Below are 111,617 nucleotides of genomic sequence, written 5' to 3' on the forward strand. Positions count from 1 at the left end.
ACCTATCATTTCAAGTATTTTTACCATGATCTTCTATTGTAATCATGTGATATCAAAAAGATATATGGTTTTGTAAACCAAACCATTTGTGGATAAATATCTTCTAATAATCTTAATTTTTATGGTTGTGACAATCCCTGTAGCGTTTATTGAACCATCTTCAGGACAAGTTCGAGATCCTCCCCTTATTCCACTATTTTATGCAGCGATAGCAGGAATAATTATTATTTTAGTTTACAGTTCTTACAAAGAAAAACAAGAACGACAAAAAGCTAATGCTAAACGAAGATCTAGAAAATAGATTTTAAAGTTCTAATCCAAAAGATTCTGCAATACTTGAAAAGTTTGCATATGATTCCAAATACTGTCTTCCCTTTGGTGTAATTACAAAAGTATTCTTTCCATCAAATTCAATTTTGTTAATTAATCCTGCACCTGTTAAATTCTGCAAGAATTTGGATAATCTTGAATGTGATAAATTTGCCTTTGTAAGAAGCGAAGTTGTCTTGATACCCTCCTGTCCTGACTGTTCTGTAGCTGTCAGTAAATCGGCAACTATTTGCATACTAGTTCTGTATGAAACCATATCATACATAATTTGAAACTCAGATATAAGGGTATTACCATTAATTCAGATCAGATAAATAAGCTCTAGGTTGATTTGTCTGCATTGTCTTCCCAATCATCCATACCATGGTTTGATGATTTTGTAGGTGTCGCATATAGATATTATGACCTTAGAATGAATGTTGTTCCTTTATTTACTGATAGAAAAGAATCTGCGTCTATTTGGCACGATACGATCCATTGGTGGGTAGATCCATCTATCAAACTACGATTTGTAGAAATTGGTGATAATTATTGGTTCATTATGGGATCAGATTCCCAAAAGCCTGATACCAACCTATCTTTTTTCAAAATATTGCCAAAATCTGAAAATTATGAACGATTTAAGAAAGGACATGGCGGTGAAGCATATGTTAGATTAGGAGTGTATGCAAAAAAATCTCTTGATGATGTAAAAAAAGATGCTTTATGTGATTGCAGTCATGAAGCTCAGGATCATGATGAAAATGATAATGATGTATGTCTTTACAACAATTGTGATTGTAAAAAATTTTCTAGCTTTCAAATAAATTTATTGAAAAGAAAAAAAACCACCACTGATATAAAATTTTTAGAAGAAAATGATGTAAAAGATGATCCTCTTGCATGGAATTGTCTTAATGTAAATAAATATTCAAAAATCTAATCCAAATGTTTGTTAACTCTAATATGTTCTCCTGGATAATGTTCATTAATTTTTTTGGAATAGCAATTTCCGCAAATCAAACCTTCTATTCCCCATTCACTCATTGGTTTGAATCTAAGTTGAATTTTTCCACTACAAATAGCGCATTTTTCTTTTGACACCAAGTGTTTCTGGTATTTCTAATCGATATAAAAAACATTCTCGTAGAAAACACTACTCATAAAAAATTATGTTAAATATCACTGGGTTTTACTAAATTTAGGTAGATAGCCTGACCAATGTAAACCTCCTGCAAGATTTTTACTTGGTTGGGCTTCTACCTTCAAAATTAAAATAAACTATTTGCTAGTTTTTTTAATGCTGTGATTTCATCATCTTCTTGTCTAATTTTTTTATCAATAACGCGTAGCATCGTATCATTCCAGACATGTTGAGAAAAGAAATTGTGTTTAGTGTTGGCTAATTCAATTTCATCATCTACGACAGTGTCCTCAAGAAATTTAGTAACCACTATATCTGTGATTTTTAAAATTCTAGAATTTAGTTTGAAACTGCGAAAAATAGGCTCCAACTTTCTAATATCTCCTTTATAATCTCCTTTTGATTCAAGAATTTTCTTATGAATTATTCTAAAATAAACTGCAACAAAAAACAATGTTGCATATCTTTTTGTTTTGTGTCCTCCTTGTTTTCCGTACTTTAATGATTTTTTTGCAAATTCTTTGACAAGATATGGATACAGCAAAAGTCTGTAATCATCTTTTAAATTGTCATTAAAAATATCATCATATTTGCTCCCTCTCGGAAGAAATTGAGCTGGTGAGCTATAAGCTTCTGTAGGTCTTTGTTCAATTCCTGCAACTAAAGATTGAATTGCATCTTTGGCAACAATGACTTTTTTATGATTGTCTGGAAGATAATTATTATAAATTAAATCTCCTTCATATTCACATTGTTTAGATTTTGATTTGGTATCGAAAGAACCTGCTTGAATTTCATAAAAATATCCGCAGTTTCTTAACTGCGATTTGATTGATTTATGAAAATCCATCAACGAAACAAGATCTTTTCCTCTGACAGAATTTTGAGAATTTCTATATTTTGTAATGTTGTTTTGTTCTTGTTCATCATTTGCTTTGATTATTGTAACTGTCATGGAACCTTCCATGTTTTTTGTTCTCTTTGCATGATCTAGAATTGAGTTTGATGTTTGAGCACCATTGACAATTTGGGGTGCATGAAGCTCAATCAAATTCTCTCCCAATTCTGTAAAGTCACTAACTACAATAGTGATTCCATTATTGTAAAAAAAGAACTTACTTGGATTACTTTGCAGCGTCTCACGTAATCCTTTGTTAACTGTAGTCTTGAATTGCATCCATTGTCTAATATTTGATTCAAAAACATAATCCCTACTTTTATTCACAAATTCAGTTAATTCTCTTAATTTTAGAATGCCTAATATTGTATTTTCATGTCTGAGCATTCTCTCTAATTTGATTGATGATTTTTTTCCTGCTGCTGGTTTTTTTATTCTGTCCCATAATTTTTGAATTATTTTTTCTTCATCTATGATCTCAATTAATTCATCTTCGTATTCTACTTTCTGATCAGTGACATAACAGCATTTTATCTTTAGATTTTTTTCTTTAATTTTTGTTACAAGCTGGGCTAATTCAGGTCTCATTTTTGTTACATCTTTTGCAAATAATCGTTTTGCGTCTTCTTTGAATTTTGCAATTGCTTCTAATGAATGAGATGTGCCATATTTTGATTGAAATAATCTGATTGTATTGTCTGAAAAATCTACAGGTAGATAGGCATCTATCCCAAGATCATTTGCTCCATCCACAATTGCATCTGCCGCATCATCTTCTGTGGCTTCAAAAACTCTTGTTAGAACCCATTGAAGAAAATTATTTCCTTTTTCTACATCACTTTTTGAATTTTCTGCATATTCATGAATGCTTCCTCGAATATTTTCAGCAAATCCTTCAAGAGGTAGACTAGAGTTTTTTTGTATTAAAAGGGTATGTGAACCTGGAATGTATTCTAACAATCCATTTCCGTTGTGAGTCAATTGAAATTTCTAATATGTTATATATTTAGAGAATTTGGTAATTATGTAATAACTTTGTTTTGGATGTGATGTTTTATGATAAAAAAAATAACTATTTTGAGCGTAATTGGAGTAGCATTAATTGCAATTCTTGCATCCTCTCTTTCAAACAATTCTGATGATGAAAATCAAGAAACGTCTGATGTGATTTTAAAAGGTGATATTATTATGCCTACAAAAGTTTCACGTCCAGGATGTGAGGTAAAAGACATTTGCTATATTCCCTCTAAAATTTTCATTGAAAAAGGCAAACAGGTAACATGGATAAATGAGGATTCAGCATTTCATAGTGTAACTTCTGGTTTTTACAATGAACCTACTGAACTTTTTGATAGTGGATATTTAGATCCATTTGAATCCTTTTCTCTTACTTTTGATAATGAGGGAACATATGATTATTTTTGTACTCTTCATCCTTGGATGAAGGGACAAGTAATAGTAGAATGAGGTACCCGAGGGAGTCGAACCCCCTTGTATAAGCTTTGCAGGCTCACGCATAACCGTTCTGCCAGAGTACCGTTTTAAAAAACACAGAATGAACAATTAAACTCTTTAGATTAGAATTTGTTAAATGGCTTTGAAGCCAACTTCACATCTTCACCTTTTACCGTTTTTCTACCTGCATGAGAAGCCATATCTACGGCACTTTTTGCAATACTGTCTGCAATCTCTTCAATAGCCCTTCTTAATTCATCTGCTGATTCATCACTTACTCTTTCAGCTCCAGCTTTTTTCAAAATTCTATACATTGCAGATAATCCAAGTTCTGATGATCTCATGAATTCTGTTTCAATTTTTCTCGAAAAAAGATTATGAGTGAAAAAATATCACTAAGGAATCGATTTATACAGACTATTTTAAGAATTGATAAAGAAATGACATGGTATATTGATTCTCACATACACTTGTCTGATTCAACATATGCATCAGATATTGGATTTATTTTAGAGGAAATGAAATATCTAAAAATCAAAGCATGTTGTGTTTCAACGAATGTTGAAAATTCTTTACAAACTTTAAAGTTAGCACAAAAAAGTAATCTTGTTTTACCTTTTATTGGAATTCATCCTGAATGTGCGAATGATGATCTTGAAAAAATGATCAATTTGATAGAAAATAACTTTACTCATATTTCTGGAATTGGAGAAATTGGCTTAGATCCTACTTACGTGCATAGTCCTGAAGAAGAAAAAAAACAAAAACATGTTTTTGAAACTTTATTGTCAATTGCAGAAAAATTTAACAAGCCAGTCTCTATTCATTCAAGAAAAAGTCTTGACGATGTTTTTGAAATAATGACATCCTTTAGCACTAAACATGCATTACTTCATTGGTTTGATGGCAGTAAAAAACAACTCACAAAAGCAATGGATATGGGATTTTTTGTATCTTATGGACCAGTCATGGTTTATGCAAATGATAAACAAACTTTAGTATCTGTCACAGATGAATCAAAAATTCTTGTTGAAACAGATGGTCCAGTAAAATTCTCTAGGTGTTTTGAAATGAAATCTGGACAAGTAACTTTCATACCTAGTGTGATATTTTGTGCCTCAAAAATTCTAGGAAAAACGTTTGATGAAATGTCATTTTTATTGGAAAAAAATTCAAATTCATTCCTTGGAATATAGGTATAAAATACCCTCCATTCTTAAAACGACTATTGGATAGAATCAAACGTCTTTCATACGAAGTATTAGTAGATCATAAATCTAAATTTGGTGAGGATTTTGCCAATAATAAAAAAGCACTAGATCAAATTTCTATTATTCGTTCTAAAGGTTTGAAAAACGAAGTTGCAGGTTATATTACAAAATTTATCAAAAAAGAGATCCGAGAAGAAAAATTCAAACAATCTAGAATTGAATCTTCGCGTGTAGAAGAACAAGAAGATGAGGAAATTCAATCTCAAGCACCTGAAACCGTTACAGAAGTAACACCTGAAGAAAAAATAGAATAATAAATTAAGTATTAATTTTAGAATTTTTGATTAGATTCGTATGATTGCCGTAAAACTAGTTGGAGGTGCTAAAAAGTCTTTTTTGAAAGAAATTTTGGAAATTGACAAATCTGATATCTCTATTCAAGAATTATTAGAATTATTATTAGAATTAAAGCCTGTTGACTCACCAAAATTGGATATAGAAAATATTCTAATTGCAATCAATGGTGTAGATTCTTCAGCTATGAATGGAAAATCTACAATAATAAAAAATAATGATCTTGTGAGTATTATTCCAGTAATTCATGGAGGAACATCAAAAAAAATCACCTTTGAAATATTGTCAAAACAAATCCAAATAATTGAAATCAAAGGTAAATCAACAATTGGTGTAAAATTTATTGATGATTTAAGAAAAAAATATCCCAAAATTCTATTTCAGGCTGTATCAAGTAATTTCATAATGAATGTATATCATTTAAAAAAAATCTTATCCTTATCTCTTGAATCTAAAAAAAATAATATTTTACTTTCAAATAAGCTTGAAACAGATATCCTGATGCGATTTGCATTGACTACCCAAATATCTGATGCAATAATGACTGCAGGAATAAAACCCCGAACTAATTTTATTCTAATTGCTATTGGGAATAAAAAATTTTTAAATTTATTGTTTGATGATTTGTCTACACTATCGGTGAATTTATTTTCCAAAAAAAATGACTCTTTTCTCAAAAAACACTTTAAAATTACACAAAAACAAATCGATTCTGCATACTCAAAAAATCCTTTAGAAGATATTTTGGTTGAAAAAGCCGCAGTCTTACTCTGATATACTGCGCTTTGTCTTTTCTACACTTAGTATGTCTGATTTTTTCAGAATAGAAATTCCTGTTTTATTTCCCAAAATCTCAATTAAAATAATTTTATCGGGAAATTCAAGTGATACCTTATTTTTTATTTTATTTGCAATTTTTGAAATAATTTCTTGACTGGATATGTCTGAATTTCTTTTTTCTATTGAAATTCTATATGTTTCTCCATCCAAAATCTGTTTTGAATCTTCGGAGATAATTTTTTCAATTTCTTCAATTTTTGTTTCAACAATTCTTTGAATCGGAATTACTCTTAGGCAATATCTTATACTCCATGGCTCATCAAGTAGCATTTCTTTCATTTTTCCTACCACCTCTACAGGATTTAGATTCGTTTCAGCAGTCAAAATACCTGACATATTTGTGATTGAGATTTTTGCATCAGAATCTCCATATTCTTCTAAAATGTCTCTTAATTCATCCTCAGTTTCTGTTTCCAGATGTCTGGCACAAGTAATTATCAAATTCATACTTCTAAAATATCCTCTTTACTTAACGAACCTTCTCGAATAATTTTGATTTTTTCATTTTCTATTTCAATTATAGTTGATTCTGCTTTACTTGTAATTGTTCCTCCGTCAACAAAGATATCATAGTTTTCTATACTTCTAAAACATTCATCTGGATTGGTAAATGATGGATGACCAGAAATATTTGCACTAGTTCCTACTAAAAATTTACATTCCTTCAAAATTTTTAATATACAATCATGTTTGGGAACTCTTATAGCTATTTTATCATTCAAACTTAATGTTTTTTTTAAATCTTCATCAATTAATTTTGAAACTATCGTAAGGGGACCTGGCCAAAACTTTTCTACAATTTTTTCTGTGAATTCATCTAAAAATACAATTTTTTTTGCAGTATTAATTGAATATGTTAAAACTGGTAATGATTTGGAGATATTTCTAGATTTAATATCATAAATTTTTTTTACAGCTTCACCATTATATGGATCACATCCTATACCATATACTGTATCGGTTGGGTAAACTATGATCCCTCCTCTATTGATAATCTCCACTGCTCTCTTTATTCCATCTTGATCACATTTCACTTTCATTGTTCATTATAGTTTTTTTTGTTTAATTATCATTTACTTTTGAATACATTTTTAATAGAATGGTATTTTCACTTGTAAAGTATGTCCACTCCTTCTGATTATGAAGATACAGAATTTGAAGATGATTTTGATGATGACTTTGATGTAGAAAACTAAATATTTAATCCAAAATTGTCTGCAAAATTTGTAAATGTGTTATATGCTTGAAGGAATTCTCTGCCTGTTTGACTAATTCTATATTTGTTTGAACCTTGAGAATCAATTTGTTCCAAAAGTCCTTGAGACACTAATGTTTTTAGAATTCTAGAAATTCTTGAATGAGAAATATTTGCTTTTCTAATTAGGTATGTTACTGTTGCTCCATCCTCGTCTTGTAGATCATCTCTAGTCGTTGATAGAATATCTCCAATGATTTTCATATGTGTTCTATATTCTGCCATTTACTTAATGGAATATCATTCTAATTTCTATGAGAGTTCATTGATATTTTCCAATAAACAAAAAAGATAAAAGAATTTGACAATTTTTTCATCTCTGCTTTTCTGAGCCTGTATTCACATTATTCGAAATCATCATCAAACTTTATCCTAGTTAATGGGACTTTACTTATTGGAATGAATAATGCTACTAATCCTCCAATTTTGATTGTCATTGATGCTGTGTATAATATTGATTCGGGAAATACAAAAGAATACCATCCTAAAAATTCGCCCAATGCTAAAAGTCCTAAACCAACAGCTACTGAAATCGCCCCTTTATTCTTATTTTCAAAATATGATAACATTGTTTCTATTGCACCATATGCTAACAAAATGAAAGACACTGATCTGAAAATATGCTCTAATTGAACTGACGAAACTAAGAATAAAGGTAAGATTCCTACTGATCTAAAATAACTTGATTTAGGAAAAAACGATTTTATGCTATGTGAAAGTGCAATGAAAAAATATCCTACTGTTTGAATTGCAATTCCTAAAGTTTGCACCCATCGTTCTATGGTTCCAGATTTTATAACAAAATCTTCTATAATGTAACCCATCCATATAACAAAAAATCCTAAACTAATTGACAAAAATGCAATTGATAATCTAAATAATGTAGGACTTCCAGTGTTTCTAAATCCTATAATTGACATTATTCCTATGACTAATCCTACTAAAAACCCTACAAGATTAAGGATGTTTTCTAACAAAAATTCCAATGATGTTTAGAACCTCTTTGAACTAATTATTTTAATCTGATGAATGATTTTACCCTGTTGTTAATCCCATTCATCCAAAGATCCCGAAGTATGACCTTCTGTACTTCCAGTATAATCTCCGAGAATATCTGAATATTTAGATTCATTATGTGCAACAAATTTAACATATTCTCCATAACTCATATCAAAATCACACGAACCACATTTTACAACTGAAAAATCCATTGCCAATTCTGCATCTTCTTTACATTTGGGGCATTTTATCTTCATATTGGCTTTTGGTCTTTGTTAATTATTATTACTTTAGATTCAAAAAAAGATAAAAGTAGTTTATTATTGATAATTTCTATGAGTCGTATTTGTACCAAATGTAAAAATCCTATTCCTGATACTGAACAATTAGGTGTTGTTGCTGAGAAATATCCTACTTGTAACAAGTGTTGGGCTGAATGGAAAGAATATCAAATAATGGTAATGAATGAGATGAAACTTGACATGTCTATGCTTGATCATAGGAAATTATTGAAAAAACATGAAAAGATCTTTGTAGGCGTATTGTCTCCTGAAGGAGAAGTTATAGATTATACAAATGAGGATAATCGTAAACCTGATGAGCCTACTAATGCCTAAAATTTCAAGTGTTTTTTAGCATTATCTGGTATAACTATCATTACCCTTCTTTTTGCATTTTCATCCAAGTCGTTGATGATTTTTTTTATGGTGTCAGCAAGAATTTCTTTCTCATTCTCTTCTAATGTTAAAAACACTTCTAAAATTCCATCTAAATTAAAAGAAATTAATTTTTGAGGTGATTGGGCAACTTCTACAATATATGCTGTAAACAATCCTTTTCTCTGTTCTTCTGAAAGTGTAGTTAAAATTTTGAGCCATGTTCTGAAAAGCTTTGAAAAATTAGGGAATGGGATTGTTGGACCTGCTTCTAACGCATTATTGATCACTTCCTTTTGATCCAATTCGGGCAATGAAAAAAATTCCATCATTCTTTTTTTAAGAATTGGATTTCTTAGAAAATCTGGAAGATTAGCTAAATTAATTATAATATTTCCAGCAAAATTTTCTCCTACCATCGATCTAATCGAATTATTGCTGAATATAAAATCATGTGGTAATACTTTAGCTTAAATAAACGAAATAGAATTGCACTACATGACATCAACTGTAGTTGTTGGCGGATTTTTTGGTGATGAAGGGAAAGGAAAAATAATTTCATATTTGGCAATCAAAGATAATCCTACAATTATAGTTCGTGGTGGTGCTGGCCCTAATGCTGGTCATACCATTAGAGATGGTGATAAAGTGTATAAAGTTCGAATGCTCCCAAGTGGTTTTTTGAATAAAAATGCCAAAGTAATGATCGGTCCAGGAGTTGTAATTAATCCCGAAGTTCTTAAAAAAGAAATTAATGATTTTGAAGTTTCAGGACGTTCATTTATTGATAAACACTGTGGAATCATTGAGGAAACTCATCTTATTAGAGATTCTAAAGGTGAATTAAAAGATAAAATTGGCAGTACTGGTTCTGGCACAGGACCTGCTAATGCTGATAGAGCCATGAGAGTTTTGAAACTTGCAAAGGACTTTGATTCATTGTCTTCTATTATCACGGATGTTCCCCAAGAAATTAACACTGCATTAAGTAAAAATGAACATGTTTTGGTAGAAGGTACTCAAGGAACTTTTCTTTCCTTATGGCATGGAACATATCCATTTGTTACCTCAAAAGATGTAACTGCATCCGGTATTTGTGCTGATGTAGGCCTTGGACCTACAAAAGTAGATGAGGTGATTGTTGTTTTCAAATCCTATGTTACGCGTGTTGGGACTGGTCCTCTAGAAAAAGAATTGTCTTTAGATGAGGCAGAAAAAAAAGGATGGTCTGAATTTGGTACTGTCACAGGTCGTCAAAGACGTGCAGCTGATTTTGATTTTGATTTAGCTAGGCGTGCAATCATGCTTAATGGAGCAACACAAATCTCTATTACAAAATTAGATGTACTTTTTTCAGATTGTGCAGGTAAAACATCCTTTGATGAATTATCTGATGATGCAAAATCGTTCATAAAAAATATTGAAAATGAACTAAATACGCCTGTAACAATTATTGGTACTGGTCCTGCAGTTAATGATGTAATTGATAGAAGAAACTAGGCTCCAAATTTTTGGATAAGTTTAATTTGATAATCTACAATAAACATCTGTGGATAAATTACAAACTACTACCATTGATAAATTCCCACGTTACATTCAAGTACATTCAACTTTAGAATTTACTAGGCTCGTTTGTGCACTTGAGCGTGCACCACGTGTATCTTTTTTACATGATCATAATGGGAAAAAAATATTATCAGTGCAGATGGATATTCTAAAAGAAAAACCAATTGTGTATTATACTCCTCTAGAACATAATGGTCATTATCTTTGTTATGGATTAAAAGGCGGAAAAGAGGAATCTGCAATTGTAGATACCACTTCTGATGCGAGTAAGCTTTATTCTCCTATCGTTAGAATCAAATCCCTTCCTAAAACATTACAACCAGGAAATGGCACTCTTGATAGATATCAGCCAATTGAATTGGAAGATTTGTACAGCCTAGCAAAACTTACTTGGGGTTTTGAAGAAATTCCTTTTCCATTATTCTTATTTCCACGTAATGATAAATGGTTAATTGGAGTTTTCATGAACTTTAATGATGAAGGAACGTCATATTTTTGTCATGTAGTTTTAGACGAAGATCCTGATAAACCGTTCTTAAAATTCTCAACTACAGATGGAACATTACCGTCCTTTGTGGAAAATCCTTCTGAGCATGGTTATTCTTATATCAAAATAATAAAATTAAAAGACACACATCCTTTAGTTGATTATGGTCACCTTCCAAACTAGACTTTCGCAGATCTCTAAAATTAATGGAAAAGTAATCCTTGCAAATGATTATGATCGCTCTGTAAAAAACCTGGAAACAAAAACTATCCAAAATATTAAACAATTACATCCTTTTCTGTGTGGCATTAAACTAAATTTTCATTTACTATTGCCACTCAGTGCTAAAGCAATTCTTAAAATCAATAATACTGCACACAGATATGGTTTACAAACAATTGCCGACATAAAACTAAATGATATAGGAAATACAAATCGAGTTACAACAGAACATCTTTGGAATTTAGGTTTTGATGCAGTAATTGCAAATCCGATCATGGGTCTTGACAGTTTAAAAAATTTGGTTAAATCATCTCACAAAAGTGGAAAAGGTGTTATTACTTTATGTCACATGAGTGCCCCCGAAGCTAGATTGTCGTATGACATGGAAATCAAAATGGGTAGAAAACAACAATTATACCAATTATTTCTAAATTGGGCTTTGGCTGCAAAAGTTGATGGCATTGTTGTTGGAGCAACTTTTCCAAAAATTATTCAATACTGTTCTAAAAAGGCAGGCAAAAATTTAAAGATCTTTTCTCCCGGTGTTGGAACTCAAGGTGGTAATGCAAATGAAGTAATTTCGTCTGGAACTGATTATTTGATTGTAGGTAGAACCATACTAAATTCTAAAAACCCTTCAAGTGTTGCAAAAGAATTACAATTACAAAGTTTTGGAAAGTAACATCTGAGCTCTAGTTAAAACTGTTTTAGCATTATCAAATGTTGTTTTTTCCATCGCTGTGTTGTAATCCATCCATGTATAATTTTGATGTTCATGTGAAATTTCAACTTTCTCAGTTTTTGTTTCGGCCAAGAAAAATACTACTTTCTTATGAATTAATTCTCCTTGATATTGAAAATTATATTCAATCCATTCTTCAAAATTTTCTATAAATCTGATGTCTGTTATTCCTGTTTCTTCTCTTGTTTCTCTAATTGCAGTCTGATGTGTTGTCTCATTCACTTCCATTTTTCCTTTTACAAAATCCCAATGCCCAGATGGATAATGCAATAATAAAAATAAGTTTTTTGAATCTTCTTTTCTGAATATCACGATTCCTGCTGATGTTTCTTCAATCATTTTCCTAACCTTCTTTTTCTTTCCTGAAAAGTTCTAATTGCTCTCATCAAATCAATTTTTCTAAACTCTGGCCAAAAAATATCCATAAACACCAATTCACTATATGCACTTTGCCACATTAGAAATCCACTCAATCTTTTCTCTCCTGATGTTCTCAATATCATATCTGGGGATGATTGAGGTAAATGTGATGTGTAAAGATTTGCTTCGATCTCTTTCTTATTGATGTCTTCAACATTTAATGAACCATCTTTGATTTTTTCTCCTATTTTTTTTACAGCATCTACTAATTCGTATTGTCCTCCATATGCTAATGCTATATTTAGAAAATGGTTATGGTAATTTTTTGTAGCTTCATCCAATCTTCCAAGAATTTCTTTTATTGAATCTGGTAAAAGTTCGATTCTTCCAATTCCCTTAACTCTCATTTTACATCGATGAATTCTTGGATCATTGTACAGTTTTTCTAATCTCATACGAATCAATTCGTAAAGATATTCTAATTCATCATCCTTTCTATTCAGATTCTCTGCTGATAATGCATACAGTGTTACGATTTTAATATCAAATTCTTCACACCAATCTAAAAGATTTTCTACTGCATCGGCTCCTTTCCAATGACCTTTTTTTGGCATTGTTAGATGTCTTTTAGCCCATCTTCTATTTCCATCTAAAATTAAGGCAACATGATTTGGAATGTCTCCATTCTGAATTTCTCTTTCTAGCCTTCTTCCATAGATTTTGTAAAGTCCAGATAATTGAAAAACCACTTCTTTTATTTTACTAATATCCGTTCACCTCTTGATTAGTATGTGATTGGAGATATCAGTGTTATTCAGAAATTTATCTTTATTCCTAAAGACTGTTATTTAGTCTGAAATCATTTCTTGATTTTTATGCTTTCTATATTTCTTGAACAAAATAGTGGCTGAAATCAATGTTGCAGCTAATCCTCCCAACAAAGGTGGAATCAAAGTAAATGAACTTTCTTCATAAATCATAATGTTGGTGAATTGTGCTACTGTTGGATATAATGAAATTAGAACTATGATTCTTAAGCTATCACTAATTTGTCTTGGAATTCCTCCTATCCAATTACTAAGCAATGTACCTGCAAAAATTGCTCCCATACCAATCCATAAAATTGGTAATGCTCCAACAACAAATTGTCCAATTATCATCTTGTCTGTAATCTTTGAAATTAATTGTGTATCTGCTTCAATTAATTCTGAATCCACAGAATTGATTCCAGCAGGAACCGATGAAAGTATCAATAATATTCCTGCAACCATTGTAAACATTCTGATAAAACCCATCGGAGTTGGTTTTGACCAATTTGATAATGCTCTATCTATATCAAATGCTCTGATCAAAAATGCTCCTCCTAAAATACTCACAAGTACTGCAAATATTTCTGCAGTATATCCAAATGCAGTTGCAATTCCACCAATTAACAAAAGAATTCCGGGAACTCCCAAAAAGAATTTGGAATATTTTGAATCATAAGCAAGCATTTTTAGATATTTTCCAAAAACTGCATAGGAATATTCTACACTTCTACTTACTTTCATCACAACTCGTTGGACTGATACTACTGGTAGAACATTTTGTATTACTGGAATTACACTTTCGTCATCTTCTCCGTCAGAAACTATGACTGCTCCATTTGCAGAAAAATTCTCTAAAACCTTTCTTGTCTCAGCTAATATTTTTTCATCTGCTTGAACTCCTCTATCTTTAACTCCTGCAACAGTTATTACTTCAACTTGGTATCCCTTACTGATCAAATCTTCATATGTCTTTATTGCTGCAAAAATTGAATTTGAATCCGCATCTTCAGGATCTTCCAATGCTAATCTCTGAGCTGCCTCTATACATGCATCTCTGCCTATAACCGGTGTAGCAATCCTAGCTTTTTCTCCTACATCATTATCTCTATCAATACAAATAACAAGTAGTCTATTTGCTGCTGACGCATTAACATCTTTTTCCACCTTGTCGGATTGCTGAGACATTCTATTTCTATTAGAGAATTACTTTTTAACGATTTCCAACCACTCTGATTAGTAAAATTGGGTTTTGAGCCTAATTCGGTCTTTGCTCTTCGGAATTTCTTGCATAATCAAGAGATTCTTTTTTCAATGATTCTATTTTTTCTATGACTTCATCTATTTCAGCATCTGTGCTTCCTTTTTCAATTAAATTAGCTAATACCTTGGTTTCATCAATATAGGACTTGAATTTTTTCATTGCGTTCATGTAGCTAATGTAGCTATCTTGCCATATTTCTGGAGGTTTTGATGTTACAAATTCACTAATTTGAGATGTTACTTGTGATGAAGTGACTTCTGCTACTACAATATAGTCTCGTGGAGAAATTTCGCCATTACGGAGGTTTTGATATTCAATTTCTATTGATTCTTGCAGTACTTCATGGATGTTCTTTACACCATTAAGATACCCCTCATAATCAGATACTACAAAAGTTGTTTCACCCTCTGGCGGAACTAACCACAACAAAAAACTGGCACCAGTAATTGCAGCTAAAATTATGACCGTTATTACAATCCCTTTTTTTGATGCCATTTTGTAATTTTATGGTCAGGGTGTTTATAATTGGTAATAATTTAAAAAATTATAATTTACATACAAACATTTGAAAAAACAATACTATTGTACTGAATTTCGCAGATTTTTTTTATAAATTGGTTATATTAAATGAATTTTTTAATAATTTTTACTTTTTACAGTCCAAAAAAATTACGTGTATCCAGTCTATAGTTAAATAAATTTTACAGCCTCTTCCTAAATACCCGTAAGATTGACAAATTTTAGAATGGTTCAAGCATATTGCGTAAAATGCAGAGCAAAAAGGGATATCAAAGATCCCAAAGAAACTAAACTAAAGAATGGACGTCCAGCTGTAAAAGGCACATGTCCTACTTGTGGAACTAATGTATTCCGTATTGGCGCAATGCCAAAATAATAACTTCTAACAAAAGTCCACTCGAATTCTCTTTTTCAAAACCAATATAGAGTCTAGTATACATTGTCATTTATTGACTAAAGCAGAATATGAAAAACTACTCAAACGTATTCAGGACAAATTAGGTGATAATAATGAAGATTCTTCGACTAGGTTTGAACTTCCTATTGTAGATGTAATGTGGGAAGGACAAAAAACTTTTCTTCGTAATTTTTCAGAATTTCCAAAGGTTCTTCGCAGAGATCCTGATAAAGTTCTCCAATATCTCTCAAAAGAATTTGCAGTTCCTGCTGAAAGACTTGGTGATAAAGCGATGTTTGTAGGACGGCGAGCTCCTGACGATTTTACAAGATTATTTCAAATTTATGTTAAAGATTACCTTGAATGTCCTACATGTAAAAGTCCAGATACTAAAATCCTTAAAGAAAATCGCATCTCATTTTTAATTTGTGAAGCATGTGGTGCAAAGTCTACTTTGAAGGGTAAATATGCGTAATGCAGTTCTCAGTACGTGTAACTGAGTATCAAAAAAATATGATGCTCAATATTTGTGATGCTGAATTGTTAGGGAAAAAAATTATTCAGGATGAATTAAACATCCATATCAGCGAAAGCTATTATGGTCAACGATTTGTTGAAAAAGACGAAGCGATTAATTTGCTAAAACAATCTTCGATTATAAACATGGTCGGAAAAGAAACAATTTCATTGTCTATTAATCTTGGAGTAGGTTCTGAAAATGGAGTTAAAACAATTTCTGGCGTTCCATTTCTGATCGTTTTTAATATGTAATGTTCTGAAGATTTGATTTTTGATTCTTGTTTATTTTTTTACAAAGGAAATCTCTTTTATCTAGTCTTTTCAATAATACTCATTGTCCAATGATATGAATTCTGATGATGTAATGTCTGATGATTTACTTTTTGATGATTTGAGTAGAAAGATAGAATCCAAGGTTGATAAAAAATTAATTTTTAAATCTAAACGAGGAGGTCTGAAGGACGGATTCAAAAAAGGTAAAGTGATCAATGAAGTTTTGGATAAACCAACTGTCATGACTCTTTACAAAATGATCACGGATCATGTTATTGCATATGTTAATGGAGCTATAAGTGCTGGAAAAGAATCAGTTCTTTTTTGGGGTGTTGATGGAAATGATGTTAATGTAGCATTAAAAATTTATTTGGTTAGTACATCAAATTTTAAAAAACGTGAACCATACATACTTGGTGATCCAAGATTTTCTCATATCAAAAAAGGTACAAAAAATTTAGTTTATCTATGGGCAAAAAAGGAATTTCGTAACTTATCTCAATGCTATGAGGCTGGAATTCCAGTTCCAAGACCGCTTTACCTTGTAAAAAATATCCTGATGATGGAATTTATAGGTCAAGATGGCGCTCCATCCAAATTATTACTATATTCAGAAGTTGATGAAGATGATTATCATAAAGCAATTTGTATCATTAAGGATCTTTACAATAAAGCAAAGTTGGTCCACGGTGATTTTTCAGAATATAATATTTTTAAAACGGAAAATGGATTAGTAGTTTTTGATCTAGGTTCTGGAGTTGATCTTAGACATCCAAATGCACAAGAATTTCTTAAAAGAGATATTAATAACATTACAAAATTCTTCCATAAAAGAGGAATTTCTGTTGAAGATCCAATTAAATTATTTGAGGAAATTGTACAATGAGTTTTGAAAAATTAATTCGTATTCCAAATGATAGAATTGCTGTTTTAATTGGAAAATCGGGTAATGTGAAATCAAAAATTGAATCTATATGTCATGTTTCTTTAGACATTGATGGTGAAACTGGTGAAGTTTTTATTAAATCTCAAGGTGATGTAGAAAAAATTCAACCATTCAAAGCAATGGAAATTGTTACAGCTATTGGTAGAGGTTTTTCACCAGAAAATGCTATGACTTTATTGCAAGGTGAAAATGCATTGCATGTAATTGATCTTAGAGAATTTGCTGGAAAATCTAATGCCAATGTTGAAAGGATAAAAGGGAGGATCATTGGAGAAGGTGGTAGAGCTAGACGAAATATGGAAAATCTTAGTGGTACTCATATCTCAGTTTATGGAAAAACTGTTTCAATTATTGGTGATTCAAGTAAATTACGATTAGCTGTGGATGCGATATCTTCTATTTCAAGTGGAAGTATGCATGGAGCAGTTTATACAAAATTAGAAGCTGCAAATCGAAGAGATAAACAAGAAAAAATGAAATTATGGGAAGATCAAGATGTCTTTGATTAAAGAAAAATTTAACCAAATTTCACCTAGTGAATTCTTTTACAGTAACCGTGATTTAGCCGGATTTAGCAATCCTACGCGCTCTCTCTACACTGCAGTAAGAGAATTTGTTGAAAATGCATTAGATGCCTGTGATCAAAAAGGAATTCTTCCAGATGTTCATTTAATTATCAAGGCTGTAGATCCTGAAAAATCTGACCCAAAACCATACATTTTGACTGTAAAAGATAACGGGCCTGGAATAGATCCTGAACACATTCCACTTGCATTTGGTACTGTATTGTATGGTTCCAAATTTGGACTTAAACAGGCAAGAGGTATGTTTGGACTTGGTGCAACTATGGCAATTCTGTATGGACAAATTACAACTAACAAACCTGTTACTGTGAAAAGTTCTGTAGATGGAAGCACTCAAGATGAATTTGAATTATTATTGGATATTCAAAAAAACAAACCTGTGATTGTAAAGCACACCACAAAAGAAGTTTCAAAGAAAGGTCTTTCAGTGAGCATTTGTTTAGAAGGTGATTATTCTAAAGCAGGAAACAAAATCAGAGACTATGTTTATGAAACTTCTTTGATTACTCCTTATGCATCAATAACTTTTGATGATCCTAAAGGGGAAAAATTCTCTCATCCACGATTTGTAAAAGACATCCCTCCACCTCCAACAATAATTAGACCTCATCCTCATGGAATTGATGTAGAAAGAATAAGAAGAATGATTGTCGAATCTCAATTTGAAATTCCAAATATTGATGACGCAATGATTGAAAAAGTACGAAAAGATCTAGGATTATCGGTGAAAAATCTTAGCTTTACTGCTATTATGGATAAGGCAAAGAAAAAATGGAAAACTTTGTCACGTCAAGTTAGAGTAGTTATTGCTTTGATGTCATTTCTAAAAATGGATTTTGAAAAACTAAACAAAATAAAAATTGAAGATATTGATATGCCTAACAAAAAATTATTTTATTGGGATTTTGGTGATTCACAATCAAAATCTGTAGACATGGATCCTGAAAGTTCCTATTTCAAACAATTAACTAATACGGTTCAAGGCGAACCTTTGACTACATTTTTGACTAAAAGATTTCAAAGAATAGGTCCTACTACTGCACTCAAATTTGCAGAATTTGCTGGATTCAAACCTGAAAAGCGAATGGGTACTATGACCAATCAAGAATTAGTTAACCTGAGTGACTCTCTTCAAAAATTTGACGATTTTCTTGCACCTGATCCAAGCTGTCTTGCTCCTTTAGGAGAAGGACCTTTAGAGAAAGGAATACAGAAATTTTTTAATCCTGACTTTGCTGCTGTAGTTCAACGTCCTGCATCTGCATATTCTGGATTTCCTTTCATAATTGAGATGGGAATTGCCTATGGTGGCGATATTAAAACTGGTGGACCACATGTTTACAGATATGCAAACAGAATTCCGTTGCTCTATGATGAAGGTAGTGATGTAGTACTCAAAGTTGTTAATGACACTGACTGGGGTAGATACAAGGTTAAAGGAGATCCTCCATTCATAATTGTGTCTCATATTTGCTCTACTAGAATTCCATACAAGACTGCAGGAAAAGAAAATGTTGCTGATAGACCTGAAATAGAAAGAGAGCTCAGATTGGGATTACAATACCTGTCCAGAAAATTAGCTGCATACATGTCTAAAAGAGGACAAGCTGATATGGCAAAAAAGCGAGCAAATCTTTATGCAAAATATATTCCTTTAATTGCAACTTTTGCCACAGAATTAGCAGGGAAGAAAAAAGAACCTAATTTTAAAAAAATATTGGAAAATGAAAATATTGAATCTAAGAAAACAATAGATGAGGAAAATGAAGTTGAAAACTAATAAAGAAAAAAATAAGATAAAAGATCGGAGTAAAAAAGCTGATGAAAAACAAAAGAATATCCTTGAGATGCTTAAAAGTCATGGTGCCAAAATATATGAAGATCTAGAAAACGGACAATTTCCAAAATTCTCCATTCCAAGTAGATCTGTGAGCAACATTGTTTATGATAAAAATCTGAGACAATATATTTTGGGAAATAATTCTGCAATTAGAAGTTCCAGAAATTCCTCTCAATTAAGATCTTTTACACAATTGATGTGGCTTGCATTCTTTGCAAATAGATTAACTCAAGAAAAAAAATCATCTACTTTGAGAGATGTTTATTATTCATCACAAGCATTTGCAATTGAATTTGAAGATCAATCAGAATCGGATAACATTATAGTAGATTTGGAAGCAGTCACCTCAAAACCTAGAGAAGATTTTCACATATTCCCTGAAGAGAGAAGCTCCATTTTTGGTGATTTGAATATTGAGTATACAATTCCTGGATATGAAGGAAAAACCATGAACTTGTCAAATCATCCTGATGGTTATTCTATTGGTCCAAGTTTGACAACTGCAGAATTAGTTGATACAAGTGCTGAAATTGTAATTGCTATTGAAAAAGGTGGTCTTTTTACACGATTTGTTGAAGAACAAATTGATAAAAAATTCAAATCCATTATTATCAATACAGGCGGTCAGGCCCCTCGTTCAACTAGAACTTTACTAAAAAGACTTCATGAAGAAATGGGCTTACCTGTAATTGTTCTTACAGATGGAGACGTGTATGGAGAACATATTGCTATGGTTATAAAATCTGGTTCTGCAAATGCAGCACATCTAAGAGAGCTTACAGTTCCTGATGCAAAATGGGTGGGAGTATGGGCTACTGATATTGAAAAATATAAACTCCCTACGATTCCTATGACTGAATCTGACATAAAGCGATGTTATGATTTACAAAAAGATCCTAGATATGAAGATGGTATTTGGAAAAAAGAGCTTGATGTATTTTTAAGATTGAAAAGAAAGGCAGAATTAGAGGCTTTCTCAAAATACGGTCTTACAAATATTACTGAAAAATATCTTCCACAAAAATTAGAACTAGCAAAAAGTCTTTAATTATTTTATTCTCAGTGTCAAGACACCGTTTCTATATTTGAAATCAAATATCTGCATCTCATTTGCACCTTCTATTGGAACCTCCTTTGAAAATCCTGCAGTTCCACGAATGTATAAAATTCCATCAACTAATCTAACTGCAATTTTGTCTTCAGGTCCTGGGACTTCAGCTACAAAAACAAATTCTCCTTCACCTTTGATCAAATCGTAAACCCAATTCTTTGTTTCTTGTTCTCTTGCTTGAGTGTATAGTGGTTTTTGATCTTTTGTCATTTTCTTTAAAACTCTGACCCAATAAAACATAGTTAAAGCTGCTGCACCAATTAAAATAAAACTCACAAACCCTGAATCAGCTCTTTGTGTCATGATATAGATTATTCCTAAAAACAGAATTACGATAATTGGTATTACAAAATTTAATGACTGCTCATTTGAATATGCTCCCTTATAACTTGCCAAACAGTAAAAATTTGGGTTTACCAAATATAAAGTATCTTTGGTATTGAGACAACCATGTCTTTTATTTGTACTTTAATTGTATTATACTCATGGAAATACATCCTGACGAAATTGTTAAGTCAAAAAATAATGCCTCAGAATTATTCTGTCCTTCTATGAGATCAGAAGATCCCATCTATAGTTCAAATTGTAAAGAAAGTGATTTTTTGATCTTTTAATAACTAGTTTATTTTATTATAATAACAACATGAAAACATCATTCCTAGCAATTTTTGTAGTTGCTGTTTTGTTGACAGGAACCATTGCAGGCCCTATTGGGTTAATTCAATCTGCAGATGCTCTAAAAAGTAAAGGAAATTCTGCAAGTGCAATTAACTCCAAAAAAGTTTGTGGAGATAGACTTTGTTCTGAACCTCCAAAAAATGAGGTAAAATCTTCTGATAAAACAAAAGAAGAAATAAAATCTGAAAAGAAAACAGAATCTGCTACAAAAGCACAAGAAGCTCCAAAAAAGGACGCAAAATCTGAGACAATGGAAAAAGCCCAAGAAATAGCTACATTGAAAGTTCCCAAGACTGTTACTGGTGTGATTACTTCAGTACAAGATCCTGGACAAGGACATGAAAATCATCAACTTGCTATACTTTTGCCACCTAGTGACAAAGTATATCGTGGATATGTCTCTTTTACTGCGACTGAAAATGTTCAACTAGTTGCGTTACACGGTCCACTAAAAGCAGGTATGGATAAAGGACAAGCAATTTGGACAACTGATGGTAAAACAAAATTTGGTCTAACATTTGTAGATAAAGAAAGCTCTACTGGTGTTTGGCAATTTACGGGAAATGCAGTAGCACTTCATACAAAAAATACTGAACCATTCACTGTGAGTTATTCAATAACTTACACAGAACAAATTGTAGATGGTCAAAAAGTATTCAGAAGCACTATGACCTCAGTACAAGATCCTGGAATCGGACATGAAAATCATCAGCTTGCGTTATTGTTGGCCCCAAGAGACAAAGCCTATTCAGGATATTTGACATATGATGCATCTGAACCTGTTCAGATTGTGACCTTGATAGGACCGTTATCTCAAGGAGAACTTAGAGGATTGCCCTCATGGACTCCTGATGGTGAAACATTCTTTGCATTGTCGATTGTTCCTACAAAAGCTTCAGGCTCAGTACAGTTTTCGGGAAATGCAATAGCACTTCATACAACAAATACTGAACCATTCACTGTAAGCTACTCTCTGGTGCTTACAAAGTAATTTTTTTTATATGAGTAAAAATTATTACAAATATGAATTTTCTTACAATTTCACTAATGGCTATCTTGGTAACTGGTGTTATTGCCCCTTCATTACAGTATTCTAATGCTGATGTATTGCCACCCAACCATCAAGTGGATATCGGAATTTCAACAGAAGATGTTGTATGTGATAGTGGTTTGTATAAAGTCATACGTGCTGCAAATAGTTCCATAGCATGCGTTAAAGCAAAAAATGTCTTAAAACTCATTGCTAATGGATGGGCAACTACTGTTGACAAGGAACCTATTGATGAAGAGGTACTTAACACAATAATTAATAGAAAAAGTATTGATCTTGCCCAAATCAACATTCTTGAAACTGTTGCACTAAAGACACAAACTGGTACTGCCGCTTCTGGAAAATCAGTATCTAACTATGACGTTATTTTTGAGATCTGTGCTTATACTCCCATTTATGCTCCTGATGTCAATGTTGCTTCTGACAGTGAAACCAAACACTATGAATTAGCAAATTTGATTGATGCTGATTCATGTGTGATTAGTGTAACAAAAATAAAAGCAACTGATCCAACTTCTATCAAAATTATTTTGCTAAACAAAGGAGATATCTCTGAAAAAGTTGTAATGCTTCAAAATGAACTTGATTCATTAAAAGAACAATTGACAACTATTAGATCATCACTCAAAGTCACTGATCCTGATTCACAAAAACAAGGAGTCAAAATCGCTGAACTCCGAAAACAAATTAATGATAAACGTGAACAGCTTCACAGAACCTTATTTGCTATTCATTTACCTTCCACGGCAAAAGATAAAATTGGTGAAATGACATTCTCAGGAAACGTTATTGAAGGAAATTCTGCAAGTGTGTTGTCTGTTTTAAATGCAACACAGACCCCTGGTCTTTATGATGCTATATTTGAGGTATGTGCAGGATCAACTACAATAAAACTTCCAGTAATCAAAGTAACTTCTGATAAACAATCTCAAACCATAAAGATGGGTGATAAGATATCTGCAAACTCTTGCCAAATGACTTCTGTAAAAATAGAGGCAAATGACAAATCTACAATATCTGTAACTCCTGCTGGAAATGCTGATTCATCAAACAAAGCATCTGACTTGGAAGTACGAATTAATAGTTTACAAGCATCAATGATACAAGAAAAACAAACTCTAAAATCATTAATTCATAATCCTGATAGGCCTGAAAACTTTGTAGAACTAGTTGATACACATGTAATCAAAATTATAGAGTTGAGAAATCAACTAATTCTTGCAAAGGCAGAATTTAGCAAGATTATGTATCAAACCTATAACTAGTATCAATAAAATAATTCTTACGCTCTCTTATTACACTACTTGGTTTTTGTTTCAATCTTGTCGATGTTTTCTTTACTAGTAAAGCAGGCACGTTGGTGTTGCATTACATAATTTGAGATCCAACCAAAAATCAGATATTTTAACGTACTATGTATTTATAATAATAAGATTAGATGCTGTTTTTTACTATTTTAGAGGCTCATTTCTATGTACAATCAGTTGTTTTGTAAGATATGATCTGTATCAAATATACTGATTGATTTTTTGATATTTCTACTAGTATTGATATACTGAAAATTCCTTTTCTCACATAATAGAAATATGATTGAAGCCTGAACGTCAATTTCACCAATAAACTTTCCACAAACAGAACATTTTACCTGTTTCTTGTCATAAATATTCATTTAATCTAATATTGGACATATTTTTATTTATTTTATATTAAGCTCTACTCTTGAAATTATCATTTTTTATGAACATGATGTTATAATTATCTAAAACATAGATAGTATATGACCTATGAAGTTTTAGTGACTTGTAATGATGGAAAACGAAATTATGCAATTCAAAGATTGAAAGAATTTCATGACATAAAGAATATACAGCAAAGAAAAAATCCGAACGAAGTTTTAGCACAAGTAAAATCTGATGATAAGAACTATGTGATGGCAAATATAGTTCAAAGAATTCAAGACATAGATGGAATTTCTGGTACATCTGTTTTACCATTTGTCTAAAACAAAATTATTTTTTATTTTGTAATTTTGCTAAATTTTATTGAGTTTGCATAAATTTTTTCTGATGTGTTTATTATTTAATTGTGTAAAATTGTTCATGATTAATGGCAACAAAAAAACGATCAGCTACTAGAAAAGCAAAAAGATCTGTAAGAAAAGCTGCAAAAACAACTAAAAGAACAGCAGCCAAAGCAAAGAAAACTGTTAGAAAAGCAAAAAAAACCGTAAGAAAAGCTACAAGAACAGTTAGCAAGGCAAAGAGGAGAGCACAACTAGTAGCAAATAAGAGAAAACGGGATCTTCAGAAAGCAAATACTAAAGTCAAAAGTATGAAGAAGGCCCTAAGAAATGCAGAAAAGACTGCTAGAAAACAAAAATCGACATATCAAAAGGCTCTGAAAAGAGCAACCCAAACCAAATAATTTCTCTCTTTTTTATTTTTAATTACATTGAAACTCGACAATACTAAGAAATCCTATTTGAGCATAATTTTTTAGGAAATGTTGAATAGTTTTTTTGCATTTTTAAACATAAAATTATCTCTGAACTCTTTTTTGATATTTAATTTAGCTACAAAATTAAGATATGAGTCCATTGAACTAATTGGCCAATCTGTTCCGTATAATAAATAACGTGGTTCTCCTGCATAGTTTATCAATTCTGCAACTTTCTCCTTCATCATCTTTTCAAAAAAATGATCAAAAGAACCTACTACCAGACCTGAAACATCTGCATAGACATTTTTATTTTTGTAAATGACCTCTTGTGCATCTTGAATCCAAGGGTTTCCTAAATGACACATGACTATTTTTAGTTCAGGATTGTCCACTGCAACTTCATCAAGATTTAATGGTCTTGCAAAACGAAGTTTACCTTTTTCAGAGTATGTGTCACCTGTGTGAAACATTGCAGGTATTCCAAATTCTACACATATGTCATATACTTTTTGATATTTTTCATCATATGGATAATAGTGTTCATAACCAGAATAAATTTTCAAAGCTTTAATTTTTCCATTTTTAATCAGTTCTCTATATTCTCTTAGATCTTCTTCTGTATGATTATCAATTGTAAATCCTGCTGCGACTCCAAGATTATCATATTTCTTTATGGCCTCAATGATTTGTTTTGTAGATGGTCTTTTAGAATTTACTTTATATGATGATAAAATTATGGCATAATCTACATTATTCCCATTCATTTCGTTTTGCAGTTCTTCAATTCTGTCATCTAAGGATGAAACGTTTTGTAATAATTCATACTGGTTGACGTGAACGTGGCAATCAATGATCATTTTTTTCTATAAAATTTGGATTTTTCCATTCAATAAAAGTTGCATAGTTTAATGAGCGTGGGTCTTTCATATAATTTGGCAAAATTTTGATGAATTTGAATTTGTTTCGAAATTGAAAAAGTAATACAGGCTCTTTGATTTCATGCAGCTTAACTTTTTGTACATATTCTAATGGAGACATATTTTTTGCATGTTCACAATAATTGAGTATTCTGCCACCGGCAATGATTCTACGCAAATTAAGTTTTGTAGCAAGATTCTTTCTTGCGTTATACAGTTTTGTAGCAATTCCTAATCTTCTATAGTCGGGATGTGATGATATATCTGCACCATACAATGTATCTCCTCTGGGATCGTGATTTTCGAAGAAACTATTTCCACACACAGACATCCATGTATGCTCTTTGTATTCTGGATGAAGTGTAATTATTAAACTACTGCAAGAACCTACAATTTTTTCTTTGTATTCTGCTACAAACTGTCCTTCTGGGAAAACTTGAAGATGCATCTTCAAATGTTTTGGTTTCCAGTAAATTCCCTTTGAAGCTATGGATGGAAAAGCTATCTTTTGTAACTCTACGATTTGAGGAATGTCTTTTTCTTCCATTTGCCTAACTATGACTGTATGTTTTTTTCCAGAATTCATTTTAAATCATTATTTGAAAATATGAAAAACATTTTTAATAATATTGTTAAGATTTTACTTGAATTTTAATGACACTCATTGGATCTTTTTTTGTTTATTATTGGTTCTTTGATTTTTATTACCATTTTTCAAAATTGCATCGTTGACTGGGGATGAATCATCTAAAATTTCAATTCGTGAAATTGTATTGAAAGGAACTATTATTGCCTTGATTGTCACTATTCCATCGCTTTCTACATTTGTTCTGATATGGGTTCTTCTTGATGATTTATTTTTAGGAGTAATATTGGGTGCTTTTGTTCATTTTATTGCTATGGGATTCTCTTTAAAAATTTCTAAGAAAATACTAGTCAAAAAATAGATGAATAGATCATTTATTTCATCGTAATTCATTTTCAAAATGATGGATTTATCTAGAATTGAAAATGATCTGATTTCTGAAATCAAATTAGATCCAATTCAAGCTAAAACATATCTGTTGGTTACCTGCTTTGGAAAAATGTCTCCTGCAAAAATTGCTGAAAAATTAAACATATCTGTGGAAGATGCAAAAAAGGCATCTAGGGATTTAATAACTCTTGGAGCTTTTATTGATATTACTGACACCGAATTTGAAGCAATGCATCCAAGGTTCACTGCAGTTAATATGTACAGAAGAATGTGTGAGCGAGAAAATATTCCCTTTGGTCGAAACAAAATTGTTGATACTATAGGAGTAATTTTAGAAAAATCCTACGATGATGCAAGAACTAAATAATACTAATAATGGATGACCAACATTGAGTGTTGACACAGAAACTTGTAAACATCAGCCGGTTTACTTTGGAGTAGTAAACATCAACATAGATGAGAGAACCATCGGATCTGTCGATGTTTGGAGATGTGGAGTTTGCAAGAAACGATTTTGTGAAGAAAAGCAATTGGGAATTGAAGAAATAGCAGATCTGGTAGGAATGCCAAAAATTGACCCTGATGCAAAATGGGCAGTTACTATATGCAAATTACAACAAGGCAAATACAAATGGAAATTAGTAAGACTAACTGAAAACGGAGAAATAAAACATGAATGTCTTGACGAACAAATAATCCCACTCAAAATAAACAATTTCAAAATTGAAGATGATAAGCATTGGAGCTTTTTAATTGACGATAATATTAACAAGGCAGTAGAAATTTAATTTCTAAAATGGATCTTAAAGTTCACATCAATAATATTCATGGAAGCCAGATGGCTGCAAAAATTACTGGGAAATTTACTGTAGATGGTAATGAATTTCGTTTTAATGCAATTGCATTTGGTAGAATAGGCGGGCAAAATATTGGTGCAAAGCTTTCAAAAAATACCGAGAAAGAATTAGAAAAATTAGGATATGATGTTGAAGAAGTTATTTTGGTGCTTCAGAAAAACTTACTCCAAGGAGATTTGACACTTCCAGAGGGTCTTAAAAAAGAATCATTTGTTGATGACTAAAATTCTGCTTCTTCTAATGCCTTAGCACAAGAACAATTTCTAGTTTTAGGAATTTGTTCAATTAATTCTGTCAGTACTTTCTTTGTTTTCTCTACATTCTTTGATAGTGTTTCTAACACTTCTTTTGCAGTAACTGGCTTTTCAGCCCATACATCATAATCTGTCACTGTTGAAATTGATGCATAACACATTTGTGCTTCTCGTGCTAATTGACATTCTGGAACCAAAGTCATTCCAATAATATCTGCTCCTGTTGTTCTGTAGAATTTAGATTCTGCTTTCGTTGAAAACCTAGGGCCCTCAATGCAGACATAAGTGCAATCTTTGTGCATTTTCAAATCCTCATTGTCTGTAACCTTCAGAATTGATGCTTGTAATTCCGGACAAAAAGGATCTGCAACTGAAATGTGGATTACTTTTCCTTCTTCTGAAAATGAACCATTTCGAGATTTTGTAAAGTCTAAAAATTGTGATGGTAGTGCAAAATGTCCTGGCTCTACTTCTTCTTTGAGACTTCCAACTGCAGAAGGTGCAATAATTCTTGTAATTCCTAATTCTTTGAATGCCCAAATGTTTGCTTTAAAATTTATCATGTGTGGGGGAATTGTGTGTTTTTTTCCATGTCTGGGAAGAAAAGCAATTTTTCTTCCATTGAAAATACCGACAGTTATGGTATCTGAAGGTTTACCATATGGTGTATCAATATCAATTTCTTGTGGATTTTCAAGTAGTCCTGAATCATAAATACCGGTTCCTCCAAAAATTCCAATCTCTACATCTTTTTCCATTAATATTTCACCAATGATTTGCAATTGTAACTGCTAATTCCTTTCATTCCGTTTAATTCTGTTAGTTCTATGATGAATGCAAATCCTGAGACTTTACCGCCAACTTTTTCAATTAATTTTGCAGATGCTTTTGCAGTACCGCCTGTAGCTAGTAAATCGTCACAGATGAGAACTCTTTGACCTTTCTCAATAATGTCTTTTTGAATTTCTATGGTGTCTTTTCCGTATTCAATTGTGTATGATAATTTGACTGTTTTTCCAGGCAATTTACCTGCTTTTCTAATCATCATCATACCTTTGTTATATCGTGAGGCCAAAATACATGCAAGAATGAATCCGCGTGATTCAATTCCTGCAAAGACATCTATGTCTTTAGTATGAAAATATTTGGAAAATTCATCTGCAATTTCTGTTAATGCAGATGGATCTTTCAAGATTGGACTAAAATCTCTAAATAAAATGCCTTTTTTAGGAAAATTTGGGTATTCTGCTATTTTGTCTTTTAAGTTCATGAGAATCTACTTTTTAGGTGAAATAAAATTGTTTGATACTATTTGATTTCAAAAGTACTTTGAGCAGTATTGAATGCATCTTTTGCAGTTATTGTATATATTCCTGGTTCCATATCTTTAGGAATTTTCCATGGTTGTTTAATCTCCCCTGAACTTGTTGATGGAAATTCTAATTTTTCAATTATTTTACCATCGTCTGAGATCATTTCAATTTTCACAGTTTGTGCTGCTCCAATAACTTGAATAGTCAAAAAATCGTTCACCCCATCTAATTTTGGATTGTTTGAAACTGATATTATCATGCCCTCTTGTTCGATATTTTTCACTTTCATTTCCACATCATCAAAATTTGATCCACTTTTTGCATGAATCTTCCATGTTCCTGTTTTCGCATCAGAAGGAATTCTGAATACTTCTTCGGAAATTCTTCCCTCTTTGTCTGAAAATGATTCTCTGACCTTGATTTCCTTTCCATCTGGATCAAACATAGTTATTGTTAGAAGAACGTTGGGGCTAGTAGTTCCTAAAATCAAAATTGGATCTCCTGGTTGATATTCTGTTTTTGTGGTGTTGATGTCTATTTCACCGGATCCTACTTGCAGACCAACTGCAAAAATCTCTGTACTTTTGGTACTTCCTTTACTGACAACAGCTGAATACACTCCTGATGTAAATCCCTTCAAATTTAGAGAATGAGATCCTCTTCCATCAGGTTGTAGCTTTATGGATATTGTTTCTCCTTTTGGTTTATCTGCAGGATCAATAATTAACAAACTAACCACTTCTGATGCTTTTCCTGTAATTGAAATTGTTGCTGTTTCAGTAGATTTGTAACTCAATTTATCAAATTCAATATTCACTGGAATTGTAGGCAATTGCCCTAATCCTACAAAAATAAATTCCTTACTTTTTTCTTGTGTTGCAATCAATGTGTATGTTCCTTCTGCTGTGTTTTGAGTAGTTGGAAACTCAAATTCTACCAAACCTGACTCATCAATTTCAAAAATATCTGAGAATATCTCATTTCCAAGAGGATCTTCTAAAGTTAGTTCTATTGGTTTGTTTGGTAAAGCCGTTCCATTAAATGCCATAGTTTGCCCTGGATCAAATTTCAAACTAGTGGGTGTGATGATTACTACTTTATCTGATTCAACTGCCCAACTGATCGTTTCTTCTTCTCTTCCATCTGAAATAATGCCCGTGTATTTCCCAAATGGTCTGTCTACTGGGACAATGAGGGGTTCTAGTTCCCAATTTCCTTTATTATCAATTTCCGTTGCTCTTGTTCTAATTTGTTCACCGTTTGGTCCAATAATTTCCAACGTAATTGGATTACCTGGCTTTCCAGTTCCAAAAATCTCCAAAAACTCTCCTCTATGAACTACATTTGGAACTCCTTGTATTGTTAGTTTGACATTCCCCTCTACAATTCTATTTTCTATTTCATTAATTCTTAAACTGAGTTTCTTCTCTTCACCTTTTTTATCCTTAACAATGAAATCTACTCTGTCTGCTTTCTGTTCTTTTGGTATTTTCATTGAAGTCATAAAATGTCCGTCTTTATCTGTCTCAAAACTTCCAATCTTCATCGAGTTAATGTAAAAATCAAATTCTTGAGATGCTCCGAATTTATCGCCTGTGACTCTAATCGATGAACCTACGTTTGGTTCTTTTGGTACTATTCTAAAGGATGACTCTGCAGAAATACTGATACTGGTATTTCCTTCTTGATTCTTTGGATTTTCACTTAGTAAAGATAGTTCTTTTGGCAATACTTTTCCGGTGTCTATTTGTTTATCTTCGCTATCTAATGCTTTCCAATTTATCCCAGCGTTTACTTTGTCTGTTTTAACACCAAACTTCACTGATTCTCCCTTTTTGATAGGTTCTGATGATGTAAACACAATTACTCCTTGTGGTGTCTTTTCTCCTACCCATCCTTTTTCAGTTTTAAAAGATTTGAAACTAAAATCACTCCCAAGCCAAATCCTAAACGTATTGACATTCTCATTTTGCTCATTTGTTAATTCAATAATTGTTGTCTCCTCTAGTGCAACACTGTTCACATTAATTTCTGCATAAGCTGGAATTACTACTGCTACTGAAAGTAATAATGCAATTGAAAGGATCATTCCTCTCATTGAGGATTTATTCATGCTGATCAGATTATCCATCTCTCTCTTAAACCTTAAAGACTTTTTCCTACTTTGCTATTTCTTAGTTCAGTATATGTCATGAGCAAACTTCTTAAATCTCAAGCTTTGGCTTTTTGAAATTTACTTGGGTCTGGCTTGGTTGCAATATTTTGATATTGTCTTATTCTTTCAGCAATTAGCCTGTATAATGATCTGAATTGATCCTTTGTTTTATCTGTGAGAAAATTGGTGTCCTCAAGAGCAATTTTTTCACAAATATATCTGGTAATTTCTTCATTGTCAAATTTTCCCCAGTCATCTTCTCTATGATCTTGCCATATCTTTTTCAATTTTTCTAACACTCCTTTTCCTTCTTTGGCTACTACTTCTTCAGGTGTGAGATTTGAAAATCCTTCACGCCTTAACTTTATTTCATAAGTCTGATTTACTGGATGTAGATAGTCCTCAAGTGCGATATAGTCTTCGATGGATTCTAGTTTCTTTCCTTCCTTTTCAAAGAATATGGTTTGAATCGATGAAAACTCGTTTGAAACTAACTGGGCAGAAATTTGCTTTGATTCTTCAGAATTATCCAACAATACAAATGTTCTATAGCCATGATTTCGATAAAAAATCGCTAATGGTAACACTGAATTTTTGTTATATGCTGCCACAACATTCAGAGGATTCATTGATATGTTTGGATCCTGCAAAAATTTATCGAATGCATTAAGATACATTGCATCGGACATTGTCTCTACAATAATTATTGGTCTTGAATTTGTACCGATTTCTCTGTCTACAATAGATTCTACCTGACCTCTTGATAGTCCGTACAAAATTGGTGTTAATGTTTTGTCATCTGCATTCCAATAATCATAAAAGATTCTGCTAAGGTGTTTTCTTCTGTCTAATTCTACAACAAGCAAGTTTCCTGGAGTATAATCAAATATCATAAATGGTGAATGTGTTGCATACAAAACTTGATTTGAACCTGCTAAATTTTTCAGCAAATCTGAGATTCCCATTTGTTGGGTAGGATGAAGATTTCTTGCAGGTTCGTCTAAAAGTAGTAATGCTTCTTTTAGTTCTGCTCTTTGTGTTTCGGCAGCAAAGTTTACAATAAAAGAAAATGTCCATTTGAATCCCTCTGCTCTTCTATTTAGCAATCCTGTGTTTGTTATGGTTCCATCTTTGTGAACATCTGAAATAACCACACTCATAATATTTCCTGGATTGTATCTCAAATCTACATGGATGGGATCTCCTTTCCATGCTGGATTCAGTTTGCTAGTTAATCTGTTGCTTGCAGCATTTAGAAGTTTGATGCATTTTGAAGGGCTCTCTTTTACTTCATCTAGTTCTTTCATGTCTAGTTCTGCAAGATAAAACAGATTTCTTACTGTCTCTGCCTTGTCAAACTCTTCTATGTATTCGATAGAGTCTGCCCTTTCCCCTCTTTCTTCTCTTAGAAATTCATTAAGGTTGATGTTGCCGTAGATTTTTTTGTAATCCGAAAAATAGACAAATCTTGGATGTAAATCAGATGCAATGAAATTCTCTAGGGCTGTTTTTATGCTTTCACCGCTTAGTAAATTTGAAAATTGGTTTTCAGGATTCTCGTAGATTTTTTCCCATTCTTCGATAACTTTTGGCTCCTGAATTGCAATAACGTGGAATTGATTGCTAAATTCTGCCATGCCGCTATCAAAAACTTCTTGATTCTTTGGAACCTGTCCTTCAAAGAATTTTGTATTGATTTGTATTCTGAGATGGTTTGGAATAGTGTCCAAAAATCCTAGAATCTGCCTTGTGAAATTTTCCCATGAATTAATTCCTTGACTTTCGTCTTCACTAAGTTCTATGTCTGCAAATTCGTATTGCACTTTTGGCCTTCTATTTGTTCTAATTAATTTAATTTTTTTAATTTCTGGTAAACTTGGAAATTTTTCTTTTACCAAGTCTCTTTCATGTTGATTAAGATCAAATTCTCCTTCTGCCAATCTAATCTCTTCTTTGAGCTCCTCATTCATTTCATCACAAAGATCTAATTCTGAAACCTGTTCATCTCTATTCAACAAAGTCAATGCCTGAAGTATTGTTGTTTTTCCACTTTCATTTCTTCCAACAAAGGCAGCTAAATCCCCCACTGTTATCTCTCCGGAGTCATGAATACATCGATATGCTCTTACTCTGAACTTTCTAAGTCGCATCTAGCGATATTTAGTCGCCTTCGATTTAACTCATTCGTCAAATTGATCTGAATTTTCATTTTTTGCTAAATAGATATAAGGGAATTACAGGTGGTAAAACAAAATGGTATCTAAAAAAATTTTTATTGTATTTGTTTTGCCTGTAATTTTTTCAATAGTTTTCGGCTCTGCTGTAATGAGTGATATTTTACAAAAACCTGATAGAGAATTACACCTATTGCCAATGTCTACTGGAGGACTCTCAATTCAAAACTCGTCAATTGAAATTATTGGTCTTTCCAAGCAATATTCAACCTCAGAACCTGTAGAAATTCAAATTAAAGTTCGAGATTCTTCTTTTGACTGTGGCGATCTATATGTTACAATTTATTCATCCACAAACGATGTCGTAACACAGGGTGGATACTTTGAACAATGCTTTGAAAAAGGAAGCAATATGATTCCCACTGATGATGAATTTTCCAAATCTATTGAGACTCCAGGCTCGTATGAGATAGTAGCAGAAATGGTTTCAAAACAGCTAAAGAGTGCTTCTGCAAGGGGATCATTTACTGTTAAATAGGCCATGAATTTTTCTATGATAATTAGTAACTTGAATTTAAAAAATAAGGTGATTTAATGGCAAAGAAAAAAGATACGCTCTCAGCAGAAGCAGAAAAAATAAAGGCCGAACTAGATGCATTAAAAAAGAAACAGAAAGTTCTAGACTCTTCACCATCTAAGAAAAAAACAGAACCAAAACCACCAAAGAAAAAAGCTGAAGCAAAGACTAAGAAAAAAACAGAACCAAAACCACCAAAGAAAAAAGCTGAAGCAAAGACTAAGAAAAAAACAGAACCAAAACCACCAAAGAAAAAAGCTGAAGCAAAGACTAAGAAAAAAACAGAACCAAAACCACTAAAAGAAAAAAAATTAACTAAAAAAGAATTAGAAGAAGCTAAAAAAGAAGCAGAAAAAACATTAGAAGAGGAATTAGAAGAACAACTTTCAGATGAGGAAATTGAAAACTTCCAAATTGAAAAAGTTGACATGGAAAGACTCACAAACAAAGTATGTGATATTTTAGCAGAACGCGAATCCGATGGGATGTTTCAGAGTGAGTTGTGGAAAAAACTCAAACTTACAAGTCGTGACGGTTCTCGTTTAGCATTAAAACTTGAACGAATGGGGACAATCACTAGAGAGAAACTTTTGGAGAAAGGACGCTGGACTTACAAATTAATTTTAAAGAAAACTCCAATCAGTACTCAATCAATTGAAAATGCACCTTGTTTAGTTTGTCCTGTTGAGCAAAAATGCTCACTTGAGGGTGAAATCAGTCCTCGAAACTGTCAGTTCATTGAAGATTGGGTTATTGCTGATATGAAAAAACCGGCGAAGACTAAATGAAATTAATTGATGCACGTAAGGATCATTTCCGAAGATTAGCTCATGAACAAGGTTTTCGAAGTAGAGCCGCATTCAAACTACAAGAATTGAATAAATCTTATCGCATTATTGGTCCTGGATTTTACGTGTTGGATCTTGGTTGCGCTCCTGGTGGATGGACTCAGATGGCTGTGAAATTAGCAGGAAATCAGGGTAAAGTGATGGGTGTTGATTTATCATACGTTGAAGAGATTCCTGGCGCTCATATTATTAGAGAAAATATTGAAGATGAACATGTCGTTGATGAAGTGATGACTTATTTTGGCCGTAAGGTTAACGCAGTGATCTGTGATCTTTCCCCTCAGGTTAGCGGCAATTGGTCCGTTGATCATGCTAAACAAATTTCTTTAAATTATGATTGCACCAAAATAATGGACAAAGTTTTAGCAAACAAAGGTAATGCTGTTTTCAAAGTTTTTGATGGTGAATATTCAATGGAATTCAGAGACTATGTAAAGAAAAAATTTGCTCGAATAAATCTTACAAAACCCAGCGCCAGTAGAAAACAAAGTAGTGAACTATACCTTGTTTGTTTAGGATTCATTGGATAGTCTGAAATATTTTAATAACCTCATTAATGTTTGCGTTTGTTCTGAATCCGGTTGGACTAAACGATGTGACACTAGCTACAAAATCATTTTTTTGTAAATTTAATATTGCAGATTCCAGCTTTGGTGGAGAACCTTTCATTTTTGATGCAATCTCGTCAAGTGTAAAATACGTTGCAGGCATTTCTGATTCGGCAAGACACTTTACAAGAGTTTTTTCACAAATCTTGTCTACTTCTAAATTTGGAATTTCTAATAACATCTTTTGAATAAATTCTTTGTCGAAAATTTTTCCAATCCATAGTGGTCCTGCAATACTAGTTTTTTGTTTACATAAATTGCATTCCTGTTCTTGTTCTAGTGATATTTTTCTGTGTCCGCAATTTTTACAATGTAAAATATATCCCAAGTTTTCTTCCTGATCTGGTCTGTTTAAAACTTTAACATAAGTTCTATAGTAATGCATTTCACTTTCAACAAATAATGGACTGATTTCTACCCCTAACCTTGCAGCCACTGCTCTGAGACAACCTAAAACTAATCTGATTGCTATCTCATTTCCGTATTCTGTTCTTACTGGAACTCCGCCGTATTTCCTCTTACAAGCACCCTGAAACAACCCATTTAGAACTTGAAGATCTGTTGCCGCTGTGGACAAAATTCCCCCATGCATGGTTGCTCTAATGCCACAGTCAAAATATGCTGCAGGTGAACCAAACGGATCTATGTCTACAATTGAGCCTCTTAGACCCTTTTTTGAATATTTACTCAAAAACCTACATACTTCTTTTTCAGAAAATTCGATATTTTTTAAATTATTTAGATTGGCAGAGTGTTCAGCCAGTTTTAATGCAGATGGATTTAGATCATTTATTACTATTTTTTCTATTTTTAACTCGCTTCCAACTCTTAATCCTCTAGCGCCAATTCCTGATAGTCCTTCCAAGAAAATTTTTGGCCCTTGAACATTTTTTAGGAACGCAGAATATGCAATTATTGAAAAGTCTCTGTTCAGTTTTGCTTTTGGGTTAAAGAATGCAGGTTTTTTTGGAGGAACTTTTTCCGTTATTGACTTTTTTGGCACCAACAATTTTGTTTTACCTTCAATGATTTCTTGAAAAGATTCGTCTGAAATTTCCAATTGTCTTTCAATTTTTTTTAAACTTATAACGGTTTAATACTTGTGTTTTACGACAAAACTCATGCAAATTTGTGGAGTTGATGATGCTGGACGTGGTTCTATGCTAGGTCCACTTGTGATAGCTGGAATCTCATTAGATAAAAAAAATTTGCAAAAACTATCTTCTTTAGGAGTAAAAGATTCAAAAAAACTTTCGCCAAAACTTCGAGAGCAATTTTATAAAAAAATTATTGATATTGCAGATGATTATTACATTGTAAAAATTTCTCCTAGATTAATTGATGCCAGTGTGAAAAAACATTGTTTGAATGGTTTGGAGGCAAAATATATGGCAAAAGTAGTTTCAAAATTAAATGCTGATATATCTTATGTTGATTCATGCGATGTAAATCCTGCTCGATTTGGAAAAGAAATTTCTAAGCAATCTGATAATCGTAAAGTAAAGTCATATCATCATGCTGACAGTAGATTTGTCATAGTATCTGCAGCATCTATTCTTGCCAAAGTTACTCGAGATAAGGCAATTGCAAAATTAAGACAAAATCATGATTTGGGTAGTGGGTATCCATCTGATACTGTAACTGTAAAATTTGTGACTAAATATCATGTAACATATAGTGTTCTGCCTAATTTTGTGCGTAAAAGTTGGAAACCTGTTCAGAAAATAGTTGGAAATAATTAATTTTTATATTTTGCAATTACCATTGCATGATCCTTATCATATGGATGTAAATCTATAGATTGTAAAATATCAAAATTTGCTTTTAGTTTTTCTGTTTCCTCCTCAACAATTCTTCTTGGTGATTTTGTAACATCTATACTTCGTGTTTTAATTACCAAAAAGAAATATCCGCCATTTTTTAGATACATTTCACAATTATCTAATGCTATTTGTGTCTGGTCGGGCTGGGCAATGTCTACATATACTATATCGACTTTTCCAAATACTGAAAAGTATTCTTTTGGTTTTCTTGCATCCTGCAAAATTGGCATGATGTTTGATCTGTATGATGCCACTCTATCTAAGAAATCTCTTGCAACTCTACTTGCATGTTCAACTGCAAACACCATTCCACTTGGGCCCACAATATCTGAAATATGACTAACAGTTGTTCCAGTAGATGCCCCTAAATACAGAACTTTACTTTTATTTTCAAAAGGAAAATATTCTAATTCATTCATTATGGCTGCTGCTAATTTACTTCTAAATGCATCCCATAACCTATATTCAATTCCTTTTTTGATAATTAATTTTTCTTTATAGACTTGGTTTCCTGGAACCAAATTTTCAGTAGCTAGTTTTCTTTCGCCTTCTGATTTTATCCAAAAAAATGATTGATTATCTTCTTCCAAACTTTTTTCTCTTTTTATTTGAATCTGTTCTTTCATAATTTATTCTACCACCTTCTCTTCTTCTATCGCCACCTTCTCTTCTTCTATCGCCACCTTCTCTTCTTCTATCGCCACCTTCTCTTCTTCTATCGCCACCTTCTCTTCTTCTATCACCACCTTCTCTTCTTCTATCGCCACCTTCTCTTCTTCTATCACCACCTTCTCTTCTTCTATCACCACCTTCTCTTCTTCTATCACCACCTTCTCTTCTTCTATCACCACCTTCTCTTCTTCTATCACCAAAGCTTCCACCGTCACGTCTAAATGATTGAGGTTTTCTGATGTCTTTCTCGGTTGGATTTTCGTATTTTTTGCCTATTTCATCTACTCTAATGTTGAGTTTTTCAAGCAAAGTCTGATTTAGACCTTCACCATAAACATCAACTCTGGCAGCAATGACTGCTTTTGCAGCAACTGCTCTTGCAATCTTTCCTCTTTGCCATCTAGGAGCAGCATGAACCATGGCATGTTGGAACAGTAGTCCGTGTTTTGGTGGTTGTGAACCTGTCTTTAATGATCTAAACAATGCTTTCTCAGCTCCTAGAACTTGTATTGTACTGGCAGGAAGCGATGCTAATCTTTTGAGACTTCCTGCTCTTCCTAAAATTCTGGCACCAACTGCACTTCCAAGAATTGCTGAAAGGTTTGGTGCAATTTCTTGCATTGCAGTTTCAACATGCTCTTCAAGTTTTTTACGTAACTCGTGGAAATCTAAGATTTGTTTTGCTATTGATTGCACTATAGCTAAATTAACGTCTGAGATATCTCCTCCTCTGCTTTTAGATGAAATTAAAGATAGCATTTCTACTTTTGATTCTGGAAAACCTGCGTCCTCAAAAACTTGCTTTGTTAATGATTCTCGTTTTCCAGCAAGAACGATTTGTGCATATCCATTAATACTATCAATAATGTTATCCAATTCTGGGAAATGCAATCCATACCATTCTCTGAGCCTTGAACTTAGACCATTTGCAATTTTATCAATTTCATCTAATGAATTGATTGCTTGAATTATGTGAAGATCTGGGCTTTCTGATACTTCGGTAACTTTTGATGATGATAATCCTAAAGCAAATTCTCTTAGTTTACCTAACGTATCTTGCAAATTCGAAGCAAATCCTGAATCTACAATAATTTGAGGTTTTGTTGCTTGAATGTTGTTTAATTCTGATGCGTCCATCAAGTAACAGTCAATTGAAAATTTTTTTAAAATTGAAAGTAATGATTCATCACTAACAGAAACTCCTCTTTGAATAGAAGCAAGATAGTTGATTAATTCATTTAGTTTTGATTCCTTGTTTTTTACTAACAGATATTCTTTAACTGGGTTTGAGAATGGGAATGCTCTTTCAATCTTTCCGTCATTGAAAACTGAGATTCCTAACTCTGTTAATATCACAGAATACATGACTAGTTGATTCTAAATCACCTTTAAAAAAGGTACCAGAATCGTAAATCAACTATTATATTCGAAACTAAGCTCATTATTCAAAGTGGAACTCAGTCTAGCAACTTCCATAGGTCAAATTCAATTAGATAGGCCTGTGATGCTAGCGTCTGGAATTCTGGGCATATCTTTGGATGTTTTTAATCGATTGTATCGTTCCGGCGTAGGTGCTGTTGTAACTAAATCTCTTAGTACAGAACCCTGGGAAGGCTATCCCAATCCGACTATCTTTAGTGTAAAGGGCGGAGGATGGATAAATGCAGTAGGCCTCTCAAATCCTGGAGCTACTAATTTTGCAAAAATGATTGAGCCTAATCAGGATGTTCCAATAGTTGTGAGTTTGGTGGGTTCAATTCCGGAAGATTTTGAAATGATGATTAAACAATTTGAAAATTGTAAAGTTACGGCATATGAGCTGAATCTGTCCTGTCCACATGTGGCCAAAGTCGGTTTAGAAGTTGGCGATGATCCTGAATTAGTTAAAAAAATTGTGACTACTGCAAAAAATACCACTGATGTTCCAATAATAGCAAAAGTTGGTTTAGGAACTACTCATTATCTTAACACTGTAAGTGCAGCAATAGATTCTGGAATTGATGCAATCACTGCAATCAATACTGTTAGAGCAATGGCAATAGATGTTGAAACTCAACGACCAATTCTCAGTAATAAATTTGGAGGGTTATCTGGGACTCCAATCAAACCAATTGCATTGAGGTGTGTCTATGAAATTTCTTCAAAACATGACATCCCAATAATTGGGTGTGGCGGTATATCTACATGGGAGGATGCAGTTGAATTCTTTTTAGCAGGCGCTTCTGCAATTCAACTTGGTAGTGCGGTAGGAGATAATTGGATTGATGTTTTCAATGATATCAATAATGGAATATTGCAGTACATGAAAAGAAAAAACTATTCTTCAATAAAGGAAATGGTGGGTCTTGCAAAGAAACAATAATCATACAACAATTGTTACCATTGAAAAAGTAATTGATGAAACACCTACTGTCAGAACTTTAGTTTTTTCTGATGATGTGATGTCCAATGTTCTTCCCGGACAATTTGCAATGGTTTGGATTCCAGGAGTCAATGAATTACCAATGAGTGTGATGATTTCTAAAGAATCTGGAAAAGCAGCATTCACAGTTAGAAAACATGGACCTGCTTCAACTGGTTTGTTTAATATTCTCGAAGGTCAACAAATTGGAATTCGTGGCCCGTATGGAAATTCATTTGATCTAAAAGAAGGAAAACTTTTGTTAGTTGGTGGTGGAACCGGTCTTGTCCCAATGATGCGATTGCTCACTTTTGTAAAACCTGCTGATGATGTTACTGTTTTAATTGGTGCAAAATCTAAAGATGAGGTATTTTTTGAAGACTTGGCAAACAATTTGTTGGAAAATAACCCTCACAAAGTAATTGTCTCAACTGATGACGGAAGTTATGGTGAAAAAGGATTTGTCACTGATTTGGTTGAAAAACTTGTCAGCAAATCTCATTTTGATGGGGTTTATGTATGCGGGCCTGAAATAATGATGTACAAAACCGTACAATCCGCTCATTCTAGGAAAATGTTTGTCCAAGCTAGTCTTGAGAGGATGATGAAATGTGGTGTTGGAATTTGTGGTAGTTGCTGTGTAGGCGAAGATCTGGTATGCCGTGACGGGACTGTCTTTGATGGGCAACACCTCTCAACAAACAAGGAATTTGGTCATTTTTACAGAAATAAGGCTGGGATCTTAGAAAATTATTGAATTTGACTAGCAAGGTTTAAAATAAATCACAAAATTATTTCCATGACGGAAATGGGAACTCCAAAAATTGTATTAACTGCAGATAGAACCCTGATGTCTCCTTATAGGGGATTGTCGCTTGCAACATTTTTTGGTTGTGCGCCAGCTATTGACCCAAACCGCGATAAAAACAGCTTTTGGTATAAAATTCTTGGAAAACAGGTAACTCCCAAAATACTCTTTGATTTTATTTGTAATTATATTCCTCATACAAATGGTGTTGCAAACTATGCCCCATATGGCTTGAGAAAATTAGAAGCTGGTTTGCTTCGAGATGGATTTAGCAGACAGGATGTAGTAGTTGCCCATCCTGATCATATTGAACAATTTATTGGTCCTCAAACAGAAGTTGTCGGAACATATGAGATGGATCCTCTTGGAATGGGTCCTGTAACTATGACATTTACTTATGGCAGAAAACAAACATCTTATGATGAATTTTACAATACTGAACTACATCATAGAATCAAAGCTGCTAAATTAAAAACTGGAAGTAAGGCCAAAGTAATTTCTGGTGCATCTGGAACTTGGCAATACAATTATGATCCAGAAAAAATCGAGGAATTTGGAATTTATGCAATTCTGGAAGGGGAATTGGGTGGGATTGCACCTGAAATTGATGGACATGCTGGACGATTCTTCAACTATTTGATAAATGGTGACTTTGAAAACATGGATCCTTTCAGAAAGAGAAGTGACTTTAAAGTTAACATAAAAGAATTTGAAAGAAACGGAAAAAAAATCCATGGACGTTTTGTTAATTTCTGGGATAGACCCGAACTTGAAGAAATTCCTGACATTGTGGAACCAAGTATGCATGGAATGGTTGAGGTAATGCGTGGTTGTGGCAGGGGTTGCAAGTTCTGTGATGTTACATTAAGATCATTGAGATATTATTCTCCTGAAAAAGTCAAAAGAGAAATTGAAGTTAACATAAAGAAGGGTGGTTCTAAATCTGCATGGATTCACAGTGATGATATTTTTGTTTATGGTATGGATCCTCGAACTGCGAAAGGGATGGAACCAAACAGAGAAGCACTAGAAGAATTGTTCACTGCAATCATGTCAACAGGGGTTGAACACACAAACCCAACTCACGGAACTCTTGCTGGAGCTATTGCTGATGAAAAATTAATTCCTAATCTCTCTAAAATCATCAAAGCAGGTCCTGATAACATGATTGGTGTTCAAGCTGGATTTGAAACTGGCAGTCTTAGATTAATCGGTAAATATGCTGATAGAAAACTTGCACCATATTCTCCTGACGAATGGCATTGGGTTGTCAAAGAAGGCGTCAAGACATTAAATCAAGACTATTGGATTCCTGCATTTACCTTGATTATGGGTCTTGATAATGATGAAACGCCTGAAGATTCTTGGGAGACTATACGTTTACTTAGTGAATTGGAAAATGAACAACCTGATTCTATGTTTACAGCTACTGCATTAACATTCGTTCCTATTGGATTGCTAGAAAAATCTGATTTCTTTAACATTGGAAATGAGATGACTCCTGCTCAACTAGGCGTGCTTTACAAAACTTGGCAACACAATTTCAAATATGGCATTCAGAAATTTATGACCAAGACTGGCTCTAAAGGCCCTCAAAGATACTTCTTTAATGCCATAGCAAGATCTCTTGGCGGTGTTCCTCTTGGTGCAATGGAGAGATATGCTAGAAGAAAGAGCAAGGAACACGAAAAAGTCATTGAGCTTGTCAAAGCCAAGTATTGGTAGTCATACAAATACATAAATTCACTAATTCTTATTCCTAAATATGGCAACACACGGTTCACTTACCAAAGCAGGTAAAGTAAGAGGACAGACACCAAAAGTTGAAGGGCGAAAAATTGTAGGTACTAGTTCTAGTCTTAGAAACAAAAGTAACTTCAAAAAGCGATTTGTTCTAGGCAGATTCCCTGGTCAGAACAAACCAGGACAAAGAAGAAAGAGACGTTAATCGATTCTTTTCAAAATTTTATCATTTTACGATCTGTGTCTATTATTTGTAATTCTAAATGACCGATCAACCGAAACTTTACAGCAACAAAAACAACCGTAGATTTGACAGAACCTCAAAACAGGAACTGTCAACATGAAGGTTGATAATTCTTCGTGTTAAGTGTCGGTTGATCGGTGTCAAGATTTTTGAACCGTATGATAAAGTACTCGTACTGTAATGGTTAAATGTCATACTTAGATCCGCTGTGATCATGGAGGTGAGAGAATGGACGAAAACTGCGGTTGTAAGAACAAGGAATACACCTACGTTTGCGAGGACGATGTGTGTATCCCTGTTACTGAAGAACCTAAGTGCTTCACACAGAAGTCGACCTTCTACAAACTAGATTAGTTCTGTAAGTTCAAAAGAACTATTCTAATTCCCTTATTTTTTTATCAGCGATCTATTTAGATCTGTCGCATTTTGAATTAGCGTTAACCACTTGTTTGAGCCTTCAATTTCGATTCCACAGGCTTGAGCTGGAGTCTTGCCTTCTAGACCCATATGTGGGCGTAGGTAGTTATGATAAATTTGGTAGCCTGTCAAAATAGGAGTATCCATTTTCTTCAATCCTCTCATTACTTTTTCCCTGTCACGAATCTCACCGTTCAATCTCTCTTGGATGTTATTGTTTCTGTCGCCTTGAAGATGTATGTGTCTGATGTGTAAGGTTCTATCTTCCCTTTTTAGTGACCAAAATTCTTTCTTGTATGCTTCATGATATGATCCTAATCCGTCTGTAATGAACACTTTGGGTTTTGCCTGTGTAACCTCTTTTGATTTCTGTAACAAACCTCTTGCATCATGACCTTCTTTTCTGTCTGCAACTTCTTGAGCTATCCAGTATCTAGTCTCTTGATCCATTAATGCAAATACGTATTTCAAATCACCATGAATCTTCATGTAGATTTCATCGGCGTGCCAAGCATCGCCTACATTAGGAACGATTTTGTCAATATACTTCTGCATCAGTTCGGTGTATTTTGTAATCCAGTTATACACAGTAACATGAGATACATTAGTTCCCTGCAATTTCAAGAATTTTGTAACGCCTCGTAGGGATTCACCTGTAAAGTAGAGTTGTAAAGCTGATGTAATTGATTGTGGAGTTGATTTCATTCTTTCAAATCCTAAGTTAATTGAGAATGTCTTGTGACAATCAGAGCATACGAATCTTTGAATGTTGCCAGACTTGTTTTTTCTGATTCCAAATTTCTTTACGTTATCTGAATGGCAGAATTTACAGTTTGAAATTGTAATTGATGGAATTGTAATCTTATTTTGCTGTCTGACTTCCTGTCTTATCTTTATGCTGATTTCAATGGCATGGATGTGCTTGCAACAGACTTTTCTGAACTTGTGATCCGCACAGTTACAAGTCCAAGAATTGCCTACCTTTACTACATCGTATTTTCTTTTTGATGTCTGTGAGTGTACCTTGTAATGAATGTCAGATACACGAATCAGGTCTGATTTCAAGGCTATTTCTTTTCCTTTTTGCTCACGTTTGTTTTTCATCTTACTTACTAGGTATATTGTATAAGGTATTATTAAATATTTACCTAGTAGGTATATCCTTAAATATTTGAATACATACTATCTAAACAATGGGAATTGTAAAGCTTGAGGGATATTCATGTGATAGATGCGGACACCAATGGGTACCACGAACCAAGATAAATGAACTTCCCATCATATGTCCTAAATGCAAGTCACCATACTGGAACAAGCCACGACAAGGTAATACAAAGAAACATTTGGATTGGAAAGAAAAAAGGAGAATGACATAATGGTTCAAAAAGAATTTGGTTGTGACAACAACGGATGTAATCACACCATTGTAGTAACTTCTCCTGATGATGTATACACAAGACTTCTTCGCGATGTTTGTTGTGACGAAAGTATGGAAAAAAAATACGAATGTGATGATTGCCATTTTATGAATACACGTTACTGGTGTGTTAAACATCCGTCTCACGTAATTGGGTTTGGTGCAAAAGATCCGTATGATGAGACTAGATTTTCTACTTATGTTTAGATTCATTTTATAAAAAATGAACTAACCACAAAGAATTCAAACCCATCAATCTTTTTCAAACCTTCTATTAGTTTCTTGATCTGTTCTTCTGTGAGATTATCTCTGGGTTTTACATTTGCTTGAATCATATTACCTATTAGGTAATACCTAGTATATGAGAACTATTAGATGGATCAACCGAGGTTAACAGGTAGAATTTTTTACCGTCAACTTAACAGAACCTCAAAACAATACTCTTATAAAGTACTCGTACCGTACCATACGGTATGGTAGAAGATTTAAGATTAGATAGTTTAGAGGGCGTAGGTCCTGTAACTACAAGAAAATTATCCGATGCAGGTGTCCACAACGTCATGGATCTCATCGTCAGAGGTCCTGTAGAAATTGCAGAAATAACTGGAATGGAAAAGGACACTGCTGAAAAAATTGTCAATAAAGCCAGACAACATTTAGTTGATGGAGGATTAATTGCCAAACATTTTGTTAGTGCAACTGAAATTTACAAACACCGACAAAGTATTGGTAAAATTACAACTGGTACAAATTGTCTTGATACACTATTTGATGGTGGTATTGAGACTCAGGCCCTTACAGAAGTTTATGGTGAATTTGGATGTGGTAAAACACAGTTTGCTCATACAATGTCTGTAATGGTTCAAAAAACCAAAGAAGAAGGTGGTCTTGAAGGTAGTGTATTATACATTGATACTGAAAACACTTTCAGACCTGAAAGAATTGTATCTATTGCCAAAGCTCATGACATGGATCCGGAAAAAGTTCTAGATAACATCATAGTTGCTCGTGCATACAACAGTGCACATCAGGTGTTAATTCTAGAGGAAGCTGGCCCTATAATTGAAGAAAACAATGTTAAACTAATTGTTGCAGATTCTGCAGTTGGACTATTCCGTGCTGAATATCTTGGAAGAGGAACATTGTCTGTTAGACAGCAAAAACTAAATCATTTTGTTCATTTGCTATCTAGAATTGCAGAAACATACAACTGTGCTGCAATTGCAACCAACCAAGTTATGGCATCACCTGATGTCTTTTTTGGAGATCCAACAAGACCAATTGGTGGAAATGTAGTTGCACATACCAGTACATACAGAATCTACTTTAAGAAATCAGGCAAGAAACGAATTGCCAGAATGGTAGATAGTCCTCACCATCCTGAAGAGGAAGTAATCTTTGCTCTAGGTGAAGCAGGTGTAATTGATCCTGAAGACGCCGATAAAAAGACAAAAAAGACTACCAAAAAAACAACTAAACCTGCAAAAGAAACAGCTGAAGTAGATGCTACAGAAACAGCTGAAGTAGATGCTACAGAAACAGCTGAAGTAGATAACATTGTGAAATCTACAGCAGATAATGAATCAGAAGATTCAGAACCAATTGAAGAGTAACTCTTCTCCTTTCTCTTCATTTGTTTTTTAATTTTTATTTATTTTTCACAATATTGATTAAATTATAATATCATTTGTGACTACTAATACATGATGACCGATCTTTATCGATTACTTCCAGAAGAGATGGAACAGCTAGTCATTGACATGGGTTATCCTAGATACCGTGCAGATCAAATCTTACTTCCATTGTATTATAAATTTCCAAAAGACATTAACGACATACCACAACTCCCAAAAAAATTAAGAGAAGAATTGACAGAAGCTGGATACACAATTGGTTCTGCAAAAGAGATTCATCGAATTGTTAGCAGTGATGGTGAGACAACCAAACTCTTACTCAATTTGACTGACAATAATTCTGTAGAAACAGTTTTGATGCAATACCCTTCATCTAAAATTGGCGGTCATCCAAGATCAACCATTTGTGTTTCTACTCAAATTGGTTGTGCAATGGGGTGTGTGTTTTGTGCAACAGGGCAGATGGGTTTCAAAACAAATCTTACTGCAGAACATATTGTATCACAAGTAATTCATTTTGCAGAAATTTTGGAGAAACGCGGTGAACATGTGACAAATTTGGTGTTTATGGGAATGGGTGAACCAATGGCAAACTATGATGAGATGATCAGAGCCATACGAATTTTAACTCATGATAGAGGTTTTGGATTGGGTCAAAGACACATCACGATTTCTACAATAGGTATTGTCTCTGGAATCGATAAACTCGCTGAAGAAAATCTACAGATTGGTCTTGCCATATCACTTCATTCACCAAATAATGCATTACGAAAAGAACTTGTTCCAACTGCTGGACCAAATTCTGTCAAAGATATCATTGAGGCAGGAAGACGATATTTTAAAAAAACTGGAAGACGTGTTACATTTGAGTATGCTTTGATGGATGGAATTAATGACTCTCCTGAAATTGCAACAGAACTAGCTAGTCTTTTGAAAGGTAATGGTTCTCATGTCAATCTAATCCCAATCAATCCAACAGCTGGAGATTTTAAACGACCATCAAAACAGCGAGTACTTGAATTTGAACGAATTTTATCTAATGCTGGTGTAAATTGTACTGTGCGGGTGGAAAAAGGAACTGAGATCTCAGCTGCTTGTGGGCAACTCCGAACCGATATTATTGGCTAATTTTGCCTAAAACATGTTCTAAGTCTTAAAATAGGGCTTTCGAAGATTTTACACTTAATGGCAACTAAGAAATCTCATGGTCGTTCACACGGATTTAAGCACAAATCTAGATCCGTCATGAAGAAAGTATCTCCTAGGGGAGTCTCATTCTTGTTACGTGAATATCAAGAGGGCCAGCAGGCACTTGTCATTATTGATCCTAGACAGCACAAAGGACTGCCACACAGAAGATACCATGGCAAAGTAGGTGTCATTACCAATGTTGGTAGACGTGCAATTACACTTGATGTGAAATTAGGAGAAAAATCGAAAACCTTAATCACTAGATTGGATCACATAAAACCATTCGGTGTATGATATGGAAGAAGTACAAAAGAAACAAGCAATTTCTCTTTCAGAAGTTAAAGAAATCTTAGGTAAAGTTGATCCTGAGGAAATGGATCAAATTCAAAGATGGACTTATGATTATGTTTCAAAGTTTGCATCAATAGAACCAAAGGATGCCAAAGAAATGAAAAAACAACTCATTAAAGAATGTGAGTTAACAGAAGACGAGGCTGTTGAAATTGTTAACATTAGACCCACAAGTTTAGCTGAACTACGTTCGTTCACATTTGGTTGGAAAAAACTAATTCTTGCTGAAACTCTAGAAAAGATGCTCAAGATAATCAAGGGGCAATAGTACTTTTTTCGGAGAACTTTATTTTGTATAGGGCACAATCCCCACCTAGGAAATATGAAGAGCATGCTTATGTTCTGGATTTCAATCCTCGGGGAAAATCATCGACAGTTAGAGGACGAGAAGGAATTATTGTTACTGCAATTGGGGAAGATCGTCTTACTCTTTTAGAAATTCTTGGAATTCCAAACTCTGTTTTTGAAATTGGTGAGAAAATCTATATCGGAAAAGACGGCCGAACCAAGGTTCTATCTGTTTTAGGAAAAATGGATTATGACAAAATTTCATCATCTGCACAAAGTGAGTTACCTGCTGTTGTCGAAAAAATTGTAACTAATAATGAATCCAAATTTGTAGAGTATCTGAACAAAGCACAACCATTAACACCTCGAATTCACGCTCTTGAATTAATTCCTGGAATTGGCAAGACCTACATGAAAACAATGTTGGAAGAACGGGAAAAGAAAAAATTTGAAAGTTATGATGATTTACAAGAAAGAGTTGGGCTCAAAGAACCAGTTAAGCATATTTCACAGCGAATCATGGATGAAATCACTGGTGAAAGCAGAATGAATCTCTTTGTCAAGAGATGATAAAACGTAAACGGTTCGGACAACACTTCCTAAACTCTAGTTCAATAGCCAAATCCATTGTTTCTGAGGCTAAAATCACAAAAAATGATACCGTTTTTGAGTTGGGAACTGGATTGGGCATCTTGACTCCTCTTCTATGTGAGAAAGCAAACAAGGTTATCTCCATGGATGTGGACAAGCAACTGATTGAGGATGCAAAATCTGATTTTTCTAAAATTCATAATTTAATTCTGAAATCTGGTGATGGTTTTAAGAACAACGCCCCTTTCACCATTTTTGTGTCCAATCTTCCGTATTCTAAGAGTAAAGAAGCAATTGAATGGCTTGCGGAATCTTCGTTCTCACATGGTGTGATAATGGTTCAAAAGGAATTTGCAGAGAAATTGCTTGCAAAATCATCAAAAAAACGCAAAGCAATAAGTGTAATTGCTGATCATGCATTTGAAATCAGTATTCTTTCCAATGTAAGTAAGAATAACTTTTCCCCGCCTCCCAAAGTTGATTCAGTAATTCTGAAAATAGTGAAAAAAAATATCATGAAAAAAGATCTAATTCAAACAATAAATAAAATTTTTTCATACAGGAGGAAAACTGTTAAGAATATTTTAAAACAATTCAATAAAGAAACTGTAATAGATAAAAGAGTGGATGATCTTTCTGGGGATGAAATAATTAACCTTGCAAACCAAATTCTTGAAAAATGAAGAATATCCTCCTTCTGAGGATACTTTTTTCATCGTAAAAAATATTGAAAATGAAAAAGGAAATTTTGCTTTGGATGTGGGAAGCGGTTCTGGATATCTGACAAAATTGCTTTCTGAGAATTTTACCTTTGTAGTTGGGACTGACATTAATTTCAACGTCTTAAAAGATCAAACTTACAAAACAAAAAACATTGTCTGTTGTAGCGGTTCTGATGCATTAAAAATCAAATTTGATTTTATTGTATGCAATCTGCCCTATCTTGCAACTGATGAAATCTTGGATGTTGCAACGGATGGTGGCACAGATGGGTTTGAGATTCCTAAAAAAATATTCGACTCTGTAATTAACAATATTGCAGAAAATGGAAAGTTTGTCTTTGTAACTTCTTCATTGTCTGACTATCAAAAATTAATTCATTATGCCCAAAAGTTAGGCCTGCAAACCCGTATTGTGGCAAAAAAGAAACTTTTCTTTGAGGAATTGATTCTAGTAGAGGCTTCTAACTGACTATTTTCTGAGTTTTTCTTTTGCGTATGTGATAATTGCATCTGTCATTTGAGTAGTCGATGCGTTTCCTCCAATATCCCAGGTAACTGTTTTTCCTTCATTAATCACTTGATAAGTTGCATCAAATATTGCGTCTCTAATTTCTCTCTCACCTAGATATTCTGCCATCCAAGCACCTGACAGAACGGTTGCAGTGGGATTTACTTTATTTTGACCTGCAAATTGAGGCGCGCTTCCATGTGCTGCTTCAAACATTGCAAAATTGTCCCCCATATTTGCAGAATAAATCAATCCTATGGATCCTACCAGTCCAGAAGCTAATTCTGAAATAATATCCATGAACAAATTAGTACTTACAAGAACCGCTCCATTAAACTGCTCAGGAGCTACTACCATTTGTTGCGCCATATTGTCAATGTAAATTTCTGATAATTCTACATCTGTTCCTTCAACGGCTTTTTGAGCTGAACTCCAAAATATTCCATCTGTCTCTTTGAGAATGTTTCTTTTGGTTATTGCCACCATTTTTTTCATATTGTATTGTTTTGCCCAATTCATTGCAGAATTTAAAAATCTATCACAACCTTGTCTTGTAATTTTTCTAATGGCAATTGCCGCATCGTCTGTTATTTTTGCTTCAACACCAGTGTATAATCCCTCAGTTGCTTCCCTAAAACAAACACAGTCTAATTTTCTATCCGGTGTCAGTCTGTCAAAAGTTTTGGTTGGTCTTATGTTGGAATATAATTCGAATTTTTGACGTAGAGTGACAGCAACACTTCTTGGGGCTCCTGGAACTGGGATTGTTGTAGTCGGTCCCTTAAAACACGCATCGGATTCTTCTAAAATGCTAATGGTCTCATCAGGAATGTATGATTTGTCTTTTCTTCCATTTTTATCCCATTGCTCTGAGCCTGCCTCACAGAGAATAATCTCTGATTGGATATTGCATTCTTTCAAAACTTTTAGCATCGAGTCTACTACTTCAGGTCCAATACCGTCTCCTCTCATAACTGCTGCTTTTTTACTCAAAACTGCCTGCTTTTGATGAGTTTATTATTTAATTCTACCTTGCAAATGAAATGTGATCTACATGTTTTCTATAGAGATGATTTAATACCTAATTTACCAAGGTTCTATCAAATGAAAATAGTTCAAATCTCTGATCTGCATGTGGGCTCTCAATTTTTACAGGACAAATTTGACACTCTAGTTGCAGAAGTCAATGAATTAAATCCTGAAGTGATTGTAATTACTGGTGATCTGACAAATGAAGGCTTGATGAAAGAATATGCGCAATGCAAATCAATGCTGGAAAAGTTTAACACAAAAAAAATTATTGCAATTAGTGGAAACCATGATTATCGAAACACCGGTTATCTGTTATTCAAAAAATTCTTTCCGTTTGAATCTGTAAATGAATTGAATGATGATGTTGTTCTAGTTACAGTTGGAACCGCTAGGCCTGACAGAAATGAAGGTGAAGTAGGTTACAGACAAAATTTATGGTTGGAGAGAACTATGAAAAAATACAAAGATAAAGTAAAGATTGTTGCAATGCATCATCATTTGATTGCAATTCCTGACACTGGTTCTGATCAACTTACTGTTGTTGATGCAGGTGATGTGCTGCGAACTGTTTTGGATACCCATGTTGACATAGTGCTGTGTGGACACAAGCATAGACCTTGGGCTTGGAATTTTAGAACTCTTACTGTCGTTAATGCTGGAACCGCTACATCTGAGCGTGTACGTGGTTTCTTTGAAAATACTTACAACATTCTAACAATCTCTGATAAAAAAGTCCAGGTGGATCTCAAAATAGTAGGCGGAAAAAGACTGCCAATTGATGAAATAGTGAATAACTATAGCCAATTTGCCGACGAGTGAATTTATTTACAGATTAAATCTAGGCATCTTTGTGCGGGGGTCGCCTAGCCTGGTAGGGCGTAGGATTGCTAATCCTATGTTCGCAAGAACGCGGGGGTTCAAATCCCCCTCCCCGCGCCATTAAAACTTAATAGACCGATTTGGGAAGTTTTTTCAATGGGACGAAGAAAAACACAAAAAATTATTCGTAGTGGTCCAAAAAATGCAACTACTGGAATGTGTCCTGTCTGTAAAACAATCGGCAAGGTATTCCTTCTAGGTCCACCTGGGCAAGAGAGAGGAAAATGTGAAAAATGCCGCCAAGAATTTGAATTATAACATTCTAACAAATACCATATCTTTCATTTACTGACCATGCATACTGTGGCCTGATATCAAATCCCTGATCTTTGGCAGAATCAAGTTTTTAGAACTTGTAGCTTTCAACATCTAAGGATGCTCAAAGAGATTCTAATTAATTCTGTTCCAATACTGTACAATGATTTTTGCAAACTAGAAACAATACCATATTTCAAAAGTTAACTTTGGATGTAACAGAAAAATCTCACACTGATGGTAAAGACACACAATACATCATTATTTTATCAAATGTTTTGGAAAACAAATATCTGTGCAGAAAGTGTCGACATTTCTATCCAAGAATGCATTTCAGTTAACGAATAATCAAAATATTAAAACTTGATATACGAAAAAATGCGTGATTGATAATGATAGTAATCTGTCTGACAAGAAAGAAAAGAGATTAAACTCTATAAAAAAAGCTCATAGCCAAAAGAATTCATTTACTACCCGGATGGAGGATTATCTTGAAGTAATATCTGAGCTAGTAGAACTCAAAGGATATGCTTCCCCTACAGACATCTCAAATTACATGGATGTACGGCCTCCCAGCGTAACCAAAATGTTGCGTCGTTTAGATGCTGATGGTTATTTAGAATATACAAAATACCGTGGATTGAAATTAACTCTTAAAGGAATGAACATTGCAAATGACATACGCCAAAAACATAGTGACTTGTTGGATTTTTTTGAGATTATTGGCGTTGATGGTTCTATAGCCAACAAAGACGTTGAGGGGATCGAACATCACATAAACCCAAAAACAATGAAACAGTTAAGAAAATTTACTACCTTTCTTAAATCCAATCCTGATCTACTTTATTCATTTAACAGAGCACGTTTTTAGTCAAAATTCAGTCTTTGAATTATGATGCTTTCTATCATTCAAAGTTTTTCAGTCATCGCTGTGTAAATAAAGTTGCACTAGACTAATAAATTTAGCCTAGACTAACTTTATATTATTCTGCGCGCCTATACTCATCGATGATGGTAGCGTCCCGCTCTGGAATAATGGTGGCGTTGATAGTTGCAATGGTTGCAATATCTGCAATTTTCTTTGTGTTTCCTGAGGGAATCAACGCACAAAAAGAAGAGAAAACCTTTGTTACTCACACTGGAGGCGTGGTTAAAACAAGCGGCGAAGTTTTAGATCCTGTATATCAAATATCTGAAGTTGAATTCGATCCTGACAAATATCTCAGAGAGTTCAATTATGGTCGCGTTTCCCTAGAAAATGGTCAGACAGTACGGGAATTTACAATAATAGCTGATGATGATAAAGTACAAGAAATTTCCCCAGGTGTATTTTACAATGTTTGGACGTTTAATGGAACCGTTCCAGGTCCCACAATCAGGGCAACAGAAGGGGATCTGTTAAGAATTAATTTCATCAATAATGGTGACAAAGAACATACTATGCACTTTCACGGTGAGCATCCTGCAGAAATGGATGGGGTTTTTGAGATTGTAGGGGGCAATGGCGGACAATTTACTTATGAGTTTGAGGCAGGACCTGCAGGTGTTCATCCTTATCACTGTCATGTTATGCCTCTTGAAGAACATATTGCACATGGTTTGTACGGAGTTTTCATTGTAGATCCAAAGGAAGGAAGACCGCCAGCCGATGAAATGGTTATGGTTCTAAATGGATTTGACACTGACTTTGATACTGAAAATAATTTCTATGCTGCAAACTCTATTCCGTTTTATTATCAACATCATCCAATACAAATCAACAAAGATGAACTAGTTAGAGTTTATGTTGTTAATATGGTGGAGTTTGATCCAATTAATAATTTACATTTACACGGCAACTTGTATCAATACTACCCAACAGGAACTGATGTTATTCCATCTACGTTTACAGACATGATTACTCTGTCACAAACAGAGAGGGGAATAATGGAATTCAAGTATCAATATACTGGCAAATATCTATTTCATGCACACAAAGTGGAGTTTTCAGAAAAAGGATGGGTTGGAGTATTTCTAGTAAAAGATGATGGGACAAAGTAGATGAAATAGACTATGGAACTTGATGAGAAAAAATCACATGCAAAAGTAATAGCCAGCGGGATTATCCCGTTTGCTTTTATCATCTTGATGATGGCATACATTTTTGGTCCAGGCTCAGATTTGCTTGATTTGGGGATTCCTTTGCCTGAAATTACCATTGAAAAAGTGGATTTTGTTGACTCTGAAATTCAAGCAACTGTGCGGAATACTGGTCCAATTCCAGTTGAAGTTGCCATGGCTGATGTAAATGACAGGATCCAACCTGCAGCTGTAGAGCCAGACAGATTCTTGGAACGATATGAAGTAGTGTTAGTTAGAATTCCTTTTGAATGGAATGAGGCAGAACCATATATCATTGGGATTACAGTGGAGGATGGAACTAGGTTTGAAAAAAAGATAGACGCTGCTGCTCCTGCTTTAGAACCGACTGTTGAACTCGCAGTGTTTTTTGCAATAATTGGAACTTATGTTGGAATTATTCCTGTAATGATTGGTTTGTTGTGGCTTCCATTTATAAAAAAAATTAAGAAGAGCAAATATCATTTCTTTTTGGCATTGACTGCGGGACTGTTGTTGTTTTTGGGAATTGATTCTATTGAAGAAGCAATACAGGTATCTGATGAAAGCCTTGCAGACAGTTTTAATGGCACATTGCTTGTTGCCACAATTACTGTTCTTTCATTTCTTGGGTTATACTATACAGGTGAAAAGTTGGTAAAAAGATCTGAAACCTCTAGACTTACAAAACCCGTAGCGATTGCATTGATGATTGCAATAGGAATTGGGTTGCACAACTTTGGAGAGGGGTTGGCCATTGGGGCTGCCGTAGGTCTTGGGTCTATTGCGTTTAGTACATTTTTGATAGTAGGGTTTGCATTGCACAACACTACCGAAGGAATTGCAATTGCCTCACCAATGTCTAGGGAGAAAACGGTAATCTGGAAACTTGCAGCTATGGGGATGATTGCAGGATCTCCTGCAATTTTTGGTGCATGGGTTGGAGGTTTCGTGTATTCTCCATTTTCCTCGGTGATATTTCTTTCAATAGGGGCAGGCGCAATATTTCAAGTAATTATAACAATCTTGAAATGGATAAGAGTAGAGGGCGACAAGAATCTCTCAAGTGCTGCAGTGGCATCAGGCTTTGCTATAGGAATGCTGATAATGTATGCTACTAGTATTCTTGTTTGACATTGGCGAAATAACCTGATTGACTCCGCGCTTCCAACCTATACTCCTAAATGAAGACTAGAATTAGTTTTTCAATCTTTTGGAATGTTTTTTTAATCTGCCTTTATTTTCCTATACACTGTAGGGTTTGAATTTGCCTATCTTAAATCTAAATCAAAATAGCTGCTTTATTTCAAATCCCAAATGCATGTATCGTGATTAAATATGTGAGTGCTGTTTTCAATTTTTTTGACCGGTGCAAATCCGCCAGGAGTACAAAACTCTACATATGGACTTAGGCCGGAACTTTGACTTTCTTCTGGGACGCTGCAGCCGGCAGCTTTGGCTTTTCCAATCTCCCTGTTTTCTGAAGACCAATATCTGTTTGAAGAATCTTTTTGTAGAATTTCAGGACAAGACATTTTTTTGATCTCTTCCCTTTCTAGTTCGGCATTGGGAAAAATCGTGTTTATTTTATAATCTAACGCAAAAGAAAATATGGCAACTACTATCACCATGCATACAATTGGGATAATCCAAAAATGGAGAGAATTCTCTTCCATGTTTGTAAATAGGGTTAACACTATTTAATCGCTTTATTATTTTGCATCTAGATCTCTACTGCATTAATGAATAGACTACTTTATGACTATCATATTTGGAAACAGAAAACCAGATAGTCTGAAATAATTGGGATTCTGCATGATTTTCTCAAATACTGTATTTGGATTTTTATTATTTTCCTAGCTGGCAAAAATATTGCGCACACAGTCACTGCAAAATGTGCTATCAGAAATCCTGTGCATTTTGAACCACTAATCTTAAATGTTCAAACATCTTTGTATGAGTATGGATTCAAAAATTGCACTGTTTTCTGTACTTGTACTAGCTGCAATATTTGCAATGGCACTTCCAATGGATTCTGTCTATGCTCAGACTGGAGATGCATCTACTGATGGTGAGGACGGGGAACACGAGGGAAAATCTTGTCCATCTAAAGATAAAAAGACCGCATTCATTGACAGTGGTTTGAATTTATAATTTTCAATCTCAATCCCAAAATGTTGTATGAAATGTGGCATTGAACCTAGTTCTGCAAAGCAATCGATACTTTGTTAAATTATATCTTAGACTGACAAATACCCATTTTATCTTTCATTTACTGACTATTCTCGATGTACAAGGTCTATCAGGTTATCAAAAAATTTGATTCAAGAAAAGATCATGGATTTTCAATGCGTCCACAATATGCTAGATGTCTTGAAGTAATGAACACAGGTGAGAAGATAAACGCCAAGGAATTTGCAAAAGAACATCGCGGAGAATTTGTTATAAGAAGAAATACTCTTGAATCTAACTTGGCAGATACTCACATTGCTTTTGAACCGAATGCAAACACAAATGTATTGTATTTGAATCCATTTCAAAACACAAAGCCTATGAATTAGGTGGTTGTTACTGTAGAAACTGCGACTATTATTTTAAAGAAAAATTTCTTCGCTGTCCTTGTTGCAATACACGTGTACGTTATTCAACTCGAACCAATAAACGCAGAATAGAGTCTGAGGTAATTCGATTATGAATGTAGATGAAATAAGAGTAAAAGGTTCGAAGTACTTATGAATTGCATAATTTTATCGTGAGTAATTGAAAACTAGAACAAAAATTCCAATTATTATAATCGCATCTATGGTATTGTTATTTTTATTATATTTTTTTTATAATGCGCCAATTATATGCGATGATGTGATTTTTCAATTGAACTTATGTGGAGATCATCTGGAAGAAAAATATGTTCCATTACCAATTATACAACACTTTATGCAACTTTATCCTGAGACAACGGGTTTGGGATATTCCACTGGAATGTATCAGGTACAAAAAGTATTTGCTGATGCCATGCTGGCTGAGAAAATTTTTGTCCGTCTTGAAATTGATTTGCGTGATTCTTCTATCATATACAGCTGTTCAAATCACAACAAAGGAGACGATTTTCTTGTATCATACATTACAAATCCTACCGTGAATGATCTTGATAGCAATAATTGTCGTACACTAAATAATCTAATTCTAGAGAAATAAGAAAATGAAAGCTAGGCTTTTGATTCTTGCAATGGTTGTATTTTGGACTACATTTGATTCCTCTTTTGCAGAATCCCAAGAGTTTACAGTAGCTGAGGTCAAATGGGTAAAATCTTCTCATTCTTCTGATGGCTTTGCTTCAATTCAAGTAATAGAGCCGGACATGAACTTGTCTCCAAATGATATTGAAAAATTCAAGATTCACATTTGGTCTGATTCTGATCCAAATGGAATAACTCCAGATGTATATGAGACAAGCAAAGATTCAGGAGTATTTGCAAGCAACATCTACTTTTCTCCAAATTCTTCTACTGGACAAAGAATTCATGTACTTGAAGAAGATCTTGTAATTGCTTCATATGAAGACCAGACACTCCCTATTTCATACACTGATGAAAAACTAGAGGTTTTTGATTCCATGATAATTCGTAAAACATTGGCCAATCCTGATGAGAATCAGGGTTTTTTCAGAATTGATGACCCTACGTTTGTCAGACAAAATCTGCAGACAGGGGAAACACTGGGAGACGCATCAAGTATATTTGGATGGTTTGTTTTAGCAATGTCTTTGTTTATAGTATTTGCATATATTACAATGAAAATAAAGATGAGAATTAAAAAATGAAAACTAGATTTTTGATGTTTATTGGAATGATTGTAATTTCTGCAGGATTTCTTAATACTGTCCAAGGTTTTTCAGATGACGGTTTTGATACTGGACGGTTTAGCGATTTTCATTATGGGGAAAAATTCTACCAATACCAGTATCAGCCGTTTGGTGCGTTGGTAGGTGACTCATCTAGCAGATGTCATTTCACATCAGACTTTATTCTAAGTGAAAATTCCCTTTCAGAATCAGGACATGCAAAATACAAATTTCCAAATGATATGATCTGGCCTGGAGGATACGAGAGCAGTACATTTTTCATCATAAACTCTCCATCTTTTAACTTTCCAGCAGACAACAATTTTGAGAAAATAATTCCAAGCCAAGCCAAAGACGGCAGTGTGATTTTAGAGTTTGATCTAGTACCGGGACTCAATACATTCCTTGCAAATTCTACTGCTTTTTGGGACTCTCAAAGATCACAGATGATTGATTGTCCAAATCCTTTTGATTTTGAAAAACAAGATGCCAAATATTATGACTTTGTATATCCACTTAAAGTTCAGCAGAATCGTGCAATGACATTTGATCTTGATAAAAATGATTTTTTGTGCAAATCAGAATTTGTTTTAATTCAAAAATATGATGATTCTCCTGCTTGTGTAAATAAGCAAACCGCTGTAAAATTAACAAACAAAGAACAAAGATCTGGATGGAATGCAAGTGAACAATTATGGAAATATCTGTCAAGTAAGATGAATGAGCTTTATTCAGATAACAACTGTCCAAAATATTGCCTCATTTTAGATGAAAAATATGCAGTAGATAACGTGGGACAAACTTTGGGTAAAACAATAGGGCTACCAAAATTTTTACCTGATGCCTATGAATATTTTCAATTCCATCATCATGAAACATATTCTGTGATTCAAATTTCCCCAGTGCCTATTTCTTTGAATACTTCATGGAATGATTTTTACTGGCAAGACAATGGAATATTTCTCAGGTTCTCCGAAACTCCTGTGACCGTTGATGCTAATGCATCTGTTGAGCATTGGGCAAAAAACCACAATGCTAAAAAAATATCTCTTGATTCTGGAGAATTGATTTATCTAAAGAAAAGAGAACTTGGTTTTAATGAACAGATTGGTGGCATTTATCCGACATTGTCAGAAGCACAATTTGTACGCGATGGCTTAGTCATATCTGTTGCAGGTTATGTGTCTGATGAAAACATGGAAAATATAGTAAGATCTTTTTACACAAAATAAGAGATTGTTTTATTCAACTTGGTGCTCAAGATCTGAAATGATTTTATGTTAAATCAAATCACTAATGTATGGGCCATATTTTTTGATATCAAATGCTCGAAAATGACAATGGTAGTTTTCTGAAAAAAAACTATCCTTTGGTTTTGATTGCAGTCGGATTTTTCCTTGTGTTATTTCCTTTCAATTTGTTTGGAACTGATAAACTAGGTCCAATCTCACTTGTCCTGTATAGTTTGTTTGCAGTATTGATAATGGGTTTTGTATTGTACTACAAACAAAGAAGCAAATATTCTGCCAAAACAAGGAAAATTGTCAAATTAACAGCTCTTGCAATACCTTTGTTCTTTGTTGCATCTGTTATCTTTGGGGTTGCATTGGGTATTGGCAATATACTCTATGTATCATCACTGGAGCCTACCAAGAATTTAGACAGAGATTTGTTTGAAAAAGAAATTCTTGATTGGACAAATACTCACAGAAATCAATATGGCGTGGGTAGTGTTGTCTTGGATCCTACATTGAATGATCTTGCTGAAATACGTAGTACCAATTTGTCAGTGGCATATCCTGCATACATAGAGGCATATTCTGACATTGACATCAATGTGATTGCAGAAAGAGAGGAAATAGAATGCATAGTGAATGGAACATCTGTTCCTATCCATGATTATACAATACTTGTTCCATCCAAATCATATTCTGAAATGGAAAAAGTTGTTGATCTTATAATGACATACATGGTTGATGACGAGGGGTATGGAAATATTATTTTTGGATCAAACATTACAAAAACTGGAATTGATACTTTTGTAGTAGGCGGTGACTTGTTCGTGGTCCAGAATTTCTGCTAATGTATGATGGTATTGTGGAATGGAAAATGAAAACTAATTATGATACAGTAATCAAATTTTCATAAAATGTCTTTTGATGAAATCTGTCCAATATGCAACAAACCCTCTGATCAACACAATTCTGATCAAAGAAGCAAATGCAACATAGAATTGGTAAAAAATGGACTGATGAGACACTGTGGTCTTTGTGGATTGACAAAGCCCGCTCAAGGTCTTATTGATAGATGTGGAAAATGCAGGGAAAAATACTCTTTTTCAAATTCTTAGTATTGCACAATTTCATTACCCTCATAGCCAGTATCTAAAAGAAAAAGTCAATATTTCCTAGCCTAAATTATAGTTCAAAAAGCTAACCTGCCCATCAAAATAATTACCCATAACTTTTTAAGACAATTTTTTCTTGATAGATAATCATGAGTTCAGAAGCTGAAACCATCTATGAACGAGTTGCAAAACTTGAAGATGAGATTGCATTACTTAGAAGCGAAGTGGATATTCTCAAAAAGGCATTTAGAAATAAAATTGCCCGTCATGAAATATCTATGATTAAGAAAGGCAATGATATAGATTCCATCATTGATTAATTTTTTGATTTTATACTTCTAATTAATTCCAAAACAAAATCTACATCTTCTGCATTTGGATTGATTTCTAAATATTTGTTCAAATATTTCAATGCAGTATCCGGGTTAAGTAATCTTTCCTCCAAAATCCCTTTATCTCTAATGTCTTCTGCCGATTCCGGTTCAATTGCTAATACCATGTTGACACATCGCAACGCCTTGTCGTAAACAAACGATTGAACATATGAATTTTTTAAATTACGAGTCATTCTAACAAGAATCTGTTCTGGTTTTACCTCGTCCAGGTATTCCGGTTGAAATTCTAATTCCCCTCCAAAGTTTACATCCAATATTTCTTGCAAGTCATCTACGTCTACAAGGCGACCGTCATAGAATGGATCTAGAATCATCTCCTCGTTGTATTTTACCAATACATGTCCCGGAAAACCAACTATCTTAAGATCCAACCCTACAAACTTTGCAACTTCGGCATAAAGAATTGATAGTGTTATTGGAATTCCTGATTTTTTATCTATCACTTCATTTAGAAAATTATTTTTTGGGTTATAGTAATCATCATCATCTCCACTAAATCCTAAATTTTCAAAGAGATGCTCATTTAACATCGAAATCAAGTATGTAGGGTTCTTCACATCATTAATTGATTCTTTTAGAGACATGCCAATGCGGTTGATCTTCTCAATGTATTCGTCTACATTTAGTTCGGGGTATTCTAGAATCTGTGCAAATTTTAGACATTTTTCTACCAAGTTAAAATTTGGATTTTTTACAAATGCAAACCATTCTGCAACTAATGGATCAAATCTTTCTTCCAATTGAATTAACTCAGTTTTTTGAGGTATAGCTGCGGATCTTTTAGCTCTCTTGTGTTTGGCGGTAGTTCCATCATTTTTTTAAAAGTATTCCTGCCTAACTTTTCGTAAATAGTTTTTGTAAAATCTTTTCCCATGCTCTTTCTTACCTGGTATGATGAAAAATCTGTTCCCATAAATGTCGTAAGATAATTCTGAAAATCCTGATCTTCTTTTAGGATGTTCTCGATGGCAAACCCTGCCATGCCTTCCATAGTGGTGAATGCTGCGTGGTGTTGCTGAATTGGCACCAACCACCTCTTGTAGATGTCTAAAAGATGGGGAATTGATTCATCAATCTTTGGATCTATTTCCACATGTGTAAATGTCATGACATCTGGTCCAATTTGCTCAATTAAGAAATGATCTGGATTCAAAAAGAAAAACAAATTTGCTTTTTTGGCAAATGGAAAATCATCAGGTACTGCTTGCAATTGACAATATTCTGAAAGTTTGTTTATGGTTTCAGTATCCAGCGATAAAATTATTTTGGCCAATTCCTCATTAATTTTGTTTACCTCCATTGCGGCATTCTTGTTTATTTGGTGCAGATTTCCTTGTGCTGAGTGAATTAATTCCTCAAGTACCGTCATTTTTACTGCACCAAGATAACCAGAATTCACGTTTTCAAATCTTGATTCGTATGGTTCTCCCTGTTTATGAAGAATGATCTGAGGGTATCTTGATAAAATGAATTTGTTAAGATAAATGATTGAGTCGAGATAATCCCCGTACGTGGTTGTGATTTTTGAAATGTATTGAATTGCGTATGTGGAATACACCAAGTATTTTGCAGTGTTTTCCTTCATCAGCTCTGCAATTGTCTTAAGATCTTCTCTTGCAACTGCATTGAATAACTTTTTCACAAACTCCTTTGATTCAGAATCTGCAAACACTTTGTCCCCCTTTAACCTCTTCAAATCTTCTAATTCGGGAAATTTTAACTGGAGATTATCTGCAAGTTTAATCCCTAGAAAATCTTCCACTTTCCCTTTGAATGAGGGGAATATTTCTTTTGCAATCTCTTCTAGCTCTCTGAATTGCACTTTTCCTGCAATGTCTTCTCTTGCTCTTGCTGCAAGTTGCATGATCTCTTTTTCCTCATTGATCTCGACTGATAATTGGCCAAATAGTGCCTCTGCAAACTCTTCAAATTCTCCCAATTTGCATAAAATCGGAAAATACTACATTTAACATTATCTTGTAATTTGCATCAAAGAAATTATTAGTTCACAATCCTTTGGCATATCATAGATGCTAGAACACACTCCTGAATTTTTAAGATGTGTAGGATGTGGTTCTAAACTTGAACTCGATACCTTGCAAATGAAAAAAGAAATTGAAGAAGGAATTTTAAAATGCAAGAAATGTGTTCTGGCATTCCCAATTATTGAGAAAATTCCTATCTTGTGGAATGATTTTCCCAAATACCTTTCTCATCGTAAAGTCCTGGGCGGCCAACTCTATCAATTGTCAAAAACTGAAAAAATGAAAAGTTTTCTGAAATCGTCTTTATCCAAAACTGTTCATGTTGATGATAGGACTGCAATAGATGAGAGATGGTCGAAAATTTACCAAAATAGCATGCATTCAAAATTCTACTCTTTGATCATACGTCATCTTGATTCTCTGCCAAAACCAAATCTAGTGTTGGAGCATGGGTGCTCAATCGGGATTGTGACTTCGTCACTGGCTGATTCAAGCAATACTGTGTTTGGAATAGATAGATCCTTTAGCGCACTAAGGTTTGCAAAAAAAACTTTCAAACATAACCTTGATTATGTTGTTGCCGATTCTTTGTCTCCTGTATTTGGAAAATTACAATTTGATATGGTGATTGCGCTAAACCTTTTGGAATTGGTGGAGCCTTTAGAATTATTAAAGCACGTATCAAAACAAATCACTTTTGGATATTTTGTAATCTCTGATCCATATGATTTTGACAGGGGCGTCAACTCTGTTAAAAAATCCCTTGATGAATTCACACTACGTGCAAATTTGGAAAAATTCGGGTTCAAAATTCATGCAAACACAAAAAATCCTTCCTACCTTCCATGGAATTTAAAACTCAATTCACGTGCTATCTTAAACTATAAGGTAGATTTGGTAATTGGCAAAAAATGAATTTCGCTAAATCAAATCCCTTGAAATTCATCACTTGCAACCACGGTAACGATTTTGATCTTTCCTAATGGGATTAGATCCTGTCTCTTGTCATAGTATAGGTACTCTCCTTCTTTGTCGGGATAGATTGTGATTGTATCTTGTTGTCCTGGTTTCAGAAGATCAGTCTGAACATTAAATCCTTCAATGTAAAGCCTGTGATTTGTTGTACCGTTATTAATCACAGTTAGTACGTATGCAAATGATGTACGTGACAGTAATGTGGGATTGATGTCTCCTGCGACTCCTTTTATTCCTCTGATCTGTGCCTTTCCATCAATGTCTTCAAAAACTACAGTATGTTCCACTTTTTCTTGCCAGAAGATTGTCACGTGCCTTACATTTCCTTGTCCGATAAAACCTATAATTACTGCCAGTGCAATCATTCCTCCTACTAGAGCCACGATAATCAAAATTTTATCATTTGACTTCAACATGCTAAGGTCTTGCATTCTCTCCTTAAAGAAATTAATGTTAATTCGCAACAAAAAAATCGTGTATTGATGACGCGATGTGTAAATCAGTTAATTTAAGAATGAGACAAGCATTGTTTTTCTATCTTGGTTCATTATTTCATCAGTCAAATAAAACGCGTTCAAAACAGATCTCCTAAATGCGTCAATTGTGGTGGATTGGATCTTAAAGATGATGCCGTACTAGCTACAATTGGTCCTTCTGAAACAAATGCCGACTATGTGCCATCAGTTCTATGCCTTTCTTGTGAAACATTGATGATTATCACTACTCATTCAGAATTAGTTGTTGGAATACATCACACAGTTGGAAATCAAGTGACCATGCGTAATTCTTAAAGTTGCAGTCGTCTCTATTTCAAGTTAATTCGTGTCGCTATTTTTAAAATTAAAAGAACAACAATGAAATACTGAAATGATATGTATGATACATGGCGTCAATAATTGTCATTCCAGTTATCTTGGTTGCGATAATAGGGTTGTCTGGATATCTTGTTTATCGATTTTTGATTTATGATTTGTATTGCAAAAGATCTGTTAATCAGACACTTTTGAAATACAATATTAAAAAAACTCCGTCTCAAATTATTAAAGAATATTACCATAGTAAGGGGGAATCAATTTCTCATAAGGAGATTCAGATCCTTGAAAAAAATTACAGACAAAATGAACCTGAGCAATTTCTAGCAATGTATGATGCACTAAGGAATCAATCAAAAGACCCTTAATTTTCTAAATTGCTTATGGTTTAATTGGAATTTGGATGAATGGGGTTCCGCCTTCTCCAACTACCAGTGGTAATTTACCATCCCATGCTTGTGTCTTTAACCAATCTAGGTAATTTGGATTCTCAGCTAATGCTCTATTGATGATTGCTATGGCTTCGGCCTCTCCCTTTGCTTCGGCAATGTTTGCATTTGCAAGTCCTATGGCGTTGGCTTCTCTTTGCTTTGCCTCTACTTCGATTCTTCTAAGATCATTTTCTGCTCTGAGCGCATTTTGTTCTGCCTCGACTTTTGATTCAATAGCTTGTGCAAATAATGGTGAAAACTCAAAATCCGTAATTGAAATCACTTCAGTTACGACTTCAAACTGATTTAGTCTTTCAGTAATTGCTGCCTCAATATCTTGTTTGACTAGCGGTCTTTTTGTAATTAATTCTTCGGCATTGTACTTTGCAGTTACTTGTTTTACTGTTTCCTCTATAGCTGGCTGAATTACTCTGTTTTCGTAATCAAGACCTATATCCTTGTACAGTCTATGCACTGCTTCTCTATTTGGGTGATAGTTTACAGTTACTGTTGTTTCCACTGTTTGCAGATCTCTTGATGCACTTCTAGCATCACTTGCATATTTTAAAGTACGAACTTCAATGTTAACTACTTCGTCTTGAAATGGAACCACAAAATGCAATCCTTCTTCAAGTGGTGGCTGTGTTAGATCAACTGCATTCCAGTGTAACAGAACTCCTCTGTGACCTGAATCTACTATTTTCACAGAAGCTGATATCACTACTCCGATAATTATAAGAAGAATAATTCCTACTGCAACTCCTCTTGCAGCACTCATATTCACATTAACTTTAGGTGATTGATATCTTGACAATGATATTCATGTTTTTCTCTTACTATTATATCAATACCAATGAAAAAATATTTTGGTATCAGAATTCTACTCAACAAATTTATGACATCATGTTGTTGTGAAAATAATGGCAGATCCTAATTTTTCGTGGATTTATTTGGTAATTTTCTTGGCAATTCCGTTATCGAGAATAATTCCTCGCCTATTGTCCAAAAAAGGAATTAGATTTAATCCCTCTAAAACAATTCAAGAAAGACAATTTACTCCAAATTCTGACAGTTATTTTCAAAAATCCTCTATGGACTCTCCTAAACCCGAAATAGTTCCGTCAAAGCCTCAATCAAAATCCATGCTTGTTTTGGGAGAATTGAACCGGGGGACAAAATATTTTGAAAATATTCAAAAAAACACTGGCCTTGATAACCAAGAATTAGAATCGATTCTGGAAGATCTAGAAAATAATGGCCTGATGAAAGTGCATCAAAAACAGGGGTTATTTGGTCTCAAAACCGAGTTACTTCCCACGGATAAGGGCTTTAAAGAATACTATTCCTAGAAATCTGCATTCATTGTCGGTTTAAATTAGCGACAAGTTGTAACTCTACATGATTCACAATGGTGGAAAGATAGGTGAATTTGTATGGTAAGTTCAAATCAAAACTCTAGCTGCATGAGATGTGGAAAAAACTCCATGTTAACTGATGACACTACTGGTGAACAATTTTGCTCAAAGTGCGGTTATGTGGTTTCAGAAAAAACCCAGGAATCAGGCCCTGAATGGAGATCTTTCCAAAAAGATGGTGGTGCTGATCCTGCAAGAACTGGCGCTCCATCATCATTACTGATGCATGATATGGGACTGTCCACCGTTATCAACCCATTAAACAAGGATGCTTCTGGAAAACCACTTTCTACCTCGATGAAAAGTACCATTGAGCGTCTTAGAACTTGGGATAACCGAAGTCAGGTTCATGAGCCGGTAGACCGAAACTTGCGACAGGCTCTTGGTGAGTTAACTAGACTGAAAGACAAGATTGCAATTTCTGCAAATGTTCTTGAGAAAGCAGCTTACATTTACAGAAAAGCTTTGGAGAAAAAACTTGTACGCGGTAGATCTATTTCTGCGATGATTGCTGCGTCTCTTTATGCTGCTTGCAGAGATACTGCTACACCTAGAACCCTCAAAGATGTTGCAGATGCTGCAAATGTAAAACGAAAAGATATTGCACGATGTTATAGATTGTTACATTACGAATTGGAATTAAAGATGCCTGTAGTTGATTCAGTTCAATGTATTGCAAGGATTTCAAGCAAACTCGATATTACAGAAAAAACAAAGCGATATGCAATTAAGGTATTAAAAGAAGCTCAGGAGCGTGAAGAGTCAGCTGGAAAAGATCCTATGGGTCTTGCAGCTTCCGCATTATACTTGTCCTGTGTTCATAACGGTGCGTCTGTAACTCAAAGAGATATTGCAGAAGCTGCAGGTGTTACTGAAGTCACAATACGTAACAGATACAAGGGATTGAAAGCTAGCCATTCGTAATTATTTTAAAAACAGAGCCAGAATCAAGTGTCACTTTTGAGACTGTAAATCAAAATTTTTTTAATTTAATTTTGTAAACTCATACTTTTACCAGAGTTTTTTGTGATTTGTTCTGTGGATTTGTCCAAACATCCGGTTCCGTCTTTTTCCCTTTTTCCATAATGAATGCTTCTGCATTTGCATTTATTTGCGTCAATGTCTTTTTTGTAATCTCCAAGTCTTTTTTAGATATTTTGTCTAGTCCAATGTCTCGCATCTTCGCTATGCAATCTATTATGGGATCTACTGTTTTCTTGGCTTTTTTTGTTAAAAAAATCAGGTTGTTTCTCCTGTCTTTGGGATCTGACTGTCGTGTAAGGTATCCTTCCTTTTCCAATCTGTCTATTATTGGGACAAGCGTTGGTGCTTCTACGAACATCATGTCTGCAAGCTGCTTTTGCGTGATTCCTTCCTTAATTGAGAGTCCGGTAATCACTTTCCACTTTCCACCAGTGAGGCCAAAACGCTCAGTTAGTTCAATGTCTGTTGCTCTCTCCCATGCCTTGGCAGATCTTTTCATCATTAGGCCTATGCTGTCTTTTAGATCTAGTGTCTTCATTTATTTCCGTACCACGTTTACCAGATTAATCAAAGCTATATTAGTTAATATGTTATTCATTTAAATCCTAATCATTAGTATCCTAATCTTTATTATCCACAATGTCATAACCCTGAATGATGAATCCCTGTTTCAGAGATACACTGAGACAACATATGGTAGTTAACCCTCGGTTTCTAATTTTAACAATATTTACAGTCTCCATGACCATTTTATTTGCTGGAGACTACGCTTATGCACAACAATCCAACATAAGCGAGCAAACCATACTATCTGAAGATCTAAAAAACGATCCCATGGCACAGGATCTCCTAAAAAAGATAGAGCAGACCAAGAAAATGATCGAAGATCTGCAGCAAACCGAGTATGAGCAAAACCAAGCTCGAGAAAACCTTGAAAGGGCACGAGTTCTATCTCTGGAACGTCTGAACCAAGATCTAAAAATGTGGGATAGACTTTGGGAACAACATTCTTCAAGAAATGCATTTGATAGCTTTGTGAGCAAGAAACCAGATCACGTTCAGGGAGTGTTTTGGGATCAGTTTGAGTTCAAGGAGCAAAAGGTCAAAGCCGGAAGATCTGCGATGAACCAAATTCTGGCAAATGGAGGAACTATGCAATCTGCAAAGGATGCTTACAACATGGCAGCATCCACGCAGCGAATCGAACTAATCGAGGTAAACGCTCAATTTAATGTAAAGCACAATCTTGCAGATTACAACGAACAGCAACTCTTCAACTCTACAGGCCAAATCCACTTTTCTCCTTATGCTGAATCTAAACTGTCTGAGTTTTACTCAGATCACAAACTGCAACCAAACTACATCTTAGCAAACCCCGATGACGCCAGCATATCTGCACAACGGAGCTCAACCGGTAATGATGTTACTCAATGTAATGAAGGATATGTTTTGGTATCTCGTATAACCTCCGAATACAAGACCTGTGTTGATGAGGCTACTGCTGAGAATTGGGTAAGCAATAATGTTCCAGGCATTATTATCTACAATCATGATATGGGTGAGATTTCATCTGATGTAAAAACAAATCCTGCAACTGATTGTGGAGAAGGATACCAGGTAGTCTATCGCCTAGCACAGTCAGAATATCAATGTGTTTCAGACTATGCTGCAAAACAGATGCTATCTGATAATACGGCAGAGATTCATACGCTAATAGAATACATCTACAACAAGGACAAACAAAAGATAACTGCAGACACCATTTATGAAATAAACCAGAAAATTCTCAAGATAACCAAAGACCATTCTGCTGCAAAGAAAAGCTTAGAATCAAAATACCAAGAAATGCTTGAAAATGAAGAGACGCTTACAAAACAAGAAATCAGGCAAGTCATAATCGAATACAAAAACGGTCATGGCCTCACACGAGAGGATCTGAGCAAATCCATCTCAGAACTAAATGATGCAAATAATGCCGTTAAAGAGAAAATAATTGAGCAAAGAGATGCTGCCTTACTCAAACTTGAATCTGAGCAAAAAAGCAAGGTGCTAGATGCGGTGAAGGGCTATGAGAAAAATCCTGACATTAATGTAGACTGGAACGATTATCTGGATGAGACCTCAACTGCAAAGGAATCCGAATCCAAACAAACTGTTGGTGCGACAACATCCCAAGTATCACATGAGCCCCCTAACAACGACTTTCTTTTTGATAATAAAGTTATACGCATAGACAACGTCGACCTAGTAAATTCGTTTGGCCAGAAGTTAAGCAATATTGAATCCAATCAGATTTTGCAGGTTGTGGCAGACATTACAAACCCCAGTGATATCAAGCAGGACTTTGTGTATATGCTTGACATAAAAGACAGCAAAGACAATCCAATCCGACCCACTACGTGGGTAACTGGTACACTGACAGCAGAACAGACCTTTAATGTAGGTCTTTCATGGATTCCAGAAGAATCTGGTGAGTTTACCGCAACAATTTCCACTGGAAACAGCATGGAATCGGTTTCACACGTTGCAGATATTGGAATAGTAATAAGTTAGAATGCCATTCCTTTGGAACTGTATCACTGTAATTGACTCTCAACAATACTATTTTACAACGTTCAATTTTGAATAAAATCAGTTTGTTTTAAAAACAAAAAAATTAACTCTAGATCGATATTATTTTCAACACGATACTTAATCCGTCAACCCCTTGCTGGTCTTTTGTGGAATGCAAGAAGGGGTTTGTTCATAATTTTGCGTATTTCTTGATTTTAGACACGCGGCGATGCATCAATTGCGGTCTTGACGAAAAAAACATTTCATAAACAAACCTGTTTTGTTTATGAAGTATTTTAAAAATTAGTTACCCGTTACTAAATCCCAGATAAAACCTAAGAATTCTTTTATCATGGAATCATATTTTTAAAAATATAGTTAATTTCAGATCTTAAAATTCATTGACAAATATTGTGCAATATTTCAATCAAAGAATTATAATTTCGTCTCAAATAACCTAATGATCCATGATAGGATTGTGTTCTAAATGTTACTCCTCTGGAGTTTCACTTGTATTAGATAATGATACCTTTGAGGCAGTATGCGACAAGTGCAGGAAATAAACTAGTTTTATTTTGGCAGTCAGGTCTCTCTTGGTCGCTCATAGTCTTTTTTTATTATTAATTCATCAAATCCTTCTCCCATTACTGGTGTCTCAAGCTCGTTAAGTTGTTTATAAATTGCAGATAGTGGAAAGGGATCTCGTCTACTTTTTTGTCTTTTTTCTAACAACCCTCTTGAAGTGTTCATAAAAACTCCTCTTACCTTGGCATTGTATTTCTTGGCAAGATCTATGTGCCTTTTTCGTATGTCTTCTGTAAGATTTGTGTCATCTATGACTATGCTTTTTCCTCGGTTGAGGCATTCTTCAATATATTCAAGTTCTTTTTTTCTATTGTTATCAAAAAATGATAAAGAAATTCGTTTATGATCAAAATTGGCTTTGATGTAAGTAGTCTTCCCACTTAGTGCAACACCGATCATCAAAACATATTCTATTTGTGACACGTCATTTTTGGTATAAAGTGTGCTTTAAAAAGAGATTTTCAATTAAAAACCTAGTTTGTTTATTTGAATCAAACTTGATTTCTTAATCTTGTGCGATTAATCCAATTCATGAAGCCTAAGGTGATCATAATCGATGATGATATGGAAAGCGCAGAAATCCTGTCTGATCTTCTTAGTCTTCGTTCAATCGAAGTATTGGGAATGGGATATGATGGGCAAGACGCAGTCAAACTGTACCAAAAATATTCTCCTGATGTTGTTATAATGGACTATTGGATGCCTGATTTTGATGGCCTGTATGGGCTCGAAAATATTCGAAATCTGGACTCTAATGCCAAAGTGATAATTTTGACAGGAAGTCCAGACAATGAATGTAACGATGACTTGTTTGAACTAAAACCCTCTGCTATAATTCAAAAACCATTTGATACCAACAAACTAGTTGAATTGATTGATAAAATTTCCTTAGGCGACATTATACAATTGGATAACAAATCAAAATAAACTTGTTTGATAAACTGTTCTTTGAACTGTATGGTGTGTGAAAATACAGATCTGTTATATTTGTAAAACTTGTATTGATATCATGAGCATACACTGTGAATGTGGGATTTGTGGGCATTGTGCTGAAAAAGAATGCATCGCAAAAGAATGTGAATGTTGTACAAATTTTCACATGCGTTCGGGATAAATCCACTAAAATTCCCATTTTTGATATTTGCATAAAGCCTCGTGCTTAACATTAGTCAAGTCAATGATTAAACAAAAATTGATCTGATGTAAACAATAAATTTTTCATATATTCATTAATGGTAATTTACTCGAAAAAACATTCATGAAATTTTGTTCTAATTGTGATACCAAGCTTTCACAAAATTTTGAAGATGTTGGAGGACCCTGGGTTTGCCCAAAGTGTAATCCTGAAAGAGTAGTTCCAAAAAGACCAACTTATGGGATGAATTACTCTGGAATAACCAAATCTTGCTCCAAAGGATGTGGCGCACAAATCTATTGGGATGATCAATTCAAATCTGATAGTGGAAAATTCATTCCAATTGATACGCGAACAGATGAGCCCCACATATGTGATGATCCTGCTGAATCAGAATATTTTCCAGATGAAATAAAAAAATATGCTCAGCCTAAAGAGCCAAAACCAGAGTCAAAAATTACATTACCTGCAGAAATTTTATTTGATGTTAAAAAAATCCCGCAATCTCTTGTTGATGAAGACAGGATTATTCGTGAGATAGTTCAGGGCCATAAAGAAGAATCGTTGGCAATTATTCATTATGAGAAAATGTTCTCACCGGAACCTGAAAAGATTCCTGTTCAAAGTCTCAAGGATGTATTATCTGAAAATATTCTAAAAGGAATTGAAAAATACGGATTTTCTGGATTACTTCCATTCCAGGAAGAGTCAATACGCTCAATCTTAAACGGAAATAATTCGATAATTTCTGCGCCTACTGGTTCTGGAAAGACTGAGGCCTTTTGTATTCCGATTTTACAAAAGATTTCCCAAGAGGAACAGCCTGGCGTATTTGCATTATTTGTGTATCCTCTTAACGCTCTGATTGATGATCAGGTCTCAAAGATATCCCAGCTAATTGATAGATGTGGGTTGAAAAACAAAGTTGCCGCTTATTCAATTCATGGTGGTCAGAGCTCCGACTACAAAGACATGATAATTTCCGATGCCAGTAAAAAATCATTGATCATTGCTACAAACTTTGATTTTATCAATTATCATTTGATATTACAAGACAAAAAATGGAATGAATTATTCAAAAATGCCAGAATAATTGTAATGGACGAAGCTCATTCTTACACTAGCTTTCATGGATCAAATGTGTATCACGTCCTAAACAGAATGAAGCGATACATGGATGATGTTCAATTCGTTGGTTCTTCAGCTACTCTGGATAATTCAAAAGAATTCTTTTCAAGCATGTTTGATTTGCCTGAAGATTCGTTTTCGTACATCAAAAGCAAGATTCGAAGAAAACACGACATGCACATGTTTTTCATAATGCCTAGAAAATATGGACAGCGAACTACCATGGAGATGCTAGCATCAATATGCTACAAGAACAAATCTACTCAGCTAATCTTTAGTAATTCTCATAATGATTCGGAATTTCTAGCATCAAATGTGGAGGTTGCAAATGATGGAATTAGAATTCAAATACATAGGGGGGGCCTTGATCAAAATAACAGAAAGTTATACGAATCTCAAATGAAAGCAGGAGAACTAGATGCATTATCGTGTACGCCTACATTGGAGCTTGGAATAGACATTGGTCATGTGGATGTAGTGATATCTGCATTCAAAAACGAGTATGATTCTTTTGTTCAGAGAATTGGGCGTGCTGGACGTATGGGACAAAAATCCTATGCAATATGCGTTTTTGATCCTGATGATGCGGCATGCCACTACTTTGCACGCCACATTGATGATTATCTGTCACAAGACCATGTAATTCCAATAAACAAGAAAAACCCAATCATTTCTGACAAGCATCTGGAATCAATAGAAATTGAAAAGGCGGCAGCAACTGAATCTGATAAATCCCAATTCTTTGATTTTGCAAACAGCATCAATTTACGTGGTACATCAGGCGAGATTGCAATTTACTTTAACTCTAAAAAGATAGGGACACGTGGCATTCCTGTTGGATATTACCAGTTGCATCAAAACGCCATCTATCATTTTAACAAGCAAAATTACGAGGTCACATCTCTGATAAAGTCCCAAAATGGCGCAAGGGCGTATCTGAAGAGATCATATGAAAAACAAAAAAGGACCATTCCAATAGTCAGAACAACCATACTTGAGACGTCAGAAAGGAATGCAACGCATCGAGATATTACCATAAAGTCTAAGACCCTCTCATTACGTTATGGCATAATTGAGCTAAGTAGAACCATCACTGGATATGTAAAAGGAAATTATAATGAATCATCAGAAAACTTTGAAACCCACAATGGGACCAGCATTTCATCCTGGAGGAATTTTAACTGGAAATCAAGACATTCCTCAGTAAGCATTGCAATCCCTCCAGAATTTATTCTAAAATCAAACCCTGAATCAAAAAGTCAAATCGCATCTGACTCTAGACTTCATACAATAACTCATGTGTTTATCAACGCTGCAAAAATTATCACAAAATCTGAATCAAACGATATCGATGCATATTATGAAAATGGGATGATTTACCTCTATGATAATTCCTCAGATGGATTCAACGGATGTAGTAAAATTATCTATGATGATTTTGAAAAAATTCTCAATACATGTTACTCATTATTGTGTGACTGTGATTGTCCTGCGGATCCTAACCAGAAAAAGCTAGTTCAACAAGGGGATAATTGGGGCGGGTGTCCAAAATGTACATTTACAACTAATTACTGTGTAACTAAAAACAAGGAACTATCAAAAAAAGACGCAAAAGATTTCTTTCAATTTTTTCACTAAAGTCTGATCTGGATATCAAAATTGTGCGGTTTTTATTTTAATAGATTGCAAAAGATCTTGCGATGATACATAGTACAATTGCTGGAATCTCTAAAAAGAGAACAGTAACATGCAAAAATCAGTTGAACAAACATCTAGTCTACAATCCCTTGAAGACTTGTATTAAAACCATCAGTATGATTTAATCTAATAATTCCTACGAATTCCTCATAAATGATTTTCAGTTTTTGTGTTCAATGACCAAACTACTGTATGCATCAATCATCGCTTCTGTAATTGTAATGTCTGTTTTTAGTGCTGACGCCTTTGCACAGTCAGACTTCAAAAAAATTGAGGGCGATGATCTGAACAATCCTGTTTCACAAGACATTCTTGCAAAAATTGAATTTGCAAAAAAACAATTCATGCAAGCAAAAGAGACTGAAAACAAGCGCAATGCCCAACAAAAACTCATTGATGAGCAACGGGCTATTTCACAAGAATCTCTAAAGCAAGAACTCCAAAGAATGGAAAAAACATATGAAGAATTCACGCCTAGAAATGCATTTGCAAAATATGTTTCAAATCTTAATGCCACAAACCATGGGATATTCTGGGATCAATTTGATTATCTTCACGCAAAAATATCTCTGGCAAGAGATGCGAGGGATTCTGTCATAAAACAAGGCGGAACATTTTCTGAAGCTATGAAACAGTATGTCCAATTTGCCAAGATGCCAAAAATCGAAATGCAAAACATTGTGAGAGAACTTAACATAAAACACAATCTTGCACAAGAAGACATTCAGTCAAACTTTGACATGAATGGGAAATTGCCACGATACGAAAATGACATTGAAGCTCCGTGCTATGGATGTACTGCAAAAATCTCCAAAGTTCAAATTGACTCAAAACAATCGGTTCCTATAACAAGAACTGTGTTTGAGCCAAAGCCTACACAGATAAGTGATCTGAAAGACTCTCTTTCCGACCTCCAAAGCCAATTCCTAGAATCAAAGAATATCATTGCACAGAAAAAAATGGTATTTGAGATGAATGAAATCATAAAACGAATTCAAGAACTTCAATAACCATTCTCTTTTATTTTTAATAGATGTCGACTGTGTATTTGTCTAATTTTTCCGTGGACATCTGAATCCTATTGAGTCATTTCTGAGATTTCTTGTTTTATAGTTGCAAATTCCCTCTCTATATGCTTGAAATTTCACATCTTTTCCAACATGGTAGATAAGATCATGCATTACGAAGCAATCATGCAACCTCGTAAACTGGCGGCTTGTAGTTCACGTCTACTAACCTGCAGATAGAATGAATCTGCTCATCCGTCTCAAAGTTACAATTCTTGCAGGAAAATTTTATTGGTTCCATACACATTGAACATTTTTGTTTTGTCTCCAAGCCCAATCCGCATTTTCTGCAACTATCCATTCTCATTGTATTTTTCACCTACAATCCTAATGAAAGAACAATAACTGAAACTACTGCAAAAACATAGAAACCAATGAATGCCTTTTTGTATCTTGGAATCATTAATTTTGATTTTTGTTTATTTTGAATCATTGCAATTCCTCCTTTGAAAAAACAGCGAGAAATCTGTGGAAAAAATCACAGTTCTTGACTGGTCTGGAGCAATGTAGTTCTCGCATGGAAAGGATATGTCATTACTTACCATATACATTGGTCAGCTATTCAGCTTACCAGTAATCTAAATAATTTACCAGAGTCTATGAAGAACTAGCACCATAGTATAATCATGAAACAACAAATCTCAAACTGGGATAAAATGGTTCATGCTCCATTCAAAAAGGTCGTAAAGTTTGACCTCATCTGCATGGGAATCGGTGTAGTGATGGGAATGGGTGCTGGAGCCTATCTTGTTGCTAGTGGTTTATTGGGCTAGCAACAACTTCTTTTTTATAATAATTATTCATAACTACCAGCATGCAATTTCAAACAATAGAGCCGTCTTATACATCAAAGGAGGGCTGTAGATTAGTTTGGAAAGGAGTTGATGAGGATGATACTGATGTGGTCATTCTAAACAAAAAAGAATTAGAAGATTTGGTTGAAATTTTTAAAAAAAATTCCACTGGCGAGGTCGAGTTGGAAGATCAATCGAGCTTCATTAGAGTAAATTCTGACGTTACTCAGTTTACTCTGACAAATCACCCGTTATTGGAGGCACAGACAACTGATCTTCAACAGCAAGTCTTAGAGTATGCTAAGGTTCCTCACGAACCCCAGTATGTCTACATAGGTTCCAAGGAGTTCTATCCTTCAGTATGGATAAGAAAAGATGACAAAGTGCAAGAGAAATTTTCTAAAACAAATCAAAAACAATCTCTGATTGAAGCTATCCTGTCATCCGAACCTGAAAAAATAAAACAAGACCTTTCTCCTACAGACCTGTTCAGAGTTTTTGCTACAAGGCGTTCCACAAGGAAATTTGATAAAACCAAGGTTGAGGACTGGAAGGTTGACAAAATTCTTTCAGCAGCCGATGTTGCTCCGACAGCTGGTAACTTCCAAGGATTTCAAGTATTCTTGATTAAAAACAAAAATACCAAAGAAGCACTTGTCGAAGCTGCAAACAAGCAACCCTATGTCAATGCCCCTGTTGTTTTGGTATTTTGTACTGATCCATCCAGAGTCAAACTGAAATTCCCTCCCGAGATATTGGAGAAGTTCTCATTACAGGACGCCACTATTGCGGCAGCATTTTCATTATTGGCAGCCTCAGGAGTGGGGCTTAGCACAATTTGGATTGGAATGTTTGATGAGGAAAAGGTAAGGAAGATTTTGGGAACTGATTTGAGGCCGTCATCCATTCTTTGCATTGGTTATCCCGATAAGAAAAAGCCGCCAAAATCAAGAAGAAATCTCAAAGAGCTCATCAAAGTTATAGAATGATTTTGTAATCATTTTTATCTCGTATTGAGGACTATGTTTGATGCCTGATCTTTTCGATGAGACCGCAAACTATGCGCTTGATTTGGCCAGTCCTCAACGAATGCAAATTTTATTCAAATTGCTTGAAAAAAACTATACCCCTACTGCGCTTGCAAAAGAAATTGACGCTACAAAACAAGAGGTTCACAGAAATTTTGTAAGACTGGAGGAAAGTGGCCTTATTGAAAAGGAAACAAATGGCACCTATCTGTTAACGACGTTTGGAAAAATCGTGTGCACCCAAGTACCGTCACTCATTTTTATCTCACAAAACAGGAAATATTTTGAAGAGCATAATTTTGGTGAAATTCCACACAAGTTCCAAATGCGTTGCGGCCAGCTTGCAAATGGTCAGTACATCAAAGGAATCTCCAAAGTTCTGGAACAATGGAAAAGCATTTACAAAAACTCAAATGAATACATCTACGAAATATTGTCAGAAGTTCCGCTGGATTTGATAGAGCCGCTGGTGAAACAAGTCAAAAAAGGAGTCAGATTCAATTACATATTTTCAGAATCTGCATCAGTTCCTAAGGGCAGAAAAGCATTACTGAAGAAACTTGGCTTTGACAAATTAATTGAAAAAGGTCTAATTGAGAGAAAGATGGAAAAGAATGTCCAGACAGTTGTAATTCTAAATGAAAAAGAGGCATGCATAATGTTTCCAACTTTGGATGGCGAGTCTGATCTTACTGAAATGTTTTATTCAGATGACTTGATGTTTCATGAATGGTGTCTTGATTATTTTAGATACTGTTGGTATGGTTCTGATGTGTTCAGGGAAAGCAAACTAAAAGAATAATCTAACTCATGTCTGTTCTTTCTAGCTGGTCTTTGTGAGAATTAGTTCAATTTCTGTTATTGTGTTACGTCTATTCCATTTGGTTCAAGGCAAAAAAATACAAATTCTATAACATTGCAAAGTAATTATGGAGAAAATTTGTTGGGCCAACACTGACAATTTTGATGAATCCGAATTTGTCGTATTGGGAATTCCGGACGAATCCCAATCACACGCTTTAAGGAAAGGAACTGAGGAAGCGCCATCTAAAATCCGACAGATCTCCAATCTGCGTGATTCCTATGTTCGGAATGGTACAGTCTCCCTTGGGCGGCCATTTCAAGGCAATGAAAAAAAAGTGCATGACATTGGGAACATCAATAGAACCGATATTGAAAAAATATATGATAAAATTTCCACCTCCTCAAAGATTCCTATCTCTATTGGAGGTGATCATTCCATTACGAGTCAAATAATTAATTCAATGGCAAATACCTATGGAAAAATCTCTCTGGTGTATTTTGATGCTCATCCTGACTTTGTAAGTTCCGCCGCCAACTACTATGGTTCAGTAATCACTGATGTCCTTTCTAGAATTGAAATTGAATCTAGTATTCAAATAGGAATTCGAACTCCTGAACAAGAGGAATTGGATAATATCAAAAAATACAATCTACAAGTAATTACCCCTTTTGACATTGCAGAGCAGGGAATAGCAAAAGTTGCAAACACGATATTGGACAAGTTGGGGGACAAAGTGTATGTCTCATTTGATATGGATTGTATTGATCCTGCACATGCCCCAGGCGTATCTGTTCCAGTTCCTGTAGGTCTTAACAGTAATGATGCCATCTATTTATTACAAAAAATTGCAAAAAGAGGAATAATTGGAATGGATATAATGGAAGTGTGTCCTAGTTTTGACATTAAAGACAGAACATCACATTTGGCATCTAGAATAATATCTGAAGTGCTTTATTCATCAGGTGGAACATAACTTGTCTGAATTTGAAAACGAATACACATGGGGCAAGGCAGTAGCAAATAATTCCACTGAAAAGTTTCATGAATCTTTTGATAGTGCAATTGACAAAGTCAGAAAAATCCTTGGGAAAAAATATCCGATAATAATCAATGGCAAAGAGATCTATTACGATGATTGTTTTTCCGTCCGATGTCCTTCTGACACTGAAATCGTTGTTGGAGAATTTCCAAAAACATCCGTTGATGACACAAAAAATGCTATATCTAGTGCAAAAAATGCATTTGAAAAATGGAGCAATACCACATTTCAAAAAAGAGTTGAAATATTCAGAAATTGTGCGGATGTTTTCTCCAAAGAAAAATTCTTTTTAGCTGCTCTCATGACCCTTGAGAATGGAAAGAATCGCCTAGAATCCATGGGAGACGTTGATGAAGCTATAGACTTTATGAGATTTTATGCATTACAATTAGAAAATAACCTGGGATTCTGCAAGCCGACTGCCCATCCAAATCCTCATGAGAAAACACAGGTTGTAATGAAACCGTACGGTGTGTGGGGAATAATTGCACCATTTAACTTTCCATCTGCAATTGCAATAGGCATGACTACTGCCGCGTTAATCACAGGAAACACTGCAATTTTAAAGCCTGCAAGTGACGCACCGTTATCCTCCTTTCAGTTTGCAAAAATCATCTATTCTGTAATTCCAGACGGCGCAATTAATTTTGTAACAGGTTCCGGAGGAATAGTTGGAAAAACCATCATTGAGAGCAAAGACGTTGACGGCATTGCATTTACTGGATCCCGTGAGGTTGGCATGAGGGGATTCCAAGAGTTTACTAAAATCACGGCAAAACCTTTCATCTCTGAAATGGGAGGGAAAAATCCTGCCATTGTGACTAAAAATGCTGATTTGGACAAGGCAGCTGAAGGAGTCATGGCTGCTGCCTTTGGATTTGGAGGACAAAAATGCAGTGCGTGCTCTCGAGTTTATGTTCAAAATGACGTTGCTGATCAGTTCATTTCAAAGATTGTTGAGAAGACAAAGAAACTAAGAATAGGGATGCCTTGGGAAAGAGATGTGTTCCTGGGGCCTGTAATTAACAAGGATGCAAAAACAAAATTTGAAAATGCAGTAAGCCTGGCAAAACAAGATGGAGAGGTTCTTACCGGAGGGACAATACTGTCTTCGTCAGGTCTTGAGAAGGGTTATTTTGTGGAACCTACGATCGTCACAAAATTACCTGATGATCACAAACTTGTCAAAGAGGAATTGTTTTTACCATTTTTGTGCATTCAAAAATACGATACCTTTGATGATGCAATCAAACTTGCAAATCAAACAGAATATGGGTTAACTGCAGGTATTTTTAGCAATGATGACAAACAGGTAGAAGAATTCTTTTCAAAAATTCAAGCAGGTGTTGTGTATGCTAATCGTTTTGCAAGTGCAACTACTGCTGCATTAGTCTCTAGTCAGCCATTTGTTGGTTGGAAATATTCTGGATCTACGGGAAAAGGTACCGGTGGTGAAAACTATCTGCAACAATTCATGCATAGTCAGACTCAAACCCGTTGTGATTGAATCAGTGAACTTCCCAGCAGCAGTATGTTTCTTTTTCTCTCTTTAATTCGCCTAAATGAATAAGGTAGCCAATTAATCCCATACGGGATGTAATCTGAAACGACCAGTTTCTTTTTAATTAGTTTGGGCTTTAGTTCCTCTCTGATTCCTTTTAGCATCTGAAACTCAAATTTTTTGGGATATTTTTTTGACAAGTTTTCTGCCTTTCGTATTATTTTTTCGTCATGTGTTGCTATTGCAAACTCGTTTCCTTTCTTGAATAGTGTCTTCATCAGCTTTAGATAGTTTTTGTCCACGTCTTCTTTTGATTTGAATGATATGCTTGCTTTTTCTCGGTATGCTCCTTTTACCAGGCGTATTTTTGCGCCCATCTGTAACAAGTCATTCAGATCATCTTCGGTTCTCTTGAGATTGGCTTGTAATGCAATTCCGAGTCTTTCATATTTTGAAAAAAATGTACTGTAAATTTCTATTGTCTCATCTGTATGTTCGGCTGACTCCATGTCCAGCCAAACAAAGACGTGTGCATTGCATGCTTTTTGTATGATTTTCTCAAAATTATGATAACATTCTTTCTGGCTAATAGAAAGGCCTATCTGTGTAGGTTTTACCGAGATTGCCCCGCGAATATTCCACTTTCTAAAAGAATCTATGATTTTTTTATACTCTTCCATATCTGCGTTGATTTGTTTTTTTGAGGTGTGGTATTCGCCTAGTTTGTTTATGATTGCATGTCTTCCTAATTGGTATGCGTTTTTTGCAGAAACTAGCGCGTCATCAATAGTGTTTCCTGCAATCCATTGTTTTGCAATTTTAAACAAAACTTTTTCCATCAACTGCGTACCGGTTCCCACAGTGAATATTCTTTGAAGATAATTATATGATTTTAGTTCTGTCATAGAACCACAAAAGAGAAATTTGATGATTATGTACTATTATTGTGGATAAGGCCTTTGTTTTAATTAATTGTGATCCGGGCAAAGAGCAGTCAATATTGGGACAATTGAGGAAAATTAACAATGTAGTTGATGCTCAAGGAACATACGGTGTCTATGACATTGTGGCAAGAATAGAATCTGATAGTAAATCACAGCTTGACAATATTATTTCTGATCAAATCAGAAAGTTAGATCATGTTAATTCTACTTTGACTCTTATTCCTATTGATGAGCAAAACATCATTCCTGATTTAATTCCAGATGTAGTTCCAGATGTCATCCCAGAACAGAAAAAACCTTTGGATGAATCTTCTGAAGATGAAGAAGAGGATTTAGACGAAAATGACTATGATGACGAGACAAAATTAAACTAGTCTAAACAGTTTGAAATTCTTTATGATTTCATCATTGTTTTGCTATCAGATGATCCGGAACTGTGATGTAAAATACCTGCTCTTGTGCTATTGTCACATACAAATCAAATTCTAAAGGATGAAGTAAATTTGATCTTACGCTATCTGCACTAATCACTGATACCTTGATATGATACAATCCGCCGTTTGTGAATATAGGTCCGTCAATTACAGGATTATCTTGGCCAAATGTGTACAGTGCTCCTGCTATTGGATGCTCAATCCCGTAATACTTTGTACATTTCCACATTGGTGTTTTATCACAATCACTGTTAGGTCTGATGTCTATCGTTGTTGTTCCATCTTCTGCATAGAAATTATTTCTAGCCAATAATTCCCCTTTTTTATAGACATCTACTGAATAAGTTACCTGTCTGAATGCTTTTCCAGTATCGACATCAAGAAACGTGATCTTCATAAACGCATTTGAAAAATCACCCACCGTCATATCTGATGGATTCATTCTTGCCTCTACTGTGACATTTCTGCTCTCAAAATCAATTGGAGGAGCTCTGTCTATTCCAGGATTTCCATGACCAAACACCTCTGAATGAAATAACGGAAATGAGATGATTACAAACAAGAAAAATAAGAACACGTATTTTTTCATTACTGTATTGTCTCATTATATTATAAAAATAAGATGTGCAACGATCAAACTTGGATGAATTAATCACTGATCATTAGAATACTTTATGAATGTCCTATTAAAAAATTAAATCTATAGGTATTGCAATGACTGAGAATAATAACTCCATTGAATTCAGAGTGATTCACAAAAGACGAAACAGAAATGAAAATAATGACGATCCACACCAGTGTAAAACTATTGTAAAGATTGAGCCCCACTATATGCAGAGATTTGGAATAAAAGAAGGAGAGATAGTCAAGATAAGCGGTAACACCAAAAACACTGTTGCAATGTGCTTGCCAATGTCTGATTCAGATTTACAGGAAATAGATACACGTGAAATAGAAGTGGAATTTCTAAACAATCCTGAAAAGAAAGTCCAACATCCTCCTAAAATCATTCTTTATGGTCCAGTATCGTGCAATGTGGATATTTTAGGGGGATGGAAACAAACAATCAATCTTAGCAAGTTTCCAGAATCCCAAATAAAATCCGAAAGTATTCCAGAGGCAGAACTTGTGACATTAGCTACTGTTAACATAGCAGAGAAAACGATGCCTGGATATCACTCACATCTGGATTATTCTGAAATCATGGGTTTTGTCGTTACAAATGACGATAGAATTGATATTCCGTTCCAGAAGGAATGGCATGAAAAAAAGCAACAGGAGATGTGGGAAAAAGAGAATCAACATCCATCCTCAGACATAGGAACTATCAGAGGAAATCGGTCTAGTTCACATCTGCCTTCGTTCCCAAAATCATTCCAGTCTGCAATCGTTGATGTGACACCTGAAGGAAAACCATTCTGGAAAATCACCGAAAACACCAGATTTGAGTTTAAAGATGCAAATCTTGCAAAAATCTTTGATCCATACAGGTTCACACCAAAAAAACTTGTCAATGTTGTTTCAATATCAAAACAGATCTTAGTGGATGATACTGAGTTTACGATACCCTCGCTAGAAGTTTATTCCAACATGATGAAGCTTATCTGGTATTCGTATCAACGCATAAAAATTCCCGAGTCTGATTTTACAGATATTCGTAAAATGAATCACATGAACAGGATGATGCGTAATGAACATCCAAGATTGATTATCACGTTGGAAGATGATTTGGGAAATAGGTATGCAAGTACCAACGAAAGTGGAGGTGGCGGTGGTTCCAGCGGGCCTGATCCCACTACTATGGAAATAATCTCAAATTATTCTTGGCATAGTATTTTTTCATCCACTCTTGACCCCAAAGCCAAAGAAATCATTCTGACAATTAAAGAGGTACAATGGGTAAGACAAAACACAACAAGTATGAATATGCCACCCCCTCCACCAAGACCTTCTCCACATATGACTCCTATTGAGAATACACTCCTTCCAAAGATAGTGATTGCAGAAGGACCATGGACGTTTAATGTTCCAGTACATTGGCAAAAATCATCATCTGATGAGGCGAGTTAGAACTTGTTTGTTTTAATTATTTATGGTGCTATCGGATATTTGTTTTTCAAGTATTTGTGGCCGATGTTACATAGTAACGATCCAGAAAAAAAACCGAAAGAACTGTACACATTCTACGACAAACATTCCAAACTTTTTGTGGCAACGATAATTTTTGCCTTGCTTGGAATTAATGAAGCAATCAGCATGATTGGCGGGATTTTTGAATTTATTTTCATTCCGTGTTATCCTGATTCAGGAACAATCAGTATCTCTTGCTGGATAAAGGGTGGTTTGGGATTTGGACAATGAAAACTAAACTTTTGATAGTCATTGCTGTGTTTCTTGTAATGGTTCCTTGGATTAGGGGGTTGGAATTTGGCATGAATGATCAAGTTATGGCAGATGGAATTACAATGAGTTCCATTATTGTCATGATACTTGCCATTGTGTTTTCTCTGGTGTCTTGGATTTTGTTTTCATGGGCATCAAAAAATATCCCATTGATAGGAATCCCACTGAGCATTATAACTGGAGCATCATTATTGATTCCATTCGGTCAGGTTCTGGGGCCAATGGCTGGTATAATTGTTGGAGTTGTAGCAGGATTTGCAGCATTCATGCTCCAAAAGAAGATTACCTATCCCGCACAAAACACCTCTATGATAATTGCTGCAGTGACCATTGCTGCCACATATCTTGTTTTGACTCTGATGATTTTGGCAATCCAAACACCATCACATGTGTGGAATACTGGAGATGGTATTGGTGCATGGACTGGAACCGCACAAGGAATGGAAGAAAAAGGATTTGATAATATTTTTAATAATCATATTGGATTTAGTTACTTTCTGGCATTAATTCCCTCTTTGATAATTACCGGGTTGATAATTCAAGACAAAATAGCGAAAAGCAAGCTCTTGATAATTACTGGATCTATTTTAATGGTGTCTGCATTGTTGTACGTATTTGTCATGAGTGCTAGTGGTCAATGCTATCTTCCTTTAACTTTTTGTACAAATTTTTATGAATCCAATTATTGGCTCTAGTCTCACAGGTCTTGGAATAATCTTCTTGTACAAATCTCAACTGATTAGGAAATTAATTCTAAAATGAAAAACTAGCATTCAAACTATATAATTTGCTGAACTAAATCTATTGGAGTTTGAAAAACAAGAATTGGTTTATTTATTTACCATACATTTCATCTATGATTCCCTTGAATGTAGTGTAAGGTTGTGCTCCTGTGATCATCTCTGCATTTTCAGGCCCAATGATGATAAATGTAGGGGTAGATCTTACTCCAGACTCTGATGCTATCTTTTTGTTGTCCTCTACTCGTTTTTCATATTTTCCAGAATCAAGACATTGGGTAAACAAATTTGTGTCTAATCCGTCAATTTCAGACACAAGTTTCTTCAGATTCTCTGAATTTGCCCAGCCGTCATTTTCATGTCCTTGGTTTGCATATACAAAGTCATGATATTTCCAATAGAGATCCTGTTCTTGAGCACAGTAGCTTCCTGCATGAATGGTCAAAGAGTCAGGTCCTATGATGGGAAAGTCAATGTAAATCAGACTAGCTTCCCCACTTTCAATCAGATCCTTTTCTATGGCCGGTTTTGTTGATTCATTCCATCTCTTGCAGAAAGGACATTGATAGTCCCCAAATTCTATAATTGTAACTGGTGCAGACATGTCGCCAAGAACTGGAGAGCCACTACGAGTGTCAAGTGATAATTTGACAGCGTTTGGGTTGTCTGCTTTTATTGCATCTAGATTCACGTATGCTATTCCAACTACTGCAGCAATTACTGCACATATTATGCCAATCATGACAAATTTGGTGGTTGATTTTCCAGGCTGTCTTGTCTTCTTGTTTCGCTTTCCCACAACAGAACAGATTCAAAGTATTAAAAGAATCTACCCCCTATTTTTTGTAAATTCTTCCCCTGTGATCTGTTTCGATAACAAAGATAATCATTTTACTTTGCTGTAGATCCAAAATAACTCTGTAATTTCCCATTCTCAGTCTGTAAAATGGTGAATTTGTAAGCCTTGCCATGCTCTTGAACGGATCTCGTGTGCAATTTAACACTGCATCATAAACTCTTTGTGCATTTTTCTTGTCTATCTTTTCTAGCTGTTTTACAGACTTTTCAGACCATATGACCTGCCATGTCATTTCAGACCTAGTCTCTTTTTGACTTGTTCAGATGTGTACACGCGTCCTGCCTTGATGTCTGCAACTCCCTCTTCAATGTTTTTGATGATTGCAGGGCTTAGCACATCGTCTTCTTGTACATTTTTTAGCAGTCTTGCAATTACCATTTCATAGGTTTCGCCTGGATGGATCATCTGTTTTTTGAGATCGTTTTTTATCTTTTTAGAAAGTTTGATTGTGCTTTGTTCCATGGTATACTCTAGTATACTATAGTATATTCTGATATAAAAACAAAGTGATTGGAACGTTTACAATATTCTTATTCTTTTTTCCATAACCAACTATATGATATTATGAAATTTATAATAGACCGGATGGGACTTTACCCAAGTGTATTATACTCATATGCTATTTTTAGTTTTGAAGACTGAAGAATAATGATTCGTGAAATAATAGACATCAACCCAAAAACATGGCTCAAACCATTTCAGAAAACAAGTATTTTCTACCTTCTAAAAATGGGCCTGTTCTACCACGGATTAGGCGTGATTTTGATGTATGCGGGCTCTTTTTTTGCCACAAATATCATTTCAGACTATGAAATACCACAATTCCCAGTATCCATAACTCTTGCAGTAAGCTCAGGGTTACTAGAGGAATCAATATTTTTTGGGATGCCATACTACATGACTGGCAACCCGTTGATACTTTTAGGTTCAGGAATAATTTGGTCTGCATCACACTTGTTTAGTTCATCCGTATTTTCAGTTGAGGCACTAGCATATGGGGGGTTTCTCCTAACAATTCCGCACATATTTTTTAGCATCAGAACATGGATTAGCAAAAAAGGATGGTTTGCAATCGTGTTTCATTCTGCATGGAATTTTTCATTTTTGATTCTTTACTGCATGCTGGGATTGCGTCAATGCAGTATTGTTAATGACATGTATGATGTCATAAACCTAATCATGGCAATATCTGCAGGAGTTATTGTATATCTTGCATACCAAAACAAGAAAAGATATCTCAATCGATTCTTGTATCTGATTCCAGTTGGAATCATATTCGTGTCATCTGCTATTTTGTTTTCAGATTATGTTCTCTAGAATGTTTCTTAAACTCTTTGTATGACTTTATCATCGACTCCATGTATTCGTCAAGATATTTTTGAATTCCCGGAAGTTGATCATACAGTTCCGCCCAAAGTTTTTGATAGTGAGTATCTGATGACAACATCATAGAGCCAAATAGTACCTGTATGTCGCGCGATGTTGAATCATCTCCACGTCTTATCTTTTCTATTTGTTCTTCAACTGCACTGAAATATTCCAAAAACTTTCTAAACACATGTTTTGATTTTTTCAGATTCCCAATAGTTATGTCAAATCCTTCTTTCTCAAGATCTTTTTGAAACTCTTTGTTTTCTATCCATATCAGAAAATAGTTTTCAATTTTTTCTGCAAACTCTCGATCCTGTTTGTATGCTTTGATTATCCCGTAAACTGTAGGGCCATACCCAATTTTTTTCCTGCCCTTTTTCTTTGACTCATAAACTCGAATTTTGCCTGACTTGCTTAACTGCCCAAAGTGTCTGTGAATTGTACCAATTGGAATTCCAGTCTTGCTGTTTGCAGAGTAAAGCGTGAGGGGGCCATTGTCCATTATTGCCTTGAATATATCCAATGACGTCTGTGAGGCTGTGGATATATTCGCCATATTCCATATATTTGATAATAATGGATATATTCATTTCTATGGATATATTAATATGAAACATTATCTTTTCATGGCCCTCTTAGTTTTGGGTTTTCCATACGCATCGGCTGCACAGCTTGATGCTGCCATACTATCAGATCAAAACACAACAGAGCCATCATTTCAGTTTTTGAGGGTCGTCTACATTGAATATCCTGATGAAGGAAAAATCTCAGAATTATTGCGAGGCACAAAGAAGACCGTATCCTTTGTTGCAGATTCCAACACACCTGAAATGGATGAACTGGTGGAACTGATTAATCAAAATCTAAAAAAACTTTCAAGCAATGCAGTTGCCACGGATGCAAAGATAAGCTATCAGGCAATATTGCAGGGAAATGCACATTCTGCAGTAATTGAATACAAGGTACAACTAGTTCCAACACTTACAAACCACATACTTGAAAAGTCATTTGAAAAGAGTACTGTTGATTCGAATTGGCGAGGGATCTCACTTGACTCACCGGTAGTTGTTCAAACTATTCATGGTGCATTTGATGTGAACAATCCAAAATCTGCACTTGATGTGATGATTCCAGACGTTTCAGACAAACTCAAAGATGTCACAATACTTGAGTTGCCATTAATTGACGCAAGTGGAATTAGGACACTTCCCTTGCACAAATGGCATTCCCTGTTTGATAACACTGCAATAATGTCTGATGCCATAAGATATGATTATGCTGGAAAAAATGTCATTACTCACTATTCCATGGGAGAGTGCAACATAGAAGTTGGCATGTGTGAGGACAAAAAATGGATGCAGGAAATCACTCTTGATAAAAAATATGTCGTAAAAGTTATAGAGTCAAGTGATGATGCAACAATTTCTTTTGAAGGATATGTTGATACCACTCGCCTCAACGGAAACGAGGTATTTCAAACCAGCCTAAAATCCCTTGTAACTCACAAGCCGGACACTGATGAGTTTCCAGCAACTGTAATGTATGGTATGGCAGGAATGGCAGTGATAGGCGGAATTGTAATGTTTGTGATAAGTGATAGAAAGCTAAAGAGAATCAAAGATGAGGGACAAACAGGCGTGGATCCTGCACACTTGACATCGTATGAGATTGGCAGTTCTGCTGGAAGCTACAAAACAAACAGAGGCGAATCACACCTTATTGCATACGAAAAATCCAAAATGCCTATTTGATCAAATTTGAGTTGTTTTTCTTCAAGGAATCACATATTTCATTGAACAAAGAATATCGGTCATTTCAGATTTGCCAGATTCAAACACAGTTAAAACTCAAAAAATCCCTTCATGGGTTAAAAATACTTCTGAGTGGTGGGCAGATGGAAAAATTGATGAAAAAGAATTTCTAAAAGGTATTGAATTATTTGTATAGAAAAATAAAATAAAAAAACTACTATCCTAAATTGTATAGATTCTTTAAGATCTTCTTTGCACTATACTCTGCCATGATCTTCTTGTAGTTTTTTACATCTTGTTTTTTAATTTCTCCAAAACTGTTGTGTTTTGTTTCTTTTTCGTCAAATGAAACCTTGTCTTTTGTCTTAATTCCATATGACTTTGCTTTTAGTTTTTCAGAACTAAATTTTGCTTTTTGAGTGTATGCATGTACATCTTGGAATGCTGGTGCAATAACACCTGCTATCAAAACTACCATTACAGCTACGGCTAAAACTGTCTTTGTTATTTCAAATACACCTCCTCTTAGTTTGATAAGTATAATTTTCCAATACCTCATCTCTGATAAGGCATGATAGTCCTATTGCATCGTAGGTAATTTCTTCCCTAATTGGAAGAGTGTTTTTGGCATCTCTTCCAATTAGAGCGAATGACTTGTAGGTTATGACGGCTTTACACTGGGTTGCAGCTTGCATGAGGTTACATAAAATGAAAAATTATTTGTTCATACCTCTAACTTTGTGGCCTGCCTTTTTCACACAATCTTCAGTATTTCATGTGCCAATGGCATACTACATGTAAGTTGTTTTTTTATCAAAAATCGCTTTCTATCTGATTGCGAGGTGAAATAATGAATCCCCAAAAAATCAGCACATAGGATACATGGTTCACGCCCCATTCAGAAAGGTCGTAAAATTTGATCTCATTTGTATGGGAATAGGTATTGTCATTGGAATGGGAATTGGTGCATTTATTGCAACACATTTCTAGCTTAATGACAAATGTCTGGAACTTCCGGCCCTATAATTCCCTTTTTTTTAAAATTTTAATCTTCTAACATTACCAGTACTGTGTATACTAGTTTTTCCTGGAATGCTGTCACAGTTAATTTAATGCCTATCACTTTTCTCTGTTCTACCACTTCGTTGATTAGCTTGTCAAGCTGTGATATCTCTTCTGTTTGTATTGTTTCTACTAGCATGTCTTTCCACTATTTTCACAAAGTTATTGTGCAGAGATTTTTCTCTGCTGCCATAACTGCTCATTGATTTGATGGCACTTGCAATCTGGGGATTTTTCCTTGCAGTTCTTTTGATGCAATTTTTGGTCACACTTGTTGCAATCAGGATCTCTCCAGCTTGCTTGGTTTCCGCAGTTAGGACACCTCATCTATATTCTCACACTCTTAGATTTTAGCAACAATTGTTGTGAATTGTTTTGGATGTTGTTGATGGTGTAAATTATATTGTCTCCTTCAGGCAATGGATTTGCACATTTTCCACACAGTGGCATGATAACTTCTGCATCAAACTCAATCTCTCCTATTGAAGATTTACACTTCGCACATATCACTGATTTTGTATCGTATATGTTCATTGAGATATGACCTCTATGTATTTGCCAAATGTGATCTTTTCTTGTACGATTCGAATCATCTTGGACGTGTCTAGTTCTGGTTCAGTTGACAGTAGAATCAGATTTTCTTGGTATGGAATTGTTATGATGTTTGCTTTGTCTCTATACGAAACAATCGCATTTATGCTTCCAAGTGAGTTATCAAAGTCTTTTCTCATTGAAAGATCCAGTGCTATTTCCATAAACAACATCTCAATTTTCTGTTCATCTTTTTCTAATGGAGATACTTTGTTGCTAAAACCCCCTGCAATCTTCCTTCCTTTTTTGTTAATTATTCCTACAAATCGCACCCCAGGAATCTGGCGTACTTGGTTGCATACATCATCAATTACACATATCTGTTTTAATTCCACTTAGCATGCACCTCTTTTACTTTTGAATCCTTTTCCTGCTTTTGAAATGGATTGTACGTGGATTGTATTGAACAATCCTGATTCAAGTTTTTTTGAACTATTTTTGTTTTCATGGTATGTTGATTATCTTGGAAATATATCATAATGCCGTATACTTTGTGGCATGCCATCTAAACCGGAAATTACTCAAATTTTGTTAACCCAAAAACAATCTATGCTGAAAAACATTGTATTGAAATTATTGCTTGTTTATGACTATGCTGTTCCTGAAATTGATTAAATCTTTACAGGAATCATGATCACCCATATTTTGTATATGGTTGCATTTGAAACACCTACGCAGGCTAGTTCTCTTGCATGTCACACAGATAGAAATTGGCACTAATGGTCCAGCACAATTAACGCATTCAAAAAAGATGCTCTTTGAAAGATTTTTTCCATCCAGAGATGGGGTTTTTTTAATTGCATGATCTGGTAGGTTGATTGAGGAAATCAATTCATTTGTTCTGGATGTTTTGGCGGACGTAGCATCTCTCAAAGAGCTCATGAAACCTTACTTAGGAAATGATATTTGATAATATCTTAAAAGTTGTGGCCTGCCTTATTCTCTGAAATGAATTAGTGATGTTTAAATTCAAACATATGTGAACTGGGCTAGAGTATCTTGAGAATTTCATTTGTCATAATTATTGTAATGTTTTCAATGTCTTTGGTGTTTACCGTGTTTGGATTAGTGACATTTGATCTTAGTGTCAATGAAATAAAAAAATTGTTAGCAGTAAGAAATGAAAATTTTGCTTACAACATGATTCAAGGTCTAGATAAACACATTGAAGAAAGAGTTATTGATTTTGAGGACCTTACAAAACTTGAACTAATTCATAATAAGTTGACCGAATCTAATTTAGAGTTTGAAAGAATTCAAGACATCACGGAATATCTAAACATCAAAGAACAAGAAATCGAATACACTAAAGTAACTCCCTTTGTAGGGCAAAGCGTATCTGATGAAATTTTGATTAGTGAACTTCAGGATACCATTGATTTTTACCATGATGAGTACAATTATGATGTAGTTGAGGAACTGTTTGTAACAAATGCATATGGTGCTAATGTTGCAATAGTATCGGGAACTTCTGACTATCTACAAAGTGACGAAGAATGGTGGCAAATAACAAAAGATGTTGGAAAGTATGTAGGTAAAATCCAATACAATGACGAGTATGAAAGCTATTCAATTGATTTTGGATATCGAATAGATGATGCTCAGGGCAATTTCTTGGGAGTATTACGTGTGGTGATTACTATGGATGATTTTCTAAACGAGTATGTTGAAGAATCTGATCTGCTTACAACATCAGGCCGTAATGCAATACTATTAGATGAAAACGGCCATTTGATATTTTCAAACGGGCAGATCACAACATCTGATGCCTCTGTTTCATATTTTTCAGATATTGCACAAGGAGAAGACACAGGATATCTTGAATTAGATGACAAAACTGATGACTTTCTTTTGATTTCCTATGCAAAATCTACTGGATATAGAACATTTGAGGGGTTTGATTGGGTATCTGTTGTAGAGCAAAACAGCTCTTCTATTGTCCAAGAATTTGTAGAATTAAGAAATTCCATCCTGACAGTATCTGTTTTAGGAATGATAGTGTCTGTTGTAGTCGGAGTATTGATCTCAAAGGTGATATCTTCCCCACTTAGGAGACTAACTGAAACTTCTAGACGTATTGCAAAAGGAAACTTTGATGTTGATATCAAAAAAAGTAGAATCAACGAAATCAACATAATTGGTAATTCTCTCAAGGAGATGAGTGGTGATTTACAGAATCTAATTGACACAGAAAAGAAGCTGGCAGAGGCTCATGTTAAAATCAAAAATGAACGTATGACTGCCATGGGAGAACTATCTGCAAGCATGGCACATAACATGAAAAATCCTTTAGGAATAATTCAAAGCTCAGCACACATTTTACAAAAAAACACCATGGACAAAGAGATGGACGATGTTGTAAAAAGAATGAATAGAGCTATAGATAGAATGTCTCATCAAATCAATGATGTTTTAAATTATGTTCGAACTACCCCGTTGGAAAAAAACACAATAAAAATAACTGATTTGTTAAATTCTGCAAAAAACACATTAGAGATTCCAGAACACATAACAATCTCTGTACCTGATTCTAGTATTGAGATTAGCTGTGATGTACGAAAGATGGAAATTGTGTTTACAAATATTTTCTTAAATGCAATTCAGGCAATAGGAACAGAACAAGGAAAAGTCATCTGCAAAATTGATCAAAACAAAACTAGTGCAATCATTGAAATACAGGATTCAGGTCCAGGAATACCAAAAAATCTAATGTCTCAAATATTCAATCCTCTAGTTACTTCTAAGCAAAAAGGCACTGGATTGGGTCTGTCTACATGTAAAAATGTTATAGAACAACACGGTGGCACCATTGCTGTTCAAAATAATCCTACCCGATTTACAATCACTATTCCCCTATCTCAATCCTAACAAAATGATTTCTTAGAAAGTTTTATCATGTGTAATAATTGACTTATTTTATGTCAAAGAAGACAATTTTGCTTGTAGATGATGATATTGATCTATTGGAGAATACTGCTTACATGATTAAGAGTATGGGATTTGACGTGGTTACTGCTGAAGATGGGCAAGATGCCGTACTCAAGTACAAGGATATTAATCCTGATCTGACCATAATGGATGTTAAAATGCCAAAAATGGATGGGTTTGATGCGTTTTTTAAGATAAAACAGTTTGATTCTGAAGCCAAAGTTGTACTGATCACAGCATTTGCAGTTGATGAAAAAAAGCATCTAAAGGCAAAAAGTATGTCTCTGGTAACTACTCTTAACAAGCCATATTCATTTGAACAGCTTGAGGAAGTTGTTACTGCTCATGCATAGATTATTTCTTTTCTAATTTTTTTAATTTGGTAAACCTATTATTGTAAAATCTGATTGCCTCGTTTACAAAATCATAATACCATGTTTTAATCAAGTCATTTCCATGGATTATTTTTTTCCATTGTTTGACCTCTAATGATGAATGTTTTCCTGTTGTTCTAAATTTTGTTGGAACCAGTAGATTGGTGTAAAACCAAATTGATATTTGGTTTGCAAGATCTTCTTCTTCAATCTGTTCAAAATTCTGTTGGTATTTCACATTTAGGTATGTCATTAACTCATAAACTGGAAAATTTGAAATTTTTGATATCTGAACATTGTCCATGAACAAACCTGATGCTAAATTTTTCAACTTATACACTTCATTTCCTACATTTGATTTTAGGTAGTCCCATTTACCAAATACCATCGGAAGAACTGAGGAATATTTTTCAGCCATAGTATCAATCTGCTTGTCAGACAAATCTAAAACATCTAAACAATACAAAACTCCATGCAAAGATAATCTGTATTGATCTGCAGGTGCTTTGGCAAAACTTTTGCCGTCTTTTACAACCAGTCCTGATTCTAACAAACCTATAGTGTGTTTACCTCGTGCCATTCTGCCTACTAGTAATCTTCTGTTTTCTTTTTCTTTAGTTCTGATTGCAGAAGAACTGTTGATGTGTGTTTTTGCCATCCCCCAAGTGGTAAGCGTTCCATTAAGAGCTAAAATCTCTAGTAATCTCTGGGAATTTTCATGATGTTTTGTTCCGCTTTTTTTTCTAAAAGAATAGGCTCCAAAAAGTCGTTGAGCCGTTGGCCTTGTAAACATTTTGTAAGCATGAAGGTTTCCGTACACAGTTCCTTGCTCATTTGATGGCATACCACAATTTAGTAACTATCGTCTAATATTTGTCATTATATTGTTTGTATATGAGTCAACTTTTAGAACAAAGGCAACCTGAGCCAAAAAATATCCTGGTTGAAAGAACACCAGTAAAAGATGGAACAAAACTTTCTAATAATTCATTGTCTTGGGAAGATATTCGTGGATTAATTTGGTTAGAAACAGAGGATGATTTTTGATTCGAAATATCTTTGACTCTGTTTAGACACCAAAAAAGAAATAACAAAATCGAGGTTCCAAGTGAAATTCTGGAACCCTTCAGGTAATGACAGATGAGAGCATTCCTAATTGCATCTATAATTGTAATAATGGCCACAATCCTAGTTTTTTCAATGTTATTGCCTGCAAAAGCAATGAAATCTGATACTAGTGAACGATTATCCCCCAAATCATTTGGAACAAAGATCAAAAATGACATGTGTTCGGTAATTTTCTGCAAGAATATTACAAGTGTCAAAACTGATCATCCTTCCAGTCATGCAAAAGAAGACTGGCAAAATAAACGACTTGCACAAATTTTGGTAAACTATCCAAAACTAATGTACTTGAAACTTACATAGTCTAACCAATACTTTTTTAATTTTATGAAAATCCTGTTTTACAAAATAGGATCAACACATACTAATCTTAGAATTTTATTTTTTCAAATTCAATCTATTCTTTAATCCTTGAATGAATCATATTGGTATCATAAATGATATGGTCTTATTTATATGGCATGCCACAATGTGGACGGCATTCTCAAATAATTTTTTCTCGTATACTAATTCATGCAACTATTGCAGCAAAAAAATAGCCAATCTGAGGCTAGAAAAAGCCTGGTTGAAAGAACACCAGTAAAAGAAAGAAAAAAACTTTCAGTCATACATGAAGCATCAGGAACACCATTCCAAACATCTATCCTGCAACAAGCTAGATTGGAAGCTGAAATCGCAGTGTATTGGTTGCTTAGCAAGTATGCCCAATCACTTCGTGCTGTAAAAAATAGCATATAGAAGTTTGACAAGCCAATACGAGAAGACAGGATTGATTTTTCTTATTGAAATTTGTTTTAATACCTGTATTTCTCAGCAGAAATGGTAATTTTGAAATATTTTCTCTTTATCATTTTCTCCATTTTCTCAATTTCATTTGCATTTGGTCAGTCAGATAATGAAATTGACCTTCTGTTAAAAAACGCTAATTTATTTTTCATGGAGCAAAAATATGAAGAAGCAATAAATGAATATGATAAAATTCTAAAGATTGATCCTGAACATATTGATGCATTAAACCACAAAGGTGAAATCAGGCTGCTTCAGGGAAAGTATGTAAAAGCACTCCAAAATTTTGAAAAAGTAATTAATTTGGATTCAAGTAATACTAAAGCCCAAAACGGATTGGGATATGCACTTTACAACTTAGATCGTTATGATGCTGCATTAGACCAGTTTCATACCGTATTGGAAGTTGATAATCGAAACAATGATGCTTTGATAGGAAGTGGACGGGTTTTGTTAAAATTGGAACAATACGATGGCGCCATTTTGTTTTTTGATCTTGTCCTTGAAAAAAAACCTGATGAATTAACTGCATTAATTTTGAAAGCATATGCACTTGCAAATACAAACCAACACAACTCTGCATTGTCAATATATGATAAAGTCCTAGAAATTGATCCAGATAATGTAGATGCATTGATTGGAAAGGGAAACTACTATCTTGATTTGCAAGAATTTAAAACCTCGAAGATTCTTTATGAGGGGGCATTAGAAACTAATGCAGAAAATATTGATGCCTTGCTTGGATTGGCAGAAATCAATCTTTTAGAAGGCAAACCAAAAAAATCAGGGCAGATTTACGACAAAATACTATCTCTTGATTCTGACAATGTGAAGGGATTGATTGGAAAGGGTCTATCTGTTATAGAATTAGACCAATCTGCTGAAGCCTTGAAATATTTTGATGAGGCTTTAGAAATTGATCCTGATAATCTTAGTGCTCTTGATGGAAAAAATATTCTTCTTCAATCCAAAGTGGACACTTCCCTGGATTATATCTTGATAATTACAGTTGTAGGAAGCATCACGTCAATTGTTTCACTAATTCTTGTGATAACCAAGATCAAAGAAAATGCAGAATTACAAACTAAAATTGCCATTTCTGACGAACAAATTGAGGATCTAGTACTAAAAATGATGAAATATTCTGAGAAATCCAAAACTAAGGACTGATACATTCTGCTGGATTTTTCAAAAAAGGCATACCATAAAACCTACGCAATTAATATATCATTTTTTCACAAAATTTTTTTGGTAAAAACGTACATGATATCAAACAAAAATCTCAAACCCCATTGGGCCTTCCAAATGGTATCTGTTACGTTTTTACATTCATAAAAATGGCTTTTATAAAATTGATACAGCCCTTTAGAAACATTAAAGTAATTTTAAAAAATAATTTTGATGTGAATGTGTATTTTCTTGTTATACTTACACTGTCATGTATTTTGATTCTTAATGTTGGAACATCTTACGCTGATGTAATTCCACCACGACATCAACAAAAAATTGGTATGTCCTCTGATGATGTTGTTTGTGATAGTGGTTTATTCAAAGTAATTAGAGAAAGAACAAATTCTGTTGCATGTGTAGAGCCTGAAAATGTGACTAAATTGGTTGGAATGGGTTGGGCAAAAAAAGTTGATGACAAACAACTCTCTGACATGATTAACAGAAAGAGCATTCAGGTAGGAACTATCAACATATTGGAAAAAATTCCAGTTAGAACAAATGTTGGGAAACTTGCATCAAGCACTTCTATTTCAGGTTATGACATTGTATTTGAGGTATGTGCTTCCACCTCAATATATGCACCAGATGTATTAGTTCGATCTGATAGTGAGTCAAAACGTTATGAGATGATTGAAACCATTACTGCAAACTCTTGTGTTCTTAGCGTTTCAAAAATCAAAGCAGCTGATGCAAATAGCATCACTGTCACATTGCTAAACAAAGGAGATATCTCACAAAAAGTTTTGTCACTTCAAAATGAACTTGATTCGTTAAAGCAACAACTTTTGGATGCAAAACAATCTTTCAAAAACCCACAAGCATCTGATGCACAAATACAGGGAACAAAAATTGCTGATCTACGAAAACAAGTCAATGACAAACGCGAGGAATTACATCGATTATTATTTACCCTTCATTCTCCACAAACAGATAAACAAAAATTAGAGAAATTCACGTTTTCTGGAAATGTAATTGAGGGAGAATCTGCATCTATTCTGTCTGTTATAGAATCTGTGCAAACTCCGGGACTATTTGATGCAATTTTTGAAGTATGTGCAGGAGATACGACTGTTAGATTACCTGTAGTCACAATTACTTCTGATAAACAAACCATCAAAATTAAACTAGGTGACAAAGTATCTGCCAATTCCTGCCAAATGACATCCGGCAAAATAGAGGCAGATGACAAATCTTCAATCAATATTACTCCTGCAGGTAACGCATCTTCTTCCAACAAGGTCACAGAACTTGAGATGTTGATTGGAAGTTTGACTGGACAAATGGTAAAGGAAAAACAAGTTCTCAAGGATCTAGTGCATGATTCTAACCGAGCCTCAAACTTTACAGAATTGTTTGATGCCCAAGTATCAAAGATTGTTGAACTAAGAAACCAGATCACCAATGCAAAAGCGGAATTTAGCAAAATACTGTATCTTACGTATAACTGATGAAAAAAATCCTCATTGGCCTTGCATTTGCTATATTGCTAACCACTAGCTACGTGCCGAACTCCTTTTCACAGGATGCTGTACCTCAGTGGATAAAACAGACTGCAGGGTGGTATTCGGACGGACTTGTATCTGAAAAGGAGTTCCTTGATGCAATTAGATTTTTGGTGCAAAACAAAATCATATTGCTAGATGAAACTGTATTAGATGATCCAACATTGCTTACAAATGATATTGTTGTATCAAAACCAAAAATACGTCAATGTGAAGTATTGTTCCAATCCTACAAAAACATTGGACCACTTCAATTCAAATCAAAATACTCTTACATTAATTATATTGATAGCTGTATGAAACTCTACAAAGATCCGATATGGAGTTATCTGGGAAGTGACCGATACGACAAGTTGTCTGAAAGATTGACAGAACTAAATGAAAAACCACCAGAAAAAAAATTATCATATGAACCATCTGCAAACATATTGGCCAAAACAAATCTTGGTCCTGAAAAATACAATGTAAAATTCAACATCTGTGCAGGTGATAAGGCAATTGATAAGGCCAAAGTTTTGGTAAAATCTCAGATCGAAGCAATTCAAGTTGGATCAAACAAGGATGTTCCTCCAAATGCATGCAGAACATATGAAACACTGATCTTTGCAAAAAACCCTGATAACATTTTCATTGAAATTCTTGAACAGGTGCTTTTAGATTGAATCTGTTATCTTATTCTCTGATTGTTATTTTCATTGCATTATCTAGTGGCATTACAGTAATCGGATTTGATTTTTCAGAAGCTCAAACCCCTTCTAATCTAATTGTGTCTGCATCAAATTCAGTTTCTCAAAACAGATTTTCAGGACCTCAGGTAATTGAGGTTGTAATACGTGACAACAATATTGCTGATACTGGAAAAAGTGTTGGAGAGCCAGACGTTACTGTAAATGGCAAGGACTTGCGAATGGTTCAGGCAACTGACGGAAACTGGTATGGTTACTTTGCTGATAGAAGGCAGGCACAAATTGCAGATAGTACTGTTGGTTTGACTGGCAAAGGGCTTGATTTTGGTACTTTATGTGTGCGAAACTCATCAGTTCTGGGATTTTCAGTATCTGAGACTGATGGTGTAGCCATTCCTGTAAGTGGAACAGGAATAGGCGGTGCAAACGGTTCAAATCCGCCTAATCCGATATCTCAGGACTGTGCTCTATCATCTCCTTTCACAAAAAATTCAATCAATGTAGTTAGACAGGCCAAGGCAGTAAATCCTGGAACCACTAATGTAAAACTAGGTCAGATTGGATTGGCATCACAAGACTTGTGGCCATTTATTCAGCTTTATGATTTTTCACAGGGCGGTAATGTTGTAGTTCAATACAACAGAGGTGGTGGTCCTCAGCAGACAACACTGACATTTGATACTGCTGAAAAATTTATCAAGTTTGAACTTGATAGATCATCTTATCCAAGATCAGCTGATGTTAATTTGAAAATTACTGATATTAACTTGAACATTGATCCTACTGATGAGGACTCTTGGTCATTTGCAACTGTTGCATCGAGTCCATCAACATATTATATGTTGTATGAAGAGTCTGGAAATATTGATGCAGATGGAACTGCCGGAGCTGTAAATCTAACTCCAACATTAAACTCTATGATGTTCAAAGACAATGGAATTTTGAAAATAAATCCAAATGTTCAGGGTCAGTCTAATGTAATTACAATCAGAGACAATGACGATTCTGAAACTAATGGTGATGGTGAAAAGGCAATATCTCTGATTTCTACAAATGGTGGCTCAATTGCTGCAGGAAAACAACCAATTACGATTACTGAGACAACACCAAACAGCGGAATCTTTGATACATATGATGCAAACAATGACTCTGTATTAATAACAACGCAAGATGCCCAGAGAGGAACCTCTGCATCTGTAGAATATAACAAAAAATCTCTTACTTTGTTGATTGGATTTGGAAAGGCAACCCTATCTCTTGATGAAAAGCTAAAGGGAACGGAATGGAACTCTGGAGAAGAAATGCCTGTTATTTTGATCGACTCTGATGCAAATAAGAACAATTTGGAAAAAGAAGACCTTGACTTGTTTAATCCTTCATACAAGGCAATTCCTGCATTATCTACTGGAGACCCGTACACTCTTGGTGAGAGCGGAACTGACTCTAATACCAAAACTACTGCCTCCTTTCTGAATGGTTACACTTTAACTTCTACTGCTAATGGACAGTTTACATTATCTGGCACTGTATTGGGCTCTAGCTCCACAGTTGTTGTTGAAAAACACAGCGATAGGGCACGTATTGATCCTTCATCAAACACCGATTCTGATGCACTTGTGATAGACCTTAAAACCAATCTGACAAAACTACGTTCTTCAATTAACAACCCCTTTGATTCTGCACAGAATTTTAAGGGACTAAACATGTTCAATTACGATCTACGTTCTATTGGTGATTTTAGTACTGTTGATATCTATCTGCTTGTTACTTCTTCATCTTCCATATTGGACTCCTCGGGAAATCCTTCTTCTGGAATAACTGCAATCAAAATTGCAACAGACACATCTGCTCAGAATTTGATAAATCTTAATTCTACAAGTCAAGTATCAAGTCCGCAAATACTTCACTCAAACTTGTTTTCAAGTTCCTTTTCGGGCAATGAAAAAATAGGCTTGATGTTTACATATCCAAACATACAAAATATTGGAACACAAACAAAACCTATTGTTGCAGACTTTTTCTCATATGGTCTGAAAAATGACGGTTTGACCAAAACTGACAGGATTGCAAATCAAATAGTTCGTGTTGAGATGGAGGAACTTGCAAAAGACTCTGGAAAGTTTAGAGGTAGCCTAGAATATATCATGTTAAACCAGCTTAACATATTTGATTCAAAAACATACGAGTCTATAATCCCAATTGATGATGAGCCAATATTTCTTATGATTGATGAGATGAAAGGAAATGAATCCCCAAGAATAAACTATAATGATCTGGGAACTGATGGAGTTTTCACAACCGTTTCTGATCAACAGGAAGTTTTGTCTCACATGGGGCTTGTTGTACTTTCTGTAAAATCTTTCAAACCTGGTGATACTGTGGGTGTGCAGCTAATTGACAAAGACCTAAACACAAACTCTGATCTTGTTGATGTTTACACTGTAGTTGATCCTACGAAATATCCAAACGATCCTGCAGCTGATACTGTTGGATTGCCAAATCTAGGATATAGAGATAATCAACCATTTGGACGATTACTGGAAATTACATTTGATGATGAGCGTTGGCTCAAATCAAACATTTCATATTCTGGCAAGTCATGCTCTACCATTTCTGGCAGTGATGGATTAGCATCAACTGGATTCACTCTTGTTGAGACAGATGCAAAAACAGGCGAGTTTACGGGTAATTTCAAAATTCCTTCCCAATACTGTTCTAGGGCAAGTGGAGGTATCGTCAAAACAACCGCTGGTGTAGATATTGGTGCAGTTTATTATGACTTTAGAGGACAATCTAGTCAGGCAGCAGTTACTACCTCTAGTGCTACTGTTGGAGCTACAAGCGGTATGGTTCAATTAGATAGAACAAGCTATCCTGTACCTATTGGTTCTGTTTCAGACTTTTATGAATCAGGAAAGTCTACCACCACAAGACCTGACAATCGTTCAATCTTTCCTTATCATCTTACTGCAATTACAAAGAATGGTGATCCCAAAGCAATAGACTCTGGTGAACAAGTAGGACCAAAAGATACAGTTCTTACAATACAAATCCATGACGCAGATTATAATATGTCTCCAAACGGTGAGGATAAAATATCTAAAAACATTTCAGGTACCACAAACGGACCTGTCAAAGTAATGATTACGCGAGGATCATCTACTCTTGTGTTGGCAACAGCTGGAGGTGAAGAAGCAAAGTCTGGAGTAATTACCGTTGGTAAGAATGTAAAAAATGGTATTACACGAGAGATTGGACCTATTACTGAAACCTCTCCAAGCTCTGGAATTTTCCAATTTAACATTCCTGTAAGATATAGTGATGGACCTTCATCAACAAAATGTCCTGCAACTATTGATTCTGGATTCAAAAAACTAGATGCAACAAAATCTGGTGTTCTAGCTAGATTTGATGCTGTACCATCTACAGGAAACTATTGTATCCTACAAGGAGATATCATAACTGTAGAATATACGGACCTTGCAGATGCTTCCGGTTCTGCACGTACTGTAACTGATTCAGCAGCATTTGATCTAAGAATGGGTTCTTTGCAATCTGACCAGCAATCTTACATCATTGGACGTGATGTAGTAATTACATTAATTGATCCTGACTTGAACTTTGATTCAAAGAAGGCAGAGACATATTCCCTTGATCTGCTAGAATGGGATTCAGATAATGCTCGAGTCACTATGGGTAATTTGGGTGGTGCTTCAACAAACAATGGCAAACTATTTGATCCTAGGCCTGTTGGATTACGTGAAACAGGTGATTCTACTGGAATCTTCCAAACTGTAATTGAGATACCCTCTGAAATCAACAACAAGCCTGTTGATAGGGGAGAAACAATCCAAATAACCTACACTGATTGGGGAACTCCTGGTTCTGATTTTGTTGGAAAAAATGATCAAAAAATAGAACTGAAATTTAGCACATCAAACTTCCAATCCCAAATAACATTGGACAAAAAAGTATATTCCTGGACTGAAAAAGTCTACATCACAATTATTGCTCCTGATCATAACTTTGATGCAAATAAGATAGATGAGATAGGAAGCAAATCTACCAATGAAATTAAAATTTCTACACGTTCCAACAAACTATCTCAGTATAAGCTTGTAGAAACTGGAACTAATTCTGGAATATTTGTAGGCGAAGTCATCCTTACAGGTTTCAAACATGATGCAGATGGTGATCCACGAACTGGTGATATTGATGGTAAGGATACATCACCAAGAACCGAACCAAAAAGTAACGGAGGACCAACAAATGGATTCTTGGAATCAAAAAATGATGATGGTCTTACAGTCTCATTCCAATTTACTGAAAGGGATGCCACTCTTGGTTCTGCACTAATTCGCTGGAATATAGGAACAGTTGAATGGGTTCAAGAAGCAACGTCTGCAAATGGGTATGGTATTGTCCGTGTAATCGATCCTGACATGAACCTAAATCCTGAACTTGTGAATACCTTCTCAATTGATGTTTGGTCTGATTCTGATCTTGGTGGCATTGACCTAACAGTTACCGAGACAGGTCAGGCAACTGGAATATTTGAAGGAGAGGTCAAGTTTACCAGCAATGATCAGTCATCTGGTCACCGATTGCGTGTAAATGATGGTGATTATGTCACTGCAAAATATGAGGACAACACTTTGCCAAAACCATATACAACTGCTGATGAGCTAAAAATTTCCGCTAGTACTATTGTGGGCCCTGTTGTTGCTCCACTAGAACGTGTTCCTGTAGGAAATGCTAGAATTGTTGATTCGTTTGGTAATATTGTTAACCAAGTAAAAGTTGATCAGCAAATTCAGATAGCATCAGATATTGCAAACAACAACATTGCACAACAACCATTCACATATCTTGTACAAATCCAAGATTCAAACAATACCGTAATCTCATTGTCTTGGATTACAGGCAGTCTTAAAACAAATCAGAATTTCTCCCCCGCTGTATCTTGGATTCCACAAAGTCCAGGCCAATACAATGCAACAGTATTTGTTTGGAACAGTCTTTCAAATCCAATTGCATTAAGCCCTACAGCCTCATTCACAATTGATGTTTCTTAATTTGTAAGAATTCTTACAATTATGCATGAACATGAGTATATGCGTTAATTTTTAACCTCAAAATAGTGCCCTAGTTTCTGTGGAGTTGAACCCAATTGCGGTGTTGTAGTTTGATCCCATCTCATTTGTTACACAAAAATGGTTAAGCCTCTAAGAATTCAAACCAATACTTGCAAAATGATTATTTGTCTATAATCCAAAATTTCCTACAATTATCTCAAAGACAATCCAGCACTTCCAAACAAGACACTGAAGGTCTTACACCAAATCAAAACTTTGTTGTATTTTTGCAGATCAGTTCCTTCAGGAATATCATAATTTTGATTTCCTTTGTTTGCTTTGAGTTTTCCTAGATTAACAATGTCTGATGCATTATCATCTGTTGACAAGTACACATACAAATCAGGACCATTAGTTGATTCAAAGTTCTCTAGTCTGAGTATGTTGTTTTTGTCTTCTAATGGAATTGTATAAGCATCTCCTTGTGCGTCATGAATTCCATCACCAACACCGATGAATATACCTGCATAAGACATTGGAACAGTCTCATCCATCATATTCTCATCCATCATATTCTCATCCATCATAGTCTCATCTTTTGGCTGAAGAACAACATTAGTTGGTAATGCTTCATCAATTGTTGATTCCAAAAAATAAGGTGATACAGCATATGCAGATATTCCTCCGACAATTGCAACTGCAATGATTATTGGTATGGATTTATTCATGAATGTATTTTATGATTTTAGTATAAAGCGTCTTTTCCAAATTAACTCCAGATTCAAAATCAATTTGGGAAATTATTAATATATTCAAAAACTAACTTGATTTAATGACTTATGCATGTCCAAAAGGATTTTCCTCTGTGACTCCTCATCTTGTAATCAAAGACTGTGCAAATGCACTTGATTTTTACAAAAAAGCACTTGGAGCACAAGAGATCTATCGAAGCAAGATGCCTGATGGAAGAATAATGCATGCAATGATTCAGATAGGCAACTCTTTTGTCATGATGGCCGATGAATTTCCAGACATGGGGGCAGTAGGTCCCAATACGCTTGGCGGAACATCAACTTCACTTCACATTTACACTGATGATGCAGACAAACTTTTCAAACAGGCAACTGATGCAGGAGCTACACCAATCATGCCTATTGCTGATATGTTTTGGGGTGATAGATATGGTCAAATTCAAGATCCATATGGACATCGCTGGGCAATTGCAACACACACCAAGGATGTTTCTCCCGAAGAGATGGAAAAGGCTGCAAAAGAAATGTTTTCTAAAGGTAACTCCTGTTAAAATCTGATTTTGTATCTCGATAACAGTTCAGGCCTTTATTGATTCGATACAAAACATCAGAAGCACTTTTCAATGGCTGTACTTAATTTTCATACAATATGGTGATATTATATGCAATTATTGGAGCTGTGATTACTATTGGAGTTATCTTACTCCGTTATTATCTCGAAGAACGAAAAAAGAAACCTCGAAATGACAAGTTTTGTTATAATTGCAATCTAAATTTTCCAAATAACTATAATGTGTGCCCAAAATGTGGAATAAAATTTGGTAATTAAATGAAAACTAGGCTCTTGATAATTATTGGAATTCTGGGTACTTTTAGCTTAATTAATCATCATCTAGCTTATGCTGATGAACTTCAGCCCCTTCCATCTGACTTTAGAGATCTTACAGAACATGAAATTGATATCCGTCTTCTTTATGATGTAGAGGATATCTATCCAATTCCGTCTGCACCTCTTAAACAATTATCTGCTGGAGTATCCCTAAACAACATACAATGTAAACCAAATTTGCATCTGATCATCAAATACAATGATACTCCAGCATGTGTAAAATCAAAAACAGCTCAAAAATTAACAGATAAACAATCTTGGTCTCCAAGTGAAAAATTATGGAAAAAACTTGAAAATCAAATCTATTCCATAACTGATGAATCATTTTGTCCAAAACGATGCATCAATATAGAATCTGTTGAAACGATGCAACAAGCAAATGAAAATACTAGTCTCAGAATTAATTTGCCAAGTTACATTCCAAAAAACTATGAATTTTTCAAATATTATCCTAATGAGAACGCACTAAACATTCAAATTTCTTCCAATCCCTTGACAGAAAATACAACATGGGGTGACTTCTATTTGATGGATCATGGTATTCTTCTAACGTATATTGACTATCCCGTTACATCAGATGGTAGAACTCAAACAGCATATTGGGCAAAAACTCAAGATGCACAAAACATATCTCGACAAGACAACGAACCAATTTTTGTAAAGGAACGAAACGTAACCTTTGACGAAGATCTTGGTATTTTGTTTCTGGGCTCACCCTCTGAAGCACAGTTTAACCTCAACGATGACATCTCAATAATAATTACAGGGTATGTTCCACAAGAAGAGATAATCAAGATTGCGCGTTCTTTTTTTGGAATTGATAAATGACGAAAACTAGACTTTTGATAATTATTTGCATAACTGTTTTTGTCGTATCTAGTCTTATGGTGATTGTGTACACATATCCTGAATTATTTGGTCTGCCAAGACCATATTCTAAAATCGGTGAATATGATGGGGCTGTTTCAGAAACGGCATTAATGATCAATGAACAATGTTTGAACAAAGATCAGTTCAGTGACTATCCATTTACTAAAACATCAAACGGCCATTATTACATTGACAATGTGATATGTGAGCGAATCAATGTAGAGCAAGGGGGATGTCTGGAACCGTTTAGCAAAGGATTCCCTGATGAAACATGCCAGAATCGTGTAACTTTTGATCAGCCTTATGGTGAAACGGGTCCATATTTTAACAAAGAATTTTGTAATCACGTAAAATTTTGGGAACCTGCACTCACTGATACTGTTGAAAACAAACGAGTAAACTCTGAATGGCTTCACATATGCACAATTCGTGGCCTGATAGCAGATACTCCGTTGCACGACATTTCTCAAATAATGAATTATCAGGGCAAAAACTGCAATGTGTACAGATTTGGCAGTGTTGATTGTTTTGCTATTTCGTTTGACAAATGTATTCCTGCAAAAATAGAGAATACTCATTTTACTGTGGAAGGTGATCCAATTACAGTCATTGCCATGATAAAATCTGATTCTTGCTCTATAGACGTATTTCATGATGCAACACAAGATAGATTTGGAAAACAAGAAATTACAAAATATTCTTGTCCTGAAATTAAATTAGATGATAACTATCTCCACATGGTTTCATGTGTAGATGAATTTGATGAAGGAGAATATGGATTTATAATTAGAAAATGAAAACAGACTCTAGAATTATAATTTCAATTGACAAGCAATTCTATAGTGACGATGATGAGATTCGCATTCATGTGTGGTTTAATCATGCGTTTTACTCTCCTGCCACATTGACTGTTCTGAGTCCAACTGGCAGAAAGATAGATTCGTCTGGACTAAAGACGGATGTGAATGTTACTGAAACGTTTGCATTTACCTGTGGTGGACCTTTTATGTTTGAGAATGGATATCATGTGATTAGAGTAGAATGTGAAAATGTAGTAACTGAAGCAATGTTTGAGTATTACAATTCTAAAAATAGATTTGGTTCGGGGTTTGGAAAATGAAAACTAGATTTTTTGTGCCTGTCTGCGTCTCATTTTAACCCCAAAATGGTCAAGCTAATTCTGCTGGAATTGCTATTTTTCTTTTAGCAAACTTGACTGCAACCCATCCCATTATTGCACCTGGAATGCTCATTATTCCTAAAATCATTCCTAGTGTATCTGCAAAATCTGGAAGCAACTCATAACCTGAAACTCCATTAAATATGTGAAATTGAATATATGCCATTCCGATTAGTGGCATACTAAAAACCAAAAACATTGAACCAATAATTGCACCTGCGAGTTCTTCTCCAAATCTTTTAATTTTAATTTTACTTGAAATTAATGCATCACTTACTATGCCTAAAATTACTGGCAATGCAAACCAAGGCAAAAATCCCCACAAAAATTCTGCAGGAATGATATTTGATGTAATGTTTAGTATGATAAAAACAACTGTTACAAGAGTCGCTCCACCAAACCTTCCAATTGTTTTTGCTGAGGACCAAAAAATAAGCACGCTAAAAAATGGTAGAGCGCTTGCAGCAATTACAGCTGCAATATATGGGTCAGGATCCAAATCTATCGTATCTCCAGTTGAAATCGGTAATGTAAATTGAAAGATAAACCCAATTGTGATAAACCATAACACTCCAAATGCAAGAATCAGAGATGGCTTTACAACTCTAAAATTCTTGTGAATTAATCTTGCTAATCCAATTACTATTCCCACTGATTGAATTAAAATTCCTGTAATTAATGTAAGATGAGTTGGGCTAAGTAATCCATCTGTTCCAAACATTTCGTGCCAATAGTAATCAGATGGTCCTGCAATTATCTGAAACACACATCCAATGATTATCAGTTTTAACCCCAATGAAAATGATTTTTTTAAAATCTCTCTTTTTTTGAGCATTACAGCTACTGACATTATAGCTGCAATCAACCCTATTCCAACTCCGATATATAGTACTCCATGAGGCGGTGTGAAAAACGTCTCTGGCTCTCCTAACTGGTGACTTGTAATATCCCAACTGCCTCCCCATGTCTGCAAAATTGATCCGAGAAGTGTTATCATCAATATGGCAACAATGAATTTTGTCATCAGGTATTACTTTATTATGAATTAATTTCTGATCTTTATGCCTTTCTACATCCACTTTTATCCTCAAAATAGTGGAAGTCCACATGAAGTTGAATCGAATCTTTTTCTTTTACCATAAAAGGTTCAAGCCTCTAAGGATTCATCATTGATTTGTCTTGTGGCTATTGCCTAGTCTAAAATACAATCAAAAGATTTTCTGTATTGTGATTACTTGTCATTGACCATGTATTGCAGAGTAACAATCTGGTGTCTTGCTTGGTTTAACTCGTCTCTCTGCTTGATGATTTTCTCTGTCAGTTCTGTGACCTTCTGTCTAAAGCTAGGAATGGATAAAGTACAACCTACATGGACTCCTGATGGAAAAACTCACTATGCACTAGTGTTTGTGGATCCGAAAAAATCTGCAGGTTCTTGGGTATTCTCTGGAAATGCATTGGCAATCCATTCAATGAATGAGACACCATTCACGGTAAGCTACGCAGTAGTGCTTACTGAATAATTCTCTTTTTTATTTTCTTGGCATGCCACAACCTAGTGACTATTCTCAAATAATTTTCATCTTATAGTATATCATGCAAGTTGTAGTTTCGTGTGAATGCGTCCCAAAATCAAACCTGTTACCTACAGTGGTTGGAAGTGAGGCCAAAAACCCTCTTCCCATCAGCAAAGGGAAATATTCTGAATCTATGGGATTATCGTGTCTTGTTGCAGATGATTTTGAAGATTTTGCTTAATCAAATAAGAGGAGGTGAGTATAAAATTATGAAAGTAAAACTAACGGTATTTGTTGCAGTTCTTACAGCATCTCTGTTGCTGGCTGGCCCAAGTCATGCATTTGCAGCCTCATCACCATCATCCAGAATATTGGCAATTGTTCCAACAAGTGTTGAGAACATTCATTCTGTGATATTTGAGGTGTGTGCAAGTGATACAGTAAACATGAGAGCGCCTGAGGTAATCATTAATTCTTTGGCAGAGGTAAAAAATGTCAAATTGAGTAAGGTTATTGCAAAGGGCACATGTACTACTAATGCAGCTCAGCTAAGTGCATTTGATCCTGCAAATATCAAGATTAAGGTAATAGACAAATCAAAGCTTAACACAATGGTTGATCAGGCTGAAAAGAACCTAATCAAGATAAAATCAGACATATCAAAAACTAATGCAGAGTTACAAGGTTTGTTAGATAACATACCTGGAAACACTCCTACGAAGAAAGATGACATAGCCAAGATCAATGACTTGACATCAAAACTATCCGAACTTAGAATGCAACTCAAAGATGTTAGAAGTGAATATCATAGACTACTATACATCCTGAAAGGAAATTAGTAGTATATTTTTTATTTTTTTATTTTTTGCTGTCATTACAACAGATGGTATGATCTTGATAATGTTTTCAGGATTCACACTTAACAATTGAACCCATTGATCATCTTGAAATAACTCTTAATGGCATACCACAACAAATTATCAATCATTACATAATATTTTCTGATACAACATTTGGCTAAAACGTATTGATGTATAACATGCCTTTGGAGATACCTTCGAATCATGGCAGTAACATCTGATACGTTTTACCAATGAACTGAAATGAAAAAAATAAAATTTGCAAATAACATACTTGGGCTGTCATTAATCACCCTTTTGTCCTTTTCAATATTATCCACATCTGTATTTGGAGAAACACCAAAAAACCCAAATGTGCATTCGATAAAAATTCAATACGTAACTAAAGTTTCAGACAACTCTTACTATGTTAATTTTAAAGCATGTATCGGAAAAAATCATGTTAACACGCCAACATTTGCAGTTACTACTGATACTAATTCTAAATTTATCA

General features: G+C 34.6%; 140 protein-coding genes, 1 tRNA gene and 1 pseudogene (2 of these 142 only partly in view). 94 read left to right on the forward strand and 48 right to left on the reverse strand.

What is annotated here, in order from left to right:
• A protein-coding gene (locus OO712_RS01685) for a hypothetical protein (RefSeq protein ID WP_109876961.1) crosses the window boundary here: on the reverse strand, positions 1–27 show its start. 162 nt of this gene lie to the left of the window's left edge; 27 of the gene's 189 nt are visible here — the first part of the coding sequence; it begins with the start codon at positions 25–27; its stop codon lies beyond the left edge, outside the window.
• Positions 28–88: 61 nt separating this feature from the next.
• Here OO712_RS01685 and OO712_RS01690 point away from each other — a divergent pair, with 61 nt between their 5' ends.
• Positions 89–301, forward strand: a complete 213-nt coding sequence (locus OO712_RS01690) for a hypothetical protein (protein WP_109876960.1) — start codon at positions 89–91, stop codon at positions 299–301.
• Positions 302–304: 3 nt separating this feature from the next.
• Here the strand turns inward: OO712_RS01690 and OO712_RS01695 are convergent, their stop codons facing one another.
• A complete protein-coding gene (locus OO712_RS01695; RefSeq protein WP_048115213.1) occupies positions 305–565 on the reverse strand; it encodes a winged helix-turn-helix domain-containing protein in 261 nt (86 codons plus the stop codon).
• Between the two features lie 105 nt (positions 566–670).
• Here OO712_RS01695 and OO712_RS01700 point away from each other — a divergent pair, with 105 nt between their 5' ends.
• Positions 671–1,252 carry a hypothetical protein gene (locus OO712_RS01700; RefSeq protein ID WP_109877023.1) on the forward strand — a complete coding sequence of 194 codons (582 nt, stop codon included), beginning with the start codon at positions 671–673 and terminating at the stop codon, positions 1,250–1,252.
• On the opposite strand, the gene OO712_RS01705 is transcribed toward OO712_RS01700, so the two are convergent.
• Both OO712_RS01705 and OO712_RS01710 read right to left on the reverse strand, forming a co-directional pair.
• Entirely contained in the window at positions 1,249–1,416 is a 168-nt protein-coding gene (locus tag OO712_RS01705; RefSeq protein WP_200829073.1) for a hypothetical protein, read from the reverse strand. The genes OO712_RS01700 and OO712_RS01705 overlap by 4 nt on opposite strands.
• Positions 1,417–1,580: 164 nt before the next feature.
• Entirely contained in the window at positions 1,581–3,332 is a 1,752-nt protein-coding gene (locus tag OO712_RS01710; protein WP_109876959.1) for an AIPR family protein, read from the reverse strand.
• Between the two features lie 75 nt (positions 3,333–3,407).
• Between OO712_RS01710 and OO712_RS01715 the strand changes: the two genes are divergently transcribed.
• Positions 3,408–3,818, forward strand: coding sequence for a cupredoxin domain-containing protein (locus OO712_RS01715; protein ID WP_109876958.1), 411 nt, complete (start codon positions 3,408–3,410; stop codon positions 3,816–3,818).
• 110 nt (positions 3,819–3,928) lie between these two features.
• Here OO712_RS01715 and OO712_RS01720 read toward each other — a convergent pair whose 3' ends face one another.
• Positions 3,929–4,150, reverse strand: a complete 222-nt coding sequence (locus OO712_RS01720; RefSeq protein WP_109876957.1) for a histone family protein — start codon at positions 4,148–4,150, stop codon at positions 3,929–3,931.
• 96 nt (positions 4,151–4,246) lie between these two features.
• On the opposite strand from OO712_RS01720, the gene OO712_RS01725 reads away from it, so the two are divergent.
• Genes OO712_RS01725 through cgi121 form a run of 3 tightly spaced genes read left to right on the forward strand, consistent with a single transcriptional unit; the run spans position 4,247 to position 6,145 of the window.
• Entirely contained in the window at positions 4,247–5,002 is a 756-nt protein-coding gene (locus OO712_RS01725; RefSeq protein WP_225866875.1) for a TatD family hydrolase, read from the forward strand.
• Between the two features lie 32 nt (positions 5,003–5,034).
• Positions 5,035–5,331: a hypothetical protein gene (locus tag OO712_RS01730; protein WP_109876955.1), complete on the forward strand. Its 297-nt coding sequence runs from the start codon at positions 5,035–5,037 to the stop codon at positions 5,329–5,331.
• Positions 5,332–5,371: 40 nt separating this feature from the next.
• The gene (gene cgi121, locus OO712_RS01735) at positions 5,372–6,145 is read left to right on the forward strand and encodes a KEOPS complex subunit Cgi121 (RefSeq protein WP_109876954.1); all 774 of its coding nucleotides are present in this window, start codon (positions 5,372–5,374) and stop codon (positions 6,143–6,145) included.
• Here the strand turns inward: cgi121 and OO712_RS01740 are convergent.
• The 5 genes from OO712_RS01740 to OO712_RS01760 all read right to left on the reverse strand — a co-directional run bounded on the left by OO712_RS01740 (position 6,137) and on the right by OO712_RS01760 (position 8,722).
• Entirely contained in the window at positions 6,137–6,658 is a 522-nt protein-coding gene (locus OO712_RS01740; protein ID WP_109876953.1) for a THUMP domain-containing protein, read from the reverse strand. The two genes, cgi121 and OO712_RS01740, sit on opposite strands and share 9 nt — an antisense overlap.
• Entirely contained in the window at positions 6,655–7,251 is a 597-nt protein-coding gene (locus OO712_RS01745) for an L-threonylcarbamoyladenylate synthase (protein ID WP_109876952.1), read from the reverse strand. The genes OO712_RS01740 and OO712_RS01745 overlap by 4 nt, the downstream gene beginning before the upstream one ends.
• 152 nt (positions 7,252–7,403) lie before the next feature.
• On the reverse strand, positions 7,404–7,691 hold the full coding sequence (locus tag OO712_RS01750) for a winged helix-turn-helix domain-containing protein (RefSeq protein WP_109876951.1): 288 nt from the start codon (positions 7,689–7,691) through the stop codon (positions 7,404–7,406).
• A gap of 119 nt (positions 7,692–7,810) precedes the next feature.
• Positions 7,811–8,452, reverse strand: coding sequence for a hypothetical protein (locus OO712_RS01755; protein WP_109876950.1), 642 nt, complete (start codon positions 8,450–8,452; stop codon positions 7,811–7,813).
• A gap of 60 nt (positions 8,453–8,512) precedes the next feature.
• Positions 8,513–8,722 (reverse strand): hypothetical protein, encoded by a 210-nt coding sequence (locus OO712_RS01760; RefSeq protein ID WP_109876949.1) that lies wholly within the window; start codon positions 8,720–8,722, stop codon positions 8,513–8,515.
• Positions 8,723–8,800: 78 nt separating this feature from the next.
• Here OO712_RS01760 and OO712_RS01765 point away from each other — a divergent pair, with 78 nt between their 5' ends.
• On the forward strand, positions 8,801–9,082 hold the full coding sequence (locus OO712_RS01765) for a Fe(2+)-trafficking protein (RefSeq protein WP_109876948.1): 282 nt from the start codon (positions 8,801–8,803) through the stop codon (positions 9,080–9,082).
• Here the strand turns inward: OO712_RS01765 and OO712_RS01770 are convergent.
• Positions 9,079–9,540, reverse strand: coding sequence for a hypothetical protein (locus OO712_RS01770; protein ID WP_109876947.1), 462 nt, complete (start codon positions 9,538–9,540; stop codon positions 9,079–9,081). The two genes, OO712_RS01765 and OO712_RS01770, sit on opposite strands and share 4 nt — an antisense overlap.
• Positions 9,541–9,619: 79 nt before the next feature.
• Here OO712_RS01770 and OO712_RS01775 point away from each other — a divergent pair, with 79 nt between their 5' ends.
• The 3 genes from OO712_RS01775 to pyrF are packed head-to-tail and all read left to right on the forward strand — an operon-like array spanning position 9,620 to position 12,078.
• On the forward strand, positions 9,620–10,621 hold the full coding sequence (locus OO712_RS01775; RefSeq protein ID WP_109876946.1) for an adenylosuccinate synthetase: 1,002 nt from the start codon (positions 9,620–9,622) through the stop codon (positions 10,619–10,621).
• 49 nt (positions 10,622–10,670) lie between these two features.
• On the forward strand, positions 10,671–11,357 hold the full coding sequence (locus OO712_RS01780) for a hypothetical protein (RefSeq protein ID WP_109876945.1): 687 nt from the start codon (positions 10,671–10,673) through the stop codon (positions 11,355–11,357).
• A complete protein-coding gene (gene pyrF / locus OO712_RS01785) occupies positions 11,338–12,078 on the forward strand; it encodes an orotidine-5'-phosphate decarboxylase (protein ID WP_109877022.1) in 741 nt (246 codons plus the stop codon). Before OO712_RS01780 ends, pyrF begins: the two co-directional genes overlap by 20 nt.
• On the opposite strand, the gene OO712_RS01790 is transcribed toward pyrF, so the two are convergent.
• The 4 genes from OO712_RS01790 to OO712_RS01805 form a co-directional block, all read right to left on the reverse strand.
• Positions 12,058–12,477: a bis(5'-nucleosyl)-tetraphosphatase gene (locus tag OO712_RS01790; protein WP_109876944.1), complete on the reverse strand. Its 420-nt coding sequence runs from the start codon at positions 12,475–12,477 to the stop codon at positions 12,058–12,060. The two genes, pyrF and OO712_RS01790, sit on opposite strands and share 21 nt — an antisense overlap.
• Complete coding sequence (gene uppS / locus OO712_RS01795) at positions 12,474–13,247, reverse strand: polyprenyl diphosphate synthase (protein WP_225866873.1); 774 nt, start codon at positions 13,245–13,247, stop codon at positions 12,474–12,476. Before uppS ends, OO712_RS01790 begins: the two co-directional genes overlap by 4 nt.
• 99 nt (positions 13,248–13,346) lie before the next feature.
• Positions 13,347–14,492 (reverse strand): DUF373 family protein, encoded by a 1,146-nt coding sequence (locus OO712_RS01800; RefSeq protein WP_109876943.1) that lies wholly within the window; start codon positions 14,490–14,492, stop codon positions 13,347–13,349.
• Between the two features lie 70 nt (positions 14,493–14,562).
• Entirely contained in the window at positions 14,563–15,063 is a 501-nt protein-coding gene (locus OO712_RS01805; RefSeq protein WP_109876942.1) for a hypothetical protein, read from the reverse strand.
• Between the two features lie 250 nt (positions 15,064–15,313).
• Here OO712_RS01805 and OO712_RS01810 point away from each other — a divergent pair, with 250 nt between their 5' ends.
• The 7 genes from OO712_RS01810 to OO712_RS01840 all read left to right on the forward strand — a co-directional run bounded on the left by OO712_RS01810 (position 15,314) and on the right by OO712_RS01840 (position 20,694).
• The gene (locus OO712_RS01810) at positions 15,314–15,463 is read left to right on the forward strand and encodes a DUF5679 domain-containing protein (RefSeq protein WP_200829072.1); all 150 of its coding nucleotides are present in this window, start codon (positions 15,314–15,316) and stop codon (positions 15,461–15,463) included.
• Positions 15,464–15,536: 73 nt separating this feature from the next.
• Entirely contained in the window at positions 15,537–15,959 is a 423-nt protein-coding gene (locus OO712_RS01815) for a translation initiation factor IF-2 subunit beta (RefSeq protein ID WP_109876941.1), read from the forward strand.
• Positions 15,959–16,255 (forward strand): DUF424 domain-containing protein, encoded by a 297-nt coding sequence (locus OO712_RS01820; protein ID WP_109876940.1) that lies wholly within the window; start codon positions 15,959–15,961, stop codon positions 16,253–16,255. The genes OO712_RS01815 and OO712_RS01820 overlap by 1 nt, the downstream gene beginning before the upstream one ends.
• Before the next feature lie 94 nt (positions 16,256–16,349).
• Positions 16,350–17,162, forward strand: a complete 813-nt coding sequence (locus tag OO712_RS01825; RefSeq protein ID WP_200829071.1) for a serine protein kinase RIO — start codon at positions 16,350–16,352, stop codon at positions 17,160–17,162.
• Complete coding sequence (locus OO712_RS01830) at positions 17,159–17,731, forward strand: KH domain-containing protein (protein WP_109876939.1); 573 nt, start codon at positions 17,159–17,161, stop codon at positions 17,729–17,731. The genes OO712_RS01825 and OO712_RS01830 overlap by 4 nt, the downstream gene beginning before the upstream one ends.
• Positions 17,718–19,586 (forward strand): DNA topoisomerase VI subunit B, encoded by a 1,869-nt coding sequence (locus tag OO712_RS01835; protein ID WP_109876938.1) that lies wholly within the window; start codon positions 17,718–17,720, stop codon positions 19,584–19,586. Before OO712_RS01830 ends, OO712_RS01835 begins: the two co-directional genes overlap by 14 nt.
• Entirely contained in the window at positions 19,570–20,694 is a 1,125-nt protein-coding gene (locus tag OO712_RS01840) for a DNA topoisomerase IV subunit A (protein ID WP_109876937.1), read from the forward strand. Before OO712_RS01835 ends, OO712_RS01840 begins: the two co-directional genes overlap by 17 nt.
• Here OO712_RS01840 and OO712_RS01845 read toward each other — a convergent pair whose 3' ends face one another.
• Complete coding sequence (locus tag OO712_RS01845; RefSeq protein ID WP_109877019.1) at positions 20,695–21,153, reverse strand: Hsp20/alpha crystallin family protein; 459 nt, start codon at positions 21,151–21,153, stop codon at positions 20,695–20,697.
• Positions 21,154–21,400: 247 nt separating this feature from the next.
• Here OO712_RS01845 and OO712_RS01850 point away from each other — a divergent pair, with 247 nt between their 5' ends.
• The 4 genes from OO712_RS01850 (at position 21,401) to OO712_RS01865 (ending at position 24,910) form a co-directional block, all read left to right on the forward strand.
• On the forward strand, positions 21,401–22,426 hold the full coding sequence (locus OO712_RS01850) for a hypothetical protein (RefSeq protein WP_109876936.1): 1,026 nt from the start codon (positions 21,401–21,403) through the stop codon (positions 22,424–22,426).
• Between the two features lie 56 nt (positions 22,427–22,482).
• Positions 22,483–23,751, forward strand: a complete 1,269-nt coding sequence (locus tag OO712_RS01855; RefSeq protein WP_109877018.1) for a WING-49 domain-containing protein — start codon at positions 22,483–22,485, stop codon at positions 23,749–23,751.
• Between the two features lie 512 nt (positions 23,752–24,263).
• Positions 24,264–24,488, forward strand: a complete 225-nt coding sequence (locus OO712_RS01860; protein WP_109876935.1) for a hypothetical protein — start codon at positions 24,264–24,266, stop codon at positions 24,486–24,488.
• Between the two features lie 104 nt (positions 24,489–24,592).
• Positions 24,593–24,910, forward strand: coding sequence for a hypothetical protein (locus tag OO712_RS01865; protein ID WP_109876934.1), 318 nt, complete (start codon positions 24,593–24,595; stop codon positions 24,908–24,910).
• A gap of 71 nt (positions 24,911–24,981) precedes the next feature.
• Here OO712_RS01865 and OO712_RS01870 read toward each other — a convergent pair whose 3' ends face one another.
• On the reverse strand, positions 24,982–25,782 hold the full coding sequence (locus tag OO712_RS01870; protein WP_109876933.1) for an amidohydrolase family protein: 801 nt from the start codon (positions 25,780–25,782) through the stop codon (positions 24,982–24,984).
• Positions 25,772–26,389: a GNAT family N-acetyltransferase gene (locus OO712_RS01875; protein ID WP_109877017.1), complete on the reverse strand. Its 618-nt coding sequence runs from the start codon at positions 26,387–26,389 to the stop codon at positions 25,772–25,774. The genes OO712_RS01870 and OO712_RS01875 overlap by 11 nt, the downstream gene beginning before the upstream one ends.
• A 181-nt stretch (positions 26,390–26,570) precedes the next feature.
• Here OO712_RS01875 and OO712_RS01880 point away from each other — a divergent pair, with 181 nt between their 5' ends.
• The 4 genes from OO712_RS01880 to OO712_RS01895 are packed head-to-tail and all read left to right on the forward strand — an operon-like array spanning position 26,571 to position 27,899.
• Complete coding sequence (locus OO712_RS01880) at positions 26,571–26,789, forward strand: hypothetical protein (protein ID WP_109876932.1); 219 nt, start codon at positions 26,571–26,573, stop codon at positions 26,787–26,789.
• Between the two features lie 42 nt (positions 26,790–26,831).
• A complete protein-coding gene (locus tag OO712_RS01885; RefSeq protein ID WP_109876931.1) occupies positions 26,832–27,185 on the forward strand; it encodes a hypothetical protein in 354 nt (117 codons plus the stop codon).
• A gap of 22 nt (positions 27,186–27,207) precedes the next feature.
• Positions 27,208–27,606, forward strand: a complete 399-nt coding sequence (locus OO712_RS01890) for a hypothetical protein (protein WP_109876930.1) — start codon at positions 27,208–27,210, stop codon at positions 27,604–27,606.
• Positions 27,607–27,614: 8 nt separating this feature from the next.
• Positions 27,615–27,899 (forward strand): hypothetical protein, encoded by a 285-nt coding sequence (locus tag OO712_RS01895; protein WP_109876929.1) that lies wholly within the window; start codon positions 27,615–27,617, stop codon positions 27,897–27,899.
• Here OO712_RS01895 and OO712_RS01900 read toward each other — a convergent pair.
• From OO712_RS01900 to OO712_RS01915, 4 genes are all read right to left on the reverse strand, one after another.
• Positions 27,896–28,687, reverse strand: a complete 792-nt coding sequence (locus OO712_RS01900) for an S-methyl-5'-thioadenosine phosphorylase (RefSeq protein WP_109877016.1) — start codon at positions 28,685–28,687, stop codon at positions 27,896–27,898. The genes OO712_RS01895 and OO712_RS01900 overlap by 4 nt on opposite strands.
• On the reverse strand, positions 28,687–29,199 hold the full coding sequence (locus tag OO712_RS01905; RefSeq protein ID WP_109876928.1) for an adenine phosphoribosyltransferase: 513 nt from the start codon (positions 29,197–29,199) through the stop codon (positions 28,687–28,689). The genes OO712_RS01900 and OO712_RS01905 overlap by 1 nt, the downstream gene beginning before the upstream one ends.
• A gap of 38 nt (positions 29,200–29,237) precedes the next feature.
• Positions 29,238–31,355, reverse strand: coding sequence for a biofilm-associated protein (locus OO712_RS01910; RefSeq protein ID WP_109877015.1), 2,118 nt, complete (start codon positions 31,353–31,355; stop codon positions 29,238–29,240).
• 98 nt (positions 31,356–31,453) lie between these two features.
• Entirely contained in the window at positions 31,454–33,547 is a 2,094-nt protein-coding gene (locus tag OO712_RS01915; RefSeq protein WP_109876927.1) for an AAA family ATPase, read from the reverse strand.
• A gap of 103 nt (positions 33,548–33,650) precedes the next feature.
• On the opposite strand from OO712_RS01915, the gene OO712_RS01920 reads away from it, so the two are divergent.
• From OO712_RS01920 to OO712_RS01930, 3 genes are read left to right on the forward strand one after another with little or no spacing between them, the layout of a single operon-like run.
• A complete protein-coding gene (locus OO712_RS01920; RefSeq protein WP_109876926.1) occupies positions 33,651–34,109 on the forward strand; it encodes a hypothetical protein in 459 nt (152 codons plus the stop codon).
• A 56-nt stretch (positions 34,110–34,165) separates the two neighbouring features.
• The gene (locus OO712_RS01925; protein ID WP_264953798.1) at positions 34,166–34,936 is read left to right on the forward strand and encodes a helix-turn-helix transcriptional regulator; all 771 of its coding nucleotides are present in this window, start codon (positions 34,166–34,168) and stop codon (positions 34,934–34,936) included.
• A complete protein-coding gene (locus OO712_RS01930; protein WP_109876924.1) occupies positions 34,933–35,526 on the forward strand; it encodes an RlmE family RNA methyltransferase in 594 nt (197 codons plus the stop codon). Before OO712_RS01925 ends, OO712_RS01930 begins: the two co-directional genes overlap by 4 nt.
• On the opposite strand, the gene OO712_RS01935 is transcribed toward OO712_RS01930, so the two are convergent.
• Entirely contained in the window at positions 35,516–36,664 is a 1,149-nt protein-coding gene (locus OO712_RS01935; protein WP_109876923.1) for a tRNA (guanine-N1)-methyltransferase, read from the reverse strand. The two genes, OO712_RS01930 and OO712_RS01935, sit on opposite strands and share 11 nt — an antisense overlap.
• 61 nt (positions 36,665–36,725) lie before the next feature.
• Here OO712_RS01935 and rnhB point away from each other — a divergent pair, with 61 nt between their 5' ends.
• Entirely contained in the window at positions 36,726–37,346 is a 621-nt protein-coding gene (gene rnhB / locus OO712_RS01940) for a ribonuclease HII (RefSeq protein WP_109876922.1), read from the forward strand.
• Here rnhB and OO712_RS01945 read toward each other — a convergent pair.
• Complete coding sequence (locus tag OO712_RS01945) at positions 37,343–38,053, reverse strand: fibrillarin-like rRNA/tRNA 2'-O-methyltransferase (protein WP_109876921.1); 711 nt, start codon at positions 38,051–38,053, stop codon at positions 37,343–37,345. The genes rnhB and OO712_RS01945 overlap by 4 nt on opposite strands.
• Positions 38,004–39,464: an NOP5/NOP56 family protein gene (locus tag OO712_RS01950; RefSeq protein WP_264953803.1), complete on the reverse strand. Its 1,461-nt coding sequence runs from the start codon at positions 39,462–39,464 to the stop codon at positions 38,004–38,006. The genes OO712_RS01945 and OO712_RS01950 overlap by 50 nt, the downstream gene beginning before the upstream one ends.
• 85 nt (positions 39,465–39,549) lie before the next feature.
• Between OO712_RS01950 and OO712_RS01955 the strand changes: the two genes are divergently transcribed.
• From OO712_RS01955 to OO712_RS01970, 4 genes are read left to right on the forward strand one after another with little or no spacing between them, the layout of a single operon-like run.
• Complete coding sequence (locus OO712_RS01955; protein WP_109876875.1) at positions 39,550–40,461, forward strand: dihydroorotate dehydrogenase; 912 nt, start codon at positions 39,550–39,552, stop codon at positions 40,459–40,461.
• Positions 40,445–41,257 (forward strand): dihydroorotate dehydrogenase electron transfer subunit, encoded by an 813-nt coding sequence (locus tag OO712_RS01960; RefSeq protein ID WP_109876874.1) that lies wholly within the window; start codon positions 40,445–40,447, stop codon positions 41,255–41,257. Before OO712_RS01955 ends, OO712_RS01960 begins: the two co-directional genes overlap by 17 nt.
• A 51-nt stretch (positions 41,258–41,308) precedes the next feature.
• Positions 41,309–43,033, forward strand: coding sequence for a B12-binding domain-containing radical SAM protein (locus OO712_RS01965; protein ID WP_200829064.1), 1,725 nt, complete (start codon positions 41,309–41,311; stop codon positions 43,031–43,033).
• A gap of 40 nt (positions 43,034–43,073) precedes the next feature.
• A complete protein-coding gene (locus OO712_RS01970) occupies positions 43,074–43,256 on the forward strand; it encodes a 30S ribosomal protein S30e (protein WP_048115322.1) in 183 nt (60 codons plus the stop codon).
• Between the two features lie 426 nt (positions 43,257–43,682).
• Here OO712_RS01970 and OO712_RS01975 read toward each other — a convergent pair whose 3' ends face one another.
• A complete protein-coding gene (locus tag OO712_RS01975) occupies positions 43,683–44,816 on the reverse strand; it encodes a DDE-type integrase/transposase/recombinase (RefSeq protein ID WP_225866863.1) in 1,134 nt (377 codons plus the stop codon).
• Positions 44,817–44,905: 89 nt separating this feature from the next.
• Between OO712_RS01975 and OO712_RS01980 the strand changes: the two genes are divergently transcribed.
• The 9 genes from OO712_RS01980 (at position 44,906) to OO712_RS02020 (ending at position 50,375) form a co-directional block, all read left to right on the forward strand.
• Positions 44,906–45,088 (forward strand): hypothetical protein, encoded by a 183-nt coding sequence (locus OO712_RS01980; protein WP_109876872.1) that lies wholly within the window; start codon positions 44,906–44,908, stop codon positions 45,086–45,088.
• On the forward strand, positions 45,088–45,336 hold the full coding sequence (locus OO712_RS01985; RefSeq protein ID WP_109876871.1) for a hypothetical protein: 249 nt from the start codon (positions 45,088–45,090) through the stop codon (positions 45,334–45,336). The genes OO712_RS01980 and OO712_RS01985 overlap by 1 nt, the downstream gene beginning before the upstream one ends.
• 266 nt (positions 45,337–45,602) lie before the next feature.
• Positions 45,603–46,742, forward strand: coding sequence for a DNA repair and recombination protein RadA (radA, locus tag OO712_RS01990; RefSeq protein WP_109876870.1), 1,140 nt, complete (start codon positions 45,603–45,605; stop codon positions 46,740–46,742).
• 93 nt (positions 46,743–46,835) lie between these two features.
• Positions 46,836–47,891, forward strand: a complete 1,056-nt coding sequence (gene rlmN / locus OO712_RS01995) for a dual-specificity RNA methyltransferase RlmN (protein WP_109876919.1) — start codon at positions 46,836–46,838, stop codon at positions 47,889–47,891.
• Between the two features lie 57 nt (positions 47,892–47,948).
• A complete protein-coding gene (locus OO712_RS02000) occupies positions 47,949–48,248 on the forward strand; it encodes a 50S ribosomal protein L21 (protein ID WP_109876869.1) in 300 nt (99 codons plus the stop codon).
• Between the two features lies 1 nt (position 48,249).
• Positions 48,250–48,573, forward strand: a complete 324-nt coding sequence (locus OO712_RS02005) for an RNA polymerase Rpb4 (RefSeq protein WP_109876868.1) — start codon at positions 48,250–48,252, stop codon at positions 48,571–48,573.
• A 23-nt stretch (positions 48,574–48,596) separates the two neighbouring features.
• Complete coding sequence (locus tag OO712_RS02010; protein WP_109876867.1) at positions 48,597–49,163, forward strand: DUF655 domain-containing protein; 567 nt, start codon at positions 48,597–48,599, stop codon at positions 49,161–49,163.
• The gene (locus OO712_RS02015; RefSeq protein ID WP_109876866.1) at positions 49,160–49,867 is read left to right on the forward strand and encodes a ribosomal RNA small subunit methyltransferase A; all 708 of its coding nucleotides are present in this window, start codon (positions 49,160–49,162) and stop codon (positions 49,865–49,867) included. The genes OO712_RS02010 and OO712_RS02015 overlap by 4 nt, the downstream gene beginning before the upstream one ends.
• Positions 49,842–50,375 carry a HemK2/MTQ2 family protein methyltransferase gene (locus OO712_RS02020; RefSeq protein ID WP_109876865.1) on the forward strand — a complete coding sequence of 178 codons (534 nt, stop codon included), beginning with the start codon at positions 49,842–49,844 and terminating at the stop codon, positions 50,373–50,375. Before OO712_RS02015 ends, OO712_RS02020 begins: the two co-directional genes overlap by 26 nt.
• On the opposite strand, the gene OO712_RS02025 is transcribed toward OO712_RS02020, so the two are convergent.
• Positions 50,376–51,407: an isocitrate/isopropylmalate dehydrogenase family protein gene (locus tag OO712_RS02025; protein WP_109876864.1), complete on the reverse strand. Its 1,032-nt coding sequence runs from the start codon at positions 51,405–51,407 to the stop codon at positions 50,376–50,378. It abuts the gene before it with no gap.
• 111 nt (positions 51,408–51,518) lie between these two features.
• Between OO712_RS02025 and OO712_RS02030 the strand changes: the two genes are divergently transcribed.
• The 6 genes and pseudogenes from OO712_RS02030 (at position 51,519) to OO712_RS02055 (ending at position 55,811) form a co-directional block, all read left to right on the forward strand.
• Positions 51,519–52,265, forward strand: coding sequence for a metallophosphoesterase family protein (locus OO712_RS02030; RefSeq protein ID WP_109876918.1), 747 nt, complete (start codon positions 51,519–51,521; stop codon positions 52,263–52,265).
• 33 nt (positions 52,266–52,298) lie between these two features.
• A tRNA-Ser gene (locus tag OO712_RS02035) sits at positions 52,299–52,385 on the forward strand.
• A gap of 36 nt (positions 52,386–52,421) precedes the next feature.
• The gene (locus OO712_RS02040; RefSeq protein ID WP_200829063.1) at positions 52,422–52,583 is read left to right on the forward strand and encodes a hypothetical protein; all 162 of its coding nucleotides are present in this window, start codon (positions 52,422–52,424) and stop codon (positions 52,581–52,583) included.
• A gap of 400 nt (positions 52,584–52,983) precedes the next feature.
• On the forward strand, positions 52,984–53,451 hold the full coding sequence (locus tag OO712_RS02045; protein WP_109876917.1) for a metal-dependent transcriptional regulator: 468 nt from the start codon (positions 52,984–52,986) through the stop codon (positions 53,449–53,451).
• A gap of 185 nt (positions 53,452–53,636) precedes the next feature.
• A pseudogene (locus OO712_RS02050) lies at positions 53,637–54,643 on the forward strand (multicopper oxidase domain-containing protein).
• Complete coding sequence (locus OO712_RS02055; RefSeq protein WP_109876863.1) at positions 54,633–55,811, forward strand: ZIP family metal transporter; 1,179 nt, start codon at positions 54,633–54,635, stop codon at positions 55,809–55,811. Before OO712_RS02050 ends, OO712_RS02055 begins: the two are co-directional and overlap by 11 nt.
• 167 nt (positions 55,812–55,978) lie before the next feature.
• Here the strand turns inward: OO712_RS02055 and OO712_RS02060 are convergent, their stop codons facing one another.
• The gene (locus tag OO712_RS02060; RefSeq protein WP_200829062.1) at positions 55,979–56,353 is read right to left on the reverse strand and encodes a hypothetical protein; all 375 of its coding nucleotides are present in this window, start codon (positions 56,351–56,353) and stop codon (positions 55,979–55,981) included.
• A gap of 286 nt (positions 56,354–56,639) precedes the next feature.
• Here OO712_RS02060 and OO712_RS02065 point away from each other — a divergent pair, with 286 nt between their 5' ends.
• The 8 genes from OO712_RS02065 (at position 56,640) to OO712_RS02100 (ending at position 61,185) form a co-directional block, all read left to right on the forward strand.
• On the forward strand, positions 56,640–56,831 hold the full coding sequence (locus tag OO712_RS02065; protein WP_225866861.1) for a hypothetical protein: 192 nt from the start codon (positions 56,640–56,642) through the stop codon (positions 56,829–56,831).
• A 134-nt stretch (positions 56,832–56,965) separates the two neighbouring features.
• Positions 56,966–57,238: a hypothetical protein gene (locus tag OO712_RS02070; protein WP_109876862.1), complete on the forward strand. Its 273-nt coding sequence runs from the start codon at positions 56,966–56,968 to the stop codon at positions 57,236–57,238.
• A 310-nt stretch (positions 57,239–57,548) separates the two neighbouring features.
• The gene (locus tag OO712_RS02075) at positions 57,549–57,872 is read left to right on the forward strand and encodes a hypothetical protein (protein ID WP_146195996.1); all 324 of its coding nucleotides are present in this window, start codon (positions 57,549–57,551) and stop codon (positions 57,870–57,872) included.
• A gap of 4 nt (positions 57,873–57,876) precedes the next feature.
• A complete protein-coding gene (locus OO712_RS02080) occupies positions 57,877–58,497 on the forward strand; it encodes a hypothetical protein (RefSeq protein WP_146195995.1) in 621 nt (206 codons plus the stop codon).
• Entirely contained in the window at positions 58,494–59,750 is a 1,257-nt protein-coding gene (locus OO712_RS02085; protein ID WP_109876859.1) for a WING-49 domain-containing protein, read from the forward strand. Before OO712_RS02080 ends, OO712_RS02085 begins: the two co-directional genes overlap by 4 nt.
• Positions 59,751–59,842: 92 nt before the next feature.
• Positions 59,843–60,601, forward strand: coding sequence for a CAP domain-containing protein (locus tag OO712_RS02090; RefSeq protein WP_109876858.1), 759 nt, complete (start codon positions 59,843–59,845; stop codon positions 60,599–60,601).
• Between the two features lie 66 nt (positions 60,602–60,667).
• Positions 60,668–60,868, forward strand: coding sequence for a hypothetical protein (locus OO712_RS02095; RefSeq protein WP_200829061.1), 201 nt, complete (start codon positions 60,668–60,670; stop codon positions 60,866–60,868).
• Positions 60,869–61,014: 146 nt separating this feature from the next.
• Complete coding sequence (locus tag OO712_RS02100) at positions 61,015–61,185, forward strand: hypothetical protein (RefSeq protein WP_179371267.1); 171 nt, start codon at positions 61,015–61,017, stop codon at positions 61,183–61,185.
• Here the strand turns inward: OO712_RS02100 and OO712_RS02105 are convergent.
• Complete coding sequence (locus OO712_RS02105; protein WP_109876857.1) at positions 61,182–62,000, reverse strand: SirB1 family protein; 819 nt, start codon at positions 61,998–62,000, stop codon at positions 61,182–61,184. The two genes, OO712_RS02100 and OO712_RS02105, sit on opposite strands and share 4 nt — an antisense overlap.
• Before the next feature lie 5 nt (positions 62,001–62,005).
• A complete protein-coding gene (locus OO712_RS02110; RefSeq protein WP_109876856.1) occupies positions 62,006–63,199 on the reverse strand; it encodes a hypothetical protein in 1,194 nt (397 codons plus the stop codon).
• A gap of 91 nt (positions 63,200–63,290) precedes the next feature.
• On the opposite strand from OO712_RS02110, the gene OO712_RS02115 reads away from it, so the two are divergent.
• Entirely contained in the window at positions 63,291–64,160 is an 870-nt protein-coding gene (locus OO712_RS02115) for a methyltransferase domain-containing protein (RefSeq protein WP_109876855.1), read from the forward strand.
• 11 nt (positions 64,161–64,171) lie between these two features.
• Here the strand turns inward: OO712_RS02115 and OO712_RS02120 are convergent, their stop codons facing one another.
• Complete coding sequence (locus OO712_RS02120) at positions 64,172–64,636, reverse strand: cupredoxin domain-containing protein (RefSeq protein WP_225866860.1); 465 nt, start codon at positions 64,634–64,636, stop codon at positions 64,172–64,174.
• A 195-nt stretch (positions 64,637–64,831) separates the two neighbouring features.
• Here OO712_RS02120 and OO712_RS02125 point away from each other — a divergent pair, with 195 nt between their 5' ends.
• Together OO712_RS02125 and OO712_RS02130 are read left to right on the forward strand one after the other, a co-directional pair.
• The gene (locus tag OO712_RS02125; RefSeq protein ID WP_225866859.1) at positions 64,832–65,011 is read left to right on the forward strand and encodes a hypothetical protein; all 180 of its coding nucleotides are present in this window, start codon (positions 64,832–64,834) and stop codon (positions 65,009–65,011) included.
• Positions 65,012–65,103: 92 nt separating this feature from the next.
• A complete protein-coding gene (locus tag OO712_RS02130) occupies positions 65,104–65,400 on the forward strand; it encodes a hypothetical protein (RefSeq protein ID WP_109876853.1) in 297 nt (98 codons plus the stop codon).
• A 13-nt stretch (positions 65,401–65,413) separates the two neighbouring features.
• Here OO712_RS02130 and OO712_RS02135 read toward each other — a convergent pair whose 3' ends face one another.
• Positions 65,414–66,277 (reverse strand): prohibitin family protein, encoded by an 864-nt coding sequence (locus tag OO712_RS02135; RefSeq protein ID WP_109876852.1) that lies wholly within the window; start codon positions 66,275–66,277, stop codon positions 65,414–65,416.
• Positions 66,278–66,383: 106 nt separating this feature from the next.
• Between OO712_RS02135 and OO712_RS02140 the strand changes: the two genes are divergently transcribed.
• Together OO712_RS02140 and OO712_RS02145 are read left to right on the forward strand one after the other, a co-directional pair.
• A complete protein-coding gene (locus OO712_RS02140) occupies positions 66,384–66,812 on the forward strand; it encodes a hypothetical protein (protein ID WP_109876851.1) in 429 nt (142 codons plus the stop codon).
• Between the two features lie 84 nt (positions 66,813–66,896).
• Positions 66,897–67,802, forward strand: a complete 906-nt coding sequence (locus OO712_RS02145; protein WP_109876850.1) for a transcription initiation factor IIB — start codon at positions 66,897–66,899, stop codon at positions 67,800–67,802.
• 79 nt (positions 67,803–67,881) lie between these two features.
• Here OO712_RS02145 and OO712_RS02150 read toward each other — a convergent pair whose 3' ends face one another.
• Positions 67,882–68,400, reverse strand: a complete 519-nt coding sequence (locus OO712_RS02150) for a MarR family winged helix-turn-helix transcriptional regulator (protein WP_109876849.1) — start codon at positions 68,398–68,400, stop codon at positions 67,882–67,884.
• A gap of 155 nt (positions 68,401–68,555) precedes the next feature.
• On the opposite strand from OO712_RS02150, the gene OO712_RS02155 reads away from it, so the two are divergent.
• On the forward strand, positions 68,556–70,415 hold the full coding sequence (locus tag OO712_RS02155; protein WP_146195994.1) for a hypothetical protein: 1,860 nt from the start codon (positions 68,556–68,558) through the stop codon (positions 70,413–70,415).
• Positions 70,416–70,997: 582 nt separating this feature from the next.
• On the opposite strand, the gene OO712_RS02160 is transcribed toward OO712_RS02155, so the two are convergent.
• On the reverse strand, positions 70,998–71,399 hold the full coding sequence (locus OO712_RS02160) for an AAA family ATPase (RefSeq protein ID WP_109876847.1): 402 nt from the start codon (positions 71,397–71,399) through the stop codon (positions 70,998–71,000).
• A gap of 132 nt (positions 71,400–71,531) precedes the next feature.
• Between OO712_RS02160 and OO712_RS02165 the strand changes: the two genes are divergently transcribed.
• The 3 genes from OO712_RS02165 to OO712_RS02175 all read left to right on the forward strand — a co-directional run bounded on the left by OO712_RS02165 (position 71,532) and on the right by OO712_RS02175 (position 75,971).
• On the forward strand, positions 71,532–71,927 hold the full coding sequence (locus OO712_RS02165; protein WP_109876846.1) for a response regulator: 396 nt from the start codon (positions 71,532–71,534) through the stop codon (positions 71,925–71,927).
• Between the two features lie 331 nt (positions 71,928–72,258).
• On the forward strand, positions 72,259–74,901 hold the full coding sequence (locus OO712_RS02170) for a DEAD/DEAH box helicase (RefSeq protein ID WP_200829060.1): 2,643 nt from the start codon (positions 72,259–72,261) through the stop codon (positions 74,899–74,901).
• Between the two features lie 236 nt (positions 74,902–75,137).
• Positions 75,138–75,971: a hypothetical protein gene (locus tag OO712_RS02175; protein ID WP_225866857.1), complete on the forward strand. Its 834-nt coding sequence runs from the start codon at positions 75,138–75,140 to the stop codon at positions 75,969–75,971.
• A 181-nt stretch (positions 75,972–76,152) separates the two neighbouring features.
• On the opposite strand, the gene OO712_RS02180 is transcribed toward OO712_RS02175, so the two are convergent.
• Entirely contained in the window at positions 76,153–76,335 is a 183-nt protein-coding gene (locus tag OO712_RS02180; RefSeq protein WP_109876844.1) for a hypothetical protein, read from the reverse strand.
• 319 nt (positions 76,336–76,654) lie between these two features.
• Here OO712_RS02180 and OO712_RS02185 point away from each other — a divergent pair, with 319 nt between their 5' ends.
• The 5 genes from OO712_RS02185 to OO712_RS02205 all read left to right on the forward strand — a co-directional run bounded on the left by OO712_RS02185 (position 76,655) and on the right by OO712_RS02205 (position 81,201).
• Positions 76,655–76,801: a hypothetical protein gene (locus tag OO712_RS02185; protein ID WP_160049213.1), complete on the forward strand. Its 147-nt coding sequence runs from the start codon at positions 76,655–76,657 to the stop codon at positions 76,799–76,801.
• 41 nt (positions 76,802–76,842) lie between these two features.
• Positions 76,843–77,811, forward strand: a complete 969-nt coding sequence (locus OO712_RS10690; RefSeq protein ID WP_109876843.1) for a nitroreductase family protein — start codon at positions 76,843–76,845, stop codon at positions 77,809–77,811.
• Positions 77,812–77,851: 40 nt separating this feature from the next.
• Positions 77,852–78,652: a helix-turn-helix transcriptional regulator gene (locus tag OO712_RS02195; protein ID WP_109876842.1), complete on the forward strand. Its 801-nt coding sequence runs from the start codon at positions 77,852–77,854 to the stop codon at positions 78,650–78,652.
• A 127-nt stretch (positions 78,653–78,779) separates the two neighbouring features.
• Positions 78,780–79,628 (forward strand): agmatinase, encoded by an 849-nt coding sequence (gene speB / locus OO712_RS02200; protein WP_109876841.1) that lies wholly within the window; start codon positions 78,780–78,782, stop codon positions 79,626–79,628.
• Between the two features lies 1 nt (position 79,629).
• Positions 79,630–81,201 carry an aldehyde dehydrogenase family protein gene (locus OO712_RS02205; protein ID WP_109876840.1) on the forward strand — a complete coding sequence of 524 codons (1,572 nt, stop codon included), beginning with the start codon at positions 79,630–79,632 and terminating at the stop codon, positions 81,199–81,201.
• Here the strand turns inward: OO712_RS02205 and OO712_RS02210 are convergent.
• Entirely contained in the window at positions 81,183–82,100 is a 918-nt protein-coding gene (locus OO712_RS02210) for a proline dehydrogenase family protein (protein WP_225866855.1), read from the reverse strand. The two genes, OO712_RS02205 and OO712_RS02210, sit on opposite strands and share 19 nt — an antisense overlap.
• Before the next feature lie 41 nt (positions 82,101–82,141).
• Between OO712_RS02210 and OO712_RS02215 the strand changes: the two genes are divergently transcribed.
• Complete coding sequence (locus tag OO712_RS02215) at positions 82,142–82,513, forward strand: Lrp/AsnC family transcriptional regulator (RefSeq protein ID WP_109876839.1); 372 nt, start codon at positions 82,142–82,144, stop codon at positions 82,511–82,513.
• A gap of 31 nt (positions 82,514–82,544) precedes the next feature.
• On the opposite strand, the gene OO712_RS02220 is transcribed toward OO712_RS02215, so the two are convergent.
• A complete protein-coding gene (locus OO712_RS02220; RefSeq protein ID WP_146195993.1) occupies positions 82,545–83,162 on the reverse strand; it encodes a hypothetical protein in 618 nt (205 codons plus the stop codon).
• A gap of 125 nt (positions 83,163–83,287) precedes the next feature.
• Here OO712_RS02220 and OO712_RS02225 point away from each other — a divergent pair, with 125 nt between their 5' ends.
• The 3 genes from OO712_RS02225 to OO712_RS02235 all read left to right on the forward strand — a co-directional run bounded on the left by OO712_RS02225 (position 83,288) and on the right by OO712_RS02235 (position 85,671).
• Positions 83,288–84,643, forward strand: coding sequence for a hypothetical protein (locus tag OO712_RS02225; RefSeq protein WP_109876837.1), 1,356 nt, complete (start codon positions 83,288–83,290; stop codon positions 84,641–84,643).
• 63 nt (positions 84,644–84,706) lie between these two features.
• Positions 84,707–84,934, forward strand: a complete 228-nt coding sequence (locus OO712_RS02230) for a hypothetical protein (RefSeq protein ID WP_146195992.1) — start codon at positions 84,707–84,709, stop codon at positions 84,932–84,934.
• Positions 84,931–85,671 (forward strand): hypothetical protein, encoded by a 741-nt coding sequence (locus OO712_RS02235; RefSeq protein ID WP_109876835.1) that lies wholly within the window; start codon positions 84,931–84,933, stop codon positions 85,669–85,671. The genes OO712_RS02230 and OO712_RS02235 overlap by 4 nt, the downstream gene beginning before the upstream one ends.
• A 139-nt stretch (positions 85,672–85,810) precedes the next feature.
• On the opposite strand, the gene OO712_RS02240 is transcribed toward OO712_RS02235, so the two are convergent.
• Genes OO712_RS02240 through OO712_RS02250 form a run of 3 tightly spaced genes read right to left on the reverse strand, consistent with a single transcriptional unit; the run spans position 85,811 to position 87,037 of the window.
• Complete coding sequence (locus OO712_RS02240; RefSeq protein ID WP_109876834.1) at positions 85,811–86,515, reverse strand: DsbA family protein; 705 nt, start codon at positions 86,513–86,515, stop codon at positions 85,811–85,813.
• A 37-nt stretch (positions 86,516–86,552) separates the two neighbouring features.
• On the reverse strand, positions 86,553–86,807 hold the full coding sequence (locus OO712_RS02245; RefSeq protein ID WP_109876833.1) for a type II toxin-antitoxin system RelE family toxin: 255 nt from the start codon (positions 86,805–86,807) through the stop codon (positions 86,553–86,555).
• Positions 86,804–87,037 (reverse strand): hypothetical protein, encoded by a 234-nt coding sequence (locus tag OO712_RS02250; protein WP_109876832.1) that lies wholly within the window; start codon positions 87,035–87,037, stop codon positions 86,804–86,806. The genes OO712_RS02245 and OO712_RS02250 overlap by 4 nt, the downstream gene beginning before the upstream one ends.
• Positions 87,038–87,223: 186 nt before the next feature.
• Between OO712_RS02250 and OO712_RS02255 the strand changes: the two genes are divergently transcribed.
• Entirely contained in the window at positions 87,224–87,892 is a 669-nt protein-coding gene (locus tag OO712_RS02255) for a CPBP family glutamic-type intramembrane protease (protein ID WP_109876831.1), read from the forward strand.
• Here OO712_RS02255 and OO712_RS02260 read toward each other — a convergent pair.
• Entirely contained in the window at positions 87,864–88,502 is a 639-nt protein-coding gene (locus tag OO712_RS02260) for a winged helix-turn-helix domain-containing protein (protein WP_109876830.1), read from the reverse strand. The two genes, OO712_RS02255 and OO712_RS02260, sit on opposite strands and share 29 nt — an antisense overlap.
• Before the next feature lie 70 nt (positions 88,503–88,572).
• On the opposite strand from OO712_RS02260, the gene OO712_RS02265 reads away from it, so the two are divergent.
• Together OO712_RS02265 and OO712_RS02270 are read left to right on the forward strand one after the other, a co-directional pair.
• Positions 88,573–89,697, forward strand: a complete 1,125-nt coding sequence (locus tag OO712_RS02265; protein ID WP_225866854.1) for a hypothetical protein — start codon at positions 88,573–88,575, stop codon at positions 89,695–89,697.
• Positions 89,698–89,767: 70 nt separating this feature from the next.
• Positions 89,768–89,893: a hypothetical protein gene (locus tag OO712_RS02270; protein ID WP_263970069.1), complete on the forward strand. Its 126-nt coding sequence runs from the start codon at positions 89,768–89,770 to the stop codon at positions 89,891–89,893.
• A gap of 21 nt (positions 89,894–89,914) precedes the next feature.
• Here OO712_RS02270 and OO712_RS02275 read toward each other — a convergent pair whose 3' ends face one another.
• From OO712_RS02275 to OO712_RS02290, 4 genes are all read right to left on the reverse strand, one after another.
• Complete coding sequence (locus OO712_RS02275) at positions 89,915–90,256, reverse strand: hypothetical protein (protein ID WP_109876828.1); 342 nt, start codon at positions 90,254–90,256, stop codon at positions 89,915–89,917.
• A gap of 486 nt (positions 90,257–90,742) precedes the next feature.
• The gene (locus OO712_RS02280) at positions 90,743–90,898 is read right to left on the reverse strand and encodes a hypothetical protein (RefSeq protein ID WP_160049212.1); all 156 of its coding nucleotides are present in this window, start codon (positions 90,896–90,898) and stop codon (positions 90,743–90,745) included.
• Positions 90,899–91,086: 188 nt separating this feature from the next.
• Positions 91,087–91,293: a hypothetical protein gene (locus OO712_RS02285; RefSeq protein WP_109876827.1), complete on the reverse strand. Its 207-nt coding sequence runs from the start codon at positions 91,291–91,293 to the stop codon at positions 91,087–91,089.
• Entirely contained in the window at positions 91,290–91,685 is a 396-nt protein-coding gene (locus tag OO712_RS02290) for a DUF6659 family protein (RefSeq protein ID WP_225866853.1), read from the reverse strand. The genes OO712_RS02285 and OO712_RS02290 overlap by 4 nt, the downstream gene beginning before the upstream one ends.
• Positions 91,686–92,349: 664 nt before the next feature.
• Between OO712_RS02290 and OO712_RS02295 the strand changes: the two genes are divergently transcribed.
• Complete coding sequence (locus OO712_RS02295; RefSeq protein ID WP_225866852.1) at positions 92,350–94,218, forward strand: sensor histidine kinase; 1,869 nt, start codon at positions 92,350–92,352, stop codon at positions 94,216–94,218.
• Between the two features lie 50 nt (positions 94,219–94,268).
• Positions 94,269–94,631 carry a response regulator gene (locus tag OO712_RS02300; protein WP_109876825.1) on the forward strand — a complete coding sequence of 121 codons (363 nt, stop codon included), beginning with the start codon at positions 94,269–94,271 and terminating at the stop codon, positions 94,629–94,631.
• 1 nt (position 94,632) lies between these two features.
• On the opposite strand, the gene OO712_RS02305 is transcribed toward OO712_RS02300, so the two are convergent.
• Positions 94,633–95,496 carry a hypothetical protein gene (locus OO712_RS02305; protein WP_109876824.1) on the reverse strand — a complete coding sequence of 288 codons (864 nt, stop codon included), beginning with the start codon at positions 95,494–95,496 and terminating at the stop codon, positions 94,633–94,635.
• Positions 95,497–95,546: 50 nt separating this feature from the next.
• Between OO712_RS02305 and OO712_RS02310 the strand changes: the two genes are divergently transcribed.
• The 7 genes from OO712_RS02310 (at position 95,547) to OO712_RS02340 (ending at position 105,056) form a co-directional block, all read left to right on the forward strand.
• Complete coding sequence (locus tag OO712_RS02310) at positions 95,547–95,699, forward strand: hypothetical protein (protein WP_160049211.1); 153 nt, start codon at positions 95,547–95,549, stop codon at positions 95,697–95,699.
• 93 nt (positions 95,700–95,792) lie between these two features.
• The gene (locus OO712_RS02315) at positions 95,793–96,080 is read left to right on the forward strand and encodes a hypothetical protein (protein WP_109876823.1); all 288 of its coding nucleotides are present in this window, start codon (positions 95,793–95,795) and stop codon (positions 96,078–96,080) included.
• A gap of 210 nt (positions 96,081–96,290) precedes the next feature.
• Positions 96,291–96,515, forward strand: coding sequence for a hypothetical protein (locus tag OO712_RS02320; RefSeq protein ID WP_109876822.1), 225 nt, complete (start codon positions 96,291–96,293; stop codon positions 96,513–96,515).
• Between the two features lie 198 nt (positions 96,516–96,713).
• Complete coding sequence (locus tag OO712_RS02325; protein WP_264953832.1) at positions 96,714–97,733, forward strand: tetratricopeptide repeat protein; 1,020 nt, start codon at positions 96,714–96,716, stop codon at positions 97,731–97,733.
• A gap of 167 nt (positions 97,734–97,900) precedes the next feature.
• A complete protein-coding gene (locus tag OO712_RS02330) occupies positions 97,901–99,241 on the forward strand; it encodes a WING-49 domain-containing protein (RefSeq protein ID WP_264953834.1) in 1,341 nt (446 codons plus the stop codon).
• A complete protein-coding gene (locus OO712_RS02335; RefSeq protein WP_225866850.1) occupies positions 99,241–99,957 on the forward strand; it encodes a plastocyanin in 717 nt (238 codons plus the stop codon). Before OO712_RS02330 ends, OO712_RS02335 begins: the two co-directional genes overlap by 1 nt.
• Positions 99,958–99,974: 17 nt before the next feature.
• Positions 99,975–105,056: a hypothetical protein gene (locus tag OO712_RS02340; RefSeq protein ID WP_200829069.1), complete on the forward strand. Its 5,082-nt coding sequence runs from the start codon at positions 99,975–99,977 to the stop codon at positions 105,054–105,056.
• Positions 105,057–105,268: 212 nt separating this feature from the next.
• On the opposite strand, the gene OO712_RS02345 is transcribed toward OO712_RS02340, so the two are convergent.
• Positions 105,269–105,784: a DM13 domain-containing protein gene (locus OO712_RS02345; RefSeq protein ID WP_109876819.1), complete on the reverse strand. Its 516-nt coding sequence runs from the start codon at positions 105,782–105,784 to the stop codon at positions 105,269–105,271.
• A gap of 104 nt (positions 105,785–105,888) precedes the next feature.
• On the opposite strand from OO712_RS02345, the gene OO712_RS02350 reads away from it, so the two are divergent.
• The 4 genes from OO712_RS02350 to OO712_RS02365 all read left to right on the forward strand — a co-directional run bounded on the left by OO712_RS02350 (position 105,889) and on the right by OO712_RS02365 (position 108,687).
• Positions 105,889–106,359 (forward strand): VOC family protein, encoded by a 471-nt coding sequence (locus tag OO712_RS02350; RefSeq protein WP_109876818.1) that lies wholly within the window; start codon positions 105,889–105,891, stop codon positions 106,357–106,359.
• 278 nt (positions 106,360–106,637) lie between these two features.
• Positions 106,638–107,525, forward strand: a complete 888-nt coding sequence (locus OO712_RS02355) for a WING-49 domain-containing protein (RefSeq protein ID WP_146195991.1) — start codon at positions 106,638–106,640, stop codon at positions 107,523–107,525.
• Positions 107,522–108,364, forward strand: a complete 843-nt coding sequence (locus OO712_RS02360; protein ID WP_109876816.1) for a DUF4362 domain-containing protein — start codon at positions 107,522–107,524, stop codon at positions 108,362–108,364. Before OO712_RS02355 ends, OO712_RS02360 begins: the two co-directional genes overlap by 4 nt.
• A complete protein-coding gene (locus OO712_RS02365) occupies positions 108,361–108,687 on the forward strand; it encodes a hypothetical protein (RefSeq protein ID WP_109876815.1) in 327 nt (108 codons plus the stop codon). Before OO712_RS02360 ends, OO712_RS02365 begins: the two co-directional genes overlap by 4 nt.
• Before the next feature lie 49 nt (positions 108,688–108,736).
• On the opposite strand, the gene OO712_RS02370 is transcribed toward OO712_RS02365, so the two are convergent.
• Positions 108,737–109,771 (reverse strand): hypothetical protein, encoded by a 1,035-nt coding sequence (locus OO712_RS02370; protein ID WP_109876814.1) that lies wholly within the window; start codon positions 109,769–109,771, stop codon positions 108,737–108,739.
• Positions 109,772–110,096: 325 nt separating this feature from the next.
• Here OO712_RS02370 and OO712_RS02375 point away from each other — a divergent pair, with 325 nt between their 5' ends.
• The 4 genes from OO712_RS02375 to OO712_RS02390 form a co-directional block, all read left to right on the forward strand.
• The gene (locus tag OO712_RS02375; RefSeq protein WP_160049209.1) at positions 110,097–110,270 is read left to right on the forward strand and encodes a hypothetical protein; all 174 of its coding nucleotides are present in this window, start codon (positions 110,097–110,099) and stop codon (positions 110,268–110,270) included.
• Between the two features lie 73 nt (positions 110,271–110,343).
• Positions 110,344–110,505, forward strand: coding sequence for a hypothetical protein (locus OO712_RS02380; RefSeq protein WP_160049208.1), 162 nt, complete (start codon positions 110,344–110,346; stop codon positions 110,503–110,505).
• Positions 110,506–110,533: 28 nt separating this feature from the next.
• Positions 110,534–111,103 carry a hypothetical protein gene (locus tag OO712_RS02385; RefSeq protein ID WP_146195990.1) on the forward strand — a complete coding sequence of 190 codons (570 nt, stop codon included), beginning with the start codon at positions 110,534–110,536 and terminating at the stop codon, positions 111,101–111,103.
• A 264-nt stretch (positions 111,104–111,367) separates the two neighbouring features.
• On the forward strand, positions 111,368–111,617 hold the 5' portion of the coding sequence (locus OO712_RS02390) for a hypothetical protein (protein ID WP_109876812.1). Its footprint extends 113 nt past the window's final position; only the first 250 of its 363 coding nucleotides appear in the window; its start codon is at positions 111,368–111,370; its stop codon lies off the right edge, out of view.

Origin of the sequence: Nitrosopumilus zosterae (genome assembly GCF_025998175.1) — an archaeon.
In the GTDB taxonomy this organism is placed as follows: Archaea; Thermoproteota; Nitrososphaeria; order Nitrososphaerales; family Nitrosopumilaceae; genus Nitrosopumilus; species Nitrosopumilus zosterae.

What these genes read in the sequence shown, in the direction of transcription:
- OO712_RS01695 (WP_048115213.1), bottom strand. Translation starts at nt 565, where the DNA reads ATGCAAATAGTTGCCGATTTACTGACAGCTACAGAACAGTCAGGACAG.
- OO712_RS01715 (WP_109876958.1), top strand. Translation starts at nt 3,408, where the DNA reads ATGATAAAAAAAATAACTATTTTGAGCGTAATTGGAGTAGCATTAATT.
- OO712_RS01720 (WP_109876957.1), bottom strand. Translation starts at nt 4,150, where the DNA reads ATGAGATCATCAGAACTTGGATTATCTGCAATGTATAGAATTTTGAAA.
- OO712_RS01725 (WP_225866875.1), top strand. Translation starts at nt 4,247, where the DNA reads ATGACATGGTATATTGATTCTCACATACACTTGTCTGATTCAACATAT.
- cgi121 (WP_109876954.1), top strand. Translation starts at nt 5,372, where the DNA reads ATGATTGCCGTAAAACTAGTTGGAGGTGCTAAAAAGTCTTTTTTGAAA.
- OO712_RS01740 (WP_109876953.1), bottom strand. Translation starts at nt 6,658, where the DNA reads ATGAATTTGATAATTACTTGTGCCAGACATCTGGAAACAGAAACTGAG.
- OO712_RS01745 (WP_109876952.1), bottom strand. Translation starts at nt 7,251, where the DNA reads ATGAAAGTGAAATGTGATCAAGATGGAATAAAGAGAGCAGTGGAGATT.
- OO712_RS01750 (WP_109876951.1), bottom strand. Translation starts at nt 7,691, where the DNA reads ATGGCAGAATATAGAACACATATGAAAATCATTGGAGATATTCTATCA.
- OO712_RS01760 (WP_109876949.1), bottom strand. Translation starts at nt 8,722, where the DNA reads ATGAAGATAAAATGCCCCAAATGTAAAGAAGATGCAGAATTGGCAATG.
- OO712_RS01765 (WP_109876948.1), top strand. Translation starts at nt 8,801, where the DNA reads ATGAGTCGTATTTGTACCAAATGTAAAAATCCTATTCCTGATACTGAA.
- OO712_RS01770 (WP_109876947.1), bottom strand. Translation starts at nt 9,540, where the DNA reads ATGGTAGGAGAAAATTTTGCTGGAAATATTATAATTAATTTAGCTAAT.
- OO712_RS01775 (WP_109876946.1), top strand. Translation starts at nt 9,620, where the DNA reads ATGACATCAACTGTAGTTGTTGGCGGATTTTTTGGTGATGAAGGGAAA.
- pyrF (WP_109877022.1), top strand. Translation starts at nt 11,338, where the DNA reads ATGGTCACCTTCCAAACTAGACTTTCGCAGATCTCTAAAATTAATGGA.
- OO712_RS01790 (WP_109876944.1), bottom strand. Translation starts at nt 12,477, where the DNA reads ATGATTGAAGAAACATCAGCAGGAATCGTGATATTCAGAAAAGAAGAT.
- OO712_RS01800 (WP_109876943.1), bottom strand. Translation starts at nt 14,492, where the DNA reads ATGTCTCAGCAATCCGACAAGGTGGAAAAAGATGTTAATGCGTCAGCA.
- OO712_RS01805 (WP_109876942.1), bottom strand. Translation starts at nt 15,063, where the DNA reads ATGGCATCAAAAAAAGGGATTGTAATAACGGTCATAATTTTAGCTGCA.
- OO712_RS01810 (WP_200829072.1), top strand. Translation starts at nt 15,314, where the DNA reads ATGGTTCAAGCATATTGCGTAAAATGCAGAGCAAAAAGGGATATCAAA.
- OO712_RS01820 (WP_109876940.1), top strand. Translation starts at nt 15,959, where the DNA reads ATGCAGTTCTCAGTACGTGTAACTGAGTATCAAAAAAATATGATGCTC.
- OO712_RS01825 (WP_200829071.1), top strand. Translation starts at nt 16,350, where the DNA reads ATGAATTCTGATGATGTAATGTCTGATGATTTACTTTTTGATGATTTG.
- OO712_RS01830 (WP_109876939.1), top strand. Translation starts at nt 17,159, where the DNA reads ATGAGTTTTGAAAAATTAATTCGTATTCCAAATGATAGAATTGCTGTT.
- OO712_RS01835 (WP_109876938.1), top strand. Translation starts at nt 17,718, where the DNA reads ATGTCTTTGATTAAAGAAAAATTTAACCAAATTTCACCTAGTGAATTC.
- OO712_RS01840 (WP_109876937.1), top strand. Translation starts at nt 19,570, where the DNA reads ATGAAGTTGAAAACTAATAAAGAAAAAAATAAGATAAAAGATCGGAGT.
- OO712_RS01850 (WP_109876936.1), top strand. Translation starts at nt 21,401, where the DNA reads ATGAAAACATCATTCCTAGCAATTTTTGTAGTTGCTGTTTTGTTGACA.
- OO712_RS01855 (WP_109877018.1), top strand. Translation starts at nt 22,483, where the DNA reads ATGGCTATCTTGGTAACTGGTGTTATTGCCCCTTCATTACAGTATTCT.
- OO712_RS01860 (WP_109876935.1), top strand. Translation starts at nt 24,264, where the DNA reads ATGACCTATGAAGTTTTAGTGACTTGTAATGATGGAAAACGAAATTAT.
- OO712_RS01865 (WP_109876934.1), top strand. Translation starts at nt 24,593, where the DNA reads ATGGCAACAAAAAAACGATCAGCTACTAGAAAAGCAAAAAGATCTGTA.
- OO712_RS01870 (WP_109876933.1), bottom strand. Translation starts at nt 25,782, where the DNA reads ATGATCATTGATTGCCACGTTCACGTCAACCAGTATGAATTATTACAA.
- OO712_RS01875 (WP_109877017.1), bottom strand. Translation starts at nt 26,389, where the DNA reads ATGGAAGAAAAAGACATTCCTCAAATCGTAGAGTTACAAAAGATAGCT.
- OO712_RS01885 (WP_109876931.1), top strand. Translation starts at nt 26,832, where the DNA reads ATGGATTTATCTAGAATTGAAAATGATCTGATTTCTGAAATCAAATTA.
- OO712_RS01895 (WP_109876929.1), top strand. Translation starts at nt 27,615, where the DNA reads ATGGATCTTAAAGTTCACATCAATAATATTCATGGAAGCCAGATGGCT.
- OO712_RS01900 (WP_109877016.1), bottom strand. Translation starts at nt 28,687, where the DNA reads ATGGAAAAAGATGTAGAGATTGGAATTTTTGGAGGAACCGGTATTTAT.
- OO712_RS01905 (WP_109876928.1), bottom strand. Translation starts at nt 29,199, where the DNA reads ATGAACTTAAAAGACAAAATAGCAGAATACCCAAATTTTCCTAAAAAA.
- OO712_RS01910 (WP_109877015.1), bottom strand. Translation starts at nt 31,355, where the DNA reads ATGAATAAATCCTCAATGAGAGGAATGATCCTTTCAATTGCATTATTA.
- OO712_RS01915 (WP_109876927.1), bottom strand. Translation starts at nt 33,547, where the DNA reads ATGCGACTTAGAAAGTTCAGAGTAAGAGCATATCGATGTATTCATGAC.
- OO712_RS01920 (WP_109876926.1), top strand. Translation starts at nt 33,651, where the DNA reads ATGGTATCTAAAAAAATTTTTATTGTATTTGTTTTGCCTGTAATTTTT.
- OO712_RS01925 (WP_264953798.1), top strand. Translation starts at nt 34,166, where the DNA reads ATGGCAAAGAAAAAAGATACGCTCTCAGCAGAAGCAGAAAAAATAAAG.
- OO712_RS01930 (WP_109876924.1), top strand. Translation starts at nt 34,933, where the DNA reads ATGAAATTAATTGATGCACGTAAGGATCATTTCCGAAGATTAGCTCAT.
- rnhB (WP_109876922.1), top strand. Translation starts at nt 36,726, where the DNA reads ATGCAAATTTGTGGAGTTGATGATGCTGGACGTGGTTCTATGCTAGGT.
- OO712_RS01945 (WP_109876921.1), bottom strand. Translation starts at nt 38,053, where the DNA reads ATGAAAGAACAGATTCAAATAAAAAGAGAAAAAAGTTTGGAAGAAGAT.
- OO712_RS01950 (WP_264953803.1), bottom strand. Translation starts at nt 39,464, where the DNA reads ATGTATTCTGTGATATTAACAGAGTTAGGAATCTCAGTTTTCAATGAC.
- OO712_RS01965 (WP_200829064.1), top strand. Translation starts at nt 41,309, where the DNA reads ATGGGAACTCCAAAAATTGTATTAACTGCAGATAGAACCCTGATGTCT.
- OO712_RS01970 (WP_048115322.1), top strand. Translation starts at nt 43,074, where the DNA reads ATGGCAACACACGGTTCACTTACCAAAGCAGGTAAAGTAAGAGGACAG.
- OO712_RS01975 (WP_225866863.1), bottom strand. Translation starts at nt 44,816, where the DNA reads ATGAAAAACAAACGTGAGCAAAAAGGAAAAGAAATAGCCTTGAAATCA.
- OO712_RS01980 (WP_109876872.1), top strand. Translation starts at nt 44,906, where the DNA reads ATGGGAATTGTAAAGCTTGAGGGATATTCATGTGATAGATGCGGACAC.
- OO712_RS01985 (WP_109876871.1), top strand. Translation starts at nt 45,088, where the DNA reads ATGGTTCAAAAAGAATTTGGTTGTGACAACAACGGATGTAATCACACC.
- radA (WP_109876870.1), top strand. Translation starts at nt 45,603, where the DNA reads ATGGTAGAAGATTTAAGATTAGATAGTTTAGAGGGCGTAGGTCCTGTA.
- rlmN (WP_109876919.1), top strand. Translation starts at nt 46,836, where the DNA reads ATGACCGATCTTTATCGATTACTTCCAGAAGAGATGGAACAGCTAGTC.
- OO712_RS02000 (WP_109876869.1), top strand. Translation starts at nt 47,949, where the DNA reads ATGGCAACTAAGAAATCTCATGGTCGTTCACACGGATTTAAGCACAAA.
- OO712_RS02005 (WP_109876868.1), top strand. Translation starts at nt 48,250, where the DNA reads ATGGAAGAAGTACAAAAGAAACAAGCAATTTCTCTTTCAGAAGTTAAA.
- OO712_RS02015 (WP_109876866.1), top strand. Translation starts at nt 49,160, where the DNA reads ATGATAAAACGTAAACGGTTCGGACAACACTTCCTAAACTCTAGTTCA.
- OO712_RS02030 (WP_109876918.1), top strand. Translation starts at nt 51,519, where the DNA reads ATGAAAATAGTTCAAATCTCTGATCTGCATGTGGGCTCTCAATTTTTA.
- OO712_RS02040 (WP_200829063.1), top strand. Translation starts at nt 52,422, where the DNA reads ATGGGACGAAGAAAAACACAAAAAATTATTCGTAGTGGTCCAAAAAAT.
- OO712_RS02055 (WP_109876863.1), top strand. Translation starts at nt 54,633, where the DNA reads ATGGAACTTGATGAGAAAAAATCACATGCAAAAGTAATAGCCAGCGGG.
- OO712_RS02060 (WP_200829062.1), bottom strand. Translation starts at nt 56,353, where the DNA reads ATGGAAGAGAATTCTCTCCATTTTTGGATTATCCCAATTGTATGCATG.
- OO712_RS02065 (WP_225866861.1), top strand. Translation starts at nt 56,640, where the DNA reads ATGGATTCAAAAATTGCACTGTTTTCTGTACTTGTACTAGCTGCAATA.
- OO712_RS02070 (WP_109876862.1), top strand. Translation starts at nt 56,966, where the DNA reads ATGTACAAGGTCTATCAGGTTATCAAAAAATTTGATTCAAGAAAAGAT.
- OO712_RS02080 (WP_146195995.1), top strand. Translation starts at nt 57,877, where the DNA reads ATGAAAGCTAGGCTTTTGATTCTTGCAATGGTTGTATTTTGGACTACA.
- OO712_RS02085 (WP_109876859.1), top strand. Translation starts at nt 58,494, where the DNA reads ATGAAAACTAGATTTTTGATGTTTATTGGAATGATTGTAATTTCTGCA.
- OO712_RS02090 (WP_109876858.1), top strand. Translation starts at nt 59,843, where the DNA reads ATGCTCGAAAATGACAATGGTAGTTTTCTGAAAAAAAACTATCCTTTG.
- OO712_RS02095 (WP_200829061.1), top strand. Translation starts at nt 60,668, where the DNA reads ATGTCTTTTGATGAAATCTGTCCAATATGCAACAAACCCTCTGATCAA.
- OO712_RS02100 (WP_179371267.1), top strand. Translation starts at nt 61,015, where the DNA reads ATGAGTTCAGAAGCTGAAACCATCTATGAACGAGTTGCAAAACTTGAA.
- OO712_RS02115 (WP_109876855.1), top strand. Translation starts at nt 63,291, where the DNA reads ATGCTAGAACACACTCCTGAATTTTTAAGATGTGTAGGATGTGGTTCT.
- OO712_RS02120 (WP_225866860.1), bottom strand. Translation starts at nt 64,636, where the DNA reads ATGTTGAAGTCAAATGATAAAATTTTGATTATCGTGGCTCTAGTAGGA.
- OO712_RS02130 (WP_109876853.1), top strand. Translation starts at nt 65,104, where the DNA reads ATGGCGTCAATAATTGTCATTCCAGTTATCTTGGTTGCGATAATAGGG.
- OO712_RS02140 (WP_109876851.1), top strand. Translation starts at nt 66,384, where the DNA reads ATGGCAGATCCTAATTTTTCGTGGATTTATTTGGTAATTTTCTTGGCA.
- OO712_RS02145 (WP_109876850.1), top strand. Translation starts at nt 66,897, where the DNA reads ATGGTAAGTTCAAATCAAAACTCTAGCTGCATGAGATGTGGAAAAAAC.
- OO712_RS02150 (WP_109876849.1), bottom strand. Translation starts at nt 68,400, where the DNA reads ATGAAGACACTAGATCTAAAAGACAGCATAGGCCTAATGATGAAAAGA.
- OO712_RS02155 (WP_146195994.1), top strand. Translation starts at nt 68,556, where the DNA reads ATGGTAGTTAACCCTCGGTTTCTAATTTTAACAATATTTACAGTCTCC.
- OO712_RS02160 (WP_109876847.1), bottom strand. Translation starts at nt 71,399, where the DNA reads ATGATCGGTGTTGCACTAAGTGGGAAGACTACTTACATCAAAGCCAAT.
- OO712_RS02165 (WP_109876846.1), top strand. Translation starts at nt 71,532, where the DNA reads ATGAAGCCTAAGGTGATCATAATCGATGATGATATGGAAAGCGCAGAA.
- OO712_RS02170 (WP_200829060.1), top strand. Translation starts at nt 72,259, where the DNA reads ATGAAATTTTGTTCTAATTGTGATACCAAGCTTTCACAAAATTTTGAA.
- OO712_RS02175 (WP_225866857.1), top strand. Translation starts at nt 75,138, where the DNA reads ATGACCAAACTACTGTATGCATCAATCATCGCTTCTGTAATTGTAATG.
- OO712_RS02180 (WP_109876844.1), bottom strand. Translation starts at nt 76,335, where the DNA reads ATGAGAATGGATAGTTGCAGAAAATGCGGATTGGGCTTGGAGACAAAA.
- OO712_RS02185 (WP_160049213.1), top strand. Translation starts at nt 76,655, where the DNA reads ATGAAACAACAAATCTCAAACTGGGATAAAATGGTTCATGCTCCATTC.
- OO712_RS10690 (WP_109876843.1), top strand. Translation starts at nt 76,843, where the DNA reads ATGCAATTTCAAACAATAGAGCCGTCTTATACATCAAAGGAGGGCTGT.
- OO712_RS02195 (WP_109876842.1), top strand. Translation starts at nt 77,852, where the DNA reads ATGCCTGATCTTTTCGATGAGACCGCAAACTATGCGCTTGATTTGGCC.
- speB (WP_109876841.1), top strand. Translation starts at nt 78,780, where the DNA reads ATGGAGAAAATTTGTTGGGCCAACACTGACAATTTTGATGAATCCGAA.
- OO712_RS02210 (WP_225866855.1), bottom strand. Translation starts at nt 82,100, where the DNA reads ATGACAGAACTAAAATCATATAATTATCTTCAAAGAATATTCACTGTG.
- OO712_RS02220 (WP_146195993.1), bottom strand. Translation starts at nt 83,162, where the DNA reads ATGAAAAAATACGTGTTCTTATTTTTCTTGTTTGTAATCATCTCATTT.
- OO712_RS02225 (WP_109876837.1), top strand. Translation starts at nt 83,288, where the DNA reads ATGACTGAGAATAATAACTCCATTGAATTCAGAGTGATTCACAAAAGA.
- OO712_RS02230 (WP_146195992.1), top strand. Translation starts at nt 84,707, where the DNA reads ATGTTACATAGTAACGATCCAGAAAAAAAACCGAAAGAACTGTACACA.
- OO712_RS02235 (WP_109876835.1), top strand. Translation starts at nt 84,931, where the DNA reads ATGAAAACTAAACTTTTGATAGTCATTGCTGTGTTTCTTGTAATGGTT.
- OO712_RS02245 (WP_109876833.1), bottom strand. Translation starts at nt 86,807, where the DNA reads ATGACATGGCAGGTCATATGGTCTGAAAAGTCTGTAAAACAGCTAGAA.
- OO712_RS02250 (WP_109876832.1), bottom strand. Translation starts at nt 87,037, where the DNA reads ATGGAACAAAGCACAATCAAACTTTCTAAAAAGATAAAAAACGATCTC.
- OO712_RS02255 (WP_109876831.1), top strand. Translation starts at nt 87,224, where the DNA reads ATGATTCGTGAAATAATAGACATCAACCCAAAAACATGGCTCAAACCA.
- OO712_RS02260 (WP_109876830.1), bottom strand. Translation starts at nt 88,502, where the DNA reads ATGGCGAATATATCCACAGCCTCACAGACGTCATTGGATATATTCAAG.
- OO712_RS02265 (WP_225866854.1), top strand. Translation starts at nt 88,573, where the DNA reads ATGGCCCTCTTAGTTTTGGGTTTTCCATACGCATCGGCTGCACAGCTT.
- OO712_RS02275 (WP_109876828.1), bottom strand. Translation starts at nt 90,256, where the DNA reads ATGAGGTATTGGAAAATTATACTTATCAAACTAAGAGGAGGTGTATTT.
- OO712_RS02280 (WP_160049212.1), bottom strand. Translation starts at nt 90,898, where the DNA reads ATGCTAGTAGAAACAATACAAACAGAAGAGATATCACAGCTTGACAAG.
- OO712_RS02285 (WP_109876827.1), bottom strand. Translation starts at nt 91,293, where the DNA reads ATGAACATATACGATACAAAATCAGTGATATGTGCGAAGTGTAAATCT.
- OO712_RS02300 (WP_109876825.1), top strand. Translation starts at nt 94,269, where the DNA reads ATGTCAAAGAAGACAATTTTGCTTGTAGATGATGATATTGATCTATTG.
- OO712_RS02305 (WP_109876824.1), bottom strand. Translation starts at nt 95,496, where the DNA reads ATGCCATCAAATGAGCAAGGAACTGTGTACGGAAACCTTCATGCTTAC.
- OO712_RS02310 (WP_160049211.1), top strand. Translation starts at nt 95,547, where the DNA reads ATGAGTCAACTTTTAGAACAAAGGCAACCTGAGCCAAAAAATATCCTG.
- OO712_RS02315 (WP_109876823.1), top strand. Translation starts at nt 95,793, where the DNA reads ATGAGAGCATTCCTAATTGCATCTATAATTGTAATAATGGCCACAATC.
- OO712_RS02320 (WP_109876822.1), top strand. Translation starts at nt 96,291, where the DNA reads ATGCAACTATTGCAGCAAAAAAATAGCCAATCTGAGGCTAGAAAAAGC.
- OO712_RS02325 (WP_264953832.1), top strand. Translation starts at nt 96,714, where the DNA reads ATGGAGCAAAAATATGAAGAAGCAATAAATGAATATGATAAAATTCTA.
- OO712_RS02330 (WP_264953834.1), top strand. Translation starts at nt 97,901, where the DNA reads ATGGCTTTTATAAAATTGATACAGCCCTTTAGAAACATTAAAGTAATT.
- OO712_RS02335 (WP_225866850.1), top strand. Translation starts at nt 99,241, where the DNA reads ATGAAAAAAATCCTCATTGGCCTTGCATTTGCTATATTGCTAACCACT.
- OO712_RS02345 (WP_109876819.1), bottom strand. Translation starts at nt 105,784, where the DNA reads ATGAATAAATCCATACCAATAATCATTGCAGTTGCAATTGTCGGAGGA.
- OO712_RS02350 (WP_109876818.1), top strand. Translation starts at nt 105,889, where the DNA reads ATGACTTATGCATGTCCAAAAGGATTTTCCTCTGTGACTCCTCATCTT.
- OO712_RS02355 (WP_146195991.1), top strand. Translation starts at nt 106,638, where the DNA reads ATGAAAACTAGGCTCTTGATAATTATTGGAATTCTGGGTACTTTTAGC.
- OO712_RS02360 (WP_109876816.1), top strand. Translation starts at nt 107,522, where the DNA reads ATGACGAAAACTAGACTTTTGATAATTATTTGCATAACTGTTTTTGTC.
- OO712_RS02365 (WP_109876815.1), top strand. Translation starts at nt 108,361, where the DNA reads ATGAAAACAGACTCTAGAATTATAATTTCAATTGACAAGCAATTCTAT.
- OO712_RS02370 (WP_109876814.1), bottom strand. Translation starts at nt 109,771, where the DNA reads ATGACAAAATTCATTGTTGCCATATTGATGATAACACTTCTCGGATCA.
- OO712_RS02375 (WP_160049209.1), top strand. Translation starts at nt 110,097, where the DNA reads ATGGATAAAGTACAACCTACATGGACTCCTGATGGAAAAACTCACTAT.
- OO712_RS02380 (WP_160049208.1), top strand. Translation starts at nt 110,344, where the DNA reads ATGCAAGTTGTAGTTTCGTGTGAATGCGTCCCAAAATCAAACCTGTTA.
- OO712_RS02385 (WP_146195990.1), top strand. Translation starts at nt 110,534, where the DNA reads ATGAAAGTAAAACTAACGGTATTTGTTGCAGTTCTTACAGCATCTCTG.